Here is a 115,343-nt window from a genome sequence, read left to right on the forward strand (position 1 = left end):
TAGAAATAAGCATCAATAACTCAGGTAACTCCATAAATAAATCGTCTTCAGACAATTTGTAACGTTCTTTTAATTGCTCAGGATAAAAACGACAAAATACCTCCAGCAGATAGAGAGCTAGATCATCCAGATGCAGAAGATCATCCTTAATTGCTCCCGTTAGTGCTAACTTTTTCCCGACTGCTGGATCTTCAAATTTTGGCCACAATATTCCTGGCGTATCCAATAATTCCAGCTGCGAACCAAAGCGCAGCCATTGCTGACCTTTTGTAACTCCAGGACGATTGCCTGTGCTAGCAATTTTTTTTCCTGCTAAATGATTAAGCAGAGTGGATTTCCCAACATTAGGAATCCCTAGAACCATCGCACGAATCGCACGAGTTTTTAATCCTCTTTCTTTATCACGAGCAATCTTATCCACTAATACTTTTTTACTTGCCGGAACGATCTGCTTCACGCTCTTATCATCCTTCGCGGTCAAAGCCAATACATGATGCCCTTGTTCGCGAAAATAATTGACCCACATATTTGTTTGATTGGGATCAGCTAAGTCCGATTTGTTCAATAAAACCAGACGCGGTTTTTGCTGCACAATTTGATCCAGCATCGGATTACGAGAGGATAGTGGTAACCGAGCATCAATCAATTCAAACACAATATCAACAAATTTTAATTTTTCAGAGACCTCGCGTCTCGCTTTGGCCATATGGCCGGGGAACCATTGAATAGTCATATATGTAATTCCTCCTTGGAGCGTGTTATTAGGAAGCTATCTTATCAAAACGCAGTACTTAATTTCTGGTTTAAAAAACAGAAACACAAAAGATGTTTTTATGATTCCAATCGTTATTTTAAGATGCAACTAGTTTTCCAATAATCATTGACTTCTATTTCCACACGTTATTGTATCACAAGTTCATATTTTTTGTGTTTCTCTGCAAAATTATTTTTCTGAGAATACTGATTTTTCTTACTAATTTTGTGTAAACAGGATTCAACTCATTTTATCAAAAGAGCAGTCACAAGCTATGAATTATTTTTGTGACTGCTTCTGCCATTTTATTTTTCTAGAAACTGAAACGTGTGTCTTCTTTAAAATTTTTTCTAGCAGGATTACCTTCGCAGCGATAGACCTGCTTGTTGTTCATGTCATAAATCGCGGACCAAACAGTATCCTTTCCTGTTTTACGATCGTATTGACACAGAAAACCATACTTACCGCCCAATAGCTGTTTTGACTCATCTAGCCCCATCTTAGAGTAGTTGCCAGCCAAATGTTGATCTAACGTCTGATAACGTTCTTCTGCAAACCAATCATCAGCCACAGTTATTTTTTTCGAAAGCAGCGCTGGCAAATGGAAACTATTCGTCGCACAGAGATAGCCCTGTTCTTCCAACGAAGAATGAACCAACTTATCATTTGTGAATTCAACCAGAGTAGCGTTTCCTGAAAAATCTGCCATTACTAGTGTCCCAGAAGAGCAGCGAGGAATATCCTCCAACAAATCAAGAGCTTCCTCTACTGTTTGACATTTCTCCAGCAGCATGCGCAGGATCATCCCGACATTTAGTCCTGGCTTAAGCGAGTCTGGAAAAACTGATGTCAGAGCAACAGCAAGTCCCGCTTGATTGACTCCATCTTCCATTTCTACAAATGCCGTCGTATTCCCAGAAAAACTATAGGATTCAGACTCTTTAAATGTGTATAAGCAGTTCATATATAGCTTTTCAATCTCTGTTAAAAAATCACTGTTGCGTCCAAGCAAAAAAGTCTGATTATTTTTGATTACAAAGCTCGAGCAATTCGTTATCCGGACTAGCGAATACATTGAAAAAAGAATGGCATATAACGGATCCGATTTAATTTGCTGCCCGTCTGCGATGCCATTGATTTCTTCTGTGATCTCCGGAAAGAATTTTTGATAGTGTGGTAAACATTGTTGAGCAAACTCCTCCATCTCTTTGGTAATTGCGAAAGGAATATTGTTAAGCAATTGTTTATCATTTTTTCTTAACAGCTCTCCCCATTTTTTTCCTATTTCGTAATGTGTCCCATTAAACCTTGCATGATACATCATCTTATCTCCTTTATCTTCAATTAGGAGCCGACTTCCTACCTCAAGAGTAACGTAATAAAAATTTAATCGCAATTGAATAAAATGAGAACTTTTCTCAAATTTTTTTACTTTTTTTCATCAAAAAAAGAAGATGAACAATTCATCTTCTTACGAAATGATCTTTATATGGGTCAATGGGTAATAGACTGCCTGAGCTTTACCTAAGATATCTTTACTTTCGACAGTCCCAAAAGATCGGCTGTCTTTTGAGATCCGCCGATTGTCACCTAGAACAAAGTATTCATTCTTCGGTAATTTTTTTTGTCCAGTTAATTCGACCAATTGGAAATCCGTCGTATAGGGAGAAACTTGATGGTCATGACTGCGATTATTAGTCAAATAAGGCTCAGAGACTTCTTTACCATTAATATAAAGCTGGTCTTTTTCATATCGAATTTCATCTCCCGGCAATCCAATCACTCGTTTGATATAAATCGTTCCATCCGGTTGCTGGAAAACGATCACATCAAAGCGTTTTACCCTACTGAATTTCTCCATCAGAATCATATCACCTTGTGTCAGCGTTTGATCCATTGAGTTGCCTGTTACAGGAACTGGAATCAATAGAAAGCCGCGAATCACTACACCAAAAAAGAGGGAAATCAACAGATATTTGACTCCTAGCCATAAGTGACTTTTGGTTAATATTTTTTTCAATTGCTTCCCTCCTTGCAAGCAAAGCAGCAGTAGTTTACTCAGATGTTTATTTTTTTAACGTTTCTACAGCCTTAGCATAGGCAACATCATTACTCTTGACAAGTTCAAACACTTTCTCTTGTAAAACATCGACCGTTTTATCATCCAAGGCACCCGTTGCCGATAGATTATTATCTGTTTGGATTTTTGCGACGGCATCTTTCGTTGCATCATTGAACAAATCCCCATCTGTTGAATAACCTAAAGCTTTTAACATCGTATTGATATTTTTAACAGCATCGCCAGAGTCTCCGATACGCCAGTTGGATTGCTTCGAGATCGGCGGGAGCTTGGCGTATTCTGGATAGTCTGCTTCAATTGTTGGTGTTACTCCTTTTCCTTCGACGGATGAACCATCAGGGGCAAACCATTTCATGATCGTCAATTGTACATAATTATCTTTACCAATTGGACTAAGGCTTTGAACGGTACCTTTTCCAAATGTATTTACCCCAATGATCGGATAGTTTTTGTTTTTAACAGCTGCGGCCAGTAACTCTGCCCCATAAGAACTCTCCTGATCAACGAGAAACACAGTCGGTTCTTTGACTTTAAATCCTTGGTCGATTTTTTTCCCGGCTTTATCGATGGAGATGACTTTTTCGTTATTTGAAAATTGTGCGATGGTGTCACCGTTTTCCAAAAAATAACTTGCTACACGTTCCGCTTCAGCCATCAATCCTCCAGAGTTTTGACGAAGATCAATGACGAACGATTTAGCGCCATCTTTACGCAGCTGTTCAATGATTGTTCGAAATTCCAAGGCTGTCGTTTCCCGAAAGTTATCGATTTGGATCGAGCCAATTGATTGATCCTTTGAATCAAGGCTGCCCTTGACCGTATCCTCAGGAATAACATCTCGCTGTAAAGATACTTCAAATTGTTCATTACCTCGTTGAATCAATAATTTCACTTGTGTATCCTTTTTACCACGAATCATACTGGAAACTTGATCTAAGGATTTATCTTGAGTTTTCTTACCATCTACCTCAAGGATAATATCATTTGCCTTCAGTTTAGCTTTTTCAGCTGGAGAGTTTTTGACAGGCACTCGATCAATCACTGGCAAACGATTCTCCAGTTGCAGATTCGCTCCAATGCCTTCAAAACTTCCAGCAACTTTAGCATTCAGTTCCTTCGTTTCTTTTGCAGTTAAAAATTCTGATTCAGGATCATTCAGGGATTCCGTCATCCCATTTAAAGCACCTTGAATCAACTGCTCCTTATTCACTTTATCAACATAATTTGTACTGATCAAATCATACAAATCTTGAACATCGTCTAGATCCGTTCGTGTGATTTTTACAACTGAGTCCTTATCCATTGCCTGTTTTTGTTCGATAAAATGTGTCACTACTGCTGTAATCACTATTGTACATAAGATCGATATAACAAAAATCGATACTGGTAACGTTTTTTTCTGCAAGGCGCATTTTCCTTTCACCCTTTTTTTCATGATAGCACGCTAGAAAAAAAAGGAAAAGCCTTCTTCAACTTTTCCTTTTTAATTATTTATTATTTTCTTGATACTTATCCCAAACCTGATCAAAAAGGTCCATCGAGTCTAAATAATCGACACTCAATTCTAGATAGTCCGTAATCTCATGATAATCCTCTGAATGTTTAGGAAACATGATGTCTTTTGCTACTTCACCAGCAAATGCCTCCACTGGATCATGCAGATTGTGACCACGCTGTGTCAAGATATAATGATAAAAACTTCTTCTCAATTATTTCACCTCGATGATTACTAGTGATTTGCTTGATCAATCATTTGCCTTTTTCTCTTTCGGTAAATACAAACTAAATTGGATGTCATCACCGACTAAATCAATATGATTTGCTTTGATGAACATTCCGTTATTTAATTTGAACTCGTTCAGCTTCAACACAATGGTTTGCTCCTCTGCATCGATAGCGACCCACTTAGGTAATTTATATCCTCTTTTGATTGTAGCCATCACTTGACTGACTGGCAAATTTAACGATCCGATTGATAAATCCCGAGCTTTTAATTGAACATTGCCATTATCCATAACATAAGGATCAAAGTAAAGATAAAAATCCACCTTTGCTCCTAAGATTTTAAATTCACCCTTCAGCATTGCTTGATTTTCTAAATAAAACTCATACTTTATATCAGAACCTTTTTGAAAGTCATTTAAAAAGTATTCCATCACCGTGTTCAATTTTTTCTTGTTCGTGTTCATCGTCAATACAGGAGAACCTTTTGGTACCGTGGTCTCACTGCTTGGGGGCAGATTCGTTTCTCGTGCCGTAAAAATTCGGACTGTTGAAAAAATGATCCCTCCTAAGATGATGCCTATCAATACAAGAAAAGCCACTTTCCAGCCATTAATTTTGTTCTTCACCTTACTGGCTCTGCTTGTTTCTGCTCTTGGTTCAGTTTCCTTATTTTCTTCCTTTTCTTCCATTAATTGTTCTCCTTTAATAACCATAAATCCTTCGTTTCGACTATTTTATCCTGAATCGCTGTCGCCATCAGCTGGTAACCCAAATTATTCGGGTGGAAGTTATCTTCGTCATACAATGCATTGTTTTTCACTTCAGAACTGGAGCTGTCAGTCGTCTGCTCACTGTCTTTTGTAGCGATTCCCTTATACAACAAGTCATTGATGGGAACAAAGAAACAATTCGACCTCTCTTTTGTTAAGTCTTTAGTCTCTGTATTCCAATTATCAACGACTGTTTGCATCGCTTTGATATCAGGAAAATTCAAATAGTACGGATTATAGATTCCGACGACATAAATCGGCGCTTTTGTATTCAACTCTCGCATCTCAGCTAAAATGTCTGACACGCGTTCACCATATTTTTTGATTGAACGATCAAACTCTTTTGCACTTTTGGCGTTAAGGTTCTTTTGAAAGGCTTGAAAAAGATCATTTCCGCCAACAGTCATAGTGATTAGATCAGCACTTGCTAAACTATTTCGCAAATCTGAGTCTTTTTTCACCCGCTTTAGAATCTGGTCACTGCGCTCGCCAGAAACTCCATAGTTGTCTTTTTCAATTGAAGCCAGCTCATACTTTTGCTGTAAAGAATCTGTCACCAATGGAACATACCCACCACGCTTGGTTTCATCGCCAACACCCTCGGTCAGTGAATCACCTACCGCAACAAAATGAATCGAGCTCTTGTAATTTTGACGTTCATCTCGTACAACACGAATACGTGATTCGGCTTTAGGAATAGTCAAAAATAGAACAAGTAATGTTACAACCGCTGTCGCCAGTGGGATCAATATTGTTGAAAATCGTTTCATTCATCTACTCCTTCTTTATTTTAAACAAACTGCATAAATTTAAACTGACGACCCTCAGCAAAACATCGGGCTTGTTCAACTTTTTTGATAATAATCAACATAATTTAGCAAGTTCACCAAAAAGCATGTATATATTAGCTGATTCAGCCGAACTCGATAGAAACTCCTTTGCATATCTATAAATCGTCAAAATTTATGAGTGTTAAAAAAAGCGCCTCTATCGCTAGAGGCAGGTCAACTAATCTGTATAGTACATAATCGCAAACGCCCCAGGCCCAGTATGAGTAGCTACGATTGGATTCGTATGCAACACTGGAATATGCATATCAGGGAACATTTCTTGTAAAGCCTGTTTGGCTTCGTCAATAAAATCTAATTTACCGGCGTATGAGATACCAATTTGTTTGACATTAACTTTCGCTAGTTCGTCCTTAAATGCAGCGAACCATTTACTGAATGTTTTTTTACCGCGACCTTTAGTAATTGGAAGCAACTCTCCATTCTCAAGCTCCATCACAACACGCATGTTCAGTACACTGGAAATCACTCCTGCGACACGACTAATACGTCCGCCCTTCACTAGATTGTCAAGCGAAGAAATACCGATAAATAATTTACTATGGTTTTTAACATTTTCTACACCAGCTAACACTTCGTCTAAAGAAGCACCTGATTGAGCTAATTTGGCTGCCTCGATTACTTGAAAAGCTTGAGACTGATCGATGAAGCCGCAATCGATTACAGTGACGTTACTGCTACTTAAAAAAGTCGCTTGACGCGCCGCTTCTGCAGTGCCGCTCAAGGTATGAGACATATGGATCGAAACAATCGGACTCCCATCTTTTCCAAGTTCATCATATAACTCCGCAAAATAGCCGATCGGTGGTTGGCTAGTCTTTGGCAGATTTTTGGCTTGTGCCATCATCTCCATGAATCGCTCTCCTGTCAACTCGTCATCGTCAGGATAAACCACGTCATCGATCATCACTGATAACGGAATCACAGTAATATTTAATTCATCTCGCACAGATTTTTCAATCGTACAAGAGGAGTCGGTTACAATTTTAACATTTGGCATTCTGATCCTTCTTTCCATACCTAGTATCAAATTAATTTTAGTATATCAAAACTGATGAAATAAATCATTGTTGAGACTATTTCTTTATAAATCTTGAAAAAACCATGTCATTAAGACCCAGCTCTTTCATAAGTTTCAAAGTAATAACGATAAGGATTCTTTTCATCTCTTTGACCTTGTTTACGTTCAATCAGCTGCCATTTATTCCAGAGCATTAATGGAAAATATGCATCCCCTTCAAAGCTAGCTTCAATAAAAGTTCGGTATATTTTTTCACAATGAGGAAGAAATTCAGTATAAATTGCAGAGCCTCCTGCGATAAATATTTCTCCTTCATTCTCTTGATCATAGGCTAACACTTCGTCTAATGAATGCATGATCAAAACATTGTCCGCATGATATTCTTTGTCTCGAGTTAAAACGATCGTTTGACGGTTCGGTAACGGTCGACCACCCATTCCTTCAAACGTTTTCCGTCCCATCACTAAGGTGTGATTTACTGTCGTTTCCTTAAAGAAACGAAGATCATTTGGCAAATGCCATGGTAAACGATTGTTTCTTCCAATCAAGCCATTTTTATCCTGCGCCCAGATAGCAATAAGCATAGTTTTCCTCCTTATTCGTTTTAAAAATAATAATTTAAAAAAAATGGTTCATGTGAATGGCATATACTATTAAACTAATCACCCTTCTGAATTAGCAGTCTGTAAAACGTTGAAATAGTATCCCTTCATACTAATTTTCTTCAATGATCTCACTCAAGTACTCCCAGCGAGCCATCTTTTCTTCTAACGCTTGTTCTGTCTGATCAATTTCCTTTTGCAGATCCTGAAGTTTCGTGAAGTCATCTCCCTGATGATTCATCGCTTCAGTCAACTCATCAATTTTCCCCTCTAACAAGGCAATATCATCTTCAATGGTTTCCCATTCTTTTTGCTCATTGTAAGAAAGTTTTTTCTTGCGCTCTTTTGATTGAGGCTTTGCCTTGACAGCTTTTACTTCTTTTATCGGTGTCTCTTGTTCTAAATAATCCATAATAGAACCGAAGTAAGCGACAATCACACCATCTCCCTCGAAAATCAATAATTTCTCTGCTACTTTGTCTAAGAAATATCGATCGTGAGAAACTGTGATTACGGCTCCTGAAAATTCCTGTAAATAATCCTCTAAAACGGTCAATGTCGCAATATCCAGATCGTTCGTCGGTTCATCTAGCAACAGCACATTTGGTTGCTGTATCAATAACTTCAGTAGATAAAGGCGTCTTTTTTCGCCGCCTGAAAGTTTTCCGATCAAAGTACCGTGCATAAATCGCGGGAAAAGGAAACGTTCAAGTATCTCTGCAACACTGATTCGCGATCCATCTCGTTGTTTCACTTCTTCGGCGGCTTCCTGTAAGTAAGCGATCATGCGCTTATTAGGATCTAACATTTCATTTTGCTGCGTGTAATATGCTAAACGAACAGTCTCGCCAATTTCGATCACTCCGCTGTCTAATGGAATTCTACCAGCTAAAATATTCAACAAAGTTGACTTACCTGCCCCGTTCTTACCTGTAATCCCCAAGCGTTCCTTTGTTTGAATCAACAAATCAAAATTAGCCAAAATTGTTTTACCGTCTATCTCATAAGAAGCCTGTTTCAACTCCAAAACTTTTTTCCCTAAACGGGTGGTGGCGATATTCATCTCAAGTTGACCATCCGTTTTGACTTGATTTAGATTTTCTTTTAGGTCTTCAAATCGATTAATCCGAGCTTGTTGTTTAGTGGTCCGTGCCTTGGCACCAGCGCGCATCCAAGCGAGCTCTTGCTTATACAATTGTTTCCTTTTACCCTCTTGTTCAAAAGCGATTCGATCACGTTCAGCTTTTTCGACTAAATAAGCCTCATAGTTGCCCTGATATTCATAAAGTCTGCCAAAAGAAAGCTCAAAAATACGATTTGTTACACGATCCAAGAAATAACGATCATGGGTAACCATCAGGAGTGAGCCAGTATAACCTTTTAAATATTTTTCTAACCACTGGATTGCATCGTAATCCAAATGGTTCGTCGGTTCATCCAGTAATAATAAATCAGGAGCATCAATCAAAACTTGTGCCAGAGCAACTCTCTTGATTTGGCCTCCTGAAAGTTCTCCAATCTTTTTATCCAGTGTATCGATTCCTAATTTATTTAGGATCGCTTTAGCCTCACTGTCCGCAGTCCATGCATCCTGCTTGTTCATACCTTCCTCTGCCAAAGTGAATTGTCGCTGAGACTCTTGATTACTATCATTCGACAATTGTACTAACGCTTTTTCATAGGTGCGGACTGTTTGCATCAGCGGGTTATTTCCTTGGAAAACAACATCCAAAACTAATAAATCTTCTGAAAAATTTTGTTCCTGAGCCAAATAGCCGATTCGATAATCGCTGGCCTTGTCAATTGCGGAAACATCGCCGTCACCACTATCCTTTCCAGCCAAAATAGTGAGTAGGCTGGACTTCCCAGTTCCATTGACCCCGATCAAACCGATTCGATCTCTTTCGTGAATCAAAAACGAAATACGATCGAACAGGGTTTTATCTCCAAATGTTTTGTATAGCTCTGTCACTTTTAATTCTTTCATCGCAAACCATCCTCAAATTTCTCTCAGTTATTGTAACAAAAAAAAGCCGTAAAGGAAATTTTTCCCTTTACAGCTTTCTTTCTACCAATCAAAATCACCAAGTTCATCGATATGGTGAGGATGACCCGGACCTCTGCCGTGAGGTCCTCCGTGACCACGCGGCCCGTTCTCGTGTGGCGGGCGAGGACCAAGGAACTCTCTACCACCGCCGAAAAATTCTTCTGACTCTTCTTCTCCCAACTCGTTTTTCAATGTCTCACTTAATTTTTCAACTAGCCGCGTCCATTCGCTTTTTTCATCATCGCTAAAATCAGCAAACAGTTCTTCTCCAAAATCAGTAGTTTCAGAGATTTTTTCTGCCTCTCCTCTACCAAGATCAGTTAATCGAATAATCATGACACGACGGTCTTGTTCTGACACTTCACGTGTAATCAATTCTTTATCTTCAAGTTTTTGTAATAATTCACCAACAGATTGCGGGCGCATTCCTAAAACAAAAGTCAGATCCTTTTGGCTGATTTCAGGATTCATTTTTAGTAATGCTAAGACTCTTCCTTGTCCACGGTGCGGACCATAACCTTGATTTTTAGCCATTTGGCGATGATAGTAACGACGTAAATCATGTTGCAGCTTCATAAACTGTTCATTCAATTGATTTTCCATTGTTAATCTCTCCTTTTTATTCAGGTACCTTATATTTATATGATACAGGTACCTGAATAATAAATCAAGGAGTTAGCTAATATTCTTTCGGTACCTTAATATTTTCTTTAGAGAATTGTATTACTTAACCTACAGATAAATACCAAACATATGAATCTGCTAAAAAAATAAAACCATCGCTCACACTCAACAAGTTTCAAAAAGTAGACTGACCGCCAGATTAATATAGAGAAGGAATCCTTCCAAAATAGGAAATCCCTTTATTTTCGTGCACATATCATTTTGTTAACTTTTTCTACCTAATTAACCAAAAACTACAAACAACACGACTGACAAAAAAACAAGCATCCACTATCGGATACTTGTTTTTGTCGTTTTAGAAATGATCGCCATATACACCATCAACATCCTTAGTTGGATCGATCACGATATATAGACTCTTAGTTTTTTCAGAAACTTTAGTTGATTGATAAACGTTATCGAGACCTTCAGTGTCTTTGTCCTTATATGGGAAGTAAACTGAATCAGGATGTCCTGCACGATAAATAATATCCATCCGCTCGATGTCCTCAAATTTCCGCGCACGTTCGAACATACCTAGTTCTAGTCCCCCTAGGTTGATATCCGTCGTTTGTACGTGGTCGCCTTCTTGATAAATTTCGATTTTAAATCCGGCACATGGATGGATTTCTACAAACTCACTTCCATGAATTCTGCCAAAACTGGTCGTAATTTGTTTGATCCATAAATCACCGATGTAACGACGATCAATTGTCCATGTTTCGCCATTACGAAAATAGAATTTTAACGCTGTCATTTCTCTAGCCATTCTGCATTCTCCTCACTACTAATCTAAAATTAAGTGTAGCATACCTTGAGTAAACGGTCACATGTTGTGCTTCTACTTCAATTTTTTTAGAAAAGCTGCCGTCCCAACGATGACTCTTTGATGAATAGCTTCACCAATTAGCCGTTCTTCCTCATAGGCCTTAATGGAAAAAACAACTTTTTTCTCATTAGTCTCAATAATCTCGCTGATAACTTTCACCTCTGCACCAACGTCTGTCGGCGCTAAATGTTTTAGCTCCATTTTGAAGCCGACACTCGTTTGATCAGCGGAAAGATCGGGAGCTAAGAGAATTTTGGCACAATTCTCCATCATCGCTACTAATGCAGGTGTTGCCAAAACCTCTAAATCCCCTGAACCCATTTTTAATGCTGTTTGATCTTCACTAACTCGATACTGCTGTGTTAATTTTTTCATGGCATCTCCTTTTTTAAAAAGTTTTCTGCAAAAGCTAATAATTCTTTTTTATCATTTTTTATTCTGCCTTCGACGACTTCTTTTTCTAGCGCGTTTAGTGTCATGCTGATCCAAGGCCCACGGGGGTAATCAAAGTGATCCTTTACTTCATTTCCTTTTAAGGCAAGGTCTTTTAATGAATAAATCGGTAAAAATTGAAATAATAAACGAATTTTTGCTAAATTCGGCTCACGTTCAAAGTAATATAATAGATATTCAACCGAAAGCGCTAGTTCTCTACCTAACTGGTATAAAGTCCAGTTGTCCCATTCGTATTTCAAGCGAAACTGCAATGCTGGTACCATTTCAGTAACTTCTCGAATCAATTGATTGGAACATTTCCATTCCTTCATAAAGTAGCGAATATCGGTTATGTTCATATCCAGCATCGTCATTAATAAAGTCCAAGCTTGGCGTTCAGTTGGAATTGCAGGTCCGCGCAGTTCAGCAAAGTTCAGCAAGGCTGATCCATATTCCCGCAATCCTGGACAATAGATGTAGCATTCTGATTCGACAAAAGACCGTAATCCCGCCTCACGGAAGGAACCCATCATCAATTTAACAAACTCTACATTGATCCGCTCCACCGATATTTTCGCCAGTAGGGAATGATATTCTTGAATTGCTTCAAAAGTATCGGGCTCCAGTGTGAATCCCAGATGGCTGACGAAACGTAGTGCACGCATCATTCGTAAAGCATCTTCATGAAATCGTTCATAGGGATTACCCACAGCGCGCAAAACTTTATTCCGCAAATCATCTAATCCATCGAATAGATCAATCACTGTTCCATCAATTCCGACCGCTAAAGCATTGATTGTGAAATCACGACGCTTTAGATCTTCTTTTAACGAGCGAACAAATTCTACATGATCCGGTCTGCGATAATCTTGGTAAGTCGATTCTGTTCGAAAAGTGGTAACTTCATATGTCGCTTCTTTCGTAATCACCATTACAGTTCCGTGATCGATTCCAACATCGATCGTGCGGTGAAATAATTCCTTCACTTCTGCCGGAAAGGCACTGGTTGCGATATCGACATCATGAATCGGTTTATTCAGCAAGATATCACGTACACTGCCTCCGACATAATATGCTTCAAAACCAGCAGATTGCAATTTACGTAAAATCGGCATCGCACCTTGAAATTCTAGAGGAAAGGCTTCTAATTTCATTGACTATCACCTTCTGTCAGACCATCCTTACGTTCAAAACGAAAACGATCACGTTGATTGAATTTTTCCATATTGCGATTGAAAGTCTCAGTTAGATCAATCCCGAGGGAATTCGCCATGATAATCGTAACAAATAGTACATCACCCAGTTCTTCTTCCACTGTTTTTGGCTGCTCTGTATCCTTCTTTGCCTTTTCACCATAATAATGATTGACCTCACGCGCCAGTTCTCCGACTTCTTCCGTTAAGCGGGCCATTTGACCGAGTGGAGAAAAATAACCGGTTTTAAATTGTTGGATATAATCATCAACTTCCTGTTGCATGATTTTCATTGTCTTTTCATTCATTAAACCACCTCAAACCTATCTTATCAAAAAACAGTTTTGTTTCCTATCATGTTGTTGTAACTATCTGAATTTCGTGCTATGTTGGTTGAGGATCAAATTTGCACAAGACAAGCGTCTGTGCAAGTTTTTTTGGTCGCTATCTATATATCAAATATAAATCAGGAGGTGTCGTATGGAAACGACTATGACTACACGGATCAAAGAAATTCTATTTATTGTGGTGGGAACAGCGATTTACGCATTTGGTCTTGTTTATTTAAATATTGCCAATCATTTGGCAGAAGGCGGCGTCACCGGTATTACTCTGATTATTCGCGCTCTTTTTGGTATCGATCCAGCCTATACTACATTGCTTATTAATATTCCATTGATTTTAATTGGTGGAAAGATTTTGGGAAAGCGTTCCTTTTATTACACCATTCTAGGAACCGTGTGCTTGTCTGTCTTCCTATGGATTTGGCAACGGATTCCTCTACAGATTAATTTGGATCACGACCTTTTCATCGTCTCTATTTTGGCAGGTTTATTTGCTGGATTCGGTAGTGGGTTAGTCTATAGAAACGGCGGAACCACCGGCGGAGCCGATGTAATCGCTAGAATTTTAGAACAAAAGATCGGCTTTACAATGGGGAAATCCTTACTGATTTTTGATATTGTTGTCTTGATTTGTTCGCTGACCTACTTAGATTTGAAACGCATGATGTATACTTTGATTGTTTCGTTTGTTTTCAGTAAAGTGGTTGATGTACTGTCATCTGGAGGATATGCGGCCAAGGGTGTCATGATCATCTCAAACGAAAGCAATGTAATCGCTGAGTTATTGATGGCTCATTTAGAACGGGGAGTTACTTACCTTCATGGCGAAGGCGGTTTTTCTTCAGAGTTAAAACGAATCGTTTACATTGTAGTTTCCCAACAAGAAATCAACGAAGTAAAAAAAATCATTCACTCCGTTGATGAAAAAGCCTTTATTTTAATTAGCAATGTCCATGATGTCGAAGGGGAAGGATTTACCTACCTGAAACCGCAACGACGGCGATTTACCTTAAAACGCAGCAATTAAAAAATCCGAGCATGGACACGTAAAACTGTCTATGCTCGGATTTTTTATTCATGGATTGTTAATTTTAATCGATTCAATTCATCAGATAACATCAGGAAAGCTTCTTTGTCGCCATCTTCCAAAGCCATATCAATCTGCTTCTTCAATAGATCAACTTGCGCTTCTCGTTCTTGATACTTCAAATAGTTTTCTACTTCTGATACAATCTCTTCACTAACATTGTCATTCCAAGAAAGTGCCGGATTGTCTTCAAGAACCGATAGATATTGTGCATTCTGCCAAGAATGCGGGAAAACACACTCTAAGTATAAAGGCTGTTGCCAATGCAGACGAATCTCATGAAAAATTTGATCACTATTAGAAAACTGATGTCCTTCAATCGAAAACATCATTGGTTCTTCCCGCTGTGTAATATCGCGAAAAACCAATCCGCGCTCTGTTTCCAAGGCTTGTTCCACAATGTGGACATTACGTAAAATTGCTTCATGATTAATTAGATAATTCAAAATCCAAATCACTTCTCGCCGTTGAAAACTCACATTGTTGATCAACCACACGAGAAATTCACGTTTTTCACCTACATCGATCATTTCCCTCACCTCTCTACTCTTCTAGTAATGATTGTACTTCTAAATCTCCTGGTTCCAATGCTAAATAACTCGTTAAAACGACACGCGCTGTTTCTAATTGACCATCTTCTCGTAAAAAGATTCCATAAGCTTTTAAGAAATCCGGTTCATGAGCCAAATCCTCATACGCTTGTTTATAATATGTGCCAGCAGCTCCAAAGTCTTCCAATTCATTATAGGCTTGAGCCAAATTCCAGGCGGCATATGGGTTATCCTCTTCATCCATCTGGTTGATCATTTCAATCGCTTTATCAGGTTGATCTTCATTTAAATATAAATTGCTTAATGTCAATAACGTTTCATCCATCTTTTCGCCAGTTTCAAGAGCTTGCAGCAGTAGTTCTTCTGCTTTCTTGCTGTCACGTAAACGGTAAGCAATTTCAGAAGCCAAGTGTAGCAACTCAACTTGATAAGGGTTTTCTTTGATCCCTTCTTCTGCAGCAAGTAACGCTTCTTCCAACAATTCCTCTTCCTTCAAACTGTCTGCAAGATAGTAATAACCGCTTTGATATTGCGGATCAAGCGTAATAAGTTCTTGCAGATAATTGATCGCTTTTTGGTGATCATGGATTTGATAATAAGTAAATCCTAACTGAAATAAACGATCAGAAGTATGTTCCTTTTCTAGTGCCCGTTCAAGGAACGGGATCGCTTCTTCAAAGCCTCCCATGATGCTGTAGGCTGTACCAATTCGTTCATCAATGGAGATATTCGCGATTTCATCAATGCCCTGTTTCTGAAGCTGCCCGTAATCATTGATTGCTTCACCTAATTGGTTAGCAGAAAAATGTAATTCAGCCAAAGCGAAGGTAATTAGTGGTTCTTCTGGGGCAATTGTTTTTGCCTGCAATAGTTTTGCTTCACTGACTTCCGGAATACCTAAAACTTGATACAAGTCAGCAGTCACTAATAAACTCTCTAAATAATTTTCACTATCTGGAGCAATTTGTTCTAAATATTCAAATGCACCATCAATATCATCATTTTCGATGGCGATCTCCGCCAACGATAGATAGAAAATATCTTCTTCTGGAAAGTCTGATAATAATTTTTCTAACACACGTTTTGCCTCATCTAGGAAGCCCAACGCCTGCAACTCTTCAGCCAAACTTGCTAAAATTTCCGGCGTGTCTTTTTTCAACGCCTCTTCAAACATCAGATTGGCTTCGCTAAGGTCCTCTGCCTTTAATGCTGCGAGCATTTTTTCACTATAACTTGACATCTATTCTCCCCTGATCTCTGTAACGATTTTTTGATATGCTTCAAATGTTTGAAGCAGTTCTTTTTGCGTCGGAACCTTTTTCATTCCGACCTCTCCGACTTGAATCAATCCAGCCAATGGTTTTTCTTTTGCTAAAGCAATCACCTGCTGGCCATAATCAGCCAGCGAAATCCCATCAGGCATCATGATTGGAAATCCTAGTCGCACCAACCATATCATAAAATTTTTAAAATTGAAATGAAGATCGCCCGTCCTCACATTCCAAGCTAGCTCAAACAATAGACCAAACATCGTCTTCATACTGTTCGACAGCAGTGAGCCGTTCTCAGTCTGGAAAAAAGCTTTTTCAAATGTCTTTCCAAAGTCCCGCAACTGTTCACTATGAGTCTGATAATAATTGATCAGCGTCTCGCTAAAGGCGGAAAATGACTGCTGTAAAAGGGCTTCACGTGTGGGGAAATTCATATAAAGGCTTTGTAAAAAAGGATAATCACAAACGATTCCGCAACGAATCAAAGTCAAGAGATCGACCATTTTCCCAGTTGTTTGTTGATCAGCCAGTGTGTGATCGAATAGAATACTTTGCGGAACTTCTTCAATTTCCATCACCGTCGTCATATTTTTATCAGAGACAATCTGATCGACAAAAGAAAGGCTTTGAGCGAAAGATCGTAATGAAACAGGTAAAAAGCACAATTCAGCCTTGAAATTTGCAACATGATGAGTAAAACCTAAAAGCTCTACCACTCCTTCATTGCCGATACCAAGGAAAATTGTTTCACGTTGACGACTAAAGCGATCAAGAAAGTGAATCAACTCCTGAAAATAATCCATTGTGTTACAATAGCGGTTATTAGGCGTGATGAACCAATCATGTGTGCTTGATTTCGGGATAAACTGACGTAATTTTTCTGCGTATAAATCGTAATAACGCTGATTTCCGCAAAACAAGATTTGCTTTTTTTCCAGATTCTTCTTGCGCATCATCGAAGCAACAGTTTCACCATATGTGATCCGCGTCTCATTTTGTTCATATCGATAGGTTATTTCCATTACGTTCACCCCGTTTCTTTTATTTTATACTACAAAAAAACCTCTCGCAACAAATCTGCGAAAGGCTGATAAACATTTTACTTCTTTATTTTCTAGAAACTACAGCTCTTTTGATTTTTAACGCGTAGTAACAAAAGAAACAACCTGATTATTGACTTTGTGGCGTATTTTGTTGATTTTGTACTGGCGTTTCCTGACTTTGGGGTGCCTGCTGAGTATTTGATTGACTTGGCTGAACACCTTGTTGGTCGTCTTGAGGTATCTGCTGTTGGTTCTGCCCCTGTTGTGGTGTCTGCTGTTGCTGCTGATTATTGTACTGCCCTTGCTGGGGTACCTGCTGTTGCTGCTGAGGTTGTTGTTGATAAGGCTGTTGGTTTCCACGATTTGCCTCTTCTTCAACCTTTGATAATTCTTCAAAGGTCAGCAACCCATCGCCATTCAGATCAGATGGCGAATAGCCTTCCTTAATCACCCGCTCACCATTTGACAATATCCGCAATACAGTCACTTGCTCGCCCCAAGGAGTAGTCAAAACCTGACCAACACTCGAAGTGTCTAAGGTTTCTGAAGCTTCTGTTTCCTCAGTTGAAATTGTCGTTGAATCGTTCAAACTAACTTCTCTTTTCGGAATGACTTCTTCCCCTGAAGAACCATAGAAATATAAACCTACCATTACTGCAATCAGCAGAACTGGTACTGATATTATCAATATGAGAAAGTTACGGCGCTTTCTTTTTTTATCTTCTTGCTCCATTAATGCTTCTGCCTCTAAAAAAGCTTGCCGCCACTTAGGATCATTTTGTCTTTGCGCAAGAAATTCATAGGAATGCCACGAATCATTTCTTTTCACGTAATACAATTTCTCCTTCGACATCGCTTCACCCTCTTTTTCCTTTTTTCTATAAAACCCTTTCTTTTATTCTATCCTAAGCTAAGCCGTTCGTAAAATAAAAAATAAGTTACAAATTGAGTGAAATATTAGTTACAAGCAAAAATAAATATCAATTAATTCAGTTTGTTTTTTTAGACAAAAAAACCGTTATGACCAAGTGGTCACAACGGTTTCAGCAGCAAAAACTATTTAACTGCGTCTTTTAGCGCTTTACCTGGTTTGAACGCAGGTACTTTGCTTGCTGGAATTTCGATTTCTTCACCAGTTTGTGGGTTACGTCCTTTGCGGGCCGCACGTTCACGTACTTCAAAGTTACCGAAGCCGATCAACTGAACTTTTTCACCTTCAGCTAATGCGTCTTGGATAGTTGAAAATACAGCATCGACAGCAGCTGTAGCGTCTTTCTTAGTTAAATCAGTAGCTGCTGCAACTTTTTCGATCAATTCTGCTTTGTTTGCCATGAATGAATTCACCTCCTGAGAAATGAGTATTGATGTTTAAAACATCAACTGATAAACTGAGTGGTCCAGTCATCAGCAAAGAAATATTGATTTGGTCAATATTCTGTTATAACGATAGCATAAGAACCTTATGTTAGCAAGGTTTTTAGCGATTAATGGCATAAAATTCATGGTTGTTTTATCATTCGGTGAAATCTGTTGTCAGCAAAATAAAAGTATGATAAAATACCTTATTTTCGTCTTCGAGCAATTATTTTTATCGGCGTTCCCTCAAATTCGAAGGCTTTTCGAATCTGATTTTCTAGGAAGCGCGCATAAGAAAAATGCATCAGTTCTTCTTCATTCACAAATACCACAAAGGTCGGTGGTTTTACAGCTACCTGGGTTGCATAAAAAATCTTCAAACGTTTCCCTTTGTCTGTCGGCGTTGGATTTATGGCTACCGCATCCATGATAATATCATTCAAGACAGAGGAAGGAATTCGCAAGTTTTGATTCATGCTAACTTCTTCAATCATGGTAGGAACTTTGTTCAGACGTTGTTTCGTCATCGCAGAAACAAAAACAATTGGTGCATAATCTAAATATGCAAATTCATCACGAATCTCTTCCTCAAATTCTTTCATCGTGTTGGTATCTTTTTTAACCAGATCCCATTTATTGACCACGATGATCACACCACGACCAGCTTCATGAGCATAGCCGGCAATTCGCTTGTCTTGTTCTCGAATTCCTTCTTCGCCATTTAGAACGACTAGCACGACATCTGAGCGGTCGATCGCACGCATTGCCCGCATAACAGAATATTTCTCGGTATTTTCATATACTTTTCCGCGTTTACGCATTCCAGCCGTATCAATCATAGTAAACTCTTGGCCATTTTCACCGACAAATTTCGTATCAATCGCATCGCGAGTGGTTCCTTCAATATCAGAAACAATCACTCGGTCTTCGCCTAAAATGGCATTAATCAGAGAAGATTTTCCAACATTTGGCCGACCTATCAAACTAAACTTAATTGATTGATCTTCATCATCTTCATTTTCAGCTGGAAAGTGCTTGACTGCTTCATCCAGCACATCCCCTAAACCAAGGCCATGACTGCCTGATACAGGATAAGGTTCTCCTAGACCCAGTGAATAGAATTCGTAAATCTCGTTGCGCATCTCAGGATTATCTACTTTATTGACCATTAAAATAATCGGTTTTTTACTGCGATATAAGATTTTTGCAACGGCTTCATCAGCATCTGTAACGCCCTCTTTACCGCTGGCTACTAGCAAGATGACATCTGCTTCGTCGATCGCTATCTGAGCTTGCTGCTTGATTTGCTCCATAAAAGGCTCATCACCGATATCGATCCCGCCAGTATCAATGATTGAAAATTCATGATCCAACCATTCACCTTTTGCGTAAATTCGGTCACGAGTGACACCAGGGGTATCTTCAACGATCGAAATACGTTCCCCAGCAATTCGATTGAACAATGTTGATTTGCCGACATTTGGTCGACCAACAATTGCAATTGTAGGATTTGACATAACTTAATTCCTCGTTCCTATTGATATTTTCATTTTTCCTTTTGAAAAAGCTGATGACCTATCAACAAGAAATAATCATTTAAATGTACTGTTAAATTGTTTAAATGATTAAAGCTACTCAAAATTTATTGAAACGTGAAATTAATTGGTAGCTTTCAGCCTTTTTCAAATTCTCCTTAGTTTAACGAAGAAAGCTCCCGCTTGCAAGAGAAGGAGACATTTTCATCTATATAAATAAGAAAAAAGCAAACCAATGATCTGGTTTGCTTTAAGATTACTACTCTTAATCTTCTGATTCATCTTCCTTAAGTGCATCGCCCAAGATATCACCCATGGTAAAACCAGTGTTTTCTTCTGGTAATTCATACGTTTCTTCTTCAACGGGTTCTGCTTTTGCTTCTTCAGGCTTTTCTTCTAACGCTTTAATCGAAAGCGCAACCCGATGATCTTCAGGATGTACTTCTAAAACCTTCACTTGAACTTGATCACCTTCATGTAATACTTCATGCGGTGTCGCGATATGTTTGTGTGAGATTTGAGAAATATGCACTAAGCCTTCAACCCCTGGGAAGATTTCAACAAAAGCGCCAAAGCTAGTCAGACGCTTAACAGTTCCTTCAAGAACAGAACCTGGCGCTGCCTTTTCTTCAATATCTGTCCAAGGTCCAGGCAGATTGGCTTTGATTGATAATGAAATCCGTTCTTTTTCTGGATCAACAGAAAGTACTTGAACCTCTACTTCATCACCAACACTCAATACGTCAGCTGGTTTTGCTACATGACTGTGAGAAATCTCTGATACGTGAACCAAGCCATCGATACCACCAAGATCAATAAAGGCACCAAAGTCTGTCAAGCGAGCAACTTGCCCCTTAATAACTTGTCCCTCATAAAGATCTGCTAAGATTTCTTTTTTCTTCTCAGCTTTTTCTGCTTCAACAACTGCTTTATGAGATAAAATCAAACGATTTTCAGAAGGTTCGATTTCAATAATTTTGAATTTCAATGTTTTCCCAGTATAGGCTGAAAAATCATCAACGAAATGATCATCGATCATTGATGCTGGAACAAAGCCGCGTACACCGACATCAACAACTAAGCCGCCCTTAACGCTGCTTGTTACTGGTGCCTCAATGATTTTTCCGTCTTGGTATTCTTTCTCGATATCTTCCCAAACTTTCTTTGCGTCTAAGCGGCGTTTAGAAAGGAGATAACTGCCATTTTCTTTGTCTTTTCCGATAGAAGAGATAACGACTAAATCAAGAATATCGCCAACCTTGACTTCTTCATTGATATCTTCAACAGGTAGTGTCGAAAGTTCTTTTGCTGGAACGACCCCTTCTACTCCGGCGCCTTCAATACCGACGATCACTTGTTTATCTTCTAAGGCAAGCACCTCACCCTTAACAATATCGCCAACTTGAACTTCATACACATTTTCCATTGCTGCTTCCATGGAAACATTCTCGTTGTCCATCGAATTTTGTTCTAATTCTGTCATGTCGTTTGTCCTCCTTACCAACAATTCTGCGTAAAATACACTACATGTTCTATTTTAGAGTAATCCACATGAAAAATAAAGCGATTTCTTCTTTTTTTCTAAAAATTTGAAAGAAATCCGCTTTATTTATCGTTTTTATCCAAAATTTAGAAACCTTTTGAGTGTATGACTGCTTTAATCTTCGTTACTACCTGTTCAATCGACATTCCAGTCGTATCGACCAATTCAGCATCCGCTGCCTGAACAAGTGGTGAAACTTCACGATGGGAATCCAAATAATCCCGTTTGGCAATGGCTTCTTTAATCGTCTCAAAATCCATTTCGATCCCTTTTTCTTGATTCTCTTTATAGCGGCGTTGTGCCCGTTCTTCGACGCTGGCAACTAAAAAGATCTTTACTTCTGCCTGTGGCAATACAGTTGTACCAATATCACGACCATCCATTACAATCCCACCAGCCTGAGCTAGTTGTCTTTGCGCTTCAACTAATTCTTCACGTACTTGTCCGTGTGCAGACACCTCAGAGACGGCTCCTGTCACATCCGGTTGTCGAATCGCTTGGGTAATTTCCTCATCATCAGCAAAAACCAACTGTCCATGCGCCGATTGCTTGAACGTGATCGGATATTGCTTCGTTAATTCCGCCAACCCTGCTTCATCTGAAAACGCAACATTGTGCTTGATCGCTAAGAATGTTATCGCTCGATACATCGCACCAGTATCTACATAAATAAAATGAAAGTCATTTGCCAATATTTTCGCAACTGTACTCTTGCCAGAAGATGCGGGGCCATCAATTGCAATTGAAATTTTTTCCATGTTCTGCCTCTTTTCAATAAATAAGCCGTAATCGCTAGCGATTACGGCAGTGTATTCAACTTATTTAATACGTACTTGTTGACCTGGATCAAAATAGAAATTACTTCTATCCATTCCGTTCAGTCTTAAAAATTCATCTACACTTAATCCATAGCGTCCAGCGATTTGTTGTGGACCTTCACCAGCTTGAACGGTTCCGTATTGTGCGTTTGGATCATTTGCAGTACTTGATGAAGATGGTGTTGTTTGTTCTGCTGCAGCGGCGGCTGAGCGAGATGCTTCTGCCTGAGCCTGTGCTTCTGCAGCTGCTTGAGATTCAGCTGCTGCTTGTTGTTGTGCTTGCTGATCTGCTGCTTGTTGCTGCTCTTGTTGGTTTTGTTCTGATTCAGATGTAGCTGTACTCTCTTCTGTGCTGCTTTCTTCAGTGCTTGATTTTTCTGTTGAAGAAACCTTAGAAACCTGGGTGGTACTCTCTGGAGAGGCTGCTGGCTTGTCGTTATCACGAGTAATCCAGAAAAAGGCACCAGCAGGAATCAAAATAAGGGCTAATAATAATGCGACTAGAATCGTCAAGAATTTCGTATTTCCGCCACCTTTATTGCCACCACCACTACGACGAGACTGGCTGCGAGAATAGGTTTCTTCTTCACTATCAGATTCGTAAATATGTTGATCCCACGGTTCGTTGTTCGTATCGTTATAGCGATCTTTTCTACTCAATTTCTCTAACCTCCTAAATGCTATCGCCATGTATTATACCATAGCTCTTGAAAATGTGGCGTCAATTTTCAATCTTTCTCATCATTTTTAAAAATTTTTTGAACAATTTTTACCCATGAAAGTTGCTCTTCTGCCAGTGACCGTTCTTCTGCTGTTACTTTTAATAAGGCCCCATCATTGTCGCAGCAATTCTGATTTTTCTCAGGTAACATTTCGCCAAAATAAGCAATTAAGAATTCGCGACGGCATTCGCTAGTAGAAATATAGTCCAACATTTTTTTCAGTTGAATCTTTTTGGTTTTTCCACGCTGGCTTAATAAATCCATCAAGCGGGAACTATCATCAGGAAAAAACTGTTCCCATTTTTTTATCAATGGATCTTCAAAAACCAAATCACTCATTTTTTGTTTTATCTCAAATAATTTTTTTGATTGATCGGTTTGTTCCTGAAGAAAATGGTGAATATGTTCATCTCCTTCTTCGTATAGCAAAATTGCTTGGCTCGGTTGACCATCTCTCCCAGCCCGACCAACTTCTTGTAAATAATTCTCTGGTGAATCAGGCAGGTCATAATGGATGACAAAACGAATATTTCCTTTATTGATGCCCATACCAAATGCATTCGTCGCAATCAAAATCCTTAAATCGTTTGTTAGAAATTGTTGTTGGAGCATTCGACGTTCTTGTCCACTAAGTCCGCCATGATAATAAGCGATTGCCTGTTGGTGTTTAAACATTTGATACAATTCTTCGACTTTCTTTCTGGTAGCACAGTAAATAATCCCTGAACCTTCCAAAGTTTCAACTAAATTCCTTAATTTTTCCTGCTTGTTCTCTTGATAAACAAAATAACTGATATTCGGACGATCAACAGAATAGATGTACTCATCTGCAGGTTGTTCTTTAAATAGTAGACGCTGAATATCTCTTCGAACCTCTGGTGTGGCTGTTGCTGTTAGCGCTAATACTAAACGAGTACCAATAAATCTAATACCGTCAGCTAGTTTTAAATACTCAGGGCGAAAATCAATTCCCCATTGTGAAATACAATGAGCTTCATCCACTACGATCAAGGCTAGTTTTGCAGATTTTAGCGCTTTTTGAACATCAACACTCAAAAACATTTCCGGACTCATGAAAATAAATTTATATTGATGAATTTCACTTAAAATCCATTGCTTTTCCCAAGATGAGAGTAGGCTGTTTAGTGCTACGGCTCGTTTTTCTCCAAGTCGCTGCAACTGAGTCACTTGGTCCTCCATTAAAGAAATCAATGGTGAAATAATGATTACTGTACCTTCTATTAGATAGCCTGGAAATTGGTAACATAATGATTTTCCAGTTCCTGTCGGCAGCATCCCTAAAGCCGATCTTCCAGCTAGAATTGTTTCGATAATCTCCTGCTGTCCAGGTCTGAACTGATCATGATGAAATTTTTCCTTTAATATTTTTTTCAATTCCATGTATATTTCCTTAAATGATAGATTTGGGACAAACGAAAACTTAAATACGGTATGTCATATTCTTGATAGCGCTGATCGATTACTTGTTCAATACTCAGGTGGCTGAAATCAACCAGTTGGAATCGCTCAAAGGGAAAGGTCTCTTCCATTAATGCCCATTCAATAAAGTGATCGTTGATCGTTCCCTGCTTCAAGTGTCTTAGTCGTAAAATTTCGGATTCTGACTTCCCTGCTAAGAAGAATTCTCTTGTTTTTAACATGCTTTTATTGAGATTTTGTTGATCCAATGTGGAGATCAATCTTGCTAATTCTCCCTCTTTAACTTGTGCTAAAAAAAGATCGATCGCATGTTGACGATAAAGTTGATTCCACGGTTCCTCTTGATATTTCATTGGCAATAATTGAAAAGCGGTCTTTCCTTGAAACCCATAACCCGAAAATTGATTAGCTAAAAAATCAGATTCTCCAGCTGGTAGCTGTTGAAAAATCGCAAATAATTCATGCTGAAAGCGTTCAACCAAGTGGGGTTTTGACCCCGCGAGCCATTTTTTCAGTTGCTGTAAATAGAAAGGACGCTGTTCAATGGGCAGATATTCTTTCTCACCATAGGATAGATAACTGAGAACTTGCACAGCAAAAAGAATTAACTGCCAAGAATCTTCTCTCATTCGACCATAACGCAAATTATCTAAACCAACCAGATCAAAGTTTTTCTCAGATAATTGTTCGCTGCCTAGTTGCGTCATTCTACCAAAACCCTCATTGGTGGTAATCCATTCAGCAGCAATCAAGTTCTGAATTTCTCTTTGGAAAGTTGCTTCCTTTAAGTTCGGTAGTGAACCTAAATAAATCAGATTCCTATAAAAAAAACCGTGTAGTAGAACAGAGCTCGTTCTCTTCCCGACTAACAAATGATACAAAGTCGAGGTTCTTATCTTGTAGCCTGTCTGAAATAACGTTAGAATAAAAAAAGTCATAGTAAAATCTCCTGTGGAAGGTGAAAAAATGAAGTGCGAAATCATTCCTGAGCGTTGTATCGCTTGCGGCCTATGCCAGACGATCGCTCCAGAAATATTTGATTATACTGATGATGGCCTAGTTCTTTTTGTAGGCGAGCCTGAAGCCACTCATGAGTTTATCCCTGTAAGCCAACAAGCAGCGGTCATTCAGTCGGCCAAACGTTGTCCGTCTCACGCCATCTTATATCAGAATTCATAATACCATATTTTAAAAAAAGTTCGTGAAAACGACCCATTTTCATCAAAAAAATCTCAGACACCATGATGGTCATCCACCACAGTTGTCTGAGATTATTTGTTTATTTACACCGAATGATGCTGAGAGGTCATTGTTTTTTTCGATAACCAAGGAAGCAGTTTTGCATGCAACACAAGGAAAACTGCACTGACCACCACACCTTTAAGAATATTGAATGGAACAATTCCAACGAGGATATAGCGTCCCATGCTCATCCCCAGCATTTGTCCGGCTGAAAGACCAAAAGCCTTCAAGTAAAGTGGCGTGATAACAAAGTAATTTGCCACACTCATAAAAATCGTCATTGCTAAAATACCTAACCCCAACCCTAAAACGCGTTTTGAGGCCGTTCTTTTTCTAAACATTAGAAAAATCGGTACCGTATATAAGGTTGAAGCGAAGAAACTGGCAAAATCTCCAATCAGGTTATCAATTGAAAAACCAGTCATCGTCAAATGCAGCAATGATCGAATGAAAGCTGTCGCAACTCCTGCTAATGGTCCAAAGATGAACATATTAATCAAAACTGGAATATCGCTAAAATCCAACTTTAGAAAAGGGAACATCGGGAGAATAGGAAAAGCGATAAATTGTAAAATTAGTCCCATCGCTGCTGCCACCGCTACTGCTGTCATTTTTTGTAATCGTAAGTTCTTCATGTGAAATCCTCCGTTTCGGAATCATCTTCATCGAACTATTTGAGCCAGACTTCGACGCAAAAAAACTCTATGCTTCAGAAAAAAGCATAGAGTTACTTGAATACAATCTCACTCAAATAAGCTCTATCTTCTTTATCCAGACTGTACTGTCGGTATCGGAATCTCACCGATTCGGCTGCTTACGCAGTTCGCGGACTATCACCGCCGGTCGGGATTTTCACCCTGCCCCTGAAGACGAACCTTAATTTATTTTTATTGTGTAATTACTATACCAAGTTTACTATCAAAAAACAAGTAAATGATTTTATCTATTTAGACTGGTTTAGCAGTGTATTAATTTCCTTCGTATTCAAACGACGATATTCTCCTGGACGCAGCCCCTGAAGAGTCAAATCGCCATACCGTTCTCTTTTTAACTTTTGAACAGGAAGACCGACTGCTGCCAGCATATTTTTCACCTGATGATTCCGGCCTTCATGGATTGTCAACTCGACAATACTTGTTTCCGCCTTTTTATCTGCCGAAAGAATTTCAAACCGAGCAGGTGCTGTCTTCTTTCCTTCGATACGAATTCCCTTAGTCAATGGCAAAAGGATTCTTTTTTCGGCATAGCCCTTGACCTTTGCTACATAAACTTTATCTATTTGGTGTTTTGGATGGGCTAACCGTTGTGAAAAATCGCCATCATTTGTTAATAGTAAAATACCTGACGTATCATAATCCAAGCGACCTACGGGATAAATTCTTTCTGGAACAGCAGCAAAATAATCGGTTACGACCTTCCGATTTTTGTCATCACTAACGGCGGAGATCACTCCACGAGGCTTGTAAAACAAATAATAGACTGGCTCCTCTTGATAGATTGGCACACCGTCAACTTCAACGATATCCTTTTTGCCGACTTTCGTTCCTAGTTCTTTGACGACTTCGCCATTCACTTTAACCCGACCGCCAGTAATAAACTCTTCAGCCTTGCGGCGCGAAGCAATCCCTGCGTGGGCAATAACCTTTTGTAGTCTCTCCATTTATAGTCCATCCTCTTCTTTAAAACGATCATAAAACAAATCTAACGGTTCTTCTTCATCTGCCAGATCAGCTTCCATTTTCTGTACATCTGGAAGTTCTTCCATATCTTTTAGCCCAAAATAGTCCATAAAATAGTCGCTTGTCCCATACAAAATTGCCCGACCTGGTCCATCTACACGACCTTTTTCTTCAATCAATTGCCTAGCAACCAAAGTTTGAACTGCTCCACTAGACTGCACTCCCCGCAATTCATCAATTTCTGAACGAGTCACTGGCTGTTTATAGGCAATTATAGAAAGGGTTTCAAGCGCAGCCTGACTTAAGCGATTAGCCATAGGCGAACGGGCGAACTCCTTCAGCAAAGGAGCAAACTCTTTTTTTGTACTCAAAACAAAGTGATTGCCGACTTCTAATAGAGTCAAAGCCGAAGCTTCATTCGTCTCATAGGATTCCTTCAGATCGATAATATTTTGATAGATCTCAGGCATTGGGCGCTTCAATGTAAATGCCAATTCTTCAAGGCTGATTCCTTCCTCTCCGACCACAAACAGCATCGCTTCGATTTGACTTAATTGGTTCATATAACTGCTCCTTTTTTATTATAATGGGATTATTTCCCATTTTATGAAGAATAAAATTTTCGATTAACCTGTCTATCAACCTACTAAGAGTTTCGATTAGCGAAAAGTCTTTTCTTTATTATATAGAAGGAAAAAATCTAACTAATGAACAAATTTCTATTGGTTTAAGGATTGGACTGGCATCCTTTATAAATCAAAATTGGTGCGTAGGTCTCCTCTTGAGTTGCCAAAGCCTGCCCCTTTTTCATTAGTTCCAGTAAGGCCATAAAGGTCGTAATCATTTCATCCTTTGTATATTGCACAAAAAAAGACTCCAATGATAAGCCTTCATCCCCGGATAACTCTGCCAAACGTTTACCGATTTCAGTCACCTTCTGATCGACTGTGATCGATTCACTAGTGACCGTGGTCTCAATGGGTTGATTTTTCTTTTTGCGCTGTAAAACATCATGTAATGCCAAAAAAAGGTCAATCGTATTCAATTGGTTTTTTGGCAGCGGCAGGATTTCCTCTTCGTAATCCGATAGATCCATTGGAGCCTTCGTATAGAACAGGCTTCTTTCCTGCTCCTTTTCTGATAGGATTGATGCTGCGTATTTATATTTGCGATATTCCAATAGCTGTTGAACTAACGCTTCACGGGGATCTTCACCTTCTTCGTCATCGTAGTCAAACTCCAATTCTGGTTTTGGCAGCAGCATCTGACTTTTGATTGACATCAATGTCGCTGCCATGACCAAATATTCTCCCGCCACTTCCAATTCCAGTGTTTTCATGGCATGGATAAAATTCATATATTGTTCAGTAACTTCTGCGATTGGTATATCATAAATATCAATCTCTAACTGTTGGATCAGATGAAGTAATAAATCCAACGGTCCTTCAAAAACATCTAACTTTAAACTAATTGTCTCCATTTTATCCTCGCTTATGTTCCTGCCATTTTGCTAAAAAGGCCGATGTGGCGGGGGTTCCGATAATTTTTTGATCAGGATATTTTGCTTGCAGCTCAGCCATCATTTTGAGGCTCACGCCTTCTCCACGATAAGAAGGGTTCAAACTGATGTCATGTAAGACAATCTCCTGATCCTCTAACTGGCTGACGCCAATAACTCCTTGAACATTATCAGAGTGTTCATCGTAATAACAATAGAGTTGAAAACGGTCATCATCTTCATATGTATCGATCTCTTTTAATAAATGTTGATGGTCTTTTAAGCTTTCATGAAAACTTAAAAGTCCCATTGCGATTTTCCGTTGATTTTTTCGGTATTGAGTAAGCATTCTTTCTCCTCCTGTTAAGCGCGTGGAAAAAATTCTTTATAGACTTCGGTCATTCTCCTCTTAGTAATATGAGTATAAATTTGGGTAGTGGAGATATCAGCATGACCTAAAAGTTCTTGGACTGTTCGCAAATCCGCTCCATTTTCTAGTAAATGAGTTGCAAAACTATGCCTTAATGTATGAGGTGTAACATCTTTCATGATTTCAGCTTTGATCACATATTGCTTCAAGTTCTTCCAAATGCCTTGACGGCTCATTCCGTGACCGTGATTGTTAACGAATAGATGTATTTCATTGGGAGTTTTCTTTGTTAATAAGGGACGGACTTCCGCTAAATAACGTTCTAGCCAATGAATCGCATAATCTCCAAGCGGGACAATTCGTTCTTTTTCGCCTTTACCTACAGTTTGCAGTAATCCCATCTCTAGATGTATATCACCTAGCTTCAGTCCAATCAGTTCACTAACTCGCAAACCAGTGGCATACATCACTTCCAGAATCGCGCGGTCGCGAATCCCTAAATCGGTCGTCGTGTCTGGAGCCGCGATCAAGCGCTCGACCTCTGCCAGAGAAAGTGTCTGAGGTAGCTTTTGCGCTTTCTTTGGACTGTCGATGTGCTGCATCGGATCGTGATCGGTATAACGTTCTTGACGTAAAAATTGATGAAAACGACGTAAGCTGGAAATCATTCGCGTAATCGTAGTAGATGCTTTGCCTGACTCTGTCAGACTTGTCAAAAAGGCCACAACTGTATAGCGATCGACTGCTTGCCATTCCTTCACACCCTGTTCAGTCAAAAAAGACAAATATTGCTGCAAGTCTCGTTGATAGCTGATACGTGTATTTTCAGAAAGCCCACGTTCGATCGATAAGTAATGCAAGTATTCCGTGATTTGTTCATCCATGTTCTCACCACTTTCGCTTTATCATAACAAAAAGTCCCTTGAAATGATAGCACGTATCTTTGCAAGGGACTATATAAATTAATTATAACTTAATCCAATTTCAGCTAGAAGCCTTACGCTTCCTTTTTTTCCTGACAACTCTGGCAAATACCGTGGAAGGTCAAACGATGATCCTTCACTATAAAATGATACCGAGATTCTACTACATGTTCCACTTCGCCTAAGAGGTCCTCTTCGATCTCTTCGATATTACCGCATTCAAGACAAAGCAGATGGTGATGGAAATGTTCCGCACCTTCTTTACGAAGATCATAACGTGCTAAACCATCATCAAAACTGATTTTATTAACGATATGCAGTTCTGTCAAAATTTCCAATGTGCGATAAACAGTTGCTAAGCCAATCTCAGGACTTTTCTTCTTCACTAAAAAGTAGATTTCCTCGGCTGATAAATGATCTTTTTCATTTTCCAATAAAACGAGAACGGTTGCTTCACGCTGAGGTGTCAACTTGAATCCAGAATCATGAAGTTGCTTCTTGGTTTTTTGTAAGGCTAAGATTGCGTTCAAGAGAACCCTCCCTCTTCTATTTTAGAATAATTATAAATAAGCAAGGAACTTGATGTTGCTTTTCTTAGAATTATTATAGTTTATCACCATTATTTATGCAAGGACATTCTCAATTAGCCTTTTAAACGAATTTGACCTGCACTTTGTTCGATCAATTTTTCCTTTAATAAATGACCAATCGCCCGCTTGAACTGTCCTTTACTGATACCGAACGCATCTTTGATTTCTTCAGGTGCTGATTTATCCCAGTATGGAAGTGTATGATCGGTACTTCTTTGCAGCATCGTTAAGATCATCGCCGCATCATCATTAATCATTTCATAGCTGCGCGGTTTTAAGGACATATTTAACACGCCATCTGGTCGAGCTCCGATGACCCGAGCTTCAACTACCTCACCCAAACGTGGTTCTTGATAACGTTCTGAAGGATGGATAAATCCGATATAAAAGTCCTCGGTGATCAAATAAGATCCAGCGACCTTTAGCCGATAAATTGTGCCTTTTTTATTTTCATTTTGCATTTCAGCATTACCGGCCCGACTCAATGAATGGAAGATCGCTTCATCCGCTAATACTCCCCACATACGATCCTTTTCATCAACCCGCATACTGATCATTAAACGATCACCTTTTTTAGGCCATAATTCTTTCATGGTCGGCATTTCATCTAAGGAGACGACCATGTCTTTGTCAGACAGACCGATATTTACAAACACACCCAAATCTCTGCGGACATCGGTTACTTCACCAAAAGCATAGTGTCCAATCCGAACTTGTGGAATCATCGTTGTGAAAATGGCATCTTTGCTCTGATTAACATAACCGAACCCTTCAATCGATTCGCCGATTTCATGAGTGACCCCTTCCTCTTTCAACAATCGGAAAGTCACTCCGTTTTTTTGTACCAAGTACATCGTTTCATTTTCATCAATGATCAATCCAGTAAAAACTTGACCTAATAATTCATTCATAATTTTGCTCCTTAAATGTATTAATTTTTCTTCCAGAAAAATTCGTTCTATTTCTATGCTAAAAGGTAAAAAAACAGCAAAGAAGTCATTCATATTCTACCACAGCTCATGATTAGGGCTGGAAAGAAACTCTCTTCCCAGCCCTATTGTTTTATTTAGTTTGGCCCGTTTCCTTTGAACCAACCTGTTTTACAGTTAATAGTTACTAAGTACATCGGTAAATCAGAATCCTGATAGCCTTTGGTTAATGACGCACGATTTGAAGTAGCATACAAATTATAGTAGCCTTCACCATTTTCGATTTTCACTGGTTCAAGGCTATAGCCGCCTTCAACAATATAGCCTCGCGAAATACAGGTCTGAATCACTTTTTCCTTAACACCAGGCGCCCAAGCATAAGCATCGCTGCTAGTATCTCCAGCTTGACTTGTGTCTGATGAAGAATTTCTTTCTTGAGCTTCTTGAGCCGCTTTTTCTTGTTCAGCTTTTTCCTTGGCTGCCTTCTCAGCCGCGGCCTTCTCCTCAGCTGCTTTTTTCTCTTTATCCTTCAAGGTTTGATCAACCTTCGTCAAATCCTCTTTTTGCGTGTGAATTAATGCTTGATTCGCAACTGCTTTGACTGCATCATTCGCTTTATTATATTGTTCACGATTAACAGAATCGACCACACTGCCATCCTTTAGCAAAGCCCCCACTGCTTTTTTGGCAGCTTCAATTTTTGAGTATTGATCTTTTGCATTATTTACTGCCTGATTCATTAGTTCATCAAAATTATAATCACCTGTATCAATCGTGAGCTCCACAGGTTCAGCGGCTTTTAATAATGGTTTCTCAACCATTTTATCACCATTGATTACTGCATTTGTGAACAATTGATTTACAGATTGTTCCGCCTTCTGTTTAGCTGTCAGCTCATCGTACTCTTTTTTTAGTTCATCATAACGCTTATGAGACTTATATTTAGACAATTCTTCATCAATTTTCCCTGTGTTCAGATTTACCTTATCCGCAACAAGAAATTTGTGCTGGTCGTCAGTATAGTAACTGTCAATGCTATCCTCGATCGAATCAAGAGCTTTATTCTCTCTTTTTACGGTCGCGACCCGTTGAGCTTCAACTTCTTTTTCATGATGATAATAGTAACCGCCGCCCACACCTAGAACAGCAATCGCTGCTAATGTAATATAAATACGTTTACGACTTTTTCTTGGCCTCCCATCTGTATGACGAGGACCTTCTGGTGGGAAGGCTCCTCCATTGGAACCATTTGTCTCTTCCTGCGAAAAAGTTGTTTCGTCAGCCTCTTGTGTTTCAGAGTCAGCCGCCGTTTCTCCAGAGGACTCTGCCTCAACTGATTCCGTTGGGACTGCTGGATCCATTATGAGCGTTTCTTCTGATTCAGATTCCTCTTCAAAATCCACTTCACCGGAGTCTTCTTGTGGCTCAATTTCCGTTTCATTTACTGTTCCTTCAGGAGCTTGTTCGTCTGTTTCAACAACAGATGCTTCCTTTACTTCTGTCTTTTCAGCCGTTTCATCTTCATCAACAGAGCCCGCCTCGGCTGCTTTTTCTGAATCCTTTTCAATCTCTTCTTTATCTGTTTCATCTTGATTGTCTTTATGATCACGAATATACTGTGCTAAAATCGGATTCATTTCAGGGGTTTCTTCAACAATTTTTTTATTTTCTTCTTCCTTCATTTTTTCCTCATTTTCTTTGAACATCTCGCGCACAGATTCAATCGGCATATCCGCTAATTCTGACCATTCTATCGTATCGTTTTTATCATTGATGTCTTCGGTATTTTCAGGTTCTTTAGTATTATTTATCTCTTCAGTATTTTTTTGATCGTTCAACTGTAATGAAAAGCCACACTTCGGACAAGTCGTGCATCCTTCGACTGGTTCAAAACCACAGTTAGGGCATTTTTGCAATGAAATCGGCTCCTTTTTTCAATCTTATGCTTTAATCTATCATATGTTTATGGATGTTCCAAGCAGTTTTCGACTGAATTAACCAAAAATAATAAATTTCTCGAGTATTTTGAGCGACAAAATTCCAAGCAAATTCCCTGTCTTTTCCACGAAAAAGCTCCTCGAGAAATCCTCGAGGAGCACAATAATGCTATTCTAAAAAGTCTTTTAGTTGTTTAGAACGAGAAGGATGGCGTAATTTCCGCAAGGCCTTCGCTTCGATCTGACGAATCCGCTCACGAGTAACGCCGAATACACGACCAACTTCTTCTAATGTGCGGGTTCTGCCATCGTCTAAACCAAAACGTAGACGTAACACATTTTCCTCACGGTCAGTTAATGTATCCAGCACATCTTCTAACTGTTCCTTCAACATTTCTGAAGCTGCGTGTTCTGCTGGGCTTGTTGCCTCTTGGTCTTCGATGAAATCGCCTAGATGCGAATCATCTTCTTCACCAATCGGCGTTTCCAAAGAAACGGGTTCTTGTGCGATCTTCAAAATCTCACGAACTTTTTCAGTCGGCAAGTCCATTTCGGCTCCGATTTCTTCGGGAGTCGGTTCGCGTCCTAAATCTTGCAATAATTGACGTTGTACACGGATCAATTTGTTGATGGTTTCAACCATGTGAACCGGGATACGAATCGTCCGAGCTTGGTCAGCGATCGCACGGGTGATTGCTTGACGAATCCACCAAGTCGCATAAGTCGAGAATTTGAATCCTTTGCGGTAGTCAAATTTTTCAACAGCCTTCATTAGACCCATATTTCCTTCTTGAATCAAATCAAGGAATTGCATTCCCCGTCCAACATACCGTTTTGCGATACTTACAACTAAACGTAAATTAGCTTCTGCTAAACGTTGCTTGGCTTCTTGATCTCCTTGTTCAATCAATAAGGCAAGTTCAACCTCTTCTTCAGCGGTCAGCAACGACACGCGTCCGATTTCTTTTAAATACATACGAACTGGGTCATTGATTTTGACACCAGTTGGGGCCGATAAGTCTTCTTTTTGGGCTTCCTTCGCTGTTTTTTCATTTTGTTTCAAGCTAGCCTTAGAAGGTTCACCATTTTCGTCAACAACACTGATTCCAGCATCCTCAACTTTTTGGATCAATTGATCCATTGCCTCTGCACCTAATTCATAAGGAGTCGCTAAACGATTCGTTAGCTCATCATAAACCACCTGTCCCAATGGTTTCTTTTCCTTGATGAAGGCTGCTACAGCTTTTTCGTACTCTTTTTTATTTTTTACATCTGCCATAAAATAAATGCCCCTTTCACTTCTAGGCTTGTTTCAAGCGTTTCGTCAATTCGATAATTTGAACGGTCAATTCTAATTCCCGTTGCTGGTTTCCGCTTTTTCTGGCTTCAAGCTGCTCTTTTTGTCGTTTTTTTATTTCTTCAGCAATGCCAGATTGAGAAATCACCCGCATCAGATCATAGATTTCACGTTCATTACTATCCTCTGACATGGATATCATAGAGATGTCGATGGCTAACTGTTTCATCTCATTCTCTTTTAAATAGTTCAGGAAGTCTGCCAAAACAAAATTTCCATGAACCATCATATAACTATCTAAGTAAAGAAGCAATTCTTGGTACTGATCGTGAATAAACTGAAAGTCTGTTTGAACCAACTGTTCGCGAATCGAGCTTTCATTCATACTGCGATACAATAACATTCGCTCGGCTTTTTCTTCCTTGGTCAAGACTTTTTTGACAGTTTGAATCGGTGCCGGAGAAACCGGAGTTTGTTGCTGGCGTCGTTCGGTACGAATTGTCTGTCGAACCATTTGCAACTGCTGTTTTAAGCTTTCTCGAGTCAAATGAAATTCGTTCGCTAACTGCCCTAAATATAGATCTTGTTCAACCGGTGACTGAACCTTTGCCAAATCCTGCATGACAACTTCCAAATAATTCAAGCGATCCGACTCATTTTCAAGATTCAGACCTCTTTTGCGATAGTGCATCTTAAAAGCAAAGGGCGTCTGACGACCATGCTGCAATAAGTTTTGAAGCTCATTTACACCATACTTTCGCAAATATTCATCCGGATCAAGTTTCTCCGGAACACTCACCGTGGCAAGATTCAATCGACTATGTTCTCCTAAGATTGTAAGTGCTCGGTCTGTAGCTGCCTGCCCAGGATCATCACCATCATAAGCAATCACAACTTGACCAGTCACCCGCTCAATCGCTGAAATCTGTTGTTCGGTTAAGCTGGTTCCCATCGAGGCTAATCCAATTTTGATGTCAGCCTGCCAAGCAGCCAGAACATCCATGAACCCCTCAAAAAGAATCGCTTCGCCATGCTTACGAATCTCATTACGCGCCTTGTCAAAATTGAACAAGACTTGCCGTTTGTTGAATAGCTCTGTTTCTGGTGAGTTTAGATACTTTGGCTGATCTTCGCCAGGGAAATCTTCTGTTTTAAGCAATCGTCCGGAAAATCCAATCGGTTTCCCACGAAAGTCATTCAAAGGAAACATTACGCGTTGATAAAAACGATCACTAAAGCTGCCATCATCCCGTCGGATAAATAACCCACTACGTTCCATTAAATCAGCGTTCACTTTATCCTGTTGAGCCACTTGAACCAAAAATTCTCGCTGACTAGGCGCAAAACCAATCTTAAACTCAGTGATCAGCTCATCGCTTAATCCACGATCATGAAGGTACTCTAAGGCCGCTTCGCCCACCTTCGTGTTCATCAATAAGTGATGATACAAATCACGAGTACGCTCATGCAATGCAATCAATTGCTGCTGCCCTGTTGACGTTTGATTGACAGGTTCGGTAGAGATTTCGATATCTAAAGGAATTTGTTCAATGTCGGCAACTTTTTTTACTGCTTCAGGAAAACTAATTCCTTCTAGTTCCTGCAAAAAGGTATAAACATTGCCTCCCTTGCCGCAACCAAAACAGTGAAATATCTGCTTGTCTTCAGCAACCGAAAATGACGGAGTTTTCTCCTCGTGAAATGGACATAGCCCCAAATAATTTTTGCCGGATTTTTTTAATTGGACATACTGTCCGATCACCTCGACGATATTTGTTTTTTCACGAACCTCATCAATGACCTGTTGGGGAATTCTTTGCACCAAAAACCTCACCCCAATTCCCAAAAAAATATGATAACAGCCGTAAAAAATCGCCCCAATTCTTCTTTCGAACAGCGCGATTTTTTTAGACAAACTTATACGTCTATCATTTTAGCATATTTCTTTATTATTACAAGCTTTCCGCTCATTATTTTAACTATTTTGAAACGTTTGAAAGAATGTGATAAAGCGTTTATTCATTTGCACGATTTCAGCATAAAACATGTTTCCGCCGTTTTGGTATAAGTAACCCCCATTATACAACAATGACTGCAATTGCATGTAACGATACGTGTGTTGCTGATCATTCCCATAACCTGGAGAAAGTACATCGCGAGAATACTCTTCAGCTAATTCAACGCTGTTTTTACCGCCATGATCATGAACATACTGAATATATTTTGTTCCGTAGTTATAAGCTTGGATTGCTGTATTGAGGTCGCACCCAGCTGCTTTTGCTTGTTTATAGCTATCGGAGAAATGCTTGACCCCATTTTCAATACTTTCTTGCTGACTGCTGATTTTTCCTCGGCTGCCATAAGCACTTTCCGAGCTTTGCATCAGATCAGTTCCCCGACCTTTAGATTCAGTATACATGATACCTAGAATTATATCTGTATATTCTCCCACCCCAGCTTGATCTGCCAAGATTTGCACCTCGCTGCGATAACTGTTTACTGTCTTTGTATTTTTATAGGTTCGAACTGCAAAAATCCCGCCAACTACAAGAGCCACCAGAATAATCAGTGTAATAATTACTTTTAATAGTTTCCCGATTATTTTCAACATAAAATTTGCCCAACCATCTTCTTTTTTTCTTTTTCAATACTACAAGAAGCAGCCAACCTTTTAAAAGCAAAAATAAATACTTTTATATTTAATTAATCATTCTAAAGATTTCATTTCCTACAATAATTAAATTGATGTGCAAGATTCAAAAAAATCGGTATACTTATCACTGGTAGGTGATGTTGTGAAAAATGAAAAAAAAGTTGCTCACATGCGTGATGGATCAGAAATTTATTATGAAAAATACGGCGAAGGTCCAGCGCTCTTTTTGCTCCACGGCAATGGCGGCAGTGGAAGATACTTTTCAAAGCAATTAAATAGTTTCAGCAAGCATTTTAACGTTTATGTCGTAGATAGTCGTGGCCATGGGCGTTCAACTAATACGCAAAAAGAGACAAGCTTTCAGCTGATGGCAGAAGACCTTGCCACGATCATGGCGCAAGAAAAAATCAGTTGCGCGGATCTTCTAGGATTTAGCGATGGCGCTAATTTAGCCATGGTTTTTGCTCGCATGTATCCCGATAAGGTCGATCATTTAATTCTGAACGCCGGCAACACTGTACCCAAAGGTGTTCGAACGATCCCTCATCTATTGAGCTATGTACAATACGCCATCGTTTGGGTAGGTGCGTTTATTGATACAGGAATGCGGAATTTCTTGCCAATTTTACGCTTACTCTTCCGTGACATCGGATTATCCACGGAGGATTTGAATCAGATTCAAGCCCCTACGCTAGTAATCGTAGGAAAACACGATTCAATCAAGACACAGCATTCAATGTACATCGCTCGTTCAATACCTAATGCAAGTTTTGCAATCGTTTCAGGGCAAGGTCATATGTTTGCACGCAGAAATCCAAAACGCTTCAATCAAGAAGTTCTGCAATTTCTAATCGAAGAGGAATGATTTGGTGGAAAAACTTATTGAATGGTTCAAAATACATTTAAGAAAATTCAAAACGATCTTTTTAATCTCTGTGATTATCATTGTTCTATTTGAATTATCAAATATTGCAAAAACGATTTCCTTTAATCAGCTATCAACGATTTTTGGTAAAATCAGTCCCTTGAACATATTACTGATGGCGTTAATCGGACTGGTTTCGGTCACACCGATGATCGGCTATGACTTCACATTGAATAATATCTTAGAGCAAAAGCCAAAAAAACTTTACATTTTCGAAACAAGTTGGCTGGTTAATACTCTAAACAATATTGCTGGTTTTGGCGGTTTCGTCAGCGCAGGCTTGCGCTCTGAATTTTATGGCAAGCAAACCTCCGGAAAAAAAGTGGTTCAAGCCTTATCAAAAATTCTAGTCTTTACCATGTCCGGCTTATCTATCTATGCCTTGATATCTTTCTTTTTGGTGATGTTTGACGATCATAATCAATACTTGCGCCAATATTGGATTTGGCTGATCGGCGGCGGATTATATTTTCCGATTATCTTCTGTCTAAGTATTTTTGGTAAAGGTGAGTATCTGGGGGATCTGAAAAGTTCTCATCGTCTTGAATTGATCGGAACCTCATTTCTTGAATGGACCGGTGTTTTAGTAAGCTTTATTTCTACTGGTCTTTTGATGGGAATTCACATCAACATCCGTGATGTTGTTCCGTTATTTATTGCTGCAACAGTGATCGGGATCGCTTCGATGATCCCTGGAGAACTCGGCAGTTTTGACTTGATGATGATCATTGGCTTGTCTGCGCTAGGCACACCGCGAGAAACTGTCATCGCATGGCTTTTACTGTTCCGTCTCTTTTATTATCTGATCCCCTTTGCTATCGGATTGATTCTCTTCTTCAAAAATATTGGTACTACGATCAATACGCGCTACAAAGGGATTCCAGTTAGTCTGTTAAAAGAGTTAGCTCATAAATTTGAAAGCTTTTTGTTATATTTTACTGGGATCATGCTGGTGTTATCAGCGACAATACCTGAAGCATTCATCCGAATACCCTTATTACAGCGATTAAATCCGATCCACTCGCGAGTGATTGTGGTCTTTCCTGCCATTTTACTGGGATTTCTGTTGATCGTTTCAGGTCGAGGAATTTCTGCTCGAGTGAGGAGAGCCTATATCCCTACGATTATTATTGTGACATTAACATTTTTGTATTCTTTACTGGCGGGTTTTCGAATTTCAACGGGTTTTTTCCTAGCATTATTATTGCTGTTTGTTATTTTTTCAAAAAACGAATTGTTTAGAGAGCAGCTCGTTTATTCGGCCGAATGGATAACGATTGATGCGATCATCATGGGCGGCCTAACCATTTTGTATATTATTATTGGTGTTTATAACAGCCCAAAAATCCATCATCGTCACCATCTGCCAGAATTCTTCTTATTTCCCAGCGAAAAGATCTGGATCGTCGGTTTTGTTGCAATTTTAATTGTCACCTTTATCATTTTGCTGCTATTACGCTTTTTGAAGAACAAACGGATACAAGTCGGCGAAGCATTAGATGAGGCTCGAGTTCAGCATATTTTGGAGACTTATGGAGGAAATCCTGACAGCCAACTTGTTTTTCTGAAAGATAAAAAAGTCTTTTATTATAATAATGGCGAAGAAGATACTGTCTTCTTCCAGTTATCGACCTTCAACAATAAAATTTTAATCATGGGAGATCCTTCCGGTCAGAAAAGTGATTTTGAGGCTGCCACAGAGGCTTTAATCAATGAAGTGGATCGCTATAATTATTTGCCGGTCTTTTATGAAAATAGCGAAGAGATGGTCATGATTCTTCATGAGTTCGGTTACGATTTCATCAAGTTTGGTGAACGTGCACATGTCCACTTGCCAGACTTTACCATGAGTGGCAAGAAAATGAAGGGGCAGCGTGCCAGCTTCAACAAGGTACTTAAGGAAGGCTACCAGTTCGATGTTCTCAAGCCTCCATTTTCAAATGAAACAATGGCTGCCTTGAGAGAAATTTCTGATGAATGGCTTAATGGCCGTAAGGAAAAAGGATTCTCTCTTGGTTTCTTCTCGGAGGACTATCTTCAGCGGGCACCGATTGCCGTGATAAAAAACAGTAATGATGAGATTGTGGCTTTCGCAAATTTTATGCCAACCTATACTGAAAACATTGGAACAATCGACTTGATGCGTCACAGTCCAGAAAAAGCACCCAGTGGCACGATGGATTTTCTTTTTATCAATCTATTCCAATACATGCGTGACGTAATGGGGATCGAGTATTTCGATCTTGGCATGGCGCCCTTAGCTAACGTTGGAACTTCACGGAAAAGTTTTACGCAAGAACGAATTGCCTATTTGGTCTATAATTTCGGCTCGCGTTTTTACTCATTTGGAGGATTAAAAGAATATAAAGATAAATATGCCAACGAATGGCTCCCTGAATACGTGCTATATTCTCGTGACAGTTGGATTGGTTTTGTCATGATTGCTCTGCTGATTACTGATAACGCCCCTGTTCAAGGTGAAAAAAAGTATCGCGGATTCAAACGATTTATCTTTAGAGATTAGCAGCTTCTTTACTTGAAGCTGCTTTTTGTTTATCTTTCAAAAAAATAAGCTGGAATAAAAATATCCCAGACTTATACTTCATAATTATCTTCTCTAAGCAATTTAAAACTCTTCTTGCTCCAGCTGCTCATTCATCGTTATCAAATCAAGTGATTGCCAGATTTCATTCCCTCGCGAATCTTCAACCGGTGTATCTCCTTTAGCTTTTACACAAACAGCATGTCGAAACTCTGCTTCATTATCAGTAATGACCTTTTCAACAGCGATTAGATGTTGCCAGTCGCAACCAAAGTCATATATATAGTTAATTTTTGCTCCCGCATAGAAATCTTCAGCAATAAATCGCTGTTTCTCAGCATATTGCGACATTTCTAGGTCATTGGGGCCAATCATCTTGGTACGATCTATAAAGAAAGCGTGAAGGTGACTATTCTCCCAATCAAAGACAATTTGTAAAATACGATGAAGATGTTCGTAAGTTATACCTGCTGGAATCTTTAGACGGCGCCAAATTGGTGGTCTGTATCCTTTCAAATCCACGCGAACAATATATCCTGTAACGTTTTCCTGCTCCTTCTTCTGTTCTGGAAATATCAAGATATTGTCAGGAAGTTTTTTTCTTGGTGACTCCTCTAAATCATAATGCTCAACATTATACGGATCTTCAACTTCAAAATTCCCCTCACGCCATTCATCCATGATCGCCAACTTAGTTTTGGACCAGTAATTCGGATTGCTCATCCGAGTTAAAAAAGCTGTTTTGTTCAGATAGATAAAATAATGCATCTCTTTGCAATCTTCTTCAGTAATTATTTTCTCATGGTACAACGCGCTGTATAAATCGAGAAGAATTTGATACGCGTAAAAACTCTCATCGATGAATAGGGGCATGTGCTTAGGCATGTGGTGGACCAACGCCTCTTTCACCACTTGCTTATCTAAAAGCTTACTGCCCAATTTTCCTTTATCAACAAAACTTAAAAAGAATTCAACGGTGCGAATAAGGCCATCAGGTTCAGCGAGTCCGCCAGCAATAAAATAATGCATCATGTCTCTGGTCATACGATCAAGTAACTTGTCTAACTTATCCATAGGAACCTCCTTCAACACGTATTCTCTTCTTACCAATAGTAAAAGAAAAAAGAGGTTCAATCAATACTCAATTGATTGAACCTCTAATATTATTTCTTTCCGCCAAAGGCATCCTTCATCTTACCAAAGAAACCTTCTTCTTTTTGTTCACTTACCGTTTGTCCACCAGCTTCAGCAAATGCCCGCAACGCTTCACGCTGTTTGTCGTTCAGATTCTTCGGTGTAATGATTTTCACCGTTACCTGTTGATCACCATTTGTGTTCCCACGTAATCTAGGCGCACCTTTGCCGCGAAGTCTGAACTTAGCACCTGTTTGCGTTCCAGCAGGGACCTTTAATTTCACATCGCCATGAACAGTCGGAACATTGATTTCATCACCTAACGCTGCCTGAACGAAGCTTAACGGCAAGGTGTAATAAATTTCTGCCCCATCGCGATCAAAGATATCACTTTGTTTCACCTTGAAGACCACATAAAGATCGCCATAAGGTCCGCCATTGATTCCCGCTTCACCTTGATCGGCTAATCGCATTTGTTGACCATCCTCAACACCAGCAGGTACTTTTACCTTAACTGTATGAGGACGTTTTTCATGACCTGAACCATGACATGTTGGACAAGGTTCTTTAATTTCTTTCCCTGTTCCATGACACACATCACAGGTTTGACGACTCATCACACGTCCAAGCGGTGTTTGATGTTCCACATTGATCGAGCCAGAGCCATGACACTTGTGACAAACCTCTGGTTGCGTGCCAGGTTTCGCACCATTTCCGTTACACGTATGGCAAGTTTCTTCACGGTTGTACTTAATATCTTTTTCCACACCAAAAATAGCTTCTTCAAATTCCAAGTTGATCGAATATTGCAGATCTGAACCTTGTCTAGGTGCTTTAGGGTCTGCTTGACGCGTACCACCGCCACCGAAGAAAGATTCAAAGATATCTTCGAATCCAAAGCCGCCTGCTCCGCCAAATCCACCAGCGCCACCGAAGCCGCCCGCTCCGCCAGCACCAAAGTTTGGATCGGTCCCTGCATGTCCATATTGGTCATAAGCAGCACGTTTTTGCGGATCGCTTAAAATTTCATATGCTTCAGAAATTTCTTTGAACTTTTCTTCCGCATCGGCTTCTTTATTGATATCCGGATGGTATTGCTTGGAAAGCTTGCGGTATGCCTTTTTGATTTCATCATCCGAAGCACCCTTTTGTACCCCAAGGACTTCGTAATAATCACGTTTTGTAGCCATTGGCTTCCCTCCATAATTCATAGAATCGTTAGTATTGTATCACAATTCAAATTCGATACGATACTTTTCTTAGATTTTTTCTAAAGGAATCACCAATCTTGAAAGAAAAAAGGCCAAAGCGATGACTTTGGCCTTTCGTAACGAATCAATTATTTGTCGTCATCGTTAACTTCTTCAAAATCAGCATCCACGACATCATCCGCGCCGCCTTGAGCTGCGTTTGGATCAGCCTCTGCTTGTTGTTGTGCTGCTTGTTCGTAAAGTTTAACCGTTAAGTTTTGTACGATTTCGTTCAATGCATCACGTTTTTCTTTCATTTGATCGATATCATTGGCTTCAACCGCTGCTTTTAATTCATCACGAGCGTCTTCAGCTTTCTTCACTTCATCCGCGTCAACTTTGCCTTCTAATTCTTTCAATGTTTTATCAACTGAGAATAGTAAAGCATCAACGTCGTTGCGTAGATCAACTTCTTCTTTACGCGCTTTGTCGGCATCCGCATTTGCTTCAGCGTCTTTCACCATACGTTCGATTTCATCGTCTGATAAACCTGATGAAGATTTGATCGTGATTTTTTGTTCTTTTTGAGTTCCTAGATCTTTTGCAGAAACATTTACGATACCATTTTTATCGATATCAAATGTTACTTCGATTTGAGGGATTCCACGTGGTGCAGCTGGAATATCTGTTAATTGGAAACGACCTAATGTTTTGTTATCAGCAGCCATCGGACGTTCACCTTGTAATACATGGATGTCTACAGCAGGTTGATTGTCAGCAGCTGTTGAGAATACTTGCGATTTACTTGTTGGGATCGTTGTATTGCGATCGATCAATTTAGTAAACACGCCGCCCATTGTTTCGATACCTAATGATAATGGTGTTACGTCTAGTAATACGACATCTTTCACGTCACCAGTAATAACCCCACCTTGAATTGCAGCACCCATCGCTACTACTTCATCCGGGTTAACAGATTTGTTAGGTTCTTTGCCAGTCTCTTTACGTACAGCTTCAACAACTGCAGGAATACGTGTAGAACCGCCGACTAAAATTACTTCGTCTACATCTGATTGAGACAAGCCAGCATCCTTCAATGCTTGACGAACAGGTGCTTTCGTACGTTCAACTAGATCAGCAGTGATTTCATCAAATTTCGCACGAGACAATGTTGTTTCTAAGTGTAATGGACCAGCATCGCCAGCTGTGATAAACGGCAAGCTGATTTGTGTTGAGCTGACACCTGATAAATCTTTTTTCGCTTTTTCAGCAGCGTCTTTCAAACGTTGCATAGCCATTTTGTCTTTAGATAAATCAATACCGTTTGCTTGTTTGAAGTCAGCAACTAAGTAATCGATGATCTTGTTATCAAAGTCATCCCCACCTAGTTTGTTGTCACCAGCAGTAGATAATACGTCGAATACGCCATCCCCTAATTCAAGGATCGATACGTCAAAAGTACCACCGCCAAGGTCAAATACTAAGATTTTTTCATCTTTATCTGTTTTATCTAAACCGTAAGCTAATGCTGCGGCAGTCGGTTCGTTGACGATACGTTCAACTTCCAAACCAGCGATTTTACCAGCATCTTTCGTTGCTTGACGTTGTGAATCATTGAAGTAAGCAGGTACAGTGATAACGGCTTTCTCAACTTTTTCACCCAAATAATCTTCAGCAAAACCTTTGATGTATTGTAACACCATTGCTGAGATTTCTTGCGGTGTATAATTTTTGCCGTCTGCTTCCACTTTAAAACCAGCTTCACCCATGTGACGTTTGATAGATGAAATCGTATGAGGGTTCGTAACTGCTTGACGTTTCGCTACTTCACCGACTTGGATTTCGCCGTTTTTAAATGACACAACAGAAGGTGTCGTACGATTCCCCTCTGGGTTCGTAATGATTTTAGCTTCTCCGCCTTCTAAGACAGCGACTGCTGAGTTTGTTGTACCTAAGTCAATACCGATAATTTTACTCATAGTTGAAAATCTCCTTTTCCATTATATGTTTAAATTTTTAGTAGAATACATTATTGAGCTACGATCACCATTGCTGGACGCAACACGCGATCATGCAGCTGATACCCTTTTTGTAAGACATTTACTACCGTCTCCGGCTTCACTCCATCCTCTGCAGGAACAGTTTGAACTGCTTGGTGCAGATTCGGATCGAAGGTCTCACCATCAGCTTTGATTTCTGTGATGCCTTCTTCTTTTAATGCAACAGTTAAACTTTCAAGAACCATCTCTACCCCTTTTTTAAGGCTGGCTCCTTGATCGTCAGTAACTTCCGTTGCTAGGGCTCTTTCTAAATTATCAATCGCTGGTAATAATTTCTTACCAAGATCTTGTGAACGATAGCGAATTAATTGTTCTCGTTCATTTTTGTTGCGGTTAGACATATTTGCGATTTCAGCACGAGCTCGCAAGAATTTATCTTCCATTTCATTGAACTTGCCAGTCAACTCCTCAACTTCGGAAACTTCTGGAATATCAATGCCTTCCGCTTCTTTTTCAGTCGAATCATTTTCCGTCGTCTCAACTTCTTCTAATTCTTCTTCAACTTCTCGCTTCTTTTCTTTTGCCACTGCGCGTACTTCCTTTCTTTTTAGGAATCGTTCCTAGTGATACAAATCCAGAGAACGGTAATAATCGTCCAATGCATTTGTCAACTCGTATCGGAAAACTTCCAATAACCCAAAGATTTTTGAATACGGCATCGACGTTGGACCTAATAATGCGATCGTCCCACGACCATGTCCACGTATTTCATAATTTGCCTGGATCATGCTTAAATGGTCGAACAAGTCATTTTCCATCTCAGTTCCGATTCGAACGTGAATATTGTTGTCAGAAGGCAACAATAATTGCGTCAATTCATCTGAATTCTGCATCAAAGAATACATTGATTTCACATGATTGAGGTCCTGATCGGGATTGAAATTCAAGATATTCATTCGTCCACTTACAAACACTTTGTCCTCAAAGGCATCATTCAAAATCACATCAAACAAGTGGCTGATTCCCTCAGTCGTTTGGAAATAGCGATGTAAGATCATTGGAATTTCAGTCCTCAGTTTTTGGTAAACGCTCACCAAAGGCTGACCGACTAAACGATCATTGATAATTTGGACCATTTTCTCCAAGTCTTGACTGGCAACATTCTCCGGTATTCGAAAAACTTGACTCTCGACATTTCCCTTATCTGTGACAATAATCGCCAATATTTGCCGATCATTCAACGGAACGATTCGAAAACCAGTCAATGTCCGGTCTTTCATTTCGGGGCCGAGCGAAAACGCCGTGTAGCTGGTAACTTGCGAAAGTATCTTGGCAGACTGTTGAATGATATCATCGATCTCATGAATATCTTTTTTCAAGGATCTGCGAATTTGATCTACTTCTTGATTACTCACCTTAGCTGGCGTCAATAGATGATCCACATAATAACGATAGCCTAAAGCTGAAGGAATCCGTCCTGATGAAGAGTGAGTTTTCTCCAACATGCCCAATTCTTCTAATGCCTTCATGTCATTGCGGATAGTTGCGGAACTTGCTTTTACGCCTTCTTCCATCAAACTTTTTGACCCGACCGGTTGACCCGTGTTGGTAAAGTCTTGGATGATCAAGCTGAGAATCAGTTTTTGTCTTTCAGTTAACATTCTTCTCATCCTTTAGTTAGCACTCTTTCTTTTTAAGTGCTAACTCGATTATTAATATACCACATCCGCTATAGAAGTCAAGCAAAAAAAATAAAAAATTAGCACTCTCACAACGAGAGTGCTAATTGTCTTTATTCAACAGAAATTTTTCAAAAACATCGTTTCCTCGAAATAAGCCTTCTTTTGTTAGAAAAACTCTTGAATCTGTCTCTACCAGTAGTTTTTGCCGTTTTAATTTTTCCACCGCATCACCATAAATTTCCATGATGGTTTGACCAAAACGAGCTTCAAAAACCGATTTTTCAACACCTAAAATTTTTCTTAAGCCTAAGAACATCTCTTCTTCAATCTGTTCCTTTTGAGTTAAGTATTCCTCTTCGAGTATTGGCAATTGATCGTCATTCAATGACTTCAGATAATGCTGGATCGGTCCGCGATTTTTGTAGCGCCGATCTCCAAGATAACCACTGGCTCCTGCTCCAAGTCCAAAATAATTTTGATTATTCCAGTAAACTAGATTGTGTTGACTTTCAAAACCAGGTTTTGCAAAATTACTGATCTCGTATTGCTTACGTCCTGCTTTTTCCATCGCTTCAATCGTCTCAGCGTACATCTGTGCCTCTAGTTCTTGCTCCGGCAGCTGCATCTTCCCTCGCCGTACCCAATTCATGAACATCGTTTGATTCTCTAAAATCAAAGAATACAACGCATAATGAGGTAAATCGAGCGCTAATGCTCGTTCAACCGTGTCTCGAAAGCTTTCTAAACTTTGACCTGGCAACGCATAAATCAAATCAATCGTTACATTAGAAAAATTTTTCTCTTCTAATAAACGAATCGTATCATACACATCCTGCGCGGTGTGCTTACGCCCGATTTTTTTCAACAGCCGATCATCAAAAGTTTGGACGCCCATTGATAAACGATTCACACCATAATTTTTCATCACATCCAATTTATCTGCAGACAAATCACCAGGATTCGCCTCTACTGTAAATTCCCCCTTATTGTACGGAAGAATTTCTCGCAACCCGCTTAGCAGACGATCCAATTGTTCGGCATTTAATGATGTCGGCGTACCACCGCCGACATAAAGTGTTTCCATTTTATTCACCGGATTCTGTATCAACGATAAGCGCGCCTCTTTCAACAACGCTTCAATATATTCATCTACAGGCTGCTCTTCAAGAAAAACTTTATTGAAGTCGCAGTAGTAACAGATATGTTCACAGAATGGAATGTGGACATAAGCCGAAGTAGATTTTGTCATCTTATTCCTCTTTTCAAGTAGTAGTAACAGACGTATTCTAACACAAATCACGTCAACAAGAGTCTACACCACACTATTTCAACTTGATATAATCGAAATTTTTACATTTGCCACAGAAGAAGTCGGATTCAAAAAAAGATATCCCTTTTGATTTCTTAAAAGGATATCTACTCTTAAATCTTTCACTAATTATGATTTTTCCTCAAGTAATAAAGCACCAAATTTCCAATAATCCCAAAGCCAAGCAATGAAAGGAAAATATTCGATTGATCATTTGTCTTAGGATATTCCTTCGCTTGCTCTGTTGTATTTTCCTGTTGTGACGAAGCAGCTTCTTTTGATTGCACTGCTTTTTTTGCTGCAACTGGTGTTACTTTTGACCCATCCGTGGAAAGATCCTCACCTGCAGAATTTAATATTGCTTTGATCCGATTGACAGTTCCATTGATATCTTCTGAACGATCTTGCACATCGGAAACAGCTTTCTTTGCATTCAGAGCTCCATCCGTTAACTGAACATGCACCGATTGTGCGCTATTCTTGGCAGTTGAGAGGTTTTGATCGATCGTCTTTCGATCTTTCTCCAAATTTTTTTGTAATTTTTCAGCATCAGCGATTTTTTTGTTGAAATCTGCTCTTGCTTGATCTAACTGCTCTTTAGCTTGTGTCCATTGTGTTTCAATCGCTGTATGATCCTCTTGAACGCGTCCCGTCACCTCATTGAAATGAGTTTGAAAGTTGCTGTGGATCTGATCCATTTGATTCTGAATTGTTTTAAAGTCATTATGAAGATCCTCGTGCCTTTTTTGTGAACGTTGTTGAGTGTTGATAATATCTTGAGCTATTTGTTTTTGGCGAGTTTCAAATTGTTCTTGCGCCGTTTTTAGCGCTTCATCAATTTCAGCCTTTCTATTTGTTAAGTCATCAACTGGGCTTTCACTATTAGTTGTTTCTGTTCCCAACTCAATCGTGTCAGCGTCTACCACTGTAGCAAACTGAAAGATACTGTGAGCTAGTAGGACAAATGATACTATTAGAACTAATTTCTTCATTGTTAAATTCATTCCTCTCAATGAAGATTATAACTATAATCATTCAAAAGTGTTAATAAACAAAATGGACGATTTGTCTAAAAAATGACACTTGAATACCTATATTATTATCTAATCCATTAAAGAATGAACCTATTTATTCCAATACATCGTCAGAAAGCGGTCTTTCAACTATTCGGTCAAAAACTTTTGGATTGCTTTAGTATTTGCCGCTGTATCTAACTCCAATACACTTCCGCTGGATGTGTTGTTGTTGAACTCCCAAGATTTATCGATTGGTATTGCGAGTGTTTCGATTTTTTTGGTATTGCCTAGAGCAAAATCTTTTCCGACACTTAAAATCGTACTTTCAGATAAGTTGGTATCCACATAACCTAATAATTTCCCAGTTGTTTTCGGTAATCTACTTAATGAAGTAACATTGGTGACTTGCTGCGAGATTCCGGAAAGTACTTGCTGTTGTCGTCGAATACGGCCAAAATCCCCTTCCTCGTCTTCTCTAAAGCGCGAATACTGCAATAGCGTGTTGCCATCCATCTTCTGTTTGCCGGCTTTAATAAAAACTTGGTCTAAATCGAGATCTTTTTCAGCATCGATCTCCACTCCTTTCGGGAACAAACTATCGATTGCTTCTTTAAAATGATCAAAATTGATCGTAACGTAATACTCAATAGGTATATCAAAATTTTCTTTCAAGGTTTTACGAACTAGTTCAATTCCGCCATATGAGTAGGCGGCGTTGATCTTATCTTTTCCATAGCCTGGAATATCAACATAGCTGTCGCGCATAATCGATATTAACTTCGGCTGTTGGCTTTTTTGATCATAATGCGCGATCATCAAGGAATCCGAGCGGCCTCTATCTTCACCTCGAGAGTCGGTGCCAATAATCAAGATATTCAAATCATTTTCATCTGGCGCCTCTTCTCCATTGAAAGCGACCTTTTGCTTCGGGAGATTATGCTTTGTAGATTCATATCCTTGAACAAAGGAAAAAATTAAATAGCATTCAAAAACCAGCAATATTCCTAAAACGATCAATAAGATACGCTTGTAAACTTTCATTCAATAATCTTTTCTTAGACAACGAGATAGTCATTCAACCCCGATTGTCCGGTTATCTACTTGTTTGGGTGAGAATTGAAAAGCTCAAATCAATTATTTTTCTAGTTTAGCCTAAAAATAGTCATTATAGCCACTTTTTCTCATCCTTAATAAACTTTTATTGTAAAGAACAAAAAACCGTTTGGATTAAACGGTTTTTTGTAATCTATTCGATATGATTTTCTAACAGTTACAAATTTACGGCAACATTTTAGAAGCGCGATTCTATTTTCATTAATACTTTATGAGGTAGACGTTCTATTTATTCCATGCAATAATTTTAAAATCGGACTCTTCAACCTCTATCATCGTATAGTTTCCCTGTTCCAATGCGATTTCCCAAAATTTATATGCGGGAAAACAATTCTTCAGGATCACTCGCAGCACACCAAGATGGCCCACAAGTATGAAATCATGTTTCTTTTGGAGAATCTCTCTGACACATTTTAGAATACGATCTTGAAAGTCTGAAAACTTTTCCGCATTCGTCGGCGTAACCTCAAAAGGAGACAGTAGCCATTTGTTCCATTCCATCGGAAATTCTTTATTGATCTGATCCGCGTTCAAGCCTTCCCACAATCCAAAATCCTTTTCATCCAGCTCCTTCAACGAAATCATCGGATGGTTTGGAAAAATCAATTTGCCCGTCTCGATCGTCCGTTTTAAGCTGCTCGTATAAACAGGCGTATCAACCTTCATATCCGCTAATTTTTCCTTCAGCAAATAGCTCTGTTGTACGCCTGTTTCATTTAGTGAGACATCTGTTTTTCCGTAAAATAAATGCTGACGATTATAATCCGTTTCTCCATGCCTAATCAGATAAATTTTCATAAAGAACCTCGCATTACAACTAACGTCAATAGAAATACGACTTGAGAAATTGGAGAACACGCACCTAAAGTATCTCCATTAAAGCCGCCAACTTTACTTATGACCAATTTCCGGTAAAGAAATGTCACTGCCACGTTGACGATAAAGCAAACGAAACCGACTCTTCTTAAAAAGACCAATAATACAAGAAAAGAAATAAGTTGACAAATAGCAATATTTTGATTTTTTACATTCAAAAAAGTCGTACCTAAACCCTGGGTATTATTACCCGCATACTGCATTTGATAAAATAAAAGACTGATCCCATTTTTTCCAACAAGACTCAGCAGTAAGACGATCACAGCTTGAAGTACAGTGCTTAGCTGAGGCAGCAGCACAACAAAACTAAAGACCATAAATAAATAATAAAAAACGACGGCCAACACGCCGTTGCTCCCTACCCGGCTGTCTTTCATAATTTCCAGCATGCGTTCCTTGCCCCGCGAAGAAAATAATCCGTCAGCCATGTCAGACAACGCATCCAGATGAAAACCACCCGTCAACATCACATCTAAAAATAAGATGAATATCCACGCAATGCTGGGACTGAACAAATACTGAAGCGGCCAATAGGCGACAGCCTCGATAAATCCAAGCATTAATCCAAACAGCGAAAAAAAGCGGACGCCTGAACGCATTTTTTCTTCAGGTTCTTCGACCGCCACAGGAATCGCTATTCGCGTAAAAAATTGAAAATACAAGATTATGCTATCAATCATTTAATCTTCATAGGGATACCAGCTACCACTAAAAAGACAGCATCCGCTTCCTTTCCTAAAGATTGATTGACCAATCCTAAAACATCTCTGAACCAGCGGGTAAAAGCATTCTCAGGAACGATCCCAAGTCCCACCTCGTTCGTCACTACGACAAGGTCTGATTGCACTTTTTTCGCGGCTTTGAGGATTTTGTACCACTCATTAAGAATCTCTGCTTCGATCGTCATCTTTTCTTTTTCAGAAAGCTTAGTGATTTCTTCATCAATTACGGTGAAATCGTCACCAAATTGCTCTTTCATTAATTCGAAAAAATAATTCGTCGTCAGCATCGTCGCGCAGTCTAACAAATGTGCTGATACATTCGATTGTTCGATCACATCGGATACAACTAAGTAGGTTTCAGTGGTTTGCCAATTTTTAGGGCGACGATGCTGATGAAGCATTACTCGAGTTGCCATTTCATCATCTTGGGTAGAACAGTTCGTTGCAATGTAATTGATCTCTGCCTCAGTATCCAACAGACTTTCTGCAAAAGCTGATTTACCGCTGCGCGCTCCGCCTGTGACTAAAGTAATTTCTCCCATGGTTTGTCACCTCTTCTTAAATTCACCAATTTTTTTCAAATCAGTGTATCGAGCTAAAATATCCGCTTCTTCTTCAGGTCTTACCGCTAATAGGATGACCGTTGCTGGACCTGCTGAACAATCGAGATCCTCTTCAGTAAGAAACTCCACCTGAAAATCAGAATTCTCCGTCATCAGCTGCGCTTCATACCGAATTCCCTTTGAACCGACAGGGAGCATGTCCAAAACACCGACTTCCTGTCTCAAGGTCTTCACTAGCGGATAAGAAAAAATCGTATGCTGATTTTTCACAACCATCTCCCCGACATAGGGCTCACCTAATTGTAACAAACTGCAGGCTTCTTGCAGCACAAAATTTTCTTTTCCTGCTGTAATTTCAGCAATCACTGTGATTCCAACACTACTCGTCTTAGTCGGCATATTTTCTTCTGTACTGCCATTCAGCGAAATCGTTGAAAGCTCCGCTCTAGTTAGCTCTGCTTTAATCCCCTTCAACATTTGGTCGCCGGTGGGCTCCTTTTCGTTACCGATCAGATCGATGACCGCGATCGGCGTTGCCCCGTAACAAATTAGCTCCATCAAGGGAACCCGCAGACAAAAAGCCGCTGTCACTGCCGGATCGATCCTCACCGCATCCTCAGCCTTCTCTCCGATTCCCGCGCTGGAGTCGCAAGCGATCACCAGCCAGTTTTCATGTGAGACAGGTAAAATAGAAAGATCACGATATTTGTTTGTCAAAACCAAAACTCCTTCGCTCCACATTCTTATGATTAATTATTCTAGGGAAAATTAAACGAACACTCTTTAACTTATTTCATGCAGCAAGCACTTATACAAATGCGGCATATCATAGATTTCCGGCTGAATCGCCACCTGTTGTTCTTTTTGAATTACTTTTGCAGTCACTGGACCGATGGCCGCAATCTTCAAGCGGGACCAAAAATCAGCCGGTAGCGACTTAACTTCTTTCACTGCTTGAGAAAAAGACTGCCACGCTGAAGGACTAGCAAAAAGTACATAGTCGATCACTTCATTGAGCAGCAGTTTTTTAAGACGCTCTTGATCTTCTGGAAAAAATTCATTTTTATAAATGACTTGTTCCAAAACCACATGTCCTTGACTCGTCAATGCATTGTAGATCACACGTCGCGCTTTGAATGAGTGCGGCCAAAATACACACTGCTCATGATTTATATATCTGAGCCATTCCTCCACCAAGCCCTCAGAGAAAGCTTCCTTGGGTTGATAATCAACATTTATACCTAAGCTTTGTAAAGTCTTGGTCGTTTGGTTGCCGATAGCTAATACCTTTGCCTGTTTATTCAATTGGGCAAAGTCAAAGTATTTCACGGCATTTGCACTAGTAAAGAAAATCCAATCATATTCGCATTCTAAGCTTTCATAAGGCTGAAAGACGGTTCGATTCATCGGAATAGTGATCACTTCAACGTCTTTATCTCTGAACTTTTGGTGAACATCAGCAGGCATAGCTGCTTCTCTAGTGTATAAAAGTCTCTTTTTGATCGTTCTTACACTCCTCAATCAACGTAATTGCTCCTTGCTCAACCATCTTAGCTGCAACAGCTTTCCCTAAAACCACCGGGTCGTCTCCTTGCATCGTTTCTTTCAGAATGATTTTCCCGTTTTCGCTGCCGATCATTCCGGTTAACTCATAGGTATCCTCTTTTGGCAGACTGTATGCGCCAACAGGGAACGTACAACTGCCGTCCATACTGTTCAAAAAGGCACGTTCGGCAGTCACAGCGATCCTCGTTTCAGCGTGTTCCATTTTTTTAAGCATTTGCAGCACTTCAAGATTATCTTTTCGACATTCCAAAGCGATCGCCCCTTGACCGATTGCTGGAAGCATCACTTCTGGCGACAATTCCTGATGATAGACCGTTTTGTCCAAGCCTAGACGTTCCAAACCAGCTAAAGCCAGTACGATCGCATCATATTGGCCTTCGTTCATTTTCCGAATACGCGTGTCAATATTTCCCCGAATCGGCTGAATATTAAAATCTGGACGCGCATGCAGAATGTGAGCTTTTCTACGCAGACTGCTGGTGCCAATGACGGCATTTTTAGGTAATGTTTCTAAGGTTTTGCCTGTTTCTCTGATGATCAGCGCGTCGGTTGGCGAATGACGTTTCATTACACAGGCCAACGCTAATTCCTCATGAATCGTGGTAGGGATATCTTTTAAGCTGTGGATGGCAAAGTCAATATTGCCGGCACGCAGCTGATATTCCAGTTCTCTGACAAAGCAGCCCTGCCCGCCAATTGCCTGCAAGTTATGGGTCGCTAAATGATCGCCTTTTGTTTTGATTTTTACCAGTTCAACTTCCACATCTGGAAAGTGGCTCTGAAAAATGGCTAACGTTTGTTTTGTTTGCGTTGTAGCAAGCTTGCTGCCTCGTGTTCCAACTTTCAGCTTTTTCATTTTCTTCCTTCTTTCACTCGGAGAGCCTTATTTCTTCCTATTAAAAACAGACACACTGTTTTCATAAAAAATTTCTGATTGCTCAGCTTGCCCATTGACCCAACGAGCCAAAGCAAAAAAGTAGTCGGATAAGCGATTCAAAAACTTCAACGCTTCTCCATTGACTGCTTCATTTTGTTCTAAAAGATCTACGGCATTACGCTCTGCTTCTCTAGTAAAGCAGCGGCAAAGATGCAAATTTGCTGCAGTAACTGTCCCGCCAGGCAAAACGAAGCGATCGATTTTTGGTGATTCTTCCCAATAAAAATCGATCTTTTCCTCTAACCAAGTAATCACTTGCGGTTCGACCTTATAAGGCCGTTTCTCCTCTGGTGTGGCAAAATCACTGCCGCAGTCAAAGATCCATTGCTGAACCTGAATCAGTTCGGCATACAACGCTTCTTTTCGATCAAGCGAAGCGACAGTCATACCCACCTGTGCATTTAATGTATCAATCGACCCGTACGCCTGAACACGGGGCGCATTTTTTTTAGCCCTTCCCCCGCCGACCAGTCTGGTGAGTCCTCGATCTCCATAACGCGTATAGATGTTCATACTTTTACCTCCGCTTGATTCATAATTTGATAAATTTTGTCCAAATCCAAATTTTCGCGAATCAAATCTGCCAACTTGTCATACTGTTGATTCTTATATTCATGATAAGGCATGGCGATTTCTTCGATAGGCGCTAATCCCTTAGCGGCTCGAACCTGATTCAACAGTTTTCTTCGCCACGCGCTATTGTCAAAAACTCCATGAAGATAAGTACCAATGACCTTCTGATCAGAACTGACCGCCCCATCATCTCTTGCTATGGCTTTTCCATTGGCAGAAATAATATGGGCAAAATGCTGCTCCTCATGGTTTTCGGACCTGCCCATATGGATCTCATAGCCGCTGATCCGTTCATCTTCAGCTTCTGCCTCAACGCGGGTGGTGGTTTTTTCTGATTCAAAATACGTTTCTGTATTCAATAATCCTAACCCTTCAAGACTGCCATGACTAGACTCGACTTGATTCGGATCATGCAGCATCTTTCCAAGCAATTGAAAGCCGCCGCAGATGCCAAAAATCATTTTTCCTTCGTCACGAACCCGCTGAATTTCTTTAGCCATACCTGACTCTTTTAGATAAAGACAATCCTCCAACGTATTTTTACTACCTGGTAAAATGAGAATATCCGGGCTGCCTAGCTGATCGTTAGGAAAAACATAGCGGACAGACACATCCGGCTCGCTTTCCAAATTCTTAAAGTCTGTGAAGTTAGACATTTTTGATAATCCGATCACAGCAATATCCAACTCTTTTTGCGGATTATATAAACGATTGACCTTTGATAAGGCAACGCTGTCTTCATCTTCAATATTCAGTTGTGCATAGGGAATGACGCCGACGACAGGAACATCGGTCAAATCCTCGATCATTTTTAAGCCCGGATCTAACAGGGCGATATCACCCCGGAACTTATTGATGATGATTCCTTTGATTCGAGCCCTTTCCTCCGGCTCCAGCAAATGGATGGTGCCATAGATTGATGCAAAGACCCCGCCTTTATCAATATCTGCGACTAAAAGTACAGGGGCGTCAGCGATTTTTGCCATCCCCATATTAGCAATGTCTCGACTATTGAGATTGATCTCGGCTGGACTGCCTGCTCCTTCAAGTACGATCACATCATTTTCCTGCAGCAGTTCCTGATACAACGCCGATATTTTCTCCACCAGCTGTGGTTTAAACTCATGATATTCAGCTGCGTCCATATCGCAAAGAACTTTCCCATTGAAAATGACCTGCGATTTACTGTCAGAGGTTGGCTTTAATAGAACTGGATTCATTCGTGCATCTGGCTCTATTCCAGCAGCCTCTGCTTGAAAAACTTGAGCTCTGCCCATCTCTTTCCCGTCTAACGTAATGTAGGAATTCAGTGCCATGTTTTGTGATTTGAAAGGCATCACCTTTAAACCATCTTGATGGAAAATTCGGCATAAACCAGCCACTAGGATACTCTTTCCTGAATCTGATGCAGTGCCTTGAATCATCAGACTTTTTCCCATTCGCCTTCACCTACCTTCGATTTTATTTGCATAAATTCTGCTTGATTTTTAACCAGCGGAAACCCTAACTGTTGATGAACCTTGACTAGCCAAGGCTGTTCCAGCCCCGCTGTTCTGAGCAACTCCTCATCCAAAAAGACCTGATCGGAGCCGCCTTCTTTGATCAACGTTCCCTTATCAATGACATATAGATAATCGCAAATCTCATACATTAGATCCATGTCGTGACTCGACAAAATAATTTTGGTTCCCTGCTGCAATAGACGGGAAATGATCTCTATCATCTGGGTCCTGCTTGCTGGATCCAAGCCTGCTGTCGGTTCATCCAACAACAGCCATTTAGTTTTCAGCATCAGGACACTGGCAATCGCTACTTTTTTCTTTTGACCATAACTCAAGTATTGGACCGGTTTCTTTTTTAAATGTTCAATATTTAATAAGGAAAAGATTTCATCCATCCTAGCTTGAATCTGTGCCTGATCAATACCTAAGTTTTTTAAGGCGAAGGCAACATCGTCTTCTACGATCGAGTAAAAAATTTGATGATCAGGCTCCTGAAAAACGATCCCCACTTCTTGCCGATACTGATAGAGTGCCCCCTTTTTGTAATCTAAGGGCTGACTGTTATAGATAACCTCTCCATGACTGGGCTTCAGCAGGCCGACAATTGCAGCAAATAAAGTCGATTTTCCTGATCCATTGGCTCCGATGACACCGACAGCCTGGTGGTCGCTAAAATCCAAAGAAAGATGATGCAATACATCTGTTTGGTTTTCATAACTGATGCATAAGTCTGATACCTTGAACATTTAAGCACCTTCTTTCGGTTGTTAAAGTGGAAAATCACCATCAAAAAACTTCATTTCAAGTGAAAGAATCATTTTATTGAAGCGATCAAAGGTTTGAAAAAACAGAATCTTGATCAAAACTCCTAAAGATTGATAGCTGTTCTTAAGTCCCTTGAAGCCAAAACGCATATCCTGAGCCCGTTTGATAATCAAAAACTCATCGGCAAAAATGAAAATAAAACGATACATCAGCATTGTCAATTCTATCAACAATGCTGGAAATTGGGCCTTCTTCATCACCAGCAGCAGCTGTTGAAAAGGCACGGTCAGAATAAAGAAGTACGTGCAAATCAAGCAGCTGGCAGAACGGAAAAACAACTTGATCCCCATATCTAACGAGGACTGGGAGATTCCGATAAAATGATTAAACAGGTGAAAATCAAAAATGAAGCCTCTTGAATGTGAACTAATGGAAAATAAGATCGTAAGGATGCTGATTACTAGAAATGGTGCAGGAACCAGCAACCATTTGAAATATCTTCTGACGGTAACTTTAGTAACATAGATTGTGGCTGCTCCAACGACCACGCTGATCACGGCTTGAATCACCTGAGTAGTCAGGAAGCAGCTGAATAATAATAGAAGATACATGAGCCCTTTTCGCGTTGGCGAAAGATCAAGCAAGCGGTTCTCATAGGCGATCTTATCAATTAATAGCATTTTTCTTCTTGCCCTTGTAATAACCCAAGATGTAGGTGATAATCCCAACACCTAAGCTTCCTTGGAGGGTAAACAGCAAGCTTTCGATCTCACCGCTTTTTGGCTCTAACAGTGAATCGAACCAAGGCTCATAACTTGGATTGATCTCAGTAATTACCGCTTCCGCTTCGCCATCAGAACCACCGTACTCACCGTTTTGATTGATCAATAGCGCACCAACCATTAGAGCCACAACTGCTAATAAGAGAATAATATTCAATTTAGTATTGGACTTATTTTTTTCCATCGTTCAATACACCTCTTTCTTGAAAAGGAAAATTAGCTGAAATCAAGTTATACGCAACAACGGTCAATAAGCCTTCCGCAATAGCAATCGGAATCTGGGTCAACATGAAGACACCAACAAATTTCATGATCGCGCCGAAAACACCTGAAGATGGATCAGGGAAAACAAGACCCAACTGAAGTGAAGTTGTGAAATAAGTCGCCAAATCAGCGATAAAAGCACATAAGAACAAGCAAATTGAGTTTGACACATTCGCCTTTTTCAAAAGAAGATACACGCCATACCCAACGAATGGCCCGATGACTGCCATTGAAAAAGCATTTGCACCTAAAGTTGTAATTCCGCCATGCGCCAGCAGTAATGCTTGGAACAATAGACAAATGGTTCCTAAAACACTGATGACTCCTGGTCCAAAGAGCGCCGTTCCGATTCCAACCCCCGTTGGATGAGAAGTCGATCCAGTCACTGATGGAATCTTCAGCGCGGATAAAATAAAGATGAACGCGCCGCTAAAAGCCAGCAGGACTTTGTTTTGCGGATTGTCAGCCACCGCTTTTCTAATGCTGATCAAGCCATAAATAAAGAATGGGATAAATGCTGCATACCAGAACAAACACCAGCCAAGAGGCAAGAAACCTTCCATAATGTGCATTGCGTGCGCTTTTTGCGGCACGATCAGAATCAGAAGAAGCACAGCGAAGAGAATTCTTCTAATTGTTTTCACTCTAGCTTTCATCTTTTTTACTTCCTTTCAATGTTCTGTTTTTATAAACGATCATGGTACTAAAATACGACAGCTGGTCCTGACCACTTAAGTCATCGAGTCCAATCATTATGTTTTCTGATACCATCGAGGAATCACTGACTAAAACCGTTTGCTCCAATAAATCTAATTCTGTTAGCAGCTGCAATATCTTAGGCAGTGCGATTGAAACCTTCATTAAAATCACTGTAGACATTTGCTCTAATGCGGTACGAATAACCGCTTCGTCAGCAGTTGCCGGTAAAACCGCGTAGCTTTCTTCATCAATGACCAATGGAATCTGTAAATCATTCGAAATCTGGCAGAAGGAGGAAATTCCCGGGATGGTCACTGTTTCGATTTGATCAGTCATTCGTTCCAATAGATAACTGTACGTACTGTAAACCATTGGATCCCCTAAAGTGACGAATGCGACATTCAAACCATTCTTAACATCAGTCATGATCTCTTCTGCAATTTCATTCCAAGCATTGCGTTTCTCCGCCCAGTCATTCACCATCGGAAAATGGCGCTGTTTGATCGTCAACTCCTTTCTTAGATAAGGGCTTACTATTTTCAACGCTAAGCTTTTTCCGCCCCTTTTCGGTTCAGGCGTGTACAGGCAATCCACCATTTCGATGATTTCTTTACCGCGAATTGTCAATAGGTCAGAAGCGCCTGGACCTGTTCCTACTCCATAAAATTTAGCCATTTGTCGTCCCTTCTATCATCGCAGCGGCATGCTCCACAAACTGCTGCTGAATTTCTGGCGCTTCACCCGTTCCTTTGAGATAAGCCTCAACAGTAAAACCAGCTTGTTCTAACTGTGATTTCCAAGAATCATCTTCATCTGATGCCATATCATTTGTGGCATGGTCGCCAGCTACCAGCATCAATGGATACAGTTTAATTTTTTCATAACTACTTTTCTGAAGTCGTTCAATCAGCAGCGAAATCTCAGGATAGCTTTCAACCGCACAAACAAAGATCGGTCTCTCCAGCAGCATATGATCCAGACAAGCATAGACGGTAAAAGCCGAATGCTGACTGCCATGTCCCATCAAAACGAGCGCTTCTTCTCCATTCAGACCTTCTGCTAAAATTTCCAACCACGCTACAACCTTTTGATAATCCTCAATACTGCTAAGCAACGGTTTTCCCACTTTAATAAGCTTCAATTGATCCTTATATTTCATCGCCTGATGCAGTGCTTTGGAATATTCGCTGCCGGGAATGATATGCAGCGGCTGAACAAAAATCTCTTCGTAGCCGTCGGCAATCAATTGCTGCATTTGCTGATCTACTGTTAAGATCGTTGTGTTTTCTTGCTCTTTGATCTTCTTGATGACTTTATTAGAAGTGAAAGCGCGAAAAACATCGTATTCCGGAAAAGCTTCTGCTAGCCTCTGCTCGACAGCCTCAATTGTTTTTGCTCTCGTTTCTGGGTAGCTAGTGCCAAAACTCACGGCTATTAACGCTGGTTTCATCGGTTCATCTCCTCTTTTATTTTTTCTACGACACTTTCATAGCTAGGTTCTTTTGTTTGGATCACCGAAATTTGAAGCTGTTCGAAGACCTCTTTGGTTTTTTGACCCATAACGATTATTTTTTTCTGCTTGAGTACCGTCAATTCCATATCCGTCAGTGCGGCCAAAAATAGTCGGGCAGATTTTGAATTCGGGAAATACATGCAATCGGTCTGCTGCCACAGGTCAGGAATTTCAGCAATGATCTTCTCCTCATGACTGAGTACTTTTTCTCCTGCAATAGATTGCTCTTCCAAAGTGTCAATCATCGATGAATCGCCGATAAATAAGGTGTCCGAAGTGATTGTAAAATCTCGTAAACAATGAGCTAAATCAGGATAATCCGCATCAGCTTGAATCCCGGATTTTTTCAACACGCCGCCGGTATGATGGCCGACTGTAATGAAACGCCAATTTGCTAATTTCCGCCAATCGATCCTGTTTTCCGTCATTGATTGAATAAATATGTCGATACTCGCTGGATCAGTGAATACAACTTGTTGCGGCGTGGAAAAATTGATTTTACCTGCAAATATCTGATTACTGCTAGGCGGCAGTTCAATGATTTCCGCGCCCAGGTCAGTTAAACGACTTGCCATTTTTTTCTTCTTTGTATACGGGATCGCGATACTGATGGCGAAAAGTGGACGTTCTTCAAAGAAATTCAAGTCTGTCCTACGCGCCACGACATCTCCGATCACGATCAAGCTTGGCGGTTGAAGTTCAGCTGCACGAGCTTTTTCAAAGATCGTTTCTAATGTGCCCACCACTGTTTTTTGCTGCTTACGGCTGGCCCATTGAATAATGGCTGCTGGAGTATCCTTGTCTTTACCGTATAGGATCAGCTGCTCAGTGATTTTTTCCAGGCTCGACATTCCCATCAAAAAAACCAATGTTCCCTCTGCCTTGGCGGCGATTGCCCAATCGACCTCTTGATCAGAATTGTTCAAATGCCCAGTATAGACATGGAAGCTTGCTGCTAGATCACGATGGGTGATGGGAATTCCGGCATAAGCCAATCCACCGATCGAAGAAGTAATGCCGGGAATGACTTCAAAAGTGATACCGGCATGCTTTAACGAAGCTCCCTCTTCGCCCCCGCGACCAAAAACATAAGGATCGCCGCTTTTTAGTCGCACCACATTCAATCCCTGCTGCGCTTTTTCGATCATGATCTCCTCGATCTTTTCTTGCGGGACAGGATGATAATTAGGTTTTTTACCAACGTAGATTTTCTCGCAGTCGGCTTTACAAGCATTGAGAATTGCGGGATTGATCAAGCGATCATACACCACTACATCTGCTTCTTTGATTTTTCTCAACCCTTTAACAGTCAGTAATTCCGGATCACCCAGACCTGCGCCAACTAAGGCAATTTGTCCAATCATTTCATTACCCCTTTACTTGATCAATAAGTTCTTTAATAGAAGAAAACTTATTTGGATAGTTTATTTGTTCCCGTGTCAACACAATGCAAGGAACAGCCAGTTCGTTACAGGCTTCGACCTTTTCTAAGAAGCCGCCTGCTTGACCGCTTTCTTTGGTGATCATCACGCCCGCTTGATTGTGGATCAACAGCTCACGATTCAACGCTTTCGAAAAAGGCCCCTTGATGGCTTCGATTTGGTCCGTACTTAGTCCCTGTTTTTCAATCGACGTTACTACTTCCACTGTCGGCAATACTCTAACGATAATTCGCTCTTTTGGCAGATAGCGAAGGAATTCCTGTAATGTTTTACTTCCAGTTGTTAAATAGATTTTGCCTGAATATTCCAAAGCCTTCTCACAAGCTGCTTTTACTGAATCCACGGTCAGCATGTCTTCAGAAATCAATGACGGCCGTTCAAAACGATAATATTTTCTTCCTATCTGAGCGCACGCTAACATCGCATTCTTCGACACTTCGACCGCGTAAGGATGGGTGGCATCAATCATTTCTGTAATTTGGTACTTCTCAATGAAATCAATCATCTCTGCCGTCGTTAAGCGGCCTTTAATGACCTGCTTTGCCATCGCCGCGGCTAAGCTTTCGCCATAATCTGAAACAACAGATAAATAGAAATCTTGATGGCCTTTATTTAATTCTTCCGCTATTTTCAGACTGTCAGAGGTACCGCCAAGCAACAGGATCATAATTGATACCCTCGCGGAGTGATCATTCGATTGTTAGAGATATAGGTTTCCTTATTTCCTACTAAAACGACTGTCGTCATGTCTACCAGCGTTTCATCCAAATCAGCGATTGTCGTCAGAACAGCTTGTTCTTTTTTCCGCCCGACATCTTTAGCCAAACCAACGATCGTATCCGTTGATTTATATTGTTGAATAATTGCTAATGCTTTGGCTAAATGATTGGGGCGACCTTTACTGCGAGGATTATATAAGCAAATAACAAAATCCGCACTAGCAGCTGCGTGCAGCCGTTTTTCAATCATTTCCCATGGCGTCATCAGATCACTTAAGCTAATATGACAAAAATCATTCATTAACGGTGCTCCTAATAGTGCGGCACCAGCAATGCTGGCTGTAATTCCGGGAATAACTTTAACCGGAATCTCTTCGTCCATTTGACTGGTCAGCTCTAAAATCAAGCCAGCCATTCCATAGACCCCTGCATCTCCACTAGAAATAACCGCAACATCTTGACCAGTTTTCGCCAGTTCAATCGCCTTTTTACAGCGATCAATTTCCTGTTTCATCCCTGTACTGACGATTTCCTTTTCGCCGACTAATTCTTTGATCAAGCGAACATAAGTCGTATAGCCCACGATTACTTCGACTTTTTTGATCACTTCGAGGGCTTCAAGCGACATTTTTTCTTTTTCACCAGGTCCTAATCCTACAACATACAACATGTGCCGTCTTCATCCTTTCCCAATGCAAAGGTGACTCCTTTATTCGCATAGCGCTCTGTCACTACTTGTCCATTACTTGCTAAATCAGCCGCCGCCAAACTAACACTGCCTACACCCGTTACTTCTCTGACAAAGGCTGACTGCGGATATTTTTCTGAAACAGTTGCTAATTCTGCAGATGAATAGGTTTCAAAAGGAACTTCCAACCAATCTGCTAATTGTTTTATACCTTTTTCTGTCTTTTTTAAATCAATACTGGTAATTTTCTGGATACCGCGATGATGGATATCGACTGATTGACAGAAATTAAGATATTCTTCCTTGATAATCGAAAAATCAATCCCTTTTTTTGCTCCGATACCTAAGACATAGCGCCTTGGGACGATCTGAATCACTTTATTAGTGTTCAACTTTTCATTTTTATTCGAAATCAGCAGGACTGCATCATAAGGATCAAATGAATCATTTTCTTGGAGCACATTAAGCCCCCGAAGATCTTTCACCCACTCCTCCCGCTGAATCAATCCGACCTTTTGATGCTCTGCTAAAAGACGATTTATTCTTTTGGTCGTCTCTTTAAAATCGGCATACCAAGCGTTTAGTTCTTTGCTCAGCAGATCAAGCGCTGTTACATTTTGCACATCCGTGGCAGTCGTGATCACCGGACAGCTGTTTAATTTTGCAGCGATTTCCAGTGTCAATTGATTTGCGCCGCCAATATGCCCTGATAAAAGGCTGATCGTATGCCGGCCTTTTTCGTCAATGACAATAATCGCTGGATCATTCCGCTTATCCTCCAACACCTCGGCAATGCTGCGAACTACGATCCCGGTCGCCATGATGCAAATGAGTGCGTCATATTCCTTAAACAATGCTTGAATGCCGGTTTTGAATTTCCCGGTAGGAAAAAGCAGCAATCCTTCTTCCACTTGATCCTCCGATACAAAAATCGGCACCTCTGGATCCCAATTGTCTCGCAGTTCTTTCGCCAATTTGATCCCAGCTGTAGTCAAAGCCAAAATTGCCGATCTAGTCATCGCTCTTCACATCGCGATATTCATGCTTAAAATTGGCATCATATAATTTGGAATAATAGAACTCGTCTCCTAAAAATTCCCCCACCATGATCAAAGCGGTTTTCCTAATATCGGCTTCTTCAATTTGCTCGGCGATTTTTTCTAAAGTACTGACGATTTTCTTTTCTTCCGGCCAAGTAGCTTTGTAGACAACCGCAACCGGTGTCGTTGGTTGATAACCGCCTGTCAATAATTCTTCAGCCACTTGCTTAATCCCTTGAACAGAGAGAAAAATCACCATCGAAGTTTGATGTTGAGCAAAAGAACGCAAGCTTTCTTTTTCCGGTACTGGTGTCCTGCCAGCCGTGCGAGTAATGATCACACTTTGGGAAACCTCTGGAACTGTGTATTCCACACCTAAACTAGAGGCTGCCCCCAAAAAAGAACTGACTCCTGGGGTACAAGTAAATTCGATGTCGCGTTTTTTTAGCTCTTCGATTTGCTCGCGAATGGAACCATAGATGGAAAAATCACCTGTCTGCAGGCGGATGACCTCTTTGCCGACTTGAACGCCCCGCTCCATCTCGTCAATGATTTCGGTTAGATCCATTGATGCACTATTGAAAATCTTACAATCTTCCCTGCAATAATTTAACAATTCAGGATTCACAAGTGAACCTGCATAAATCACGACATCGGCTGATTTCAACAGCTGATATCCCTTAAATGTAATCAATTCCGGATCACCCGGTCCTGCACCAACAAAATGTACCTTCGCCATACGCTTACTCCTCTTTTCTCGTCTCAATAATAATCACTGGGTTTTGCGGCTTAAAATAATGCCCTTGTCCTAATTTGGTAAAATGGCTGGCCTGCAGTTGAATTGCTTGAAAGGAATGCTGATTGTTCTCCAGCCAATCGATTGCCTCAAAGGCGTTTTCTAATAAGATGAAATTTAGTACTAAGCGACCGCCGACCTTTAACTGTTCAAAGCTCCAAGACAATATCTCGGTCATATTCCCGCCTGTGCCGCCAACAAAGATCGCATCAAACTTATCCTCAATTTCAATTGGCGCTTTTCCCAGAATACTTCGGATATTTTCCACCTGAAATTTTGCTTGGTTTTGCTTCAGTACATCCAATGCGGTTTGATTTGAATCGATCGTTGTAACATTCAGCTGCGGGTATAGGTGAGCCGCTTCGATTGCAATGCTTCCTGTCCCAGTCCCAATATCCAAAAATTTCTCCGCATCGCTTAGTTGCAGCTTTGCTAGACTGACGGTTCGAACCTCTTCCTTCGTCATGGGAACCGCACCGCGAATAAAACAATCATCCTTCATTGATTATCACCACCGCATTCATTTGATAGTCTTCATCGGGAACCTCATCAGCTTTGCAGCATCTGATTTTCTCATCAGAATAGCTGAGTTTTTCTCCAATATAAAACGTTGGGTTCTTCCCTCGTTGAACTGCTTCCTGCGCTAATTGATAAGGCCCGATCGCCTTGTCTGTTACCATACCGACCTTTGGCAATTGAAAAATCAACGAATAATCCGGCACTTTGCCATGACTGCTGGTAATGTAGCAATCCTCCATCGGAAGCTTCAATTGATTGAATAAATAATGCAGTGAACTGATACCTGGAAGAATATTTAGTTCTGCTGCTGGGAAACGCTGGATGAGCCATTTTCCAATGCCGTATGTTAGTGGATCCCCTGAAGCTAAAAGAACGATCTGGTCCTCTTTACAATTTGCTAAAAGCTCCTCCAAATCATCTAACTTACGTGGAAGCCGCTGGCAATTTTGTTTTTTATTTATCGGAACGATTTCTAGCTGCCGCTCACTGCCGATAATCAAATCCGCCGCTTCGAGGGCTTCTTGTACGCCATCAAACAAATACTCTGGCGTTCCTCCTGGTCCGATACCAACGACTGTGATCATCGCCATTCCTCCTTCAACAACGCCAACGGTAGGGATGAAGCTAAGTAACCTCTTTGGGAAGAAAAGAGTACCACTTCGATCCTTGGCTCATGTTTTCGGTATTTTAATAAATCCTCCGAGCGTTTCTTTACTTTATCAGCGATGACTTGATAGACCGCTTCATACCCCGTGTCGGCAATAATTTCTCCAGCCGCCTCAGTCGTTAAGCATTTTTGGATTTCTTTCAATTGCGCGACAGGCATACCCAGCAAAGCAAGATTTGCGATCAAAATTTCGGTACGAGCATCGGCGTCTTTGCTATGAGTAGAAAAGATGCCCGCCGAGACCTTGATCAGCTTGCCTAAATGCCCAACCATCAAGACTTTTTCGAATTCCAAGCGCTGGACCTCTTTTAAAACATAGCCGACAAAATTACTCATAGAAACAATCCTGTCACTGCTTAATTTCAACGTATTCAAGACAAAGTCTTCGCCGTAGTTTCCAGGACACAGGATCACCGAACGATGCCCTTGGCTCTTCTTCATCTCCAGCTCTAAGGAGATCGACTGCTTCCAGCCTTCCTCAGACATCGGTGTGACGATACCAGTTGTACCCAAAATCGAGATGCCCCCCAGAATACCTAAGCGTCGATTCATCGTTTGATTCGCAATAGCTTCTCCTTCTGGTGCAAAAACGGTGATTTCCGCTCCTTGCTTGGGCCCAATGATTTTACGAACTGATTCTTCGATCATTTTTCGCGGCACCGGATTAATCGCCGCCTCTCCGACAGGAATCTGTAATCCGACTTCGGTGACTCGGCCAATTCCGCTTCCGCCATCAATGATAATTTGATGGCCAGAAGTCTTAACTACTTTTACCCCAATCATCATGCCGTCCGTAGCATCAACATCATCGCCGCCATCCTTCACAACGAAGGCCTGACAGCCATCCTCGGTTGCTTCAAGCCCAGCGATCGGGATCAATAAATTTTCCTTACTAGGCAGTTCGATTTGAATTTCCTCGAAAGCTTCTTCATCGAACAAGAAAGCCGTTGCGGCAGTCGCTGCAGCAGTCGCGCAAGAGCCGGTCGTATACCCCTTACGTAATTTCTTGCCGTTATAGAAAACAAACTCTTCCATCAGTTTTCCCTTTCCACCAGCTGATACAGCATTGCATTGATGATCGCAGCCGCTACGTTGCTTCCGCCCTTGCGTCCTCTGGCTACGATCGCCGGAACGTCACTCTCAAACAATGCCTCTTTTGATTCAGCTGCTCCAACAAAACCAACAGGAGCACCAATGACAGCAGCAGCTTCCAGCTCTCCCCGTTCAATCAGCTCCAACAATTTAAAAATCGCTGTCGGTGCATTTCCAATGACAAAAAGCTTTGGACCAGCAATCGTTGCCGCGCGCTCGATCCCCACCATTGAGCGGGTCATCCCTTTGATCTTCGCTTGTTCGGCGACTTCAGGATCAGCGATATAACATTCATAACGTATGCCCAGCTTGTCTAGAACGCGTTTATTGATACCGCTGAGAGCCATCGTCGTATCTGTAAAAATCGTTCCGCTTCCTGCCAAGAAAAATTTCTCAAGCTCCACGATCACGTCATTCGAAAAGACCAGATTTTTCAAATAATCGAAATCGGCACTCGTATGGATGACACGCTTAATGATCTGCTCTTCCGTTGGACTGGAATAAACAAAATTCGGAAAATCTTGGTCGATAATTCCTTGGATAATCTTGAAGCTTTCTGTTTCAATCATTTGAGGATTTCTTATATAGTCCACTTGTCTGCCCCTTCTCTTAAAAATAATAATTGATAATAATTGCTTTGATACTGAATACGATCAAACTAAGAACCGCCGTCGCATACAACAATGCATTCGCCGTCAAAATATCTTGCGGCTTGGCCGTACGAAGAGAAACACCAATCGTTGGTTTATAAATCTCAACGCCATGATAGAGATGTGTTCCGCCAAGTTGAATTCCTAACGCGCCGGCTACGACTGCTTCAGGGTAACCGCTATTAGGACTTTTATGATTCCGACAATCCGTTTTCCCAACCTTCCAAGCATTCGCTGTATTTAGCCGTAATACCTTCGACGCTGCTAATAAATAGAGCCATGTCAAGCGAGCCGGAATAAAATTCCAAAGGTCATCCATTTTTGCAGAAAACCAGCCGATTGCCCGATATTTTGGTGTCACATAGCCCACCATCGAATCCAGTGTATTGACTGCCTTGTACATCATTGCTAACGTAGGACCGCCAAGAAATAGACATAGCAGCGGAGCAATCACACCATCACTCGTGTTCTCAGCCACTGTTTCGATGGTTGCTTTCGTAATTTCCTCTTTTGATAACTCATTGGTATCTCTTCCAACAATCATTCCTACTTGCTTACGAGCATTATCCAAACTATCGTGCATCAGCTTCTGATAAACTTTTCGTCCCTCCAGCGCTAAGCTTTTCGTCGCCAGTGTAGTGTATGCCAAATAGACGTAACAGAATGTTCCAAGAAAAGGATGGATTAGAAAACCAATTCGTAAAATTCCGTAAGTTGCAAGTCCCGACCCGCATACCGTGATGAGCCATAAGATGACACCCCAACGATATTTTTCCTGATCATTTTTCGTTTGTGTGAATCGTTCCTGAAACCATGCGATAAAGTTTCCGATCACCTTGATCGGATGGGGCCAGCTATAAGGATCGCCGATCAATAAATCCAAAATAAATGCGGTGATAATCCAATGAATCATAGGCCCGTCCTCACTTGCTCCAACATATTCAACAAAAAGTCCGCACTTTGATAAAAATGGAGATGCATATAACTGGCAAATGTATTCTTCAGCTGGTAACCTCCTGTCCAGCGTTTCACTACTTCTCCGTCACGTTTTTTAGTCATTTCTAAAACAGTCGGTTCGTGACTAGTAAAAATCGAATGATGAAATTCATGTCCAACCACTGTCGTTCCTTTTTTTCCGATTAATGTATCCCGCTCCAGTTTTCCGTAGCAGTAGCCGAATTTTCGCAGGCCCGAAGTCATTTCACTAACTCCAGCAAAAATTCCCACCATAGGATAATAGTGCTCACCACTGTTGAAACCCGAACCTAAATACATCAGTCCGCCGCACTCGGCTAATATGAATGCTCCCTGCTCATGCTTTTTTTTAATGCTCTGACGCATCTCTTGATTTTCAGAAAGCTCCTGAGCAAATTCTTCTGGATAACCGCCACCAAAATAGTACAGGTCCGCTGCAGGAAGTTGATTATCCTTCATTGGACTAAAAGCAATCAGCTCTACGCCATAAGCTGTCAATAACTCAAGATTGTCTTGATAATAAAAATGGAACGCTTCATCTAAGGCGTAGGCCACCTTAATCCCAGAGAATTGCGGATAATTTGGCGATGAGTAAGATACCTTTTCGTTCGGAAGTTTCTCAAAAAGCCCGTTAAGATCAAAGGTGCGATCCAAAGACTCTGCGACTTGTTGAATCTTCTCTGTGGCATCGCTGATTTCTCGGTCAGGTACCAGCCCTAATTGTCTGGAAGGCAACTCTACACCCTTTTCTCGTTTCAAATAACCAAAAACTGGAACATTCGTATAGGTTTCCACAGCTTTTTTAATCAGCTGATAATGGGTTTCAGAAGCAACCTTATTGATGATCACTCCGCAAATCACTAAGTCAGGATCAAATTCGGCAAAACCTTTTACGACAGCTGCTACCGATGTTGAAGCTGATTGTCCGTTGACTACCAGCAGGACTGGACAATTTAACTGCTTAGCGACTCCAGCACTAGAACAAAAATCTTTGTCCACACCTAATCCATCAAAAAGCCCCATTACTCCTTCAATCACACAAATATCGGCGTGCTGAGCTTCCTTTTCGAATAGCAGTTGTAAACGGGTACTATCTTGAACTAAAAACATATCTAAATTGCGAGAAGGTTTGCCTGTAATTCGCGTATGATATTCGGTATCGACATAATCTGGACCAACCTTATAAGGCTGGATTTGAAAGCCTCGATTTTGCAAAAGCTTCATTAATCCAAGTGTGATCGTCGTTTTTCCTGAGCCGCTGGAGACGGCTGCGATCATCAGCTTCTTCATTCTTTCCCCTCGCTTCTATCAGTTGTACGCCTTCATAACAGCTTTCATGAACCTTCACTTTTGAATACCAGCGAGACAGTTCAGAACGCTGAATCACAGCTAATGTTGCAGGAATTTCTGCTAACGTCTCAATCATTATCCCGACTACTGAACCGCTGTGAGCAACATTAATCCCCAGCCATTGATGACATTGCTGAAGTTTTAGTAGCTCTACAAAATAAGGCTTGGGTAAAATCTCCTGATTTAGTACAGCACTTTGCATGGCCGCTTCACCCAGTTTTTGCAGTGACTTATCTTTGACCGCTTGTTGGTAATGCCGAAACACTTCTGCAAAACGTTCTCGCTGTTGATAAAATAGGCGATCATTTTCCACTGAATGAAAAACATCTGTTGCTAATGTTTCTTCTGGCTCCAAAACGATCACATAAAAATGGGGTGCCCACCCGCTGCTCTCTCTAACTGAACCATTCTTTTGTTCAAATAAAGTGAGCGTTGGAAAAAGGATGCTGTCTGTTCGCTCAATGGCTAAGCAAATATCGACTATTTCATCCCTGGAAAGCTGTTTTCCATAATAACCAGCGACAGCTTGACAAGTCGCAGCAATATCCGCAGTACTGCTGGCCATTCCTTTAGCCACAGGTAAATCCGAATCAATCTCAAGCAAAAAATTATCAGCTTCTCTGCTTGAAACTTCTAAATATGTCAATGTTTGTCTTAAAGCCTCTTCAACTTTTGGTTTGGACGCTTCAGGATTTTTTTCAGAACTGATTGTCACCCGTGAAAAACGATTGATCCCATAACTAACTAATTTTTGCGAATCTCCGAACCAGCCTTGAATAAGTTCCCCGCATGAACCGGGACAGGAAGCAGTCACTCGCATAATATCGCCTCCAATGCTTGGAGTAATGCCTGATTATCTTCTCTTGACTTAACCGCTATCCGATAATATTTCTGGGTCAGGCCTTTAAAGCTGTTGCAGTTTCGAATCAGAATATTTTTTCTGATCATTTTTTCTTGCAGACAGCCAGAGCCAAGATAGCGAAAGAAAAGAAAATTCGTCTGGCTGGGAAATAGCTCCAGCTCTTTATAAGCAGATAAGCCCTTTTCCAAAAAATCCCGTTCTTGGGCAGTGTACTGCTGACTATCCTTAATAAATTGTCCTTCTTTCAATGCCTGTTGCCCCGCAAGATCGGCAAACGTATTAATGTGCCAGGGCACCGTTTTCTCTTCAATATCAGCTAGGATCGCTCGATTACTTGTAAGCAAGTAACCCAAGCGCAAGCCGGGGATTGCAAACATTTTCGTCATTGATCGAAAAATGAACAAGTTCGAATAATCTTTAAGTGAAGAAACAAAAGAATTTTCTTCTCTTGTAAAATCGACGAAAGCTTCATCTACAATTAAAACAATTTCGTTCTCTCGACAAAATATTAATAATTTGTCCAATTCAGTCTGCTTCAGTAATTGACCCGTTGGATTATTAGGATTGCAAAGACAAATACCTGTTGCTTGCTGCTTTATTGCTGACTGTATCAATTCTGAAATTGACCACTGAAAATCTCGCTGCTCTAAATTGAAATAGCAAAATTCTGTTTGCTGCTGGCTAAATGACGCCTCATATTCCATGAATGTCGGTGCCAGCAAAAGCAGCTTGTCTACCTTGAATGTTCTTCCCAGCATAAAGATTGCTTCAGCGGCACCGTTGGCCGGGTAAACAAATTCTTCTGGAAGCTCGTGAAAAGCAGCAATTGATTGGATTAACGAACGATATCGAATATCCGGATAATGAACTAGCTCCTCGATACCTTTAGTAAGGACCCTCTTGACCCCCTCAGGAATACCCAACGGATTGATATTTGCACTAAAATCTATCAAACGGTCCTTGTCCATTTGATAGATTTCACTGATTTCTTGAATGTTGCCACCATGCTTAACTGCCATAACTACGACTCCGCTTCTAGATTATTTTAGAAATATCGCTTCTTTATATTTCTGAGGAATTCCTAAAATCACCATTTCAGACAATCCCAAATTCACGACGGTTGCGAGGGTCAACGGTACGAAAAGCATAAATACGACTGGTCCCATCAAAGGATAAAGCAGAAGCAAATCTAATGGTACATTGATCACATAACCTACAAGCATCGAGACCACTGATGCCACTATTTTGTTCTTTTGCAGTTTTCTACGGGTCCAGCTATAGAAGAACATACAAGCCGCCATCAAAACTGCAATGATCAAGTGGATCGGTAAAGTATTAGGGAAGCCGGATAGCAGAGCCGAGATCATGTGTCCGAAAAAACCTAAGAATGCGCCTGCGGCCGGTCCCAAAATAATTGCTCCAATAAATGCGGGAAAAGAATCCAATGCGATCGAACCTAAAATTTTGATGTTTGCACCAATCACACATAGCGCTAGCAAGAGTGCCAATGTTGCCAATTTCTTTGTTGAATACTTCATCATAAATTCCCTCCTTAAAAAATAAAACGCGACGAGTCCAGTAAAGATGGTCTCGCCGCGTTTTTTTATTTGTCTAAACACACCAAATAAGTAGCCAGCAAAATAATCTTCCCAATCCAATTATTTAAATATCTGAGCAAGGTATCCTGACTTTGCATCAACTTACTTTCTCGCCTTCCCGAAAAGTGGCTTCTGAGAGTTCATCCGCATATACAGTAGAAAGGGGCTGTTGAGGATTTTCACCTCATTCCCTTGTTCAGTTATTAATTATTCAGTTTCCATTATTATAGCAAACGTTTCCAGTCAATCTTGACGTTTTTCTAAAAATCAGCCACATTGTGCTAATTTTATAAAAGAGAGAGCAATATTTTACTATACTGAAAACCAGAAACAAAATCGATTGAAAAAGCTAAAGAAATTAGTCATATGTGCAACCCGATCTCAAAAACAAGCAACTGGAGACTTTTCCATCTCAATTAGATGCAAATGATTTTTAATAGAAAGCCCCTATACTCAATTCAGTTAGGGGTGAGTTGTCATAAAGATAGCTAGACAGCTAGACATCTAACTTCACTACTTACAGTAAAAAAAATTTTCCAATCCATTCTCTTGATCAACTTCAACAATAGTGCCCTCATTTTTTTATCCTACTCCCCTATATTCAATCGGCATATTTCAGCCAAATTTTGTTATTTCGTATTAAAAAAAGCAAGATATTGCTATTATCCTTTTCACGATCTCATAATCATTGATTTATCAGTCATCTCGATCTTCTGTAGCAATCCTATTTTACTAAATCAATTCTTTTTGATTTATATTTCATCTTGTCTTTTGTTTTGAAAGAAAATAAGATGGAGAAAAGACCTTCAGGAGCAGACGATGACTAAAAAGAATTCTTCACAAAATTTGATCTTAATCATTACCACCACCGTGTATTCATTTTCTAGTATGATCTCAGCGTTTTTCATGCTTGGAAGTCAATCACTTATTTGGTTTTTCATCAGTGCTCTGTTCTATTTTATTCCTTATGCGCTGATCGTTGCCCAATATACCAAAAAATACGCCCATCGTTCAGGAGCGATCTATGATTGGTTAAAGGAATCACTCTCGCCTAAAGCCGCCTTCACTACCGTCTTTTTATGGTACAGCAGCTACTTCATTTGGATGATCAGCCTATTCATGAAGATTTTGATTCCGATCTCCATCCTGATCTTTGGACGGGATATCACTGCGACCATCAATTGGTTTGGAATTCCTCCACAGATTTGGTTGGCGTTATTCTCTATCCTGGCAGTTATTTTTATCACTTGGATGAACAAACGCGGCTTCCAAGTCATTTTTAGATTTTTGCACATTAGCGGCTATGCGATGGTGGGATTGTTGATACTTTCTCTTGCTGGTAATTTGATTTTGATTTTTAGGAATCCCGGGCAGGTAATGTCAAATATCAATCATAGCCTTACGGTACAGAGCTTTTTCCAAAGTTCCTCCAGTCGTTTATTATCGCAATTGCCATTTTTCATATTTTCTATCACTGCATTTGGCGGATTGGATACGATTGCCAGTCTCGCTGACAAAACCAAAAAAAGCCGCAGCAGATTCCCGCGGGCAGTGATTATCAGTTCGTTTATCGTGTTATTATTATATGTCAGCGGCATCGTCATTTGGAGCTGTGCAAACAACATTGAAGGCCTGCGGAACTCCACTTCATTGCATCTTGGAAATCTTATGTACGGTGTAATGGAACAATTGGCAAAAACATTAGCAGTCAGCTTCAATCTCTCTGCTGGTTCAACTCATTTATTAACGCAGATTTTTATCCGTTACACAGCGCTGACAATGGGCTTGGCTTACCTAAGTCTGCTTAGCTCGATAAGCTACGGACCATTAAAAAGTTTGATCAAGAGTACTCCGAAAATATTTTGGCCGAAGTTTTCCGCCTTGAATAAGAATCAAATGCCGGAGAATGCGCTTTGGATCCAAGCCTTGCTTATTTCATTGTTTATTGGCCTGCTTTCATTTAGCAATACCTTCTTGTCTGAGTTATTTAATCAATTGACTTACATGACAAATGTTTCGCGAGCGATCCCTTACTTTATCGTAGCCGCCAGCTTCCCTTTCTCTTTAAGAAAGCGGATCATCCAGAAGGAATCGTTAATTATCAAAAGTAATTCCTTAAACTATCTTTTTTCCATAAGTGTCTGTGTTTGTATTTTTGCCGCAATCGCCTTTCAAATTTATGAACCGTTGAAATTAGGAAATTACCTTAATTTCTCAACCTTACTGTTAGGACCGGCATTCTTTGGTGTGCTATCTCACTTTATCTATTTTCGCTTTGAACAGAAGAAAGCCTTAACGAATCTTTCTAAACAGAACAGCGACAATCCCTAAAATCATTTACTAAGGAGCGAAGGCTTATGTACCCCATCTTAATCGATATCAAGCAGTTTTCGATCTTAGTGGTCGGCGGCGGAAAAATAGCCACGCGAAAGGTTTGCGGGCTGATGGAAGCAGGTGCGAAACCGATAGTTATCGCACCAAAATTCTCAGAAACACTAATCAACGCCAAAGAAAATGGCTTAGTGATATTGCGGGAACGATCTTTTCAATATGGTGATACGAACGGTTTTCAGGTAATTTTTATTTGCACGAATAACGCCGCAGTCAATCGAGCCATCTTGAACGAAACAACGCCGCGCCAGCTTGTGAATGATACAACGAACCAAAGCAACAGCAATTTTTTCAATATGGCTTTAATCAAGGAAAAAGATTTTGGCATTGCATTGACTACTGGTGGAGAAAATCCAAAGAAAACAAGGTTATTGAAAGAAAAGATTCGTGGTCTTTTAAAAGGAATCTCTTTAGATTAAAAAGCACTCGAGCCTTTTTTATTTCAACCCGTGGATGAAGCGTTCCGTCGAATGAGATATAAAGTTTGCTGCTTCTCGTTCATATTGTTCACTACTGGAATAGGCATGCAGAAAAGCAAAGCCGATCATACTGGAGAAAATAACCTCCGCTGATTCTTTAGGATCACGGATTTCAATCTCTTTTTTTTCCACCATTTCGATGAAATAACCCCCCAACAATTCAATGAAGGCAGCCGGAATTTTTCTCACATATGGCATCGTTTCTTCGTATATTTCTTGCGCGCGGAGCCCTAGGGAAAAGCGAACCATTTCCGGTGTTACTTGTTTCAGATATTCCTCCATTATCAGTCGCAAATCCTTGGCCAAATCCCACTGAAAACGATTAATAATGTTTTTGTTCACAGAAGGAACCCAATCAGCCTCTCTTAACGTCGCCAGCAGCAATTCCTTCTTGCTGCCGAATTGCCGAAACAGCGTCGCCTCATTCACCTGCGCTTCTTTTGCGATATCCTTCGTTGTCATATCACTGTAGCCTTTTTCAACGATTAATTTTCTAGTTGCTGCCATGATATTCGTACGGGTATTTTTCATACAAGTATTTTTACTCCTTCGTAAGACCTGCGATCGCCACACTCCCTCCCCGAATCACTTCGATTTCTTTAGTGATGTACTGCCGGAGCTGATCAATTAATTGATCATTCTGCAGCTCGCTGTTTACACTTTCCAGCAGCAGCTTTTCTTCTGAGCGATCAATAATTGAAAATGCGAATCTTTGCTTTAGCGCAACAATTTCATTTTCTGAGTTTTCATGACAAGGAAGCTTAATATACATCACTTCTTTCGCATGAATCGGGATATTGGTATAATCAATGACTTGGATCACTTCGATCATATTACTTAACTGATGCTTAACCTGCTCAAATGTACGGTCATCACTAAACAGACTGATCGTCATTCGTGAAATATCTTTCGATTCTGTTTCACCAACAGTCAAGCTATTTAAATTATACAATTTCCCTGAAAATAATCCAGAGACTCTCGCCAGTACGCCAATCTCATTTTCTACAAATACACTTAGCCATTTCTGTTCAGTTCTTTTCATAAACAATCATTTCCTTTAAGCTTTGACCCGGAGCAACGATCGGCATGACTTTTTGTTCTGTCTCCAGCATGAACTCTAGTACAAAGGTTTCATTTTGGTTCTTCTTTGCTAGCATGAAGGCACCATCAATTTCCTCTTCACTCGTGATTCTCAGCCCGTCTGCTCCATAGCTGTGAGCTAATGCGATGAAGTCTGGCACGTATGGGCGGTCCTTCTCTTTCAGTATCGTGTAGGAATAACGTTTTTCATAAAACATCTCCTGCCACTGACGGACATTCCCCAAACTTCCGTTATTAAAAATACAGATGATGATCGGAATCTTCTCCTGCATAACCGTAGCAAGCTCCTGAAGATTCATTTGAAACCCGCCATCGCCAGTGATCGTTAAAACAACCTTCTCAGGATTTCCCAATTTTGCCCCAATCGATGCTGGGAAGCCAAAGCCCATTGTTCCTAATCCGCCTGAAGTCAATAATTGTCGATCTTTCGTCACCTCAAGAAATTGAGTCGTCCAAAGCTGGTTTTGCCCGACATCTGTAACCACGATCGCGTTGGAAAAATGCTCATTGATTTTTTTGATGATCGTCTCTGGTGTCAATCCCGCTTCACTCATGTGAACAGGCAAAGCATCGTTCATTTTTTTGATCTCTTGGAACCACTCTCTGCGGTCTGATGTATGGAGCAAACGAGTGATTCTTGGCAGAGTATCCTTGATATTTCCAACTAATCTGACCAAGGAATCAACATTTTTATCAATGATTGCTGGATCAATGTCCAAGTGAATCAATTTTGTTGTAGGACAAAAACTTGCGGCCTTTCCAGTTACACGATCATTTAGCCGAGTCCCCAAAGCAAACAACACATCACTATTCGTCATCGCTTGATTTGCTGCATAGCTGCCATGGATTCCGACATTACCAATATAATTTGGATGATCGCTGGGCAAAGCTCCCTTGCCCATGATCGTAGTGACTACTGGCACATTGTATTTTTTTATAAATGCTAATAATTCTTTATGAGCCCTTCCACGATGAGCCCCGCCACCAATCAGCAAAACAGGCTTCTGAGCGCTGTTCAACATTTCAGCCACTGCTTCCAATTTTTCAATAGGAATAACTTGAATTTTTTTACCGCCGCGGATTTCAACTTCTTCTGGATAGTCGCCAGACCCAAGCTCTTGTTGAATATTTTTGGGAATATCCACCACTACCACTCCCGGTTTGCCTGACTGGGCAATCACAAAAGCTTTCTTCAAAATCGTTCCTAATTCTTCTCGTTTCTTGATGGTTACTGCGTACTTTGCAATTGACCGACAGATTCCTACCATGTCTACTTCTTGAAAAGCGTCCTTTCCAATCAGTTGTGTTGAAACCTGACCTGTAATACAAACTAGTGGAGATGAATCATACCCGGCTGTAGCGATACCCGTGACTAAATTAGTCGCACCCGGTCCGCTGGTCACCATACAAACGCCGACCTTTCCAGTCGAGCGAGCATAACCATCTGCCGCGTGGATCAACCCTTGTTCATGTCGCGGCAATACTACACGAAACTCTGTTCTCTGATAGAGGGCATCAAACAAATCAATCGCCTGCCCGCCCGGATAAGCAAAACAAACGTCAACCTGCTCTTTGATTAATGCCTTAACAACCAACTCAGCTCCCGAAATCATTTTACACGCCTCCTATTAATGCAAGTGTTGACTTGCATTTTACATTTGCATGTGCCTGTTGTCAATCGTTTTCAACATAAAAAGACCGTTCATTTTCGAACGATCTTCTTATAACTACCATTTTTCTAAATTCACTGCCATTTCCCAAAAGGCATATTCCATTTTGCTGCTGATCACGAATGCCTCGATCATCTGTTGCTGCTCTTCTTTTGAACTCTCTTCATACAAACGATCTAAGAGTGCGCGTTCCTTCTTTATTCCTTCGGCTGCTGCTTCACCCGCATAGGTCTCGATCCAACGCTGATACAACGGATGGGGCGATCCCGCCTCAATCAAGCGAACTCCGATTTCTTGATAGAGCCAAGCACAAGGCAGCATTCCTGCAAAAGCGCTATTTGGTGTACCGTCGATTAGTTGACGATACATATGGGAAACATAGTGATAAGCCGTGGGTGCAATTGCTGTTTCTAGGATTTCTTTATCGCCGATTGCTAATTCTGAAAAGAATTCCTCACGAATCGCCAGTTCGCCTAGCTTAAGGTTCTCCGCATTTTCTCTCAATTGAGCTTGGACCGCTTGATCCTCTGTTTGTTCGGCGATAAGACTGTACAGTTTACTGAAATGTTCAAGATAATAGCGATCTTGTAACAAGTAATAACGAAAAATCTCGGGTGCTAGCTTTCCAGCTGCCAGCGATTGAACGAAGGGATGCTCGAAACTTCCATCCCAATAGCGTGCTGCTTCTTTTCTTGCTAGTTCTGTAAATGTCATTAAATTGCTCCTTTTTTTTAAATATAATCCAACCAACAACAAAATTTCTTAACACAACATAAAAACCTCCTTTATTCTCTTTAGAATGAAAAGGAGGCTCTAACGTTAAAAAACACGCATAAGAAAACCCGACCACAAAAAGCGGTCGGGTGCACATTTCTTTACGTCACACATTCCCTGCGCCAGTCCTAACTGTTTCAGGTTCAATGGGTATAATCTCAGCTTAAAAAGCACCCCTAGTGTCATTCAATTAGTGAAAGTATAGCATACCTATTTTAGAAAAACGACTGGTATTTTAAGTCTTCACTACTTAATCAAAAATTTTAGACTCGTTTACGATCGTTTCGCTAGGAGTCAAAGTCGCTTCGGCGATTGTTTTACCAGTATTTTTTAGATAGTCTTTTACAAGGTGATAACCAATCGTATAACCGGCGTTTCTTGAAAGGCCGACAGGTTGATAGCCCTGTTCTCGTGCGACTTCATCACCATACATATACGCGGAAACTTGATCAAAGCCGCGTGCTTCTCGACCATCTTTCATCACCGCGATTGTGTACTCCAGCTCTTCATCGTCATAGTCCTGTACCCACGGTCCCCGCTGCTCGATTCCGTAAAGCTCCTCAGCGAAAACTTCCGCCAACCCTTCAATAACTAAATAGTCCTCAACACTAATATCCCCATGATTGAAAGGCTCATAAGTAAAACGGACATTATGGTTAAATTCATGAGCCAAAGCCGACTTTAATCGCGTACGATTGAACTCATTTGGCACAACGATCAACAGGATATAACCTGGTATCCCGCCAAATCCACTATAGCCCTCACTCGCCATCAAGACACTATTTTCTGGATCGCCCAATAAAATATTTACGATGAATTCATCGACGGGAATCTCATAGCCGATCTCACTAAAATATTGAGCGCTCTTTCTTAACACTTGGCGACATTCTGAGAATATCTCGGTTTTCTTCAGCGATGCTACATTTGATTCAATCAGACTCGTATTTTTGCGCGGTGTCCAAATACCTAACATCTCTGAAGCCATCACTACATCATATCCTCCTGGAGTTTTTGGAGTAAGCGGTGCATTCAGATACTGCCACATTTCTTCGAGCGGCTGCATTATTTCGTAACGAAAAGCATTTTCGTCTACCTGTTCTTGCAAGCACCGTTCATAAAAAGACAGTGAATCGATGATTGTCACTTTAAAATCATTCATGATAAATCCCTCCTTAATTCTTATCATAAGGGTTGCCGTTGCGTGAAGGTCAAGAATACTATTCAAATGTCATGCAATCATATTTGCAAACATTTTTTAAATATGTTAGCATATTTACAGGAGGAGATATTATGAAGAGTGAATTGACGATTGAAGAAATCAAAAAAGGATATTCAAAAAAAGGAGAATTTCTTTTTCAATGTTTGTATTGCGATCAAACCTTTGATGATCGTTTTGTCTATCCAATCAGTGAATCAAACAGCCAATTAGCCCGAGCTGAAGGTGCGATGATTTATCATTTGAAGCACGAACATGATGGTCCTTTCGACGCCTTGGTAAATCTTGACAAAAATCAAACGGGGTTAAGTGAAACACAAAAAAACTTTTTGACTTTATTTTCTAAAGGATTCGATGATCAAGAAATTGCTGATCAGCTGAACATTACGACTTCAGCGGTAAGAAATCATCGCTTCAAATTTAAGGAAAAGAAACGCCAAGCGAAAATGCTTCTGGCCTTACTGGAATCAATTGATGAAAAGGAGCACATTGATTTTACTGCGAACTCCTTGATTGATTCAGATGAACGCTTTGTCTCCACTAAAACTGAGCGAGAAAAAGTCTTCAGTGTTTTTCTCGATGAGAATGGTAAGGCGACTCAAATACCAACAAAGGAGAAAAAGCGGATCATTTTGATTCAAAAGCTGGCAGAAAAATTTGTGACAGAAAAGCAATATACTGAAAAGGAAATTAATGAGATCATTTCTGAGATGTTCGACGACTATGTCACGATCAGACGCTATCTTATTGAATATGGAATTTTAGGTCGAACCGTTGATGGCACGACCTATTGGAAAATATAACTATTTTGGAACGGAGGTTTAACCATGGTATTACCAATGAAGGTTGATCATTTGCAAGTCACAGTGAAGGATATTGATTTGGTCGAAGATTTTTATGATGGATTTATGGAAGCTCTAGGGTTTGATTTAAGTAAAAAAATCAAAGTTTATTTGGAAGAGCTGGATATGAACGTCATCGAATACCTCGATAGCTCCTATGATTTTGGTATCTGCTCCGCTCTGAGTGAATACGAAAATGAGACCGTTCATCGCAGAAAACCTGGAGCTGTTCATCACATTGCCTTTCGAGCAGCTTCTAGAAGTGAAGTCGATCGAATCTATCAAACGGTTCTCACACTCGGGGCTGAGATTTTAGATGAACCGCAGATTTTTCCACAGCATGGACCAAATTACTATGCCCTCTTCTTTAATGATCCGGATGGAATTAAATATGAGATCGTTAATAACGATGATCATGAATAGAAAAAGTCAGCGCTCAAGCACTGACTTTTTCTATTCCCTAAATATTTCCACTTCCGCCAACGCCTTCCGTAAATTGATCGCATCCCACGGCAAATGCTCACCAATGCTAAAGCCTACGATCTCGACTTTCTTGGAAACATCCTGAATGATGCGCGTAATTTGTTCCAATGTCATGGTTCCAACTGGTGCAGGAAATTGATCGATATCTAGGTAAGGCTTTCCTGGATTGATCGAACGAAAGGCTTGGGGCGACAGAACATCCAAATCAAAATGAATTACTAAATGCTTGAACTGGTTTTGACTGACCCAATCAATCACAGGTTGGCTATCTTTTGCCAATTTCTCAGGTGTGAGATAATTCATTTTCAGATCATTGACTTGATGATCACAGGGGCGTAGCTCTTCATATTTCAGACCTGCCAACATGACCTGCTCCACATCAAATGGATGCTGAACTTTTTCAGCGAACTGCGGAGCACCATATCCTAAAAGATTTCCCAACACATGCATGTGCCCTTTTGGACCGTCGTTGATCGTCGACATATCCGAATGAGCATCTAGCCACAATATTCCCAGTGAATCAGGATATTTTCCATGCAAATAATCGAAAGGCGCTTGAGATATGGAGCAATCTCCACCTAAAGTAATGACTTTCTCTGGTGATTTTTCCTCTAAGATTTTTGCGGCTTCTGCCAATTGTTTTAGCAGACTGCTCTCACCGATCACACCATTTTCAAGCAATAGCTCTTGTTCGAGATTCTTATCGACAGTGACCCGAATCGTTTGTGCCGTGCTGCTTTGCGGCACGATGTGGCTCAACAATTCAGAACCAAAAACATAATTTGGATTATTTCCTCCCTGCCATTGGGAAAATACCAATCTGAGGGTTTTGCTCATAAAACGTTCCTCCTTTATTTTTGAATGGAACAGAACTGGCTACACTAATTATCATCTTCAGTATACTAGCCTTCATCTGCTGGAAGCAATTACAAAAAAGAATCAGGATTAGCAATCTAGTCCTAATTCTTCGTGTACATATAAAGACATTTCGTCGTTCTCATCGATCAACCCATAGAAATATTCAAGATGTTCATCTTTTCTACCGTTAACGAAGGCTTCTTGTTAGTCCATACATTTTTGGATGGCAAGAAGCCAGATATCTGCGATGAATTCATCACACATCTTTTGATGAATGATGCTTAGATTAAAAGTATTCACTGACATATTCTTCCACCTCCAGTCTTTCTTGCTCTGACCGGAAAACTATGACTAACCCTTTAGAATCTGCCGATAGTACCATATCAATACCCTTGATCTCACTGCCCTGACCCAAGGCATGATAATATAACTGGTCCACACTCCAGCCCTTTGCTGCAAGCGTCACCATTTCTAAACATAATTTATCCACTTTCGCTTCAACTTCAGGCGTTGCATACACCATCATGGGTGCATAGCAACAGATGTTTTTTAGCCGATCCATCACAATCATCCCCTTTTAAGTATAACAAAAAAAGACACTGTGAAACGTTAAAACTACTCCAACAACTTTTAAAAAATAAAAGAAAATTCAACGGGCTTACTCTCCGTTGAACTTCTGGCGTTTAAATAATAATTAATCTAGAATATTCTTTTAGTTAATATTTTCTGACGCTTTTAGATCATAAAATCTCCCGCTGTATCAGCAGGAGATCGAATTTCTTATCATTTCACTACTTTTCTTTAGATATTCACCAGTGATCGTACCGCTCTCAAGTAGATCCTCAGGCACACCGCTGAAAACGACATTTCCACCTTTGACACCGCCATCGGGTCCGATGTCAATGACCCAATCAGCCTGTTTGATGATTTCGCTGTGGTGTTCAATGATAATCAAGGTGTTTCCTTTATCCACCATCCGTTGAAACAGCCCGTTCAACTTCTTGATATCTGATAGATGCAAACCGGTTGTCGGTTCATCTAAGACAAAAACAGATTCATTTTGTGTGATTGCTTTAGTCAATTTCAAACGTTGACGTTCACCGCCAGAAAGCGTCGCTAAGTTTCGTCCGATCGGTAAATAAGTCAGCCCTGTCTCGATCATCGCCTGTAATTTCTCGTTCATTTTTTTACTGCCGATCCCGTGATAGAAATCTTGTAATTCTTTTGGCGTCATGGCTAGCACATCTAAAATCGTGCAGCCCTTCAAACGATAACTCAACGCTTCATCAGAGAAACGATTTCCGCCGCAAGCTTCACATTCATTGACGATCGGATCCATGAAAACCAGTTCAACGGTCGTCTCTCCTTTTCCGTGGCAAACGGGGCAAGCACCTGTAGAGTTGAAGCTGAACATGCCGACAGGAACATTATTTGCTTTAGCGAAAGTCCGACGAATCTCGTCATAGATTCCTAGATAAGTTGCTGGGGTGGCGCGATTCGTTGCTTTGATCGGTGCTTGATTGATGATGGATATCTCGTTTGGAAATTGTTCCGGTAAAACCTTAGTGATCAGCGTCGATTTTCCTGAACCAGCGACACCGCTCACGACTGTCAGAACATGTTTTGGTATATCCACTGTCACATTTTTTAAGTTGTGCAGATTAGCCTCTTTGATCGTCATTTTTTCATGCCAACTGCGTGGTTGTGTGTTGATCGGCAGTATCTGACAAATTTCTTTTCCCGTTAGACTGTCTGATTGAAGCAGTGCTGGATAGTCTCCGCGGAAAATAATCTCTCCACCTTGTTTACCAGCTAGCGGTCCAATGTCGATCACTTCGTCGGCGATCGCGATCACATCTGGATCATGTTCGACAACAAATACTGTATTTTCTTTGTCGCGTAAATCTTGCAGGAGCCGATTGATTCGAGAAACATCCCGCGCATGCATCCCCGTACTTGGTTCGTCAAAAATGTAAAACATTCCATTTAGAGAACTGCCCATATATTTCACTAGTTTCACTCGCTGTGCCTCACCCCCTGACAGGGTCGGCGTCTGACGATCCAATTGCAGATAATCCAAGCCGATATCGATCAGCCGTATCACCTGTCGTTTGAGCTCACTGATAACCTCGTTCACTTCTGGAAAATGTAGATTATCTAAAAATTGATACAGATCGTTCATATCCATTCGAGCACAATCTGCGATCGAACAATCATTGATTTTCACCGATAATGTTTCCTTGTTCAATCGACGCCCTTCACAATCTGGGCACGGAGCTTCAAACAATAATTCTTTCAACTTTTCTTCGTACATTTTACTGTGACCAGATAGGTCGCGCTTCAAAATAATTCGTTCATAATTCCGGCAGATTCCTTCTAGCTTCGGATTGACGGGTGTCGTATCTTTTTCGGGATGCCCATAAACTAATTGATTCCATTGAGCCGTTGTGAGCTCCTTCAGCGGTTGATCGTTATCAAAAAAGTCCGCCGCAGCATACTGTTTCCAATACCAATTACCAACTGCATATCTAGTATCCATGACTGCACCTTGATTCCAAGATTTTTCCCGATCGATTAGTCTATCTAGGTTGATTTGATTCACGCGCCCTAGTCCGGAACACTTCTGACACATTCCTTGAGGATGATTGAAGGAAAACTGGCTAGCAGATCCGATGTGTGGTTGGCCAATTCGCGAATAGAGTAGACGTAGCAGAGAATATGTCTCGGTTATTGTTCCCACAGTTGAGCGTTGATTTCCGCCCAGTGGAGTCTGATCGATCACGATTGCCGGATTCAGATTTTCGATTCGTTCTGCTTTCGGTTTGAGGAACTTAGGCATCCGGTTCCGTACGAATGCAGAGTAGTTCGCATTCATTTGCCGCTGCGCTTCCGCCGCGATCGTGTCAAAGACCAAACTGGACTTTCCTGAACCTGACACTCCTGTAAATACAATCAGTTGATTCTTCTCGATCTCCAATGAGAGATGCTGCAAATTGTTTTGTGTGAGACCGATTAATCTTAATGGTTTCATCTGATTCCCCCCTTACCCATCTAGTCTAAAGTCTTCCGCAACTGGAGAGTCAAGGAGAGAATCAAATCTTTTACTTTAGAATGATTAAAGTCTTTTAATAGCTATATTTAGTATATCTCTTGCAAAATTAATTCTTAGGTTGGATGTACTGGTTGGTTATTCCTTCTATAATGAATTCAAACATTTTGTTAAAGAAAGGTATGTTATGAAAAACTATCGAATCAGCTTTTCAGTTCTTGGACTAGCAGCTGTCTGTTTAGTGATGCTTCCAAATCTAGTCTTTCTTTTTATCACACCGCCTATCAATCCTCTGAATCACAATGAGGCTGGTTTCTGGCTCTGGAATCTACTTGAAAACATTGGACGTTTTGGAATGATGATTTCACTTTGTATTATCGTAAATCGAAGGCCGATGCGTAAAAATTCGTTGCTAGATTTCAGTGCTTTGATTTCGTTAGTAATTTACTTTATGCTGTGGGGATTTTATTTTAGCAGGATTACTAACGGGATGATGCTAACTGGGATGGCTGTGTTTCCATCGATCTTTTTCCTTCTTGTTGCTTGGAAATTGCGAAATCCTTTGGCGTTTTCTTTTGCTACTCTGTTTGCATTAACTCATATCACGATTACAGCCAGTAACTTTTTACTTTGATATACAAAAAAACCAGCCCATTTCGGTGAGCTGGTTTTCTTCTATAAATATTTAGCTTTCTTCAATTCAGCTTGCGCAGCTGCTAAATTTTTCTCGTTGACTAAAACGATCGGTCCAGTACAGCCCATGCCGCTTTCGGCATAAATATCGATTTCCCAAAGCGCCTTCACCGCATCTTCTAGTTCCATGATCTCAATACCGGCGATCTCACTTGTCACAATTTCTTTAGCAGGTGGCTCGATTTCTTTCGCCGCTTCTGCTGTTGGCGCCGCAGTCAACTCTGCACAAATTTGCTTCAATCCAGCTTGATCCGCTTTTTGATATTCTACTTGGCTGATTTTTCCAAGCTTGCCTTTCGCTAACTCATAGGCATATTCCAATGCATTGACAATCACGGGAACGCCACTAGCGCGGGAAATAATACAGATATTGCGATCATAATTCCGTCCGATCCCGGGTCCATAACCAGCTCCTAATGTTTCATAATTCCCGCCGCTTGAACCAGCAGAGAAGAGCTTCATCAGGATATTTCCAGTCAAGCTGTCACAAACAACGACATCGACACTGCCTAACAGCAAATCATTTCCTCGCAGAACTTTCCCGCCATCTTCACGCTGACTCTCTCCAAAAGCCAGCTCATAGCCATTTTCTTGCAGAGTAGTTAATGAACGTTCAACGGTCTTCGCACCTTCAACATTTAAAATACCGACAGTTGGCTGATTGATACCGCAAGCTTTGGCCGCAGCGATGCCATTGATCGCATTCAGAACCATAGCCTCATTTCGGACACCGCTGGTAGTTCCAGTTGTGGTAGCGATATAAAGTTCACGACCTAATGCCGGTGTAACCACTTTTCCGACTGTCGAAACACCGATTGGAAAACTGTAGTGCAAAGTGACACAGCCCTGTAATTCTCCGCTGTCGAGTAATTCCTCCATCAGCTCCGAGGATTCTTTTTGGCAACTAGTCGTTGAATAATGCTCAAAATCCCCAGCCCACTCCACGTCGCTGCCTATCAATACTACATCAAAGAGGTTCTTCTGCTTAATCGCATATGCCGCCTGTTTCATGACCTCCATGCCAAGCTCGCTGCCGTCAAAGGTCAAGCCGATCTTGACTCTGGATTCCATGCGACCCGTTTCTAAACTAGTCGCTAAATCTTCAAATACTTTTTTAACTGTTTGTTTTACTTGATCAGACATTGGCTCCACCTCTATTCTACTGAAAGATTGGCAGCAAAGCTTCTTAATGCCTGCGCAACTTCGCGTTTCACCAGCTCTTCTAAGTCTTGTTGATTTTCTTCCGACACTTTGCCGCTGTTGCGTTCGAGCAAGATCGAGACACCATCAAATAAGTTCGTCATCCGCCCTAAGAAAAGCGAGCCTTTTCCAACGATCATCGCACGATTCTTATCTCCACTGACCAAATCCTCTGCCGCGAAGCCTAAATAAGGAATGCCGCTTGGGATATGTCCTTGAGTCGGAGCCCAGCCTACTAATGATTTTTCATTGACGAAGGCCATCAAATCTTTTTTCTCGATATCTTTGCGCAGAACACCGATTGCGCCGATCATTTTTAGATTGGCTAATGGGACATCGCCTGCGCCGGCTGGTTTGGTGATGTCCGGATTTTGCATTTCGACTGAGTAAACATCGACATCTTTAATCGATAATTGAGCTTTTTCTAAAATGCTAGCGATCAGTGCTGTTGTTACAGCCTGCGGACTCGATCCGCTGCCGACTTCATGTTTGCCAGTAAGATCATGACGTAATATCGGATGTACACCATCATTTTCACTGATTAAAGCCGCGAAGCCGCCTAATACATCCTCCAAAATCGGAAAGCCCTTGCCTACGTGGGATTTACCGTTCATTCCTAATTTGGCAGTCGCTCCACCAGCTACCAGCACCACATTTTTATGGGTTCCCGCTGCTACCAGAGATGCCGCTGTGATTAATGCATGAGTCGGGCCCGCACAGAAGCTGCGAATATCTGAACCTGTCGCATGTTCGCAGCCACATAATTCAGCGATCGATTTGGCGAAATTCCCACCGCCTCGTTGGTTCATATCACCGCAAGCTTCTTCACTACACTCGATTACATAATCAATCTCTTTCGGATCGAGCTGATGCTTGTCGATCAATTGACGCAAAGCCAAAACGCCACTGGCTTTCACCACGAGGTTTTCTAGCATCACATGAGCATTCAGGTTTACATCGATCTGATGCGCCGGACTCACACAACCAACCAGCTGACGTTCATAATATAACGCTTCTGCATGATTATCAGCCAGATCCTTTTCGATCCACTCCAGTGTTTTTCCTTCTTTAATTTTTTCAACATCGTCTTTGAATAAAGGATGGACACTTAATGCTTCACGAACTTTTACCGCAAAACTTTCCTCTAAATGGACCAATTCAAATACATCGGCGATCTGTAATAGACCATAAAATTCCAATTCCGGCATAATTTCACCGAATTTGCCTTCACGCTGCCCTTCGAATGGGTGATTAACCCAAGGCTGGGGCAATTCCTTCAGCGCTTGATAGCTCAAATTGCCGATATAGGTTTGATTTGGTGCATAGTTGACCACCTCATCATAGCTGCGCAAATTATCATATAGATTCGCCAGATAGGGGCTGTCAGGGGTCGTGATTTTTTCTGTTGTTTGGGTCGTTCCGTTATGCTCGATCATATCGGGTGTATGAACAAGAACATAGCTCGCCCCTCTTAAAGTCGAATAATTCATGGACATTCTCCTCGTCTATCATTCTCACAAACTGAGATCATTCCACTTCAGAAAACGGATCTCCAATTTGAAAATCATTTCGTCGTTGCGCATACCACTCTGCTGCTACAGATGCATAACTACGTATTTTCAAAATCAGCGATCCGTTTTCAAAACAATCTCGTTAAAAAACACTGTTAAATATATTTTTTGATCATGTCTTCGATTGCTTCTTTAGTACAATCGTCTTTCGCTACTTCATCTACCTTTTCACCATTTTGATAAATCGAAATGACCGGCAAGCCTAAAACTTTATGTTGGATACAGAAACGGCGAACCTTTTTTTGTGAGGTATTGAATTTAGTGAAGCGAATTTGTTCTCCGTAATGTTTGTACAGTTCTTCCACATCAGGCATCAAAGCCAAGCAGTTTTCACAGGTTTCACCCCACCAGTCAACTAATACGGGACTATCTTGTTCTAATACCTCTTCACCAAAATTATCAACAGTTAATTCAATCATGTGGTTGGTACCTCCCTTTTAATTCTTTCAACATATTTCTGCGCTGAAAAAGCAGCCGTAGCTCCATCTCCGGTAGCGGTTACAACTTGGCGTAATACTTTTGGCCGCATATCCCCAGCCGCGAAGACCCCTTCAACTTGTGTACACATTGCTTCATCAGTAATCATATAACCATAATCGTTCAACGGAATCTTTCCTTCATACAGCTTCGTGCTTGGAACATTACCGATGAAGACAAAAATACCAAATAAGCCATCTTCTTCATCCGCCTCAAAACGAGTCAACTCATCGGTCTTCGTATTGCGGATCGTCATCGCTTCTACCATTCCGTCGCCTTCGATGCTTTCCACAACAGAATCAAAAATATAATCAATCTTGTCATTGGCTTTGGCTTGTTCTACGGCGATCGCGTCCGCTGTCAGATCGCTCAAGTTCTGGATGATGTGAACTTTGCGGGCAAAGGTCGTGATGAACATCGCTTCTTCCACCGCAGAATTTCCGCCGCCAATCACATAAACTTCTAGGTCTTCAAAGAAGGCGCCATCGCAAGTCGCACAGTAAGACACTCCTTTTCCAGCTAATTCCCGTTCTCCGACACAGCCGATTTCTCTTGGAAAGGCGCCGTTTGCACAAATAACTGCATGTGATTCGTACACACTGCCGTCTTTACAGGTGACTTTTTTGACTTTCCCATCAAGCTCTAAATCAGTCACTTCTTTGCGCAATTTAATTTCCGCGCCGAATTGCTGCGCTTGATCTGCCATGCGTTTGATCAATTCCGGTCCTGAAGTCTCCTCCTCTGTCGGCTTGACTGAACCCGGAAAATTCGCGATTTCATGGGTCGAAACGATTTGTCCGCCTAGTTTTGTTTTTTCCAAAAGTAATACTTTTAAACGCGCTCTTGCATTATATATTGCAGCGGTTAATCCAGCCGGTCCGCCGCCGATAATAATCACATCATACATATTTCCATGCTCTCCCCTCAATCACTGCCTGAATGAAGGCTCACTCAGGCAGTCAAAGATTATTCAAATACCGTTTGTTCGTCGACTGGTGTCGTCATCGCCTTCAAAGCCTTCTCAACGATACCGCGACGCAGTTTTTGTTCTTCCTTCAAGCTTAGGCTTGGATTGCCTAGTGGGTGAGGAATCGCAATAGCAGGCACGATTCGATTTGCGCCAACGGTTTGCGAGATTGGAACAACTGTACAGATGTGAACCACAGGCAAACCTGTTTTTTCAATTTCCTTAACCATCGTTGCACCGCAACGAGTACAGGTTCCTCAGGTGGATGTCAAAATAACGGCATCGACACCATCTGCTAGTAATTTTTGAGCAATTTCAGCCGCATATTTCTTAGCATTGGCAACGGCTGTTCCGTTCCCAACAGTTGTATAGAAATAGTTGTGCAGGCTGCCGATCACTCCTTCTTTTTCCATTTCTCTCACTATATCTAATGGCAATACCCGGTTTGGATCTTGGTTTGCATACGAAGGGTCATACCCGCCGTGAGCCGTTTCATATGAATCTGCGGTCAAAGTATCAACGTTTTCGATAGAATACGTTCCGTACTTCGAGGCGCTGCTTGATTCAATCCGATCTGGATTGCCTTTAGGAACAATTCCACCAGAAGTCACAAGCGCGATTTTCGCTTTAGACAGATTGCTTATCGCGGTGGCTGGCGCGACGTTATCAAATTCAGGCATTGGATATTCGGTCGTAAATTCTTCATCCTTCAATTTACGAACCAGCATATCGACAGCCCGAGCTGAACCGCGTTTCTCATCCTGAAAATTCTTCCGATAACGAACAAAGTAGCTGTCCGCTTCTGGTGAAACTTGTTCTTCCCTCAACAATTTCAACGCAAGACTCGCAATCACAGGCACTGCTTTTCTCATGCCGGCCGCACTATTTCTAGTCGGTACGATATAGGCTCCTTTTTTGTACATTTCCACGCCGGGATTTTCTTCATACATCCCGGTCACAGCTGGAATACCAAGCTCGGTCATGACTGCTTGGACAACCTCACCGCAAGCGATGCCGTATCGTCCGGCATTAAACGCTGGTCCTGCAATAACGATATCTGGTTCAAATTGTTTGATACGATCTAATACATCCTTTTTGGCACTATCCAAGTTCTCATTAAAGAAACTGTCGCCACACACTACAGTGCCGACGATTTCTGCTTCATCACCAAATGAATTCATGAAAGCAAGACCTGGTCCTACTACTTCAGCTTTAGAGAATGGTTGGATGTCCGCCTTTTCTTCACCACCGATCCCAGCATAAAACTGGTTGATGTAGTGAACAACTTTAAACTTAGTCATAAGACGCTCCTTTACTAATTAGTATTTCCCGTATTGATTTCTCATTTCAGATACCTCTTCAATGATGTCATCAACATCTAAAACCATTTCCATCATGCCGATCTGCTCTTCAAAAACATCTGAGTCGACAACTTCTTTAAATTCTGGCTCTACAGCGTGATATACAGCTAAACCTAGCTGTTCATTGGTTAATGGACCTGCATACGTAGGATCTCCGTTTGTTACAGTTTCAGCAGCTAAACCAGCTGCTTCTCCTTCGGCAGCACCGATCAAAACGACCACGTTCTCTGCTCCGAAGTTTTCTGCTGCTTCTTTTACTCTACGTTGGTTTTCTAAGTCCATTGCCCCAGCGGCCGTTCAGACGAAACATTCTGTCGATGAGAATATTACGTCAGCTCCGGTACCTGCGATACAAGCTTCGATTGCTTGACCTGGAATACCGTCACGGTCGCCGATCACTAAGACTTTTTTATTTTTTAATTCTAAAGTCATTAGTATTTCCTCCCTATTATGATTTAAACGCCTTTTGCAGACATTTTGTTAAAACCTAATTCATTGGTTGCACCGGTAATTGCCTGGATTTCAACTTCAATCGTGCCATCATCCTTCAAGCTGCCGTCAAAGCCGCCTGCGATGACATCCACATAATCTAATTGTCCGATCAAGCGATCCATTTTTGGTAATTGGATCGTTTCGTTTGCATTTCCGCCAGTAACTACCGCAGTTGCTAATTTATCCGCATCTGCTAAGGACTGGCTAGCACCGTCTCTTCCAGCATATTCATCTGTTACAATAACTGTTTTGATTCCTTTTTCTTCGACTTTCTTACAATTCATGATCAAATCTGTATCAGGATTTCCAAAGCCTTCTTGCGAAATAATGACACCGTCTAACCCAATATACTCTGTCAATTTCGCGACAAAATCACTGGAACGATGTTTGTCTTTTAAATAAACGGTTTCGTTGGTGACGATTACACCGACAAAATTAATTTCCTTGCCGTGCTGCTTGTACAAATCAGCAATGACTGGATTATTCAAATGATGATAGGTCGTGTTCTTGTCACAGGCAGACACACAGTTTCCACTGATGATTGCGCCATCCATCACTTCTGTTGGATAAAGGATCGTTGGTACGATATGCTTTGCATCTGTTCCATAAACATAGGTGTCGTGGAGCAGACCCTGTGTTTGCAGCATGTACACATAACCGATTTTTGGCAGATCAGGATATTGTTGGATCTGTTCTAACAACGGCAACGTTTCAAACGTTTCAATGCTATCGGGCTCGACTTTTTCGCCCAGCTTGCCGATATAATCAGCCGTTTTTAGTCCGGCAAAACGTGCCGCTTCTTCGTATAAATGAGGATCTAACTCTTCTTGTGGTTTTAATACTAAACAAATTTCGATCAACTGTGAAAATGGCGTCAGCTCAGAACCAGGCCCTTGCATATCGACGATTCCTTCTTGGAAGCCGACGATTTTACCAACTGTCATGACCCCGCAGCCTTTTAATACATGGGTACGACCGCTGCCGACGACATCAACTTTATTGATGACCCCCGGAAAGATCCCTGTCTCTGAATCAACCTTGCATCTTGGCTCGATCACATCCTTTACTGGTGTGATGCGAACGCTGTCACCCGGTTTGGCGATTTCGATTTCACAGCTCGCTAAACGATCATCTTCCAATACGAGTTCTTTAATTTTCGCAGGATCAAGCATTAACGTGCCATTTTCAATTTTCTCTTCTTCGCCTAAAATGACTTCTTTGATTTCGATGTTTCCAATTTCGAGTTTCATTTATTCACCTCAGTTCAAATTGGTTGCAGATCGTTGAATACTATCTTTTCACCCCCATCCTTTCCAACGTACTCTGCGCGATATAAAAATCTACAAAAGCAAAATCTTTGAGCACCGCTAAGGACCAATCAGGGCGCTGCTTATTTTTGATAAATTTTTCATAGACGGCTATCGCTGATTCGATATATTCTAAACTCTCAATATCGATGTACTGAGAGGTGGTCTCTGTTACAAAAATCGTCTTATAATAGGTTTCATTTGGCTTGATACTTCCGCTTAACGGATGGGATAACAAACAAACATGATCGTTAACGATTTGCTGCTTGACCTGATCCAATACCGCTCCGTATGACCCTTCTACAAAACAAATAGAGCAGAGATTTTCGATTTTTTCTTGTACCATCGGGTTATTTGTTATTACGTTCATTTTCGTCACCGAACCTTTTGTAATGTTTTTCACATGAAATGTGTTTATTGAACCTTGGACAACCAAATTCCCTAATAATGTGTAGCTACAATAGCCACTGCAAAAAGGCATAAAAGGCAACTCGCAGCTATCTCGAAGGTATGGAATTCATTTTTCAAAAACTGTGAAAAATGAATTAGATTCTCGTTTCGCATACGGTTTCACTAAAGCGCTCAGTAGCTTAGACAACCTAAATCTTTATGAATGTGTAGCTGCAATAATTACTGCGAAAAGTGAAACTCGCAAAAAAGGGGACAACGACACCTTGTGCCATTGTCCCCTGTCACTAGCCTGAAAGATTCCCTCCGTTCAGAGGTTGCTTCTTCGGCGCATTTCTGCTCTTCAGAGTTTGATCCAATTACGGTCCATTTACCTGAGATGTTCACTATGAGATCAGCTTGTTTCATAGCTTATACCTTCGGTGGCAGTAATTTCTGCACTCTCCCGCAATCTTCTTATTAAGTTGTAAACGCTTACTTCAATTAGATGGTAACAAGTTATTCCCAGGATTACAACCCGAGATTTTTTGTATTTTCGAGAAAAATGACAACCATTCAATGGTTGCTAATCGAGCAAAAAACATAACGCTAGTTGTTTTGCCGTGGTTGTCTTGTTTTAGACCTATCATTAGTAATTCTATTGAAGATTCAAATCATTGAATAACAAAAAGATTAGTCATCTAAAATCAATTTTTCAGTGATCTTAAACTTATTTAGCGAAAATGAGCCCTTTAGTTAGATTTACAGCTTGTTCTTTAGAAAAAACTAGAGAGTCAATTTTGCCAGCTGATTATTAATCCTTAAAAAGATTCTTATGCGGATATAGTTCAAGTCTTATCAATGATGTTTTGAAGGTGATCTTCGTCTATCAGTTTTAATACCCTTTAACTATAATTTCCCAAATACCTATTGTCAAAGGCCCTATTTTATTAATGGGCGGTTTCACAAATGAACAAATTGCGCTCCCAAAAAGAAGCTTAGCGAAAAAAACTTTGACTATTTTCTTTTTGAACTAGATCAATGAAAAATAAAAAAATTCTGATACCTTAATTGCGTATCATTTTTTTATTAACTACTGGAGTTTTTCGAACCATTCGAAGTATTTCCATACCACCTGCTAAATTTAGCATTGTTCTGCTTGGTTGCAATCATTTAAACTAGCAAAATTCGTCAAACTGATCGTGTTCGTGTTGAAGATGACAACAATTATGAGGTTAATGTAAAATCTGAAGTTGAGAACCAATTTCTTCATAATAAAAAATGATTACTTAATAGAATCCAAATAGCAGCAATTATTCGAGCTACAGCAGGTACAGTTCGAACTTCTACAATAAGTGAACAAAAATAGGCTGCTGAACTTTTTCTTTGATCAAAAAAGTTTAGCAACCTATTATACTTAATACGTACACTCTAGTTTTTTATTAATGACAAAACGATACTTAATTTTTCGGAGAGCATGAAAAGAACGAATCAAATATAATAGATCGTCTTGTCTTCAAGAAGGATATTCTCTTTGAAACCTTTCAAACCATTCTGAATCTCAGCAATGCCTTCTTCAAACAAATCCTCCATGCCAAATTCCTTGCCCAAATATACATTTTCAAGCTGATTATAAAAATCAACGAAGTCTAACTTGTTTTGTAGCTCTACAGCATCAATTCCATAATACTCCATCATTTTTTTAACGAAGTCATGATCAAAGCCTTCCTCGTAATCGAATAAAAGGCAAATGAATTCCATGTCACGATCATAAATCGCAATATCCCCAAAGTCGATCAATCCGCAAATGCGATTCGTCTCTTGGTCATAATAGACATTGCTGGCACCAAAGTCATTGTGGATCAAACATTTTTTATAGTGAAAGTCATGGCGTAATATTCTTTGATAAACATCATCAATTTCCTGTTGGACTGCTTCCTTCAAAAGAGGATACGCCGCCTGTTTAATTACGTCATATTCGTGGGCCGCCTTAGCTTTTTTATTCACCTGAAGATCGTCAATAGTGGTCGCTAAGTTAATACTATGCAATGCTTTAAAAAAGTCAGCCAGTTCATGAGCCAATTCATCTTTACGTTCTTCGGATAAGGTCGCTAAAATTTCAGCATCCAAAGGAACGCCCGCGATTTTTTCATGTCCGACAAATTCTAATTGATTAGGTTTACTTGATTTTCCGATAAAGCAAACTTCTGGAACCTTAAGCGGTAGCTGATCTTTAATTTCTTTTAAAATGAACGCTTCTTTATAAAGATTTCTGGCTGCTCTTGTATGACGAGGAAATTTAAAAACATAGGTTTGATTGAGTAAGAATGCTTCACTATCAAACCCTGCTCCTAGAAATTCCAATGAGTTGATCGTCAAATCAGGATACACCTGCTTTATTTTAGTTTTCACTTCTAATTTATCCACTAGACACCTCGTTATTTAAGTTTAGCTGCATATACAATACCTCAAAAGGCAGATGTGCAAAATTTTGGGAACGAACAATTTGATAGCCGTTCCTTTGATACCATTCCTTTAAGCGGATATTCTCTTTGATAATACCGATATCAATTCGTTCGATGTGGTCGTTTTTGGCAATTTCCCGAACCTTATCCAATATGAATTCGCCATATTTTTTGCCACGTTCCGGCGGGATAATGGCGACCTTTTCCAATGTCGCTTGGTTCCCCTCGTTGTAAACTAACTCAAAAAAGCCGATCATTTTCTTCCCTAAATAAAGACCAAAAAGTTGATTGCCCTTTTCCAAATCAATTTTTAAATGTTTGGCTTGCGTAAAGGCGCCATTAGTTGGACAATTATCGATTGTTAAATCAAAATCATCGGCGACAGTCGCAAAGCTTTCTCGGATCACCTGCGCTGCAATCTCTAAATCAACATCTACCAAGCGCTGAATTGTTATTTTTTTTGGAAATAGCTGCTCACTATTAAATAAAACCAAGTCTGCCAAAATAATCACTCCTCTCAAGATCGTTGCTGAATCCGGAATCTCCTTGGCAATTACCATCCGTTTAGGTGAACGATTATCCTTTCTAATCAATTCTCAATTAAACTAACCATACTAGAAAAAGGATCACATGACTACCGTCAAATCAAAAATAAATCCTCCATCATTTGCAGAAGTAAGAAAAAACTGATCGTTAGCAAGCGATTACATTTATTCTCGGATTAATTCTCTGTATTTTGAACATCAGATATGCTTTTTTCGCAAATAATTGTAAACTAATAACGTTAAAGAAACTATGAAGAGCCAACTCAATCCATTATTTATCGTCAGCCCCTTACTCAAGACCGTAATCATTATGATCCCTAAAAAGGAGACACCGGATGCGAACTATTTTAATACCGCAGCAACTTCGCCAACTTGTTTTTCGCCAAAATTTATTTTCACTTTTTTGTCCTTCATTTCCGGGAAAACGACAATCACGATATCATCTTTTTTGTTTTCTGCTAAAAAGTCTAGATCAACTTGAACCAACGGATCACCAGCTTTGACTTTTTGACCTTCTGAAATAGTTGAACTGAAGCCGTCACCGTTCAACTCGACAGTGTCCAGCCCGATATGAATCAGAATGTCCAAGCCATCTTCGGCTTCCAAGGTCAAGGCATGCAATGATGGGAAGACGGATTTCACTGTACCCTTGATCGGTGCACAGATTTTTCCATCTGAGGGTTTCACAGCGAAGCCTTCCCCCATCATTTTTTCGCTGAACACCGGATCACTGACTTCTTTTAGATCAACAACCTCGCCATTAACAGGTGCATTGATCTCGCTGCTTTTACTTTTGAATAATCCAAACATATTTTTTTGCTCCTTTCATCCGATCTTTTGTTTCAACTCTTCAAAATGCTGATTTCTTTTTTTCAATCCCCTTAGTGTATAATACCAAAGTAAAGGCTCTATTGATTATTATAAGAGGTGTGAAAATGGATTTAGAATTAGTGACTAAAGGAAAACAACTATCGGATAATGACCGAACGATCTTGACTTACTTAGCAGCTCACGTCAATGAACTAGATGGTGTTTCATTAAGAAAAATCGCTGCTACCTTATATACTTCTCCAGCAACTATTGTGCGTCTAGCACAAAAATTAGATTTTTCTGGTTACTTAGAGCTATTTTACTTCTTGAAAAATCAATACCAACCCCAAAACCAATTGGTTGAGGCTACCGTTGATATCTCAATTCCAACCGAGAGAATCGCTCCTTCGATCCAAAATATGAAGCAAATCTATCAAGCCGATCAAGGAAAGTTCATCACGATTTACGCGACCGGTTTTTCAAGTATCATTGCCGAATATCTTTATAAGAAACTCCTGGTCAATGGAATCAAGACGCTTTTCGTAAATGCAGCAGATTCGTCGGGAATCATCAACAATAATGCCGATAACATCAGTATGCTGATTGTCATATCCAAATCCGGCGAGACTCAAAAAGTGATTGAGAAAATGCAGTTTTCCCAAGAACGCAAGATCCCTACTATTCTGTTTACTGGTAACAGTCAATCCCGCGCGACTGAGGCGGCAACGATCATCTTTGAAGTGGCTGACGAACGGCCGCTAGATAGTCAAAACATCAAATACAACAGCTTCTTTGGCAAGCTATTATTATTGATGGAATACATCGTTCAAGAATTCACTCAAAGCTAATTGCTAAAGTAGGTTTGAGCTAGCCGCGTATAAGATTCATGATTGGTTGGCTCAGGGAAAAAGGCTTCTTGCGCCTCTTGAACCAGTACGTTCGGCTGCTCTAATAAATAGTACAAACCGAAAATTGGTTCATTTTGCGGTGCGTAATAGCAAGCTACACCAAAAACGTCTGCCGCTAATTGCCCCAAAACCGCTGTTTGGAAAAAGCCGCCGCTGACAGATAATGATTCATCCTTTGCGACAAGTTCAACCAGCTGACGAATATTTAATAGAACCCCTTCAATCACACTTCGCAGCATATCCATTCGTGTATGCTGCAGGGTCAAATCATAGAAACCGCCTTTGATTTCATTATTCCAGTATGGAGCGCGTTCCCCATTTAAATAAGGCCAAAAGCGTAATCCCTTCGCACCTAACTCCGTTTGTTCGAATAAATCCGGCAAAAGCTCATAGAATTTCGCAGGATTGTCTGCCAAATGATTCGCCGCCCAAGCCAAAACGACCCCGCCATTATTGGATGGTGCTCCACTAACAAATAAATCTTTTTTTAAGTAGTAGCAGAAGTTTTGCTTGGTCTGATCTAAGTGAATGGTGTCCGTAATCTGACGCACCGCAGCACTTGTTCCGATTGTTAGGCTAGCGGATCTGCCCGTCGCATAGTAGCTGGCATAGGCCGCTAAAGTACCATCACTTGCGCCAATGACGACCTTTGTGCCAGCAGAAAAGTCAAATAGATCACGTATTTTTGGCAATATCTCAAATGCCTGATCCGTATCAACTAGCGGTGCTAACTGTTCTTCATTAATATCAAGGTAAGCGAGAATCTCAGAACTCCATTTTTTTTCCCTCAAATCGAACAAGCCTGTTGCGGAGGCGGTAGAGTAATCGATCACTGGTTTTCCAGTAAAATACTCCATGACCAGTTCCTTGATCCCATACCAACGTGTCCCTGCTGGATACAGTTTTTTTTCTTGGAAATAAAGCAGCTTGGCAAACGGGGACATGGCATGGATCGGAGTGCCGGAAATTTCATAAAAATGTGTTGCTAAGTTCGTTTGCTTAAAGCAATCCATCGTCTCCGCTGCTTGCAGATCTGACCATAAAAAAACTTGCTTTTCGCCATCATCAGGCATCAGGCTGTGCATCGCTGTACTGAAACTAATAGTCGAAATTTGTTGACGAAGCGAAGTCGGAATGGCTAAAATTCCAGCCTGCAAAATCGTTAAAAGTTCATTTCCGTCTTGATACTTGATCCGATCATCTCCATAGGTTTGAAGCGGTAAATCACTGGTATAAAGCAAAGCATTTTCCTGAATTACACCTAACTTGATAGCGGTCGTGCCGATATCTATTCCTAAAAAAACTGACAAAATCATTCATCCTTTACAAAGGCGTGCCCGCCAAACTGATTGCGCAATAATGCGACAAGCTTCTCACTTATTTTATCACAATCCTCTGATGCAAAGCGTGTCATAAGTGATTGGGTGATCACCGGCAGGTTCACCTTTAATTTCAGCGCTTCCTCAACAGTCCATTTCCCCTCTCCGGAAGATGGGATGATTCCTGCAATCTCAGTCAGATTCACTCGATCGCGATAGATATTTTCCATTAGTTCCATTAACCAAGAGCGAATCACTGAACCATGATTAAATACTTGAGCAACATCCTTCATTTGATAGTCATAAGGACTATGATGAAGTAAATTGAAGCCTTCGCCAATTGATTGCATCATACCATATTCGATGCCGTTATGAACCATCTTAAGATAATGTCCGCTTCCTGCAGCCCCGCAATAGATAAAGCCTTTTTCTACACATAGCTCAGCAAAGATTGGCTTCAGTTCCTCAAAAATGACCTGTTCACCACCGATCATCATACATGCTCCATGCTTCGCACCTTCCACTCCGCCAGAAGTCCCGACATCAATAAAATGAATGCCATTTGCTTGGCAATAATCAAAGTTGTTTAAACTATCCTGATAATGAGAATTTCCCGCATCAATTACGATATCGCCTTCCTTCGATCTTTCGGCAACCTCTACAATCATATCCTTCGTCAAGCTTCCGGCTGGTAGCATCAGCCACACAATCCGCCGATCCCTTTGATTTTCTAACAGCCTTTCAATATCTGAGTAAAAGACTCCGCCTAAATCTGTCAATGTCTTTGCAACATCCGGATCTATATCTAAACCTTTCACTTTATGTTGATGTCGCAATAAATTTTCAGCAACACCTAAACCCATTTTGCCCAGTCCGATCATCGTGATTTCCATTCCGTTCCTCCTGCATTTTTTTTAGAAAAAAAGGATCGTAGCAGCAACTCACTCGTCGTTGCCGCTACATCCTTTAAAATTAATGTAATTCTGGCCAAGTATCGCCATTTTCTGCAATCAGGTCATCTAATAATTCCTTAGCTATCTGCGCACTCGGAACAGTTTTCGATAAAGTCAACGCTTGCCACATTTTTTGATAGCTGTTCTCTACGTAAGCTTCGACTACCAATTTTTCGACGGTGACCTGCTGGAACATCAACGCTTGCTGGAAGGCTGGAATTTGTCCTTGAGCCAATGCTTCTGGTCCATCTGTACCGACATTACATGGAACCTCAACCATCGCATCATCAGGGAAATTGGCAATCGCGCCATTATTTTCCACGATCATTACCATGCGTTCATGAGTATTGAAGGCAATCGCACGGGCTAAATCAACGATGAAGGTCGCATGAGCATCAATGTCAAAGGCAATGCCCTCTGCGGAGCCGTTAGCGATGATTTGTTTGGCATGATCAAAAACATTTTTCTCGCGCCCTTGCATCACTTCATTCGCACGGGTAAATTCTGGATGATCCTTCATGTGCTCAAAGACGTAATCAGGATACAAATAATATTTCAAGTAAGTATTCGGCAAATACTCTGGTGTTACAGCTAAAATATCCTTCGCTTTCTTATGCGTTTCCTGCCAGCTTGGATCGGTGTGCTGGGTATCTACTTCGATCTGCGTCAAGTAGCCATGTTCGGAAACGTAATTGCGAATTTGGTCAATGTACTCATGACCTTCTCTGTCTTTGACACTGGTCCACCAGCCAAAATGATTCAAGCCAAAGTAACGAACCTCTAATTCTTCCGGTTTCTTGCCAATGATCTGAGACATCCGGCGTAGTGTTCCTACTGGCATATCACAAATGTTCAGCACTTTCGAGTCTGGTCGCAGCACACGGCAGGCCTCAGCGACGATCGCCGCTGGATTGGAATAATTCAGCATCCAGCATTCCGGCGAATATTTTTCCATGTAATCGATGATCTCCAGCATACCGGTGATGCTGCGCATGCCATAAGCGATTCCGCCTGGTCCGCAGGTTTCCTGACCAAAGACGCCATGACGCAATGGAACTTTTTCATCTTTTTCCCGCATCGCATATTTTCCTACGCGAATATGCGCCATACAAAAATCTACATCGGTGAATGCAACTTCCGGATCGGTCGTATACAGAAAGTCAATCTCTGGTGCTTGCTCCTTCAACAAAATCTCTAATGCTTCACCGAGTACTCCTTGGCGATCGCCATCATTGTCGTATAATTTCAAGGTTTTCAATGGAAAGCGTTCTAAATTATCCAACATCATCATGACGATCCCTGGAGTAAAGGTACTCCCGCCGCCGGCAATTACTACTGAGAATTTTTTCATATCTATTCGTCTCCTCCACTGTCTCTTCCTAAATATTTTTCAAGTTTTTCACGCACTTGCGGTACGGTCAAGCCGTATACCACATGGACATTTTCCCCGTTACTGATAACGCCTTTTGCCTGGGTTTGATTTTTCAACAGCCCTTCATTTACTAAAGCTGGATTGGCTAGTTTTAGACGCAGACGGGTGTAACAATTATCGATGGTTTTGATATTTTCAGCTCCGCCTAAACCTTCCACTATTTTCCCTGAAAGCTCATCATCAGATGTTGGAGCTGCCAATGCGCCATCATCTGGTACTGTCGCTTTTTTCTCGTTATAGTCCTTCTTCGAATAAAGCTTCGTCTCTTGATCCTCATCTTCTCGTCCGACTGTCTTGAAGTTAAACTTAACGATCAAGAAACGGAAAATAAAGTAATAGATAAAGAAGAAGGCTACACCGACTAAGAGATAGATCGGCCATCGGGTCTTCTCTGTTCCCAATGGAATGTTATAAAGCAAAAAGTCAATAAAGCCATTCGGACCGATCGCCCTTGATCCAAGAATATTCAGTGCCACCATACTCAATCCGCTCAATGCTGAATGAATGACAAACAGTGCCGGGGCCACGAACATAAATGAAAATTCAATCGGTTCAGTTACTCCAGCGACAAACGAGGTCACCACTGCTGGAATCAAGATCGCTTTTACTTTGAATTTGTTTTCTGGCTTTGCTGTCTGATACATCGCTAAACAAGCTCCGATCAAACCGAACATTTTCGAAATTCCTCGAGCATCCCAGATCACGCTTTGAGATAGGACTTTGATCGCAGGATCAGCAATCTCTGCAAAGTAGATATTTCGCGCGCCTTCGAAAACCTGACCACCAACTTCTGCCACGCCGCCGAGAGACGTATATAAGAATGGCGTATAGATTAAATGATGCAATCCAGTCGGGATCAATAACCGTTCTAACGATCCATAGAGGAAAATTCCAAAGTTTCCAGTTTTCTGAATGACTCCGCCTAAACCATCGATCCCTTGTTGAATAACCGGCCAGATAAATGAAAGCAGAATAGCTGCCAGCACTAATACCGGAATCAAAACAATAAAGACAAAGCGGGCACCGCCGTAAACTTGAAAAGCATTATTAAAGGTCGTATCAATGAAACGATTGTGGATCAACGCCACTACGATCCCAAGAATAATTCCTAGAAAAACACCCATGTCCAAGACTTGAACACCTAAAACTAAAGCTTGTCCTGAACCTTGCAATTGATCAGGCGCTACCAGCATATCGCGAAGCTCCATAAATTTGTTCATGGCATATAAGAATACTAAGTAGCCAAGCAACGCGGTAAACGCTGCCTCCGCCTTTTTCTTATTGGCCAATCCCAACGCAATCCCGACACAGAAGATCACTCCAAGGTTTGTCAAAACTGGCAGTAAGGCCGCTGATAAGATACTACCGAAGCCCATCGTGATCGGATTATCTAAAAAGCCAAAAGTCTCAATCAACCGCGGATTGGTAAACACATTTCCGATCGCGATCAAAATACCGGCTATCGGCAAAATCAATACTGGAACAAACATTGCCTTTGAAAATTTTTGCATGCTATCCATGATTTTCGCTTTCATCATTTTCTCTCCTTCTTTTATGATGTGTTTAGTATACGGGCCGCTATTCCAAAAATAAATAGATACCGCTTACAACTCAACTCGTTTCACGATCTGAAACACGTTTCATGATTGCCACAAAAAAGAGCTTTCCCGCAAGAAAACTCTTAATGGCTTTAGCCTTATAATCAATTCTATTTTAATAATCAGTCATAATTATTGGACTTTTTAGACAGCAGATTTTCAATATCAAGCTGAATAACATGATCCACCAGCACGGGATTTCTCGTTCGATATGGCCATGCGCCTCCTTCAAAAAGTGCATACAACTGATTGCCGTCAGTAGTGATTTGTTCAATGTAAGGCGGCGTGTCCACTGAAAACTCTGCATCCTTAAGCGAGAAGAAATTATCGACCTTATCTAGATTAAAGAAATAGATTTTCCCCGGGCGATCAGGTCCCCACGACTGAGACATCACTAAATAATCCTTATAGAAAGTCAATCCTTGAATCATGTCCAAAGTTTTCCAAGAACCAAGGGAACGAGCAAATTGAGAGGGTGGAATCGGTGTTACTCCCGATTGACCCTTCTTTCCCTGATCAAAACTCGAAACCTTTTCTTGGGAAGCGATCGTTAATTCACCTTGATTGTTTAAACGATAAGTCGCCATGCGTCCATATTCACCCAAAGTAAAATAACCCACGACCAAAACGCCAGAGGTATAGCTCAAAGCCGAAGCATGAGAAACTTCTTTTAAGGAAATTTGCTGATGGTACGAAATGACACGGTTCTTCTTCAGCTGATATGCTTCCATCTCTTTCAAATCAATCGACGATAAGCCCGCAAACAGTCCTCCAGTTGTGACCCAAACCCGCTGATGCTTCGGATCATAGGCTATCCCGCCAAGATGTGGGTGCCCTGGCAATACGACAGTTTTAATAAAACGATGTGTTTGTCGATCCAGCATATAGATCACGGAATGATTCTGATGATCATGACTGTACGCCGAGATCAAAAGATATTTTTCTGTCAGGGTAACTCCCTGCGGTGTCATCGTCCGACTATCCGCAATCTCATTCGTTGCCAAACTCAGTGTTTCAGCTTGATATAATCCTGGAATTTTGTACATACCAAAATCATCGTCAACGCCCTCATTAGAAAAAGCCGCTCCATAAAATTGATGGTATTGTTCCAGCTGCTTCATTTGCTGATTAGCCGTCAGCCCATGATGAGCAGCATGGACTTTCATTGGAAAAAGGAATAGAAGAAACAGGAGAATGATTCCATAACTTTTCTTATACATTCGAAAGGCTCCTTGTTTTTTTACTAATCAGACCATAGCAGATATTTCCTTAAACAACAATTAAAGCGCTGTGGTGTTCAATTATTGTTGACTGCGAAAAGCCAAACTGACAGTTAGCTCGTAATAAGGAAGCATTATGCAAAAAAAACGAGCCCTTTTTTAGGAACTCGTTAATATCTATTTCATTCAGTTATACTACTACATCAACAGGCTCTTCCAGCTTCTCCTCTTTTCGTTTCTTTTTGCCCTTCGTTCGTTTGTCGCGATTAACGATTGCTACCTGCATCACGATACATAGGAGCATCAGTAAGCCGACAAAAATCTTAGTCCACCATGAGCTGAGCGTTCCTTGGAAATCGACCATCGTACGAATCACACCCGTAATCAAGACACCGATCACCGGTCCAATCAGAGAGCCGACACCGCCGGTCAGCAGCACGCCGCCGATTACGCAGGCTGCGATTGCATCCATTTCTAAGCCTTGAGCATGTAATCCATAACCTGATAAGGTATAGAAGCTGAACATGATACCCGCTAGTGAAGAAGCAAAGCCGCTTAATGAATAAATCATTATTTTTGTCCGACCCACTGGCAATCCCATCAGCATCGCTGATTGCATATTGCCGCCCATCGCATAAACGGTGCGACCAAATTGCGTATATTTTGATAAATAGATACAAACAAGTACGAAGACAATCGCGATCAATACATTGAGGGAAATAAAGTAGCCCGGCAACAAATAGACTTTAAATTGTGAGAGATCGTAAAATGTATCGTTTGTGATAGGGATCGATTCTATTGAAATCAAGTAACAGACTCCGCGAGCGAAAAACATACCAGCCAGCGTAACGATCCATGGGTGCATTCTGAAATACTGGATCAGGAAACCTTGGACTGTTCCGAAGACAGCACCGACGATCAAACAAATAGCAATCACTAGAAAGGCATTCATCCCACCTTTCAATAAAGCCGCAGCAATCATCGAGGTCATCGCAATTACTGCACCAACGGATAAGTCGATACCACCAGTCAAGATCGGGAAACAAATACCGCAAGCTAACACGATCAGATGCGCATTATTGATAAACAGATTCAAAACGACTCGCAGGGATAAAAAGCTAGGATACATGACTGAGCCAGCTAAAAACAAGAGTAAGAAAATCCCAATGGAAGCCAACAACGGAACGTTTAGATTGCCAATTTTAATTTTCAACTGAGGCACCTTCCTTTCTTTTCTGCTTCATAGCCGCTGACCATTCCTTCATTCGTTCAGAAGAAAGCAGTACGACAAAGATGACAACGATGGCCTTGACCACCATGATCGTTTCTGAGGGAATCCCAAAGGTAAAGATGGTCGTACTCAAGGTTTGGATAAACAGTGCCCCGATGACCGTTCCGCCAATGTAAAATTTACCACCATCCATTGACGTTCCGCCTAGTACAACAGCTAGAATCGCATCTAGTTCCAATGCAAGTCCGTTGTTGTTACCATCTGCACTGGAAACATTTGCGCTATCCATCATACCGCTCAATGCCGCCAGCACACCACAAATTATGTAGCAGATCCATAGAACTTGGCGTGTATTGATACCTGCATAACGTGCCGATTGTTCATTGATTCCAACAGATTCGATCGATAAGCCGAGCGACGTTTTTCTAGTCAGCAGATAAACACCCAGTACCACCAAGCCCATTAAAATTGCAGGAAATGGCAAACCAAAGAGGTAACCGCGACCGATAAATGAATAGGAAGTTTTGCCCAAAGTTAAAATCTCTCCGCCTGAAATGATTTGGGCAAGCCCACGTCCGACTGTCATCAAGATCAACGTTGCGATCATCGGTTGGATATTCAATCTTGCCACTAAGAAGCCATTCCATAATCCGCAGAGACAGCCGGCGATCAGTCCGGTTATGATTGCTGCACCAACGGGCATTCCGATCGTCAATAGATAAGCGGCGATCATCGCCCCTAAGGCATTGACTGAGCCGACGGAAATATCAATCCCGCGAGTCGCGATAACTAAACAAACGCCGGTAGACACGATCACTAAGGAGGCTCCGCGGTTCAGCACGTCGATCATGCTTCCATAGAGATGTCCATCATTGATAGACAATTTGAAAAAGTTCGGTGAGAAGAATAAGTTGAACAATAAGATCAGCAACAGACCGACTACCGCCCACAATTCCTTTCGTTTTAACAATGGTTTGAGTTTTTCCATTATGATACCTCCCCGGCAATAGCGCTCATAATATTATTTTCGGAAATTTCTTCTTCGATCAATTCAGCTACTGAAAGTCGATCTCTTAAAACAATGATTCGATCACAACAGCGAACCATTTCCTCGTATTCAGAAGAGATGAACAAGATCGATACTCCGTCTCTAGATAGTGATAAAATCAAACTTTCAATCTCTCTTTTAGAACCGATATCGATCCCTCTTGTCGGTTCATCTAAGATCAACAACTTGGGTTCGGTGACGAGCCAGCGTGCCAACAAGACTTTTTGCTGATTCCCGCCTGATAGTTCCCCCACCTTTTTATCGGCATTCGGTGTTTTGATATTCAACAGCTTGATATATTTTTCTGCAATCTCCTGCTGTTCTTTGAAGCCGATTCGTTTCCAGCCGCGCTTTGCCTGCAGGGAGACGATGATATTCTCACGAATACTTAGATCAGCTAGGATTCCTGACACTTTTCGATCTTCGGAACAAAAACCAATATTTTCCTTGATCGCTTTTTGCGGATACATTTTTTTAATATGATCATTATCGAGATAAAGAACGCCATCATCGAATTCCTGTGCTCCGAACAACAGCTCTGCCACTTCACTTCGCCCAGAACCCAGCAAACCTGCGAGGCCTAAAACCTCGCCTTCACGAATACTCATTGAAAAGTCATTGATCACACCTTTTTTAGTGACATTCCGCATTTGAATAAAATTTGTTTGCGGGTATTCTGTAGTTTTTCTAAAGGCTCGTGAGTTTTCGTCCTTAAATTCCTGTCCAATCATTTTCGTCACCAAGTCAATCTGGCTCAATTCACTTGCCGGATATTCTCCGATCCAGCGACCATTACGCAACACTGTGATTCGATCCGAGATCGCGTAGACTTGATCCAAAAAGTGCGTTACAAATAAAATCGCCATGCCATTCTTTTTCAACTCGCGAATGATTCCGAATAATTGCTCTACCTCATTGCCATCCAAACTTGACGTTGGTTCATCTAAAATCAATACCCCTGAAGACATATCTACTGCCCGGGCGATGGCGATCATTTGTTGAACTGAAACGGAGTAACTGTCGAGAGTTTGTGTGACATCTACATCGATCTTCAATGTTCCTAATAGCTTCTTGGCATCAAGATTCATTTTTTTCCAATCGATCTTACCCATCTTTTTTGGTTGACGACCGATATAGATGTTTTCCGCTACTGTCAAATTCGTACATAAATTGATTTCCTGATAAACGGTACTGATACCTGCTTCTTGTGCTTCTTGTGGTGTTTGCGGTTCGATCTGTTGATTATTCAGTAAGATCGTGCCGCTCGTCTTGGGATAAACACCGGTCATTACCTTGATCATGGTGGATTTTCCAGCACCATTTTCGCCCATCAAGGCGTGTACTTCTCCCTTGCGGAGATTGATCTTTACGTCATTTAAAGCCCTCACCCCGGGGAACTCTTTTGAGATATGCTCTAGGGATAGGACGATTTCATTTTCCATGTGTGGATTCCTCCTCTAAACGCTTCTAGCTAGAATAAAAAGGAATAGAGTGACCTCTATTCCTTTTAAAGTATTAGTAAGGTCTTGGTAGGTTTTCTTCAGCATTCTTACTATCAAAGATGCCGTTTTTAACAATTACTTCTTTTTCAACTTTTTCGCCTTTAGCTAATTTTTTAGCTGTTTCGATGATGTCCTCCCCATATAACGGACTACATTCTACAACACAATTGATTTTTCCATCGACGACTTGTTCTAATGCATCATTAGTTCCGTCAAAAGAAATAACGGTAATATCTTTACCAGGCACTTTGCCGACTTCTTCGATTGCTTGGAGCGCCCCCATTGCCATGTCATCATTTTCCGAGAAGAGCACATCGATATTGTCGCCATTCGATTTCATAAAGGCTTCCATAACTTCTTTTCCTTCAGCACGGGTGAAGTTTCCAGATTGCTTTTCAATAACCTTCCATTTATCATGCTTCGCAACGCCTTCTGTGATCCCAGCTGTACGGCCTACTTGAGCAGAAGAACCAGTCGTTCCCTGCAGATGAGCGATGTTCACTTCATCGCCTTCTTTGCCATCAGCTTTCAACTTGTCTTCTAGCCATTTGATTCCGCGTTCGCCTTCATCTTTAGAGTCGGTCCCGATCCGTGCGTTGTACAGATCCTCAACCTTCTTGCCTTCCACCTTCCGGTCAACGATCAATACAGGAATATTTGCATCCTTGGCTTCGGTTAAGACTGTTTCCCAACCAGTTTCTACAACGGGAGCTACTGCGATCACATCGACACCTTGTTGAATGAAATTACGAATAGCTGAAATTTGATTTTCTTGCTTTTGTTGCGCGTCAGAGAATTTTAAGGTTACGTCTGGATCATTTTTCGCTGCATCTTGGACGGATTTCGTATTGGCTGTCCGCCACTGACTTTCTGCCCCTAATTGAGAAAAACCAATCGTGATCTTGTCGTCTTTGCCTTTTTTCGCACCTGAATCCTCAGAGGCGTTTCCTCCTCCGCTACATCCGGCTAACAGTGTACCAAGGATTGTAAGTGACATAAACGCGCTGACCAATTTTTTCTTCTTCATTCATTTTCCCTCGCTTTTCTTTTGATGAGTTAATCATAAAGCGAGATTGAAAACGCTGCCACGAATCATTTATGTTGATTTTCTTTAAATTATTCAGCAGATTATAGCATCATAGAAAATCATTCAAAAAGAACCTTGATTATTTTCAGAGACTTGCTATAAATATTTTCGATACGCTATCTTTGGTAAATTTTTTTTCATACAATATAAGTAAGAAGTGATGGCGCTATGAGGAGGACTACAAAATGAAAAGGTTTTCGTTTTTAATGCTAGTGCTTTTATTGTTGACTAGCTGCTCTGCAGGAAATTCCAACTCAGATGAAGAAAAGAAACAACATGTAATCGGGTTCTCCCAGATCGGCGCAGAAAGTTCTTGGCGAGAACGCAACACGGAATCTGTTTTAGAGGCGGGAAAAAGGGCTGACTATAAAATACTTTACGAAAATGCGAACCAAAGTCAGGCGGAACAAATCAAAGATGTCCGTTCCTTCATCGCCTCACGCGTAGACCTGATTATTCTGACTCCGATCGTGGAAACTGGTTGGAAGCATGTTTTAGAAGAAGCAGCCGATGCTGATATCCCTGTAGTCATCAATGATCGGCTGATCTCCAAAGAGGATTCGGATCTTTATAAAACTTTCGTTGGACCCGATGTTCCAATTCAAGGAATCCAAACCGCGGATTTTCTAAAGAAAAAATATAAGGATGCTCCAGCACCAATCAATATTGTTGAGATTCAAGGCAGCAAGGATGCTTCTCCGGCGATCAGCCGCCATGATGGCTTAGTTGAAGGATTGAAGGACGATCCACGTTTCCAACTGGTTGCTTCAGTCCACGGCGACTTTATGCTTTCCAAAGGCCGAGAGGCGATCAAAAATGTGGCGAAATCTCAGGATCTAAAACAAGTCGATGTGATTTATTGCCACAATGATGATATGGCGGATGGCGTTGTCTCCTATTTAGAAGAGACTGATATTAAACCAGGCAAGGATGTCACGATTTGCAGTGTTGACGGTCAGCAAAGCGCGATTGATTTACTGAAGGCCGGGAAGATCAATTGTGTGATCGAATGTGATCCGAATATGGGGAAGAAACTGTTTGAAGTTGTCACCGATGTCTTAGATGGAAAAGATGTTCCTAAAGAAAACTACACAACGGGACGAGTCTTCTCAGAGTATTCCGATTTAACTAAAATAGATGAACGAGGGTATTGATCATGAAGCGGATAAGTATCGGAAACACTTTAGATTATCATTATAAGCTAGTGATCCTCTTAGCTATTTTGCCGATGGTTTTGATCAGTATTTTCTTTATGGTGAATATCTTTCAATACCGACAGTCGATTGAGAACGTCAACGATGTCAATAAGCTCAATTCTGAAATGGCGGTAAAAATCGATAATTCAGTCTTTTATTTGATCACTGGCAAGCCGACCAGAATGCAGGACCCGACAGAGGTGATCCTGCATTATCAAAAGGAATTAGATAAATTGAAGGACAGCTCTTCATCTTTCGACCAGCAGCAAACATTAGATGTCGCTAAACGTATTTTGGACACGGATCGACATTACGTTTCTACTATCAAAAAAAATATCGCCGCTGAAAAACCAATCAGTGACAGCGAAGCCATCCTAGTTGAGATTCGAAACGTTAATGTTCTATTAAAGGACACGCTGCAGGAATTCGTGACCGGCGAGATTAATCTTTCCAATAAAAAGAGCAACCAAATTTTTCAAACCATCATTGTTTTACTATTTTTGGAAATTTGTTTAGTGATCGTTCTGGTCATTATTATCAGCCGCAATAAAAAGAATTTGAATGCTCGCATAAAGATTCCGATGGATAAAATTTTGACCTCTCTGTCTGAAGTTTCTAAAGGAAATTTAGATACCAAAGTAGAAAGTTCCGAGATCATTGAGTTCGACCATCTTTCCACTGAGGTCAATCAGATGACTACTCAGATCAAAGCCTTGCTGGAACAGAACGATCGCAAGCAACAAGCCATCGCTAAGGCTGAGCTAAGAGCCTTGCAAGCTCAGATTACTCCGCATTTTATTTACAACAGCTTGGATGCGATCATCACCCTGTCTGAATTAGACGAACCAGAACGTGTCGTTGAAACAACGTTAGCCTTATCAAACTTTTTTAAATTGACCCTTAACAACGGCAACGACTGGGTGACCGTTCAACAAGAAATTGAACACGTTAAAAGCTATCTGCAAATTTTAAAAACCCGTTATGGATCAATTTTGGAGTACCAAATCACGATCGATCCGAAAATCGAGCAGGTCAGAATGTTGAAAATGATCCTGCAGCCAATCGTCGAAAATGCCATGTATCATGGCATCAAGCACAGCCGTCGACGCGGACTGATCCAAATCAATGGCAGCCAGCAGGAGCAGCGTTTAGTTTTTGAAGTCACTGACAATGGTGTGGGAATGTCTCTCCAGCAAATCGAAACCTTACAAAAGAATATCCGCGAGCTGGATCCGACCGGTGTATCAGGCGGTTATGGACTATATAATATTTACCGCAGATTGCGCCTTTATTTTGGTGAAACGGCTGAGCTGAAGATGACAAGTCAAGAAAATCAAGGAACGACCGTTACGATCATTTTACCGATCCAGATAGATGTCTTTCAAGAAATGGGGAACGAAGATGCTTAAAGTGTTTATTGCGGAAGACGAAGAAATCATTCGCTTATCCCTGCGCAAACAACTCGCCAAATTGGAAAAAGAAGGTGAAGTTCAGTTTGTCGGCGAAGCCAGTGATGGGGACATGGCCCTTTCCATGATGCAGGAATTGAAGCCGGATCTGCTTTTGACAGATATTCGGATGCCCTTCATGAACGGATTAGATCTTGCTCGTTACGCCAAAGAAATGCTGCCGTGGCTTCATGTGATCATCATCAGCGGCTATGATGATTTTGCCTACTCCCAAGAAGCGATCTCTATCGGTGTCGATTCCTATATCACCAAACCAGTGACTACGAACGAGCTGATCAGCGCTATCATGTCCTCGCAAAAACAGATCCAGCAAGAATACGAACGACAAAAGCAGCCGGATCAAAAGAACAAAATACTGCACTTCGAATACTACAAGGAACATTTTTTTCATCATTTAGAAAAAAGCGGCTACGAGCCTGGTGAATTGATCGAACGGCAGGAAAAGCTCAACTTCAACTTATTAGGGCAATATCTAACCGCTCTTTACGTCAAACTGCCTCAGCAGCATTTAAATGAACAAAACTATCAACACTTGATCCTGCGTTTCAATGAAATCTTTGGCTCTGATAAAAGTGTTCTGTCAGTAGTCTATGATACGTTGACGATCAAGGGGCTGGTAAGCGGTCCAACAGAAGCGAAGTCCATGGAAAAAGCCTATTATGCGGCTGATATTTTAAAATATGAACTTCAAAGTATTGAGGAATCCGCTTTTGTCATCGCGCTCGGCAATACCTCCAATCGCCTGACCGAGCTGCGCAATAATCTGCTGGTCACGCAGCAATATGCGATCGACAACCTTGAACCCTTCAGCGGAAAAATCATTCGTCTTGCCGACACAGTAAACATTGAAGACGCGAGATTCGTTTTACCAGATAAAACCCTGCTGGATCTCAATCAAGATTTTCGTGTAACAGAGTCAATCAATGTAATTTTACAAGGTCTACAAATAGAAAAAGGTTTCTCTTCCTCCTACGCCTATCAAATTTCCCAATACTTGATGAAGTTCTTGGAGAAACTGGATACTAACCAAGGGAAGAAAGTTTTGGCCGAATATCAAGAATCCGACCTTGTCTTGATCAGTAATACCCCTTCCGTATATCGGCTTTTACTTGAAGTCCTGCTGACAGCGATTAAAAATGGGGTAAAAGAAAAAAGCTATCAAAAAAAGGAACAAGAACATCCTGTTGTGACCACCGTATACAAAGAAATGCTGGAAAACTATTCGGATCCAAATCTTTCCTTACAGGCAGCCGCTGATGATACAGGCGTCAGCTTGACTTATCTAAGTACCCTTTTCTCTCAAACAAAGGGAAAAACCTTTATTGATGCACTAACTGAGATTCGGCTGAATCACGCCAAAGAACTACTAAAAGAAA

115 protein-coding genes and 4 riboswitches (2 of these 119 cut by a window edge) are annotated in these 115,343 nt (G+C 40.8%); of the genes, 13 read left to right on the forward strand and 102 right to left on the reverse strand.

The genetic code is table 11. The features are described 5' to 3' along the window. The 15 genes from ylqF to E6139_RS03590 all read right to left on the reverse strand — a co-directional run. Positions 1-733, reverse strand: the 5' portion of a protein-coding gene (gene ylqF / locus E6139_RS03520) for a ribosome biogenesis GTPase YlqF (RefSeq protein WP_316401675.1). It extends 116 nt beyond the left edge of the window; the window shows 733 of its 849 coding nt (coding positions 1-733); its start codon is at positions 731-733; its stop codon lies beyond the left edge, outside the window. 334 nt (positions 734-1,067) lie between these two features. After that, the gene (locus E6139_RS03525) at positions 1,068-2,075 is read right to left on the reverse strand and encodes a C45 family peptidase (RefSeq protein ID WP_316401676.1); all 1,008 of its coding nucleotides are present in this window, start codon (positions 2,073-2,075) and stop codon (positions 1,068-1,070) included. Between the two features lie 150 nt (positions 2,076-2,225). Continuing rightward, on the reverse strand, positions 2,226-2,774 hold the full coding sequence (gene lepB / locus E6139_RS03530) for a signal peptidase I (protein WP_316401677.1): 549 nt from the start codon (positions 2,772-2,774) through the stop codon (positions 2,226-2,228). A 46-nt stretch (positions 2,775-2,820) separates the two neighbouring features. Further along, complete coding sequence (locus tag E6139_RS03535; RefSeq protein WP_316401678.1) at positions 2,821-4,239, reverse strand: S41 family peptidase; 1,419 nt, start codon at positions 4,237-4,239, stop codon at positions 2,821-2,823. 82 nt (positions 4,240-4,321) lie between these two features. Next, on the reverse strand, positions 4,322-4,543 hold the full coding sequence (locus tag E6139_RS03540; RefSeq protein WP_316401679.1) for a YozE family protein: 222 nt from the start codon (positions 4,541-4,543) through the stop codon (positions 4,322-4,324). Positions 4,544-4,579: 36 nt separating this feature from the next. Next, entirely contained in the window at positions 4,580-5,248 is a 669-nt protein-coding gene (locus E6139_RS03545) for a YpmS family protein (RefSeq protein ID WP_316401680.1), read from the reverse strand. Next, positions 5,248-6,099, reverse strand: a complete 852-nt coding sequence (locus E6139_RS03550; RefSeq protein WP_316401681.1) for an SGNH/GDSL hydrolase family protein — start codon at positions 6,097-6,099, stop codon at positions 5,248-5,250. The genes E6139_RS03545 and E6139_RS03550 overlap by 1 nt, the downstream gene beginning before the upstream one ends. Positions 6,100-6,337: 238 nt before the next feature. Continuing rightward, a complete protein-coding gene (locus E6139_RS03555) occupies positions 6,338-7,177 on the reverse strand; it encodes a DegV family protein (protein ID WP_316401682.1) in 840 nt (279 codons plus the stop codon). Between the two features lie 110 nt (positions 7,178-7,287). Next, a complete protein-coding gene (locus E6139_RS03560; protein ID WP_316401683.1) occupies positions 7,288-7,782 on the reverse strand; it encodes a dihydrofolate reductase in 495 nt (164 codons plus the stop codon). A 130-nt stretch (positions 7,783-7,912) separates the two neighbouring features. Beyond that, positions 7,913-9,787, reverse strand: coding sequence for an ABC-F family ATP-binding cassette domain-containing protein (locus E6139_RS03565; RefSeq protein WP_316401684.1), 1,875 nt, complete (start codon positions 9,785-9,787; stop codon positions 7,913-7,915). An 81-nt stretch (positions 9,788-9,868) separates the two neighbouring features. After that, positions 9,869-10,450, reverse strand: coding sequence for a MarR family winged helix-turn-helix transcriptional regulator (locus tag E6139_RS03570; RefSeq protein WP_316401685.1), 582 nt, complete (start codon positions 10,448-10,450; stop codon positions 9,869-9,871). A gap of 376 nt (positions 10,451-10,826) precedes the next feature. After that, positions 10,827-11,279, reverse strand: coding sequence for a hypothetical protein (locus E6139_RS03575; RefSeq protein ID WP_316401686.1), 453 nt, complete (start codon positions 11,277-11,279; stop codon positions 10,827-10,829). Between the two features lie 72 nt (positions 11,280-11,351). Beyond that, positions 11,352-11,714: a thioesterase family protein gene (locus E6139_RS03580; protein WP_316401687.1), complete on the reverse strand. Its 363-nt coding sequence runs from the start codon at positions 11,712-11,714 to the stop codon at positions 11,352-11,354. After that, the gene (locus E6139_RS03585) at positions 11,711-12,928 is read right to left on the reverse strand and encodes a CCA tRNA nucleotidyltransferase (protein ID WP_316401688.1); all 1,218 of its coding nucleotides are present in this window, start codon (positions 12,926-12,928) and stop codon (positions 11,711-11,713) included. The genes E6139_RS03580 and E6139_RS03585 overlap by 4 nt, the downstream gene beginning before the upstream one ends. After that, complete coding sequence (locus tag E6139_RS03590; protein ID WP_316401689.1) at positions 12,925-13,275, reverse strand: nucleotide pyrophosphohydrolase; 351 nt, start codon at positions 13,273-13,275, stop codon at positions 12,925-12,927. Before E6139_RS03590 ends, E6139_RS03585 begins: the two co-directional genes overlap by 4 nt. A gap of 172 nt (positions 13,276-13,447) precedes the next feature. Between E6139_RS03590 and E6139_RS03595 the strand changes: the two genes are divergently transcribed. Then, a complete protein-coding gene (locus E6139_RS03595; RefSeq protein ID WP_316401690.1) occupies positions 13,448-14,338 on the forward strand; it encodes a YitT family protein in 891 nt (296 codons plus the stop codon). A gap of 44 nt (positions 14,339-14,382) precedes the next feature. On the opposite strand, the gene E6139_RS03600 is transcribed toward E6139_RS03595, so the two are convergent. From E6139_RS03600 to E6139_RS03650, 11 genes are all read right to left on the reverse strand, one after another. Next, positions 14,383-14,928: a YpiB family protein gene (locus E6139_RS03600; protein WP_316401691.1), complete on the reverse strand. Its 546-nt coding sequence runs from the start codon at positions 14,926-14,928 to the stop codon at positions 14,383-14,385. A 13-nt stretch (positions 14,929-14,941) separates the two neighbouring features. Further along, a complete protein-coding gene (locus E6139_RS03605) occupies positions 14,942-16,189 on the reverse strand; it encodes a tetratricopeptide repeat protein (RefSeq protein WP_316401692.1) in 1,248 nt (415 codons plus the stop codon). Continuing rightward, positions 16,190-17,242, reverse strand: a complete 1,053-nt coding sequence (locus E6139_RS03610; RefSeq protein ID WP_316401693.1) for a hypothetical protein — start codon at positions 17,240-17,242, stop codon at positions 16,190-16,192. Positions 17,243-17,390: 148 nt separating this feature from the next. Beyond that, positions 17,391-18,116, reverse strand: a complete 726-nt coding sequence (locus E6139_RS03615) for a hypothetical protein (RefSeq protein WP_316401694.1) — start codon at positions 18,114-18,116, stop codon at positions 17,391-17,393. A gap of 203 nt (positions 18,117-18,319) precedes the next feature. Beyond that, the gene (locus E6139_RS03620) at positions 18,320-18,595 is read right to left on the reverse strand and encodes an HU family DNA-binding protein (RefSeq protein ID WP_010744623.1); all 276 of its coding nucleotides are present in this window, start codon (positions 18,593-18,595) and stop codon (positions 18,320-18,322) included. A gap of 230 nt (positions 18,596-18,825) precedes the next feature. Continuing rightward, positions 18,826-20,136 (reverse strand): ribosome biogenesis GTPase Der, encoded by a 1,311-nt coding sequence (gene der, locus E6139_RS03625; protein WP_316401695.1) that lies wholly within the window; start codon positions 20,134-20,136, stop codon positions 18,826-18,828. Between the two features lie 283 nt (positions 20,137-20,419). After that, positions 20,420-21,637 carry a 30S ribosomal protein S1 gene (rpsA, locus tag E6139_RS03630; RefSeq protein WP_316401696.1) on the reverse strand — a complete coding sequence of 406 codons (1,218 nt, stop codon included), beginning with the start codon at positions 21,635-21,637 and terminating at the stop codon, positions 20,420-20,422. A 146-nt stretch (positions 21,638-21,783) separates the two neighbouring features. Then, complete coding sequence (gene cmk, locus E6139_RS03635; RefSeq protein ID WP_316401697.1) at positions 21,784-22,455, reverse strand: (d)CMP kinase; 672 nt, start codon at positions 22,453-22,455, stop codon at positions 21,784-21,786. 60 nt (positions 22,456-22,515) lie between these two features. After that, positions 22,516-23,175, reverse strand: a complete 660-nt coding sequence (locus E6139_RS03640) for a LysM domain-containing protein (RefSeq protein WP_316401698.1) — start codon at positions 23,173-23,175, stop codon at positions 22,516-22,518. Positions 23,176-23,243: 68 nt separating this feature from the next. Continuing rightward, a complete protein-coding gene (locus tag E6139_RS03645) occupies positions 23,244-24,638 on the reverse strand; it encodes an ATP-dependent DNA helicase RecQ (protein ID WP_316401699.1) in 1,395 nt (464 codons plus the stop codon). Beyond that, entirely contained in the window at positions 24,629-25,615 is a 987-nt protein-coding gene (locus E6139_RS03650) for a helix-turn-helix domain-containing protein (RefSeq protein WP_316401700.1), read from the reverse strand. Before E6139_RS03650 ends, E6139_RS03645 begins: the two co-directional genes overlap by 10 nt. 28 nt (positions 25,616-25,643) lie before the next feature. Here E6139_RS03650 and E6139_RS03655 point away from each other — a divergent pair, with 28 nt between their 5' ends. Further along, the gene (locus tag E6139_RS03655) at positions 25,644-25,856 is read left to right on the forward strand and encodes a ferredoxin (RefSeq protein WP_316401701.1); all 213 of its coding nucleotides are present in this window, start codon (positions 25,644-25,646) and stop codon (positions 25,854-25,856) included. 104 nt (positions 25,857-25,960) lie between these two features. Here E6139_RS03655 and E6139_RS03660 read toward each other — a convergent pair whose 3' ends face one another. From E6139_RS03660 to E6139_RS03715, 12 genes are all read right to left on the reverse strand, one after another. Next, positions 25,961-26,554 (reverse strand): ECF transporter S component, encoded by a 594-nt coding sequence (locus E6139_RS03660; protein ID WP_316401702.1) that lies wholly within the window; start codon positions 26,552-26,554, stop codon positions 25,961-25,963. Positions 26,555-26,675: 121 nt separating this feature from the next. Continuing rightward, a riboswitch (FMN riboswitch) is annotated at positions 26,676-26,794 on the reverse strand. A 68-nt stretch (positions 26,795-26,862) separates the two neighbouring features. Beyond that, entirely contained in the window at positions 26,863-27,579 is a 717-nt protein-coding gene (locus E6139_RS03665) for a pseudouridine synthase (protein WP_316401703.1), read from the reverse strand. Further along, a complete protein-coding gene (gene scpB, locus E6139_RS03670) occupies positions 27,580-28,161 on the reverse strand; it encodes an SMC-Scp complex subunit ScpB (protein ID WP_316401704.1) in 582 nt (193 codons plus the stop codon). A gap of 164 nt (positions 28,162-28,325) precedes the next feature. Next, complete coding sequence (locus E6139_RS03675; protein WP_316401705.1) at positions 28,326-29,078, reverse strand: segregation/condensation protein A; 753 nt, start codon at positions 29,076-29,078, stop codon at positions 28,326-28,328. Between the two features lies 1 nt (position 29,079). Then, entirely contained in the window at positions 29,080-29,445 is a 366-nt protein-coding gene (locus E6139_RS03680; protein ID WP_316401706.1) for a GNAT family N-acetyltransferase, read from the reverse strand. A gap of 14 nt (positions 29,446-29,459) precedes the next feature. Then, positions 29,460-30,350: a site-specific tyrosine recombinase XerD gene (xerD, locus tag E6139_RS03685; protein ID WP_316401707.1), complete on the reverse strand. Its 891-nt coding sequence runs from the start codon at positions 30,348-30,350 to the stop codon at positions 29,460-29,462. A 113-nt stretch (positions 30,351-30,463) separates the two neighbouring features. Next, a complete protein-coding gene (locus E6139_RS03690; protein WP_316401708.1) occupies positions 30,464-30,919 on the reverse strand; it encodes a Fur family transcriptional regulator in 456 nt (151 codons plus the stop codon). 113 nt (positions 30,920-31,032) lie between these two features. Continuing rightward, a complete protein-coding gene (locus E6139_RS03695; RefSeq protein ID WP_316401709.1) occupies positions 31,033-31,890 on the reverse strand; it encodes a S1 RNA-binding domain-containing protein in 858 nt (285 codons plus the stop codon). A 155-nt stretch (positions 31,891-32,045) separates the two neighbouring features. Beyond that, on the reverse strand, positions 32,046-33,824 hold the full coding sequence (locus tag E6139_RS03700) for a cell division site-positioning protein MapZ family protein (RefSeq protein ID WP_316401710.1): 1,779 nt from the start codon (positions 33,822-33,824) through the stop codon (positions 32,046-32,048). 190 nt (positions 33,825-34,014) lie between these two features. After that, the gene (gene rpoD / locus E6139_RS03705; protein WP_316401711.1) at positions 34,015-35,124 is read right to left on the reverse strand and encodes an RNA polymerase sigma factor RpoD; all 1,110 of its coding nucleotides are present in this window, start codon (positions 35,122-35,124) and stop codon (positions 34,015-34,017) included. A 22-nt stretch (positions 35,125-35,146) separates the two neighbouring features. Beyond that, positions 35,147-36,967 (reverse strand): DNA primase, encoded by a 1,821-nt coding sequence (gene dnaG, locus E6139_RS03710; protein WP_316401712.1) that lies wholly within the window; start codon positions 36,965-36,967, stop codon positions 35,147-35,149. Positions 36,968-37,117: 150 nt separating this feature from the next. Then, the gene (locus E6139_RS03715; protein ID WP_316401713.1) at positions 37,118-37,753 is read right to left on the reverse strand and encodes a lysozyme family protein; all 636 of its coding nucleotides are present in this window, start codon (positions 37,751-37,753) and stop codon (positions 37,118-37,120) included. A gap of 184 nt (positions 37,754-37,937) precedes the next feature. Between E6139_RS03715 and E6139_RS03720 the strand changes: the two genes are divergently transcribed. Continuing rightward, on the forward strand, positions 37,938-38,660 hold the full coding sequence (locus E6139_RS03720; protein WP_316401714.1) for an alpha/beta hydrolase: 723 nt from the start codon (positions 37,938-37,940) through the stop codon (positions 38,658-38,660). 4 nt (positions 38,661-38,664) lie between these two features. Continuing rightward, a complete protein-coding gene (mprF, locus tag E6139_RS03725) occupies positions 38,665-41,244 on the forward strand; it encodes a bifunctional lysylphosphatidylglycerol flippase/synthetase MprF (RefSeq protein WP_316401715.1) in 2,580 nt (859 codons plus the stop codon). 102 nt (positions 41,245-41,346) lie between these two features. Here mprF and E6139_RS03730 read toward each other — a convergent pair whose 3' ends face one another. From E6139_RS03730 to E6139_RS03905, 36 genes are all read right to left on the reverse strand, one after another. After that, complete coding sequence (locus tag E6139_RS03730; RefSeq protein ID WP_316401716.1) at positions 41,347-42,336, reverse strand: plasmid pRiA4b ORF-3 family protein; 990 nt, start codon at positions 42,334-42,336, stop codon at positions 41,347-41,349. Positions 42,337-42,425: 89 nt separating this feature from the next. Then, on the reverse strand, positions 42,426-43,586 hold the full coding sequence (gene dnaJ / locus E6139_RS03735) for a molecular chaperone DnaJ (RefSeq protein ID WP_316401717.1): 1,161 nt from the start codon (positions 43,584-43,586) through the stop codon (positions 42,426-42,428). A gap of 149 nt (positions 43,587-43,735) precedes the next feature. Then, entirely contained in the window at positions 43,736-45,565 is a 1,830-nt protein-coding gene (gene dnaK, locus E6139_RS03740; RefSeq protein ID WP_316401718.1) for a molecular chaperone DnaK, read from the reverse strand. A 50-nt stretch (positions 45,566-45,615) separates the two neighbouring features. After that, entirely contained in the window at positions 45,616-46,173 is a 558-nt protein-coding gene (gene grpE, locus E6139_RS03745) for a nucleotide exchange factor GrpE (protein WP_316401719.1), read from the reverse strand. A 33-nt stretch (positions 46,174-46,206) separates the two neighbouring features. Then, positions 46,207-47,247, reverse strand: coding sequence for a heat-inducible transcriptional repressor HrcA (hrcA, locus tag E6139_RS03750; protein ID WP_316401720.1), 1,041 nt, complete (start codon positions 47,245-47,247; stop codon positions 46,207-46,209). A gap of 121 nt (positions 47,248-47,368) precedes the next feature. After that, positions 47,369-48,517, reverse strand: coding sequence for a radical SAM family heme chaperone HemW (hemW, locus tag E6139_RS03755; protein WP_316401721.1), 1,149 nt, complete (start codon positions 48,515-48,517; stop codon positions 47,369-47,371). 185 nt (positions 48,518-48,702) lie between these two features. Beyond that, positions 48,703-49,569: an LPXTG cell wall anchor domain-containing protein gene (locus tag E6139_RS03760; RefSeq protein ID WP_316401722.1), complete on the reverse strand. Its 867-nt coding sequence runs from the start codon at positions 49,567-49,569 to the stop codon at positions 48,703-48,705. 171 nt (positions 49,570-49,740) lie between these two features. Beyond that, positions 49,741-50,634 carry an LCP family protein gene (locus E6139_RS03765; RefSeq protein ID WP_316401723.1) on the reverse strand — a complete coding sequence of 298 codons (894 nt, stop codon included), beginning with the start codon at positions 50,632-50,634 and terminating at the stop codon, positions 49,741-49,743. A gap of 297 nt (positions 50,635-50,931) precedes the next feature. Continuing rightward, positions 50,932-51,504 (reverse strand): histidine phosphatase family protein, encoded by a 573-nt coding sequence (locus E6139_RS03770; RefSeq protein ID WP_316401724.1) that lies wholly within the window; start codon positions 51,502-51,504, stop codon positions 50,932-50,934. Continuing rightward, a complete protein-coding gene (cobS, locus tag E6139_RS03775; protein WP_316401725.1) occupies positions 51,501-52,262 on the reverse strand; it encodes an adenosylcobinamide-GDP ribazoletransferase in 762 nt (253 codons plus the stop codon). The genes E6139_RS03770 and cobS overlap by 4 nt, the downstream gene beginning before the upstream one ends. Further along, positions 52,259-52,846 carry a bifunctional adenosylcobinamide kinase/adenosylcobinamide-phosphate guanylyltransferase gene (gene cobU / locus E6139_RS03780; RefSeq protein ID WP_316401726.1) on the reverse strand — a complete coding sequence of 196 codons (588 nt, stop codon included), beginning with the start codon at positions 52,844-52,846 and terminating at the stop codon, positions 52,259-52,261. Before cobU ends, cobS begins: the two co-directional genes overlap by 4 nt. A gap of 6 nt (positions 52,847-52,852) precedes the next feature. Further along, entirely contained in the window at positions 52,853-53,584 is a 732-nt protein-coding gene (locus E6139_RS03785) for an AIR synthase related protein (protein WP_316401727.1), read from the reverse strand. A 66-nt stretch (positions 53,585-53,650) separates the two neighbouring features. Next, positions 53,651-54,388, reverse strand: a complete 738-nt coding sequence (locus E6139_RS03790) for a uroporphyrinogen-III synthase (RefSeq protein ID WP_316401728.1) — start codon at positions 54,386-54,388, stop codon at positions 53,651-53,653. Beyond that, positions 54,345-55,289: a hydroxymethylbilane synthase gene (gene hemC / locus E6139_RS03795; RefSeq protein ID WP_316401729.1), complete on the reverse strand. Its 945-nt coding sequence runs from the start codon at positions 55,287-55,289 to the stop codon at positions 54,345-54,347. Before hemC ends, E6139_RS03790 begins: the two co-directional genes overlap by 44 nt. 27 nt (positions 55,290-55,316) lie before the next feature. After that, the gene (locus tag E6139_RS03800; RefSeq protein ID WP_316401730.1) at positions 55,317-55,883 is read right to left on the reverse strand and encodes a cob(I)yrinic acid a,c-diamide adenosyltransferase; all 567 of its coding nucleotides are present in this window, start codon (positions 55,881-55,883) and stop codon (positions 55,317-55,319) included. Beyond that, entirely contained in the window at positions 55,880-57,382 is a 1,503-nt protein-coding gene (locus tag E6139_RS03805; protein ID WP_316401731.1) for a cobyric acid synthase, read from the reverse strand. Before E6139_RS03805 ends, E6139_RS03800 begins: the two co-directional genes overlap by 4 nt. Continuing rightward, positions 57,367-58,191 (reverse strand): ATP-binding cassette domain-containing protein, encoded by an 825-nt coding sequence (locus tag E6139_RS03810; protein WP_316401732.1) that lies wholly within the window; start codon positions 58,189-58,191, stop codon positions 57,367-57,369. The genes E6139_RS03805 and E6139_RS03810 overlap by 16 nt, the downstream gene beginning before the upstream one ends. Before the next feature lie 21 nt (positions 58,192-58,212). Continuing rightward, the gene (gene cbiQ / locus E6139_RS03815) at positions 58,213-58,890 is read right to left on the reverse strand and encodes a cobalt ECF transporter T component CbiQ (RefSeq protein ID WP_316401733.1); all 678 of its coding nucleotides are present in this window, start codon (positions 58,888-58,890) and stop codon (positions 58,213-58,215) included. Next, the gene (locus E6139_RS03820) at positions 58,877-59,176 is read right to left on the reverse strand and encodes an energy-coupling factor ABC transporter substrate-binding protein (RefSeq protein ID WP_316401734.1); all 300 of its coding nucleotides are present in this window, start codon (positions 59,174-59,176) and stop codon (positions 58,877-58,879) included. The genes cbiQ and E6139_RS03820 overlap by 14 nt, the downstream gene beginning before the upstream one ends. Continuing rightward, positions 59,163-59,912 carry an energy-coupling factor ABC transporter permease gene (locus tag E6139_RS03825; protein ID WP_316401735.1) on the reverse strand — a complete coding sequence of 250 codons (750 nt, stop codon included), beginning with the start codon at positions 59,910-59,912 and terminating at the stop codon, positions 59,163-59,165. Before E6139_RS03825 ends, E6139_RS03820 begins: the two co-directional genes overlap by 14 nt. After that, complete coding sequence (locus tag E6139_RS03830; RefSeq protein ID WP_316401736.1) at positions 59,902-60,630, reverse strand: cobalt-factor II C(20)-methyltransferase; 729 nt, start codon at positions 60,628-60,630, stop codon at positions 59,902-59,904. Before E6139_RS03830 ends, E6139_RS03825 begins: the two co-directional genes overlap by 11 nt. Beyond that, complete coding sequence (locus E6139_RS03835) at positions 60,623-61,405, reverse strand: sirohydrochlorin cobaltochelatase (RefSeq protein ID WP_316401738.1); 783 nt, start codon at positions 61,403-61,405, stop codon at positions 60,623-60,625. The genes E6139_RS03830 and E6139_RS03835 overlap by 8 nt, the downstream gene beginning before the upstream one ends. Beyond that, complete coding sequence (cobA, locus tag E6139_RS03840; protein WP_316401739.1) at positions 61,402-62,832, reverse strand: uroporphyrinogen-III C-methyltransferase; 1,431 nt, start codon at positions 62,830-62,832, stop codon at positions 61,402-61,404. The genes E6139_RS03835 and cobA overlap by 4 nt, the downstream gene beginning before the upstream one ends. A gap of 4 nt (positions 62,833-62,836) precedes the next feature. Next, positions 62,837-63,577, reverse strand: a complete 741-nt coding sequence (gene cobK / locus E6139_RS03845; RefSeq protein ID WP_316401740.1) for a precorrin-6A reductase — start codon at positions 63,575-63,577, stop codon at positions 62,837-62,839. Then, positions 63,574-64,299: a precorrin-3B C(17)-methyltransferase gene (cobJ, locus tag E6139_RS03850; RefSeq protein WP_316401741.1), complete on the reverse strand. Its 726-nt coding sequence runs from the start codon at positions 64,297-64,299 to the stop codon at positions 63,574-63,576. Before cobJ ends, cobK begins: the two co-directional genes overlap by 4 nt. Then, positions 64,284-65,336, reverse strand: coding sequence for a cobalt-precorrin 5A hydrolase (locus tag E6139_RS03855; protein WP_316401742.1), 1,053 nt, complete (start codon positions 65,334-65,336; stop codon positions 64,284-64,286). The genes cobJ and E6139_RS03855 overlap by 16 nt, the downstream gene beginning before the upstream one ends. Continuing rightward, on the reverse strand, positions 65,329-66,096 hold the full coding sequence (locus tag E6139_RS03860; protein ID WP_316401743.1) for a cobalt-precorrin-4 methyltransferase: 768 nt from the start codon (positions 66,094-66,096) through the stop codon (positions 65,329-65,331). Before E6139_RS03860 ends, E6139_RS03855 begins: the two co-directional genes overlap by 8 nt. 4 nt (positions 66,097-66,100) lie before the next feature. Continuing rightward, positions 66,101-66,655: a decarboxylating cobalt-precorrin-6B (C(15))-methyltransferase gene (locus E6139_RS03865; protein ID WP_316401744.1), complete on the reverse strand. Its 555-nt coding sequence runs from the start codon at positions 66,653-66,655 to the stop codon at positions 66,101-66,103. Beyond that, positions 66,645-67,262, reverse strand: coding sequence for a cobalt-precorrin-7 (C(5))-methyltransferase (locus E6139_RS03870; protein ID WP_316401745.1), 618 nt, complete (start codon positions 67,260-67,262; stop codon positions 66,645-66,647). The genes E6139_RS03865 and E6139_RS03870 overlap by 11 nt, the downstream gene beginning before the upstream one ends. Then, positions 67,253-68,374, reverse strand: a complete 1,122-nt coding sequence (gene cbiD, locus E6139_RS03875) for a cobalt-precorrin-5B (C(1))-methyltransferase CbiD (RefSeq protein ID WP_316401746.1) — start codon at positions 68,372-68,374, stop codon at positions 67,253-67,255. The genes E6139_RS03870 and cbiD overlap by 10 nt, the downstream gene beginning before the upstream one ends. Continuing rightward, positions 68,374-69,024 carry a cobalt-precorrin-8 methylmutase gene (locus E6139_RS03880; protein WP_316401747.1) on the reverse strand — a complete coding sequence of 217 codons (651 nt, stop codon included), beginning with the start codon at positions 69,022-69,024 and terminating at the stop codon, positions 68,374-68,376. The genes cbiD and E6139_RS03880 overlap by 1 nt, the downstream gene beginning before the upstream one ends. Positions 69,025-69,040: 16 nt before the next feature. Further along, positions 69,041-69,994 carry an adenosylcobinamide-phosphate synthase CbiB gene (gene cbiB, locus E6139_RS03885; RefSeq protein WP_316401748.1) on the reverse strand — a complete coding sequence of 318 codons (954 nt, stop codon included), beginning with the start codon at positions 69,992-69,994 and terminating at the stop codon, positions 69,041-69,043. Then, on the reverse strand, positions 69,991-71,346 hold the full coding sequence (locus tag E6139_RS03890) for a cobyrinate a,c-diamide synthase (RefSeq protein ID WP_316401749.1): 1,356 nt from the start codon (positions 71,344-71,346) through the stop codon (positions 69,991-69,993). The genes cbiB and E6139_RS03890 overlap by 4 nt, the downstream gene beginning before the upstream one ends. After that, complete coding sequence (locus E6139_RS03895; protein WP_316401750.1) at positions 71,237-72,226, reverse strand: hypothetical protein; 990 nt, start codon at positions 72,224-72,226, stop codon at positions 71,237-71,239. Before E6139_RS03895 ends, E6139_RS03890 begins: the two co-directional genes overlap by 110 nt. Continuing rightward, entirely contained in the window at positions 72,217-73,287 is a 1,071-nt protein-coding gene (gene cobD, locus E6139_RS03900; protein ID WP_316401751.1) for a threonine-phosphate decarboxylase CobD, read from the reverse strand. The genes E6139_RS03895 and cobD overlap by 10 nt, the downstream gene beginning before the upstream one ends. Positions 73,288-73,308: 21 nt before the next feature. After that, entirely contained in the window at positions 73,309-73,809 is a 501-nt protein-coding gene (locus tag E6139_RS03905) for an ECF transporter S component (RefSeq protein ID WP_316401752.1), read from the reverse strand. 114 nt (positions 73,810-73,923) lie between these two features. Then, positions 73,924-74,096, reverse strand: a riboswitch (cobalamin riboswitch). Positions 74,097-74,685: 589 nt separating this feature from the next. On the opposite strand from E6139_RS03905, the gene E6139_RS03910 reads away from it, so the two are divergent. Together E6139_RS03910 and E6139_RS03915 are read left to right on the forward strand one after the other, a co-directional pair. Then, positions 74,686-76,197, forward strand: coding sequence for an amino acid permease (locus E6139_RS03910; RefSeq protein WP_316401753.1), 1,512 nt, complete (start codon positions 74,686-74,688; stop codon positions 76,195-76,197). A 26-nt stretch (positions 76,198-76,223) separates the two neighbouring features. Then, positions 76,224-76,676: a bifunctional precorrin-2 dehydrogenase/sirohydrochlorin ferrochelatase gene (locus E6139_RS03915; RefSeq protein ID WP_316401754.1), complete on the forward strand. Its 453-nt coding sequence runs from the start codon at positions 76,224-76,226 to the stop codon at positions 76,674-76,676. Positions 76,677-76,694: 18 nt separating this feature from the next. On the opposite strand, the gene E6139_RS03920 is transcribed toward E6139_RS03915, so the two are convergent. The 5 genes from E6139_RS03920 to E6139_RS03940 all read right to left on the reverse strand — a co-directional run bounded on the left by E6139_RS03920 (position 76,695) and on the right by E6139_RS03940 (position 81,440). Beyond that, positions 76,695-77,267 (reverse strand): helix-turn-helix domain-containing protein, encoded by a 573-nt coding sequence (locus E6139_RS03920; RefSeq protein ID WP_316401755.1) that lies wholly within the window; start codon positions 77,265-77,267, stop codon positions 76,695-76,697. Between the two features lie 10 nt (positions 77,268-77,277). Continuing rightward, a complete protein-coding gene (gene ilvN, locus E6139_RS03925) occupies positions 77,278-77,778 on the reverse strand; it encodes an acetolactate synthase small subunit (protein WP_316401756.1) in 501 nt (166 codons plus the stop codon). Continuing rightward, a complete protein-coding gene (gene ilvB, locus E6139_RS03930) occupies positions 77,765-79,450 on the reverse strand; it encodes a biosynthetic-type acetolactate synthase large subunit (protein ID WP_316401757.1) in 1,686 nt (561 codons plus the stop codon). The genes ilvN and ilvB overlap by 14 nt, the downstream gene beginning before the upstream one ends. Before the next feature lie 114 nt (positions 79,451-79,564). Further along, complete coding sequence (gene tenA / locus E6139_RS03935; protein WP_316401758.1) at positions 79,565-80,221, reverse strand: thiaminase II; 657 nt, start codon at positions 80,219-80,221, stop codon at positions 79,565-79,567. A 156-nt stretch (positions 80,222-80,377) separates the two neighbouring features. Next, positions 80,378-80,469: riboswitch (TPP riboswitch) on the reverse strand. A 62-nt stretch (positions 80,470-80,531) separates the two neighbouring features. Next, positions 80,532-81,440: a DUF2268 domain-containing protein gene (locus tag E6139_RS03940; RefSeq protein ID WP_316401759.1), complete on the reverse strand. Its 909-nt coding sequence runs from the start codon at positions 81,438-81,440 to the stop codon at positions 80,532-80,534. 131 nt (positions 81,441-81,571) lie between these two features. Between E6139_RS03940 and E6139_RS03945 the strand changes: the two genes are divergently transcribed. Together E6139_RS03945 and E6139_RS03950 are read left to right on the forward strand one after the other, a co-directional pair. Next, a complete protein-coding gene (locus tag E6139_RS03945) occupies positions 81,572-82,300 on the forward strand; it encodes a DUF2087 domain-containing protein (RefSeq protein ID WP_316401760.1) in 729 nt (242 codons plus the stop codon). A gap of 24 nt (positions 82,301-82,324) precedes the next feature. Beyond that, complete coding sequence (locus E6139_RS03950; protein WP_316401761.1) at positions 82,325-82,762, forward strand: VOC family protein; 438 nt, start codon at positions 82,325-82,327, stop codon at positions 82,760-82,762. 30 nt (positions 82,763-82,792) lie between these two features. Here the strand turns inward: E6139_RS03950 and E6139_RS03955 are convergent, their stop codons facing one another. The 3 genes from E6139_RS03955 to E6139_RS03965 form a co-directional block, all read right to left on the reverse strand. Then, a complete protein-coding gene (locus E6139_RS03955; protein ID WP_316401763.1) occupies positions 82,793-83,659 on the reverse strand; it encodes an arginase family protein in 867 nt (288 codons plus the stop codon). Between the two features lie 307 nt (positions 83,660-83,966). Next, positions 83,967-84,242, reverse strand: coding sequence for a hypothetical protein (locus E6139_RS03960; RefSeq protein WP_316401764.1), 276 nt, complete (start codon positions 84,240-84,242; stop codon positions 83,967-83,969). A 198-nt stretch (positions 84,243-84,440) separates the two neighbouring features. Continuing rightward, complete coding sequence (locus tag E6139_RS03965) at positions 84,441-86,711, reverse strand: excinuclease ABC subunit UvrA (protein ID WP_316401765.1); 2,271 nt, start codon at positions 86,709-86,711, stop codon at positions 84,441-84,443. A 205-nt stretch (positions 86,712-86,916) separates the two neighbouring features. On the opposite strand from E6139_RS03965, the gene E6139_RS03970 reads away from it, so the two are divergent. Further along, entirely contained in the window at positions 86,917-87,363 is a 447-nt protein-coding gene (locus E6139_RS03970) for a hypothetical protein (RefSeq protein WP_316401766.1), read from the forward strand. A gap of 41 nt (positions 87,364-87,404) precedes the next feature. On the opposite strand, the gene grdD is transcribed toward E6139_RS03970, so the two are convergent. From grdD to E6139_RS04025, 11 genes are all read right to left on the reverse strand, one after another. After that, complete coding sequence (grdD, locus tag E6139_RS03975) at positions 87,405-88,565, reverse strand: glycine/sarcosine/betaine reductase complex component C subunit alpha (RefSeq protein ID WP_316401767.1); 1,161 nt, start codon at positions 88,563-88,565, stop codon at positions 87,405-87,407. Between the two features lie 11 nt (positions 88,566-88,576). Further along, positions 88,577-90,112 (reverse strand): glycine/sarcosine/betaine reductase complex component C subunit beta, encoded by a 1,536-nt coding sequence (gene grdC / locus E6139_RS03980; protein ID WP_316401768.1) that lies wholly within the window; start codon positions 90,110-90,112, stop codon positions 88,577-88,579. 176 nt (positions 90,113-90,288) lie between these two features. Beyond that, positions 90,289-90,612, reverse strand: coding sequence for a thioredoxin TrxA (trxA, locus tag E6139_RS03985; protein WP_316401769.1), 324 nt, complete (start codon positions 90,610-90,612; stop codon positions 90,289-90,291). Next, entirely contained in the window at positions 90,609-91,577 is a 969-nt protein-coding gene (locus E6139_RS03990) for an NAD(P)/FAD-dependent oxidoreductase (protein ID WP_316401770.1), read from the reverse strand. Before E6139_RS03990 ends, trxA begins: the two co-directional genes overlap by 4 nt. Before the next feature lie 59 nt (positions 91,578-91,636). Continuing rightward, the gene (grdB, locus tag E6139_RS03995) at positions 91,637-92,938 is read right to left on the reverse strand and encodes a glycine reductase complex selenoprotein B (protein WP_316401771.1); all 1,302 of its coding nucleotides are present in this window, start codon (positions 92,936-92,938) and stop codon (positions 91,637-91,639) included. An 18-nt stretch (positions 92,939-92,956) separates the two neighbouring features. Further along, positions 92,957-93,430, reverse strand: a complete 474-nt coding sequence (gene grdA / locus E6139_RS04000; RefSeq protein ID WP_316401772.1) for a glycine/sarcosine/betaine reductase complex selenoprotein A — start codon at positions 93,428-93,430, stop codon at positions 92,957-92,959. Positions 93,431-93,453: 23 nt separating this feature from the next. Beyond that, entirely contained in the window at positions 93,454-94,740 is a 1,287-nt protein-coding gene (locus tag E6139_RS04005) for a glycine/sarcosine/betaine reductase component B subunit (RefSeq protein WP_316401773.1), read from the reverse strand. Between the two features lie 40 nt (positions 94,741-94,780). Beyond that, positions 94,781-95,167, reverse strand: coding sequence for a GrdX family protein (locus E6139_RS04010; RefSeq protein WP_316401774.1), 387 nt, complete (start codon positions 95,165-95,167; stop codon positions 94,781-94,783). Between the two features lie 390 nt (positions 95,168-95,557). Continuing rightward, positions 95,558-95,663, reverse strand: a riboswitch (glycine riboswitch). 1,012 nt (positions 95,664-96,675) lie between these two features. Next, positions 96,676-97,611 carry an aminoglycoside phosphotransferase family protein gene (locus E6139_RS04015; protein ID WP_316401775.1) on the reverse strand — a complete coding sequence of 312 codons (936 nt, stop codon included), beginning with the start codon at positions 97,609-97,611 and terminating at the stop codon, positions 96,676-96,678. After that, entirely contained in the window at positions 97,604-98,152 is a 549-nt protein-coding gene (locus E6139_RS04020; RefSeq protein WP_316401776.1) for a GNAT family N-acetyltransferase, read from the reverse strand. Before E6139_RS04020 ends, E6139_RS04015 begins: the two co-directional genes overlap by 8 nt. Before the next feature lie 384 nt (positions 98,153-98,536). Beyond that, entirely contained in the window at positions 98,537-99,004 is a 468-nt protein-coding gene (locus E6139_RS04025; RefSeq protein WP_316401777.1) for a PTS glucose transporter subunit IIA, read from the reverse strand. Positions 99,005-99,129: 125 nt separating this feature from the next. Here E6139_RS04025 and E6139_RS04030 point away from each other — a divergent pair, with 125 nt between their 5' ends. Then, on the forward strand, positions 99,130-99,852 hold the full coding sequence (locus E6139_RS04030) for a MurR/RpiR family transcriptional regulator (RefSeq protein WP_316401778.1): 723 nt from the start codon (positions 99,130-99,132) through the stop codon (positions 99,850-99,852). On the opposite strand, the gene E6139_RS04035 is transcribed toward E6139_RS04030, so the two are convergent. The 9 genes from E6139_RS04035 to E6139_RS04075 all read right to left on the reverse strand — a co-directional run bounded on the left by E6139_RS04035 (position 99,849) and on the right by E6139_RS04075 (position 111,242). After that, positions 99,849-101,228, reverse strand: a complete 1,380-nt coding sequence (locus tag E6139_RS04035) for a gluconokinase (RefSeq protein ID WP_316401779.1) — start codon at positions 101,226-101,228, stop codon at positions 99,849-99,851. The two genes, E6139_RS04030 and E6139_RS04035, sit on opposite strands and share 4 nt — an antisense overlap. Continuing rightward, on the reverse strand, positions 101,225-102,124 hold the full coding sequence (gnd, locus tag E6139_RS04040; RefSeq protein ID WP_316401781.1) for a phosphogluconate dehydrogenase (NAD(+)-dependent, decarboxylating): 900 nt from the start codon (positions 102,122-102,124) through the stop codon (positions 101,225-101,227). Before gnd ends, E6139_RS04035 begins: the two co-directional genes overlap by 4 nt. A 79-nt stretch (positions 102,125-102,203) precedes the next feature. Then, on the reverse strand, positions 102,204-103,535 hold the full coding sequence (locus E6139_RS04045) for a 6-phospho-alpha-glucosidase (protein WP_316401782.1): 1,332 nt from the start codon (positions 103,533-103,535) through the stop codon (positions 102,204-102,206). Between the two features lie 2 nt (positions 103,536-103,537). After that, the gene (locus E6139_RS04050; protein WP_316401827.1) at positions 103,538-105,151 is read right to left on the reverse strand and encodes a PTS transporter subunit EIIC; all 1,614 of its coding nucleotides are present in this window, start codon (positions 105,149-105,151) and stop codon (positions 103,538-103,540) included. Between the two features lie 185 nt (positions 105,152-105,336). Further along, positions 105,337-106,434 carry a hypothetical protein gene (locus E6139_RS04055; RefSeq protein WP_316401783.1) on the reverse strand — a complete coding sequence of 366 codons (1,098 nt, stop codon included), beginning with the start codon at positions 106,432-106,434 and terminating at the stop codon, positions 105,337-105,339. A gap of 190 nt (positions 106,435-106,624) precedes the next feature. Next, on the reverse strand, positions 106,625-107,647 hold the full coding sequence (gene yjfF / locus E6139_RS04060; RefSeq protein WP_410470507.1) for a galactofuranose ABC transporter, permease protein YjfF: 1,023 nt from the start codon (positions 107,645-107,647) through the stop codon (positions 106,625-106,627). Then, on the reverse strand, positions 107,637-108,653 hold the full coding sequence (locus E6139_RS04065) for an ABC transporter permease (RefSeq protein WP_316401785.1): 1,017 nt from the start codon (positions 108,651-108,653) through the stop codon (positions 107,637-107,639). The genes yjfF and E6139_RS04065 overlap by 11 nt, the downstream gene beginning before the upstream one ends. Continuing rightward, positions 108,653-110,155, reverse strand: a complete 1,503-nt coding sequence (locus E6139_RS04070; protein WP_316401786.1) for a sugar ABC transporter ATP-binding protein — start codon at positions 110,153-110,155, stop codon at positions 108,653-108,655. Before E6139_RS04070 ends, E6139_RS04065 begins: the two co-directional genes overlap by 1 nt. Positions 110,156-110,228: 73 nt before the next feature. Next, a complete protein-coding gene (locus E6139_RS04075) occupies positions 110,229-111,242 on the reverse strand; it encodes an ABC transporter substrate-binding protein (protein WP_316401787.1) in 1,014 nt (337 codons plus the stop codon). Between the two features lie 245 nt (positions 111,243-111,487). Between E6139_RS04075 and E6139_RS04080 the strand changes: the two genes are divergently transcribed. The 3 genes in view from E6139_RS04080 to E6139_RS04090 are tightly spaced (at most 2 nt apart) and all read left to right on the forward strand, a layout consistent with a single transcriptional unit that may run on beyond the window. Continuing rightward, positions 111,488-112,456, forward strand: coding sequence for an ABC transporter substrate-binding protein (locus tag E6139_RS04080; protein ID WP_316401788.1), 969 nt, complete (start codon positions 111,488-111,490; stop codon positions 112,454-112,456). A 2-nt stretch (positions 112,457-112,458) separates the two neighbouring features. Continuing rightward, on the forward strand, positions 112,459-113,907 hold the full coding sequence (locus E6139_RS04085) for a sensor histidine kinase (RefSeq protein ID WP_316401789.1): 1,449 nt from the start codon (positions 112,459-112,461) through the stop codon (positions 113,905-113,907). Then, positions 113,900-115,343: the 5' portion of a response regulator gene (locus E6139_RS04090; protein WP_316401790.1), read on the forward strand. Its footprint extends 125 nt past the window's final position; 1,444 of the gene's 1,569 nt are visible here — the first part of the coding sequence; it begins with the start codon at positions 113,900-113,902; the stop codon falls past the right edge of the window. The genes E6139_RS04085 and E6139_RS04090 overlap by 8 nt, the downstream gene beginning before the upstream one ends.

Origin of the sequence: Enterococcus sp. (genome assembly GCF_032555305.1) — a bacterium.
Lineage (GTDB): Bacteria > Bacillota > Bacilli > Lactobacillales > Enterococcaceae > Enterococcus_A.

Excerpts from the sequence above, each read along its gene's own strand:
- E6139_RS03940 (WP_316401759.1), bottom strand. The coding sequence starts at position 81,440 with ATGAATGATTTTAAAGTGACAATCATCGATTCACTGTCTTTTTATGAA.
- E6139_RS04005 (WP_316401773.1), bottom strand. The coding sequence starts at position 94,740 with ATGAAACTCGAAATTGGAAACATCGAAATCAAAGAAGTCATTTTAGGC.
- E6139_RS04030 (WP_316401778.1), top strand. The coding sequence starts at position 99,130 with ATGGATTTAGAATTAGTGACTAAAGGAAAACAACTATCGGATAATGAC.
- E6139_RS03595 (WP_316401690.1), top strand. The coding sequence starts at position 13,448 with ATGGAAACGACTATGACTACACGGATCAAAGAAATTCTATTTATTGTG.
- E6139_RS03610 (WP_316401693.1), bottom strand. The coding sequence starts at position 17,242 with ATGGAAATAACCTATCGATATGAACAAAATGAGACGCGGATCACATAT.
- hemW (WP_316401721.1), bottom strand. The coding sequence starts at position 48,517 with ATGACAAAATCTACTTCGGCTTATGTCCACATTCCATTCTGTGAACAT.
- E6139_RS03760 (WP_316401722.1), bottom strand. The coding sequence starts at position 49,569 with ATGAAGAAATTAGTTCTAATAGTATCATTTGTCCTACTAGCTCACAGT.
- E6139_RS03895 (WP_316401750.1), bottom strand. The coding sequence starts at position 72,226 with ATGCGAGTGACTGCTTCCTGTCCCGGTTCATGCGGGGAACTTATTCAA.
- E6139_RS03680 (WP_316401706.1), bottom strand. The coding sequence starts at position 29,445 with ATGCTTACTCAATACCGAAAAAATCAACGGAAAATCGCAATGGGACTT.
- E6139_RS04075 (WP_316401787.1), bottom strand. The coding sequence starts at position 111,242 with ATGAAGAAGAAAAAATTGGTCAGCGCGTTTATGTCACTTACAATCCTT.
- gnd (WP_316401781.1), bottom strand. The coding sequence starts at position 102,124 with ATGGAAATCACGATGATCGGACTGGGCAAAATGGGTTTAGGTGTTGCT.
- E6139_RS03715 (WP_316401713.1), bottom strand. The coding sequence starts at position 37,753 with ATGTTGAAAATAATCGGGAAACTATTAAAAGTAATTATTACACTGATT.
- cbiQ (WP_316401733.1), bottom strand. The coding sequence starts at position 58,890 with ATGCTATTAATTGATAAGATCGCCTATGAGAACCGCTTGCTTGATCTT.
- E6139_RS03620 (WP_010744623.1), bottom strand. The coding sequence starts at position 18,595 with ATGGCAAACAAAGCAGAATTGATCGAAAAAGTTGCAGCAGCTACTGAT.
- E6139_RS03730 (WP_316401716.1), bottom strand. The coding sequence starts at position 42,336 with ATGGATAAGTTAGACAAGTTACTTGATCGTATGACCAGAGACATGATG.
- E6139_RS03950 (WP_316401761.1), top strand. The coding sequence starts at position 82,325 with ATGGTATTACCAATGAAGGTTGATCATTTGCAAGTCACAGTGAAGGAT.
- E6139_RS03965 (WP_316401765.1), bottom strand. The coding sequence starts at position 86,711 with ATGAAACCATTAAGATTAATCGGTCTCACACAAAACAATTTGCAGCAT.
- hrcA (WP_316401720.1), bottom strand. The coding sequence starts at position 47,247 with ATGTTAACTGAAAGACAAAAACTGATTCTCAGCTTGATCATCCAAGAC.
- E6139_RS03770 (WP_316401724.1), bottom strand. The coding sequence starts at position 51,504 with ATGAAAATTTATCTGATTAGGCATGGAGAAACGGATTATAATCGTCAG.
- E6139_RS04085 (WP_316401789.1), top strand. The coding sequence starts at position 112,459 with ATGAAGCGGATAAGTATCGGAAACACTTTAGATTATCATTATAAGCTA.
- E6139_RS03560 (WP_316401683.1), bottom strand. The coding sequence starts at position 7,782 with ATGCTTATTGCTATCTGGGCGCAGGATAAAAATGGCTTGATTGGAAGA.
- E6139_RS04070 (WP_316401786.1), bottom strand. The coding sequence starts at position 110,155 with ATGGAAAATGAAATCGTCCTATCCCTAGAGCATATCTCAAAAGAGTTC.
- E6139_RS03960 (WP_316401764.1), bottom strand. The coding sequence starts at position 84,242 with ATGGATCGGCTAAAAAACATCTGTTGCTATGCACCCATGATGGTGTAT.
- E6139_RS03555 (WP_316401682.1), bottom strand. The coding sequence starts at position 7,177 with ATGCCAAATGTTAAAATTGTAACCGACTCCTCTTGTACGATTGAAAAA.
- cobS (WP_316401725.1), bottom strand. The coding sequence starts at position 52,262 with ATGATTGATAGCATAATCTTGTATTTTCAATTTTTTACGCGAATAGCG.
- E6139_RS03825 (WP_316401735.1), bottom strand. The coding sequence starts at position 59,912 with ATGAAAGCTAGAGTGAAAACAATTAGAAGAATTCTCTTCGCTGTGCTT.
- E6139_RS03890 (WP_316401749.1), bottom strand. The coding sequence starts at position 71,346 with ATGAAGAAGCTGATGATCGCAGCCGTCTCCAGCGGCTCAGGAAAAACG.
- cmk (WP_316401697.1), bottom strand. The coding sequence starts at position 22,455 with ATGGAAAAAATTTCAATTGCAATTGATGGCCCCGCATCTTCTGGCAAG.
- E6139_RS03860 (WP_316401743.1), bottom strand. The coding sequence starts at position 66,096 with ATGGCGAAGGTACATTTTGTTGGTGCAGGACCGGGTGATCCGGAATTG.
- E6139_RS03920 (WP_316401755.1), bottom strand. The coding sequence starts at position 77,267 with ATGAAAAATACCCGTACGAATATCATGGCAGCAACTAGAAAATTAATC.
- grdD (WP_316401767.1), bottom strand. The coding sequence starts at position 88,565 with ATGTCTGATCAAGTAAAACAAACAGTTAAAAAAGTATTTGAAGATTTA.
- E6139_RS03855 (WP_316401742.1), bottom strand. The coding sequence starts at position 65,336 with ATGACTAGATCGGCAATTTTGGCTTTGACTACAGCTGGGATCAAATTG.
- ilvN (WP_316401756.1), bottom strand. The coding sequence starts at position 77,778 with ATGAAAAGAACTGAACAGAAATGGCTAAGTGTATTTGTAGAAAATGAG.
- E6139_RS04080 (WP_316401788.1), top strand. The coding sequence starts at position 111,488 with ATGAAAAGGTTTTCGTTTTTAATGCTAGTGCTTTTATTGTTGACTAGC.
- rpoD (WP_316401711.1), bottom strand. The coding sequence starts at position 35,124 with ATGGCAGATGTAAAAAATAAAAAAGAGTACGAAAAAGCTGTAGCAGCC.
- E6139_RS03645 (WP_316401699.1), bottom strand. The coding sequence starts at position 24,638 with ATGGAATTGAAAAAAATATTAAAGGAAAAATTTCATCATGATCAGTTC.
- E6139_RS03660 (WP_316401702.1), bottom strand. The coding sequence starts at position 26,554 with ATGAAGAACTTACGATTACAAAAAATGACAGCAGTAGCGGTGGCAGCA.
- cobA (WP_316401739.1), bottom strand. The coding sequence starts at position 62,832 with ATGATTGGACAAATTGCCTTAGTTGGCGCAGGTCTGGGTGATCCGGAA.
- E6139_RS03550 (WP_316401681.1), bottom strand. The coding sequence starts at position 6,099 with ATGAAACGATTTTCAACAATATTGATCCCACTGGCGACAGCGGTTGTA.
- E6139_RS04045 (WP_316401782.1), bottom strand. The coding sequence starts at position 103,535 with ATGAAAAAATTCTCAGTAGTAATTGCCGGCGGCGGGAGTACCTTTACT.
- E6139_RS03910 (WP_316401753.1), top strand. The coding sequence starts at position 74,686 with ATGACTAAAAAGAATTCTTCACAAAATTTGATCTTAATCATTACCACC.
- cobK (WP_316401740.1), bottom strand. The coding sequence starts at position 63,577 with ATGATCCTGTTGCTTGGCGGTACCTCTGACAGTCTGAAAATAGCGGAA.
- E6139_RS03525 (WP_316401676.1), bottom strand. The coding sequence starts at position 2,075 with ATGTATCATGCAAGGTTTAATGGGACACATTACGAAATAGGAAAAAAA.
- E6139_RS03580 (WP_316401687.1), bottom strand. The coding sequence starts at position 11,714 with ATGAAAAAATTAACACAGCAGTATCGAGTTAGTGAAGATCAAACAGCA.
- E6139_RS03675 (WP_316401705.1), bottom strand. The coding sequence starts at position 29,078 with ATGGAGACAATTAGTTTAAAGTTAGATGTTTTTGAAGGACCGTTGGAT.
- E6139_RS03905 (WP_316401752.1), bottom strand. The coding sequence starts at position 73,809 with ATGATGAAGTATTCAACAAAGAAATTGGCAACATTGGCACTCTTGCTA.
- scpB (WP_316401704.1), bottom strand. The coding sequence starts at position 28,161 with ATGAACCAATTAAGTCAAATCGAAGCGATGCTGTTTGTGGTCGGAGAG.
- E6139_RS03945 (WP_316401760.1), top strand. The coding sequence starts at position 81,572 with ATGAAGAGTGAATTGACGATTGAAGAAATCAAAAAAGGATATTCAAAA.
- E6139_RS03915 (WP_316401754.1), top strand. The coding sequence starts at position 76,224 with ATGTACCCCATCTTAATCGATATCAAGCAGTTTTCGATCTTAGTGGTC.
- E6139_RS03665 (WP_316401703.1), bottom strand. The coding sequence starts at position 27,579 with ATGGAGAGACTACAAAAGGTTATTGCCCACGCAGGGATTGCTTCGCGC.
- E6139_RS03585 (WP_316401688.1), bottom strand. The coding sequence starts at position 12,928 with ATGAAATTAGAAGCCTTTCCTCTAGAATTTCAAGGTGCGATGCCGATT.
- E6139_RS03955 (WP_316401763.1), bottom strand. The coding sequence starts at position 83,659 with ATGAGCAAAACCCTCAGATTGGTATTTTCCCAATGGCAGGGAGGAAAT.
- E6139_RS03865 (WP_316401744.1), bottom strand. The coding sequence starts at position 66,655 with ATGAAGGATGATTGTTTTATTCGCGGTGCGGTTCCCATGACGAAGGAA.
- E6139_RS03765 (WP_316401723.1), bottom strand. The coding sequence starts at position 50,634 with ATGAAAGTTTACAAGCGTATCTTATTGATCGTTTTAGGAATATTGCTG.
- grdC (WP_316401768.1), bottom strand. The coding sequence starts at position 90,112 with ATGAATTATTCGACTTTAAGAGGGGCGAGCTATGTTCTTGTTCATACA.
- cobJ (WP_316401741.1), bottom strand. The coding sequence starts at position 64,299 with ATGTTGTATGTTGTAGGATTAGGACCTGGTGAAAAAGAAAAAATGTCG.
- E6139_RS03695 (WP_316401709.1), bottom strand. The coding sequence starts at position 31,890 with ATGAATGAATTATTAGGTCAAGTTTTTACTGGATTGATCATTGATGAA.
- trxA (WP_316401769.1), bottom strand. The coding sequence starts at position 90,612 with ATGATTGAATTAACTGTTGATAATTTTGGTGAAGAGGTATTAGAACAA.
- ilvB (WP_316401757.1), bottom strand. The coding sequence starts at position 79,450 with ATGATTTCGGGAGCTGAGTTGGTTGTTAAGGCATTAATCAAAGAGCAG.
- cobU (WP_316401726.1), bottom strand. The coding sequence starts at position 52,846 with ATGGGAGAAATTACTTTAGTCACAGGCGGAGCGCGCAGCGGTAAATCA.
- E6139_RS03805 (WP_316401731.1), bottom strand. The coding sequence starts at position 57,382 with ATGGGAAAAAGTCTGATGATTCAAGGCACTGCATCAGATTCAGGAAAG.
- E6139_RS03590 (WP_316401689.1), bottom strand. The coding sequence starts at position 13,275 with ATGAATGAAAAGACAATGAAAATCATGCAACAGGAAGTTGATGATTAT.
- E6139_RS03600 (WP_316401691.1), bottom strand. The coding sequence starts at position 14,928 with ATGATCGATGTAGGTGAAAAACGTGAATTTCTCGTGTGGTTGATCAAC.
- E6139_RS03650 (WP_316401700.1), bottom strand. The coding sequence starts at position 25,615 with ATGACTTTTTTTATTCTAACGTTATTTCAGACAGGCTACAAGATAAGA.
- E6139_RS03575 (WP_316401686.1), bottom strand. The coding sequence starts at position 11,279 with ATGGCTAGAGAAATGACAGCGTTAAAATTCTATTTTCGTAATGGCGAA.
- E6139_RS03570 (WP_316401685.1), bottom strand. The coding sequence starts at position 10,450 with ATGGAAAATCAATTGAATGAACAGTTTATGAAGCTGCAACATGATTTA.
- rpsA (WP_316401696.1), bottom strand. The coding sequence starts at position 21,637 with ATGACAGAATTAGAACAAAATTCGATGGACAACGAGAATGTTTCCATG.
- E6139_RS04065 (WP_316401785.1), bottom strand. The coding sequence starts at position 108,653 with ATGGAAAAACTCAAACCATTGTTAAAACGAAAGGAATTGTGGGCGGTA.
- E6139_RS03990 (WP_316401770.1), bottom strand. The coding sequence starts at position 91,577 with ATGTATGATGTGATTATTATCGGCGGCGGACCGGCTGGATTAACCGCT.
- E6139_RS03615 (WP_316401694.1), bottom strand. The coding sequence starts at position 18,116 with ATGTCGAAGGAGAAATTGTATTACGTGAAAAGAAATGATTCGTGGCAT.
- E6139_RS03830 (WP_316401736.1), bottom strand. The coding sequence starts at position 60,630 with ATGGCTAAATTTTATGGAGTAGGAACAGGTCCAGGCGCTTCTGACCTA.
- E6139_RS04050 (WP_316401827.1), bottom strand. The coding sequence starts at position 105,151 with ATGAAAGCGAAAATCATGGATAGCATGCAAAAATTTTCAAAGGCAATG.
- E6139_RS03970 (WP_316401766.1), top strand. The coding sequence starts at position 86,917 with ATGAAAAACTATCGAATCAGCTTTTCAGTTCTTGGACTAGCAGCTGTC.
- E6139_RS03820 (WP_316401734.1), bottom strand. The coding sequence starts at position 59,176 with ATGGAAAAAAATAAGTCCAATACTAAATTGAATATTATTCTCTTATTA.
- xerD (WP_316401707.1), bottom strand. The coding sequence starts at position 30,350 with ATGGATGAACAAATCACGGAATACTTGCATTACTTATCGATCGAACGT.
- E6139_RS03565 (WP_316401684.1), bottom strand. The coding sequence starts at position 9,787 with ATGAAAGAATTAAAAGTGACAGAGCTATACAAAACATTTGGAGATAAA.
- E6139_RS03545 (WP_316401680.1), bottom strand. The coding sequence starts at position 5,248 with ATGGAAGAAAAGGAAGAAAATAAGGAAACTGAACCAAGAGCAGAAACA.
- E6139_RS04055 (WP_316401783.1), bottom strand. The coding sequence starts at position 106,434 with ATGTATAAGAAAAGTTATGGAATCATTCTCCTGTTTCTTCTATTCCTT.
- der (WP_316401695.1), bottom strand. The coding sequence starts at position 20,136 with ATGTCAAATCCTACAATTGCAATTGTTGGTCGACCAAATGTCGGCAAA.
- cbiB (WP_316401748.1), bottom strand. The coding sequence starts at position 69,994 with ATGATTCATTGGATTATCACCGCATTTATTTTGGATTTATTGATCGGC.
- dnaK (WP_316401718.1), bottom strand. The coding sequence starts at position 45,565 with ATGAGTAAAATTATCGGTATTGACTTAGGTACAACAAACTCAGCAGTC.
- hemC (WP_316401729.1), bottom strand. The coding sequence starts at position 55,289 with ATGAAAAAGCTGAAAGTTGGAACACGAGGCAGCAAGCTTGCTACAACG.
- E6139_RS03810 (WP_316401732.1), bottom strand. The coding sequence starts at position 58,191 with ATGTTCAAGGTATCAGACTTATGCATCAGTTATGAAAACCAAACAGAT.
- E6139_RS03800 (WP_316401730.1), bottom strand. The coding sequence starts at position 55,883 with ATGAACATCTATACGCGTTATGGAGATCGAGGACTCACCAGACTGGTC.
- cbiD (WP_316401746.1), bottom strand. The coding sequence starts at position 68,374 with ATGGAAGAGTTTGTTTTCTATAACGGCAAGAAATTACGTAAGGGGTAT.
- dnaJ (WP_316401717.1), bottom strand. The coding sequence starts at position 43,586 with ATGGCTACAAAACGTGATTATTACGAAGTCCTTGGGGTACAAAAGGGT.
- E6139_RS04025 (WP_316401777.1), bottom strand. The coding sequence starts at position 99,004 with ATGTTTGGATTATTCAAAAGTAAAAGCAGCGAGATCAATGCACCTGTT.
- E6139_RS03835 (WP_316401738.1), bottom strand. The coding sequence starts at position 61,405 with ATGAAACCAGCGTTAATAGCCGTGAGTTTTGGCACTAGCTACCCAGAA.
- cobD (WP_316401751.1), bottom strand. The coding sequence starts at position 73,287 with ATGGCAGTTAAGCATGGTGGCAACATTCAAGAAATCAGTGAAATCTAT.
- E6139_RS03655 (WP_316401701.1), top strand. The coding sequence starts at position 25,644 with ATGAAGTGCGAAATCATTCCTGAGCGTTGTATCGCTTGCGGCCTATGC.
- E6139_RS04035 (WP_316401779.1), bottom strand. The coding sequence starts at position 101,228 with ATGATTTTGTCAGTTTTTTTAGGAATAGATATCGGCACGACCGCTATC.
- E6139_RS03870 (WP_316401745.1), bottom strand. The coding sequence starts at position 67,262 with ATGGCGATGATCACAGTCGTTGGTATCGGACCAGGAGGAACGCCAGAG.
- E6139_RS04010 (WP_316401774.1), bottom strand. The coding sequence starts at position 95,167 with ATGAACGTAATAACAAATAACCCGATGGTACAAGAAAAAATCGAAAAT.
- tenA (WP_316401758.1), bottom strand. The coding sequence starts at position 80,221 with ATGACATTTACAGAACTAGCAAGAAAAGAAGCAGCACGCTATTGGGAT.
- E6139_RS03605 (WP_316401692.1), bottom strand. The coding sequence starts at position 16,189 with ATGTCAAGTTATAGTGAAAAAATGCTCGCAGCATTAAAGGCAGAGGAC.